This window comes from Deltaproteobacteria bacterium, from assembly GCA_019308905.1.
Classification (GTDB): Bacteria; Desulfobacterota; BSN033; order WVXP01; family WVXP01; genus JAFDHF01.
Map to the genome: position 1 here is coordinate 1 of JAFDHF010000011.1, position 110,890 is coordinate 110,890.

General features: G+C 58.3%; 93 protein-coding genes and 2 tRNA genes. 24 read left to right on the forward strand and 71 right to left on the reverse strand.

Annotation, left to right across the window (positions count from 1 at the left end):
• The coding region (locus JRJ26_05770) for a hypothetical protein (protein MBW2056988.1) at positions 1-396 on the forward strand (396 nt) is incomplete at its 5' end.
• Positions 397-437: 41 nt separating this feature from the next.
• On the opposite strand, the gene JRJ26_05775 is transcribed toward JRJ26_05770, so the two are convergent.
• The 18 genes from JRJ26_05775 to JRJ26_05860 form a co-directional block, all read right to left on the reverse strand.
• Positions 438-1,826, reverse strand: coding sequence for a hypothetical protein (locus JRJ26_05775; GenBank protein ID MBW2056989.1), 1,389 nt, complete (start codon positions 1,824-1,826; stop codon positions 438-440).
• 16 nt (positions 1,827-1,842) lie between these two features.
• Positions 1,843-2,928: an alcohol dehydrogenase catalytic domain-containing protein gene (locus JRJ26_05780; GenBank protein MBW2056990.1), complete on the reverse strand. Its 1,086-nt coding sequence runs from the start codon at positions 2,926-2,928 to the stop codon at positions 1,843-1,845.
• A gap of 84 nt (positions 2,929-3,012) precedes the next feature.
• Positions 3,013-3,336, reverse strand: a complete 324-nt coding sequence (locus tag JRJ26_05785) for a Dabb family protein (GenBank protein MBW2056991.1) — start codon at positions 3,334-3,336, stop codon at positions 3,013-3,015.
• Entirely contained in the window at positions 3,336-4,622 is a 1,287-nt protein-coding gene (locus JRJ26_05790; protein MBW2056992.1) for an iron-containing alcohol dehydrogenase, read from the reverse strand. Before JRJ26_05790 ends, JRJ26_05785 begins: the two co-directional genes overlap by 1 nt.
• A gap of 250 nt (positions 4,623-4,872) precedes the next feature.
• Positions 4,873-5,325: a MaoC family dehydratase N-terminal domain-containing protein gene (locus JRJ26_05795; GenBank protein ID MBW2056993.1), complete on the reverse strand. Its 453-nt coding sequence runs from the start codon at positions 5,323-5,325 to the stop codon at positions 4,873-4,875.
• A gap of 189 nt (positions 5,326-5,514) precedes the next feature.
• A complete protein-coding gene (locus JRJ26_05800) occupies positions 5,515-6,591 on the reverse strand; it encodes a dipeptidase (GenBank protein ID MBW2056994.1) in 1,077 nt (358 codons plus the stop codon).
• Positions 6,592-6,734: 143 nt separating this feature from the next.
• The gene (locus tag JRJ26_05805; protein MBW2056995.1) at positions 6,735-8,843 is read right to left on the reverse strand and encodes an adenosylcobalamin-dependent ribonucleoside-diphosphate reductase; all 2,109 of its coding nucleotides are present in this window, start codon (positions 8,841-8,843) and stop codon (positions 6,735-6,737) included.
• 264 nt (positions 8,844-9,107) lie between these two features.
• On the reverse strand, positions 9,108-10,046 hold the full coding sequence (locus JRJ26_05810) for a glycyl-radical enzyme activating protein (GenBank protein ID MBW2056996.1): 939 nt from the start codon (positions 10,044-10,046) through the stop codon (positions 9,108-9,110).
• A gap of 66 nt (positions 10,047-10,112) precedes the next feature.
• Positions 10,113-12,374, reverse strand: coding sequence for a hypothetical protein (locus JRJ26_05815; protein ID MBW2056997.1), 2,262 nt, complete (start codon positions 12,372-12,374; stop codon positions 10,113-10,115).
• Positions 12,375-12,411: 37 nt separating this feature from the next.
• Positions 12,412-13,179: an SDR family oxidoreductase gene (locus JRJ26_05820; protein MBW2056998.1), complete on the reverse strand. Its 768-nt coding sequence runs from the start codon at positions 13,177-13,179 to the stop codon at positions 12,412-12,414.
• Positions 13,180-13,269: 90 nt separating this feature from the next.
• A complete protein-coding gene (locus JRJ26_05825) occupies positions 13,270-14,988 on the reverse strand; it encodes an aldehyde ferredoxin oxidoreductase (GenBank protein ID MBW2056999.1) in 1,719 nt (572 codons plus the stop codon).
• Positions 14,989-15,049: 61 nt separating this feature from the next.
• Positions 15,050-15,403: a cupin domain-containing protein gene (locus JRJ26_05830; protein MBW2057000.1), complete on the reverse strand. Its 354-nt coding sequence runs from the start codon at positions 15,401-15,403 to the stop codon at positions 15,050-15,052.
• 82 nt (positions 15,404-15,485) lie between these two features.
• Positions 15,486-16,232 carry a cyclase family protein gene (locus JRJ26_05835; protein MBW2057001.1) on the reverse strand — a complete coding sequence of 249 codons (747 nt, stop codon included), beginning with the start codon at positions 16,230-16,232 and terminating at the stop codon, positions 15,486-15,488.
• A gap of 29 nt (positions 16,233-16,261) precedes the next feature.
• Entirely contained in the window at positions 16,262-17,089 is an 828-nt protein-coding gene (locus tag JRJ26_05840; GenBank protein ID MBW2057002.1) for a carbohydrate ABC transporter permease, read from the reverse strand.
• Complete coding sequence (locus JRJ26_05845; GenBank protein MBW2057003.1) at positions 17,079-17,972, reverse strand: sugar ABC transporter permease; 894 nt, start codon at positions 17,970-17,972, stop codon at positions 17,079-17,081. The genes JRJ26_05840 and JRJ26_05845 overlap by 11 nt, the downstream gene beginning before the upstream one ends.
• Before the next feature lie 171 nt (positions 17,973-18,143).
• On the reverse strand, positions 18,144-19,430 hold the full coding sequence (locus JRJ26_05850; GenBank protein ID MBW2057004.1) for a sugar ABC transporter substrate-binding protein: 1,287 nt from the start codon (positions 19,428-19,430) through the stop codon (positions 18,144-18,146).
• 112 nt (positions 19,431-19,542) lie between these two features.
• Complete coding sequence (locus tag JRJ26_05855) at positions 19,543-21,015, reverse strand: UbiD family decarboxylase (GenBank protein MBW2057005.1); 1,473 nt, start codon at positions 21,013-21,015, stop codon at positions 19,543-19,545.
• 48 nt (positions 21,016-21,063) lie between these two features.
• Complete coding sequence (locus JRJ26_05860; protein MBW2057006.1) at positions 21,064-21,822, reverse strand: FadR family transcriptional regulator; 759 nt, start codon at positions 21,820-21,822, stop codon at positions 21,064-21,066.
• A 513-nt stretch (positions 21,823-22,335) separates the two neighbouring features.
• Here JRJ26_05860 and JRJ26_05865 point away from each other — a divergent pair.
• The gene (locus JRJ26_05865; GenBank protein ID MBW2057007.1) at positions 22,336-22,722 is read left to right on the forward strand and encodes a VOC family protein; all 387 of its coding nucleotides are present in this window, start codon (positions 22,336-22,338) and stop codon (positions 22,720-22,722) included.
• Position 22,723: 1 nt separating this feature from the next.
• Entirely contained in the window at positions 22,724-23,542 is an 819-nt protein-coding gene (locus tag JRJ26_05870) for an HAD-IIB family hydrolase (protein ID MBW2057008.1), read from the forward strand.
• Positions 23,543-23,580: 38 nt separating this feature from the next.
• On the opposite strand, the gene JRJ26_05875 is transcribed toward JRJ26_05870, so the two are convergent.
• The 24 genes from JRJ26_05875 to JRJ26_05990 form a co-directional block, all read right to left on the reverse strand.
• The gene (locus tag JRJ26_05875) at positions 23,581-24,411 is read right to left on the reverse strand and encodes an ABC transporter permease subunit (protein MBW2057009.1); all 831 of its coding nucleotides are present in this window, start codon (positions 24,409-24,411) and stop codon (positions 23,581-23,583) included.
• Positions 24,412-24,418: 7 nt separating this feature from the next.
• Positions 24,419-25,297 carry a sugar ABC transporter permease gene (locus JRJ26_05880; protein MBW2057010.1) on the reverse strand — a complete coding sequence of 293 codons (879 nt, stop codon included), beginning with the start codon at positions 25,295-25,297 and terminating at the stop codon, positions 24,419-24,421.
• 61 nt (positions 25,298-25,358) lie between these two features.
• Positions 25,359-26,675: an ABC transporter substrate-binding protein gene (locus tag JRJ26_05885; protein ID MBW2057011.1), complete on the reverse strand. Its 1,317-nt coding sequence runs from the start codon at positions 26,673-26,675 to the stop codon at positions 25,359-25,361.
• A gap of 207 nt (positions 26,676-26,882) precedes the next feature.
• Positions 26,883-27,845: an FtsH protease activity modulator HflK gene (hflK, locus tag JRJ26_05890; protein ID MBW2057012.1), complete on the reverse strand. Its 963-nt coding sequence runs from the start codon at positions 27,843-27,845 to the stop codon at positions 26,883-26,885.
• Positions 27,826-28,734 (reverse strand): protease modulator HflC, encoded by a 909-nt coding sequence (hflC, locus tag JRJ26_05895; protein ID MBW2057013.1) that lies wholly within the window; start codon positions 28,732-28,734, stop codon positions 27,826-27,828. Before hflC ends, hflK (JRJ26_05890) begins: the two co-directional genes overlap by 20 nt.
• Entirely contained in the window at positions 28,731-30,416 is a 1,686-nt protein-coding gene (hflK, locus tag JRJ26_05900) for an FtsH protease activity modulator HflK (protein MBW2057014.1), read from the reverse strand. Before hflK (JRJ26_05900) ends, hflC begins: the two co-directional genes overlap by 4 nt.
• A 231-nt stretch (positions 30,417-30,647) precedes the next feature.
• Positions 30,648-31,688 carry a metallophosphoesterase gene (locus JRJ26_05905; protein ID MBW2057015.1) on the reverse strand — a complete coding sequence of 347 codons (1,041 nt, stop codon included), beginning with the start codon at positions 31,686-31,688 and terminating at the stop codon, positions 30,648-30,650.
• Between the two features lie 236 nt (positions 31,689-31,924).
• Positions 31,925-32,761, reverse strand: a complete 837-nt coding sequence (locus JRJ26_05910; GenBank protein ID MBW2057016.1) for an ABC transporter permease — start codon at positions 32,759-32,761, stop codon at positions 31,925-31,927.
• A 38-nt stretch (positions 32,762-32,799) separates the two neighbouring features.
• Positions 32,800-33,705 carry an ABC transporter permease gene (locus JRJ26_05915; GenBank protein ID MBW2057017.1) on the reverse strand — a complete coding sequence of 302 codons (906 nt, stop codon included), beginning with the start codon at positions 33,703-33,705 and terminating at the stop codon, positions 32,800-32,802.
• A 4-nt stretch (positions 33,706-33,709) separates the two neighbouring features.
• On the reverse strand, positions 33,710-34,840 hold the full coding sequence (locus JRJ26_05920; protein ID MBW2057018.1) for an ABC transporter ATP-binding protein: 1,131 nt from the start codon (positions 34,838-34,840) through the stop codon (positions 33,710-33,712).
• A gap of 100 nt (positions 34,841-34,940) precedes the next feature.
• Positions 34,941-36,029 (reverse strand): extracellular solute-binding protein, encoded by a 1,089-nt coding sequence (locus tag JRJ26_05925; GenBank protein MBW2057019.1) that lies wholly within the window; start codon positions 36,027-36,029, stop codon positions 34,941-34,943.
• 465 nt (positions 36,030-36,494) lie between these two features.
• A tRNA-Arg gene (locus JRJ26_05930) sits at positions 36,495-36,568 on the reverse strand.
• The gene (locus JRJ26_05935) at positions 36,559-37,332 is read right to left on the reverse strand and encodes an FHA domain-containing protein (GenBank protein MBW2057020.1); all 774 of its coding nucleotides are present in this window, start codon (positions 37,330-37,332) and stop codon (positions 36,559-36,561) included. The genes JRJ26_05930 and JRJ26_05935 overlap by 10 nt, the downstream gene beginning before the upstream one ends.
• A 336-nt stretch (positions 37,333-37,668) precedes the next feature.
• A complete protein-coding gene (locus tag JRJ26_05940) occupies positions 37,669-37,944 on the reverse strand; it encodes a hypothetical protein (protein MBW2057021.1) in 276 nt (91 codons plus the stop codon).
• A gap of 592 nt (positions 37,945-38,536) precedes the next feature.
• The gene (locus tag JRJ26_05945; protein MBW2057022.1) at positions 38,537-39,982 is read right to left on the reverse strand and encodes a PilZ domain-containing protein; all 1,446 of its coding nucleotides are present in this window, start codon (positions 39,980-39,982) and stop codon (positions 38,537-38,539) included.
• A gap of 132 nt (positions 39,983-40,114) precedes the next feature.
• Entirely contained in the window at positions 40,115-40,303 is a 189-nt protein-coding gene (locus JRJ26_05950; GenBank protein MBW2057023.1) for a Trm112 family protein, read from the reverse strand.
• 54 nt (positions 40,304-40,357) lie between these two features.
• Positions 40,358-40,837 carry a ribonuclease HI family protein gene (locus JRJ26_05955; GenBank protein MBW2057024.1) on the reverse strand — a complete coding sequence of 160 codons (480 nt, stop codon included), beginning with the start codon at positions 40,835-40,837 and terminating at the stop codon, positions 40,358-40,360.
• Complete coding sequence (locus tag JRJ26_05960; GenBank protein MBW2057025.1) at positions 40,834-41,541, reverse strand: hypothetical protein; 708 nt, start codon at positions 41,539-41,541, stop codon at positions 40,834-40,836. Before JRJ26_05960 ends, JRJ26_05955 begins: the two co-directional genes overlap by 4 nt.
• 108 nt (positions 41,542-41,649) lie before the next feature.
• Positions 41,650-41,722 (reverse strand) — tRNA-Ile (locus tag JRJ26_05965).
• Between the two features lie 364 nt (positions 41,723-42,086).
• Positions 42,087-43,811, reverse strand: coding sequence for an RNA polymerase sigma factor RpoD (rpoD, locus tag JRJ26_05970; protein MBW2057026.1), 1,725 nt, complete (start codon positions 43,809-43,811; stop codon positions 42,087-42,089).
• Positions 43,812-43,828: 17 nt separating this feature from the next.
• Positions 43,829-45,610, reverse strand: coding sequence for a DNA primase (locus JRJ26_05975; GenBank protein ID MBW2057027.1), 1,782 nt, complete (start codon positions 45,608-45,610; stop codon positions 43,829-43,831).
• Positions 45,611-45,768: 158 nt separating this feature from the next.
• Positions 45,769-48,195, reverse strand: a complete 2,427-nt coding sequence (locus tag JRJ26_05980; protein MBW2057028.1) for an endonuclease MutS2 — start codon at positions 48,193-48,195, stop codon at positions 45,769-45,771.
• A gap of 13 nt (positions 48,196-48,208) precedes the next feature.
• Positions 48,209-48,658, reverse strand: coding sequence for a GatB/YqeY domain-containing protein (locus JRJ26_05985; GenBank protein MBW2057029.1), 450 nt, complete (start codon positions 48,656-48,658; stop codon positions 48,209-48,211).
• A gap of 4 nt (positions 48,659-48,662) precedes the next feature.
• The gene (locus JRJ26_05990; protein ID MBW2057030.1) at positions 48,663-48,866 is read right to left on the reverse strand and encodes a 30S ribosomal protein S21; all 204 of its coding nucleotides are present in this window, start codon (positions 48,864-48,866) and stop codon (positions 48,663-48,665) included.
• A gap of 531 nt (positions 48,867-49,397) precedes the next feature.
• Between JRJ26_05990 and JRJ26_05995 the strand changes: the two genes are divergently transcribed.
• The 5 genes from JRJ26_05995 to JRJ26_06015 all read left to right on the forward strand — a co-directional run bounded on the left by JRJ26_05995 (position 49,398) and on the right by JRJ26_06015 (position 55,018).
• Complete coding sequence (locus JRJ26_05995; protein ID MBW2057031.1) at positions 49,398-50,555, forward strand: acyl-CoA dehydrogenase family protein; 1,158 nt, start codon at positions 49,398-49,400, stop codon at positions 50,553-50,555.
• A gap of 32 nt (positions 50,556-50,587) precedes the next feature.
• A complete protein-coding gene (locus tag JRJ26_06000; GenBank protein MBW2057032.1) occupies positions 50,588-53,071 on the forward strand; it encodes a DNA internalization-related competence protein ComEC/Rec2 in 2,484 nt (827 codons plus the stop codon).
• 47 nt (positions 53,072-53,118) lie between these two features.
• A complete protein-coding gene (locus tag JRJ26_06005; GenBank protein ID MBW2057033.1) occupies positions 53,119-53,703 on the forward strand; it encodes a Slp family lipoprotein in 585 nt (194 codons plus the stop codon).
• A gap of 33 nt (positions 53,704-53,736) precedes the next feature.
• Complete coding sequence (locus tag JRJ26_06010) at positions 53,737-54,375, forward strand: MBL fold metallo-hydrolase (GenBank protein MBW2057034.1); 639 nt, start codon at positions 53,737-53,739, stop codon at positions 54,373-54,375.
• 160 nt (positions 54,376-54,535) lie between these two features.
• The gene (locus tag JRJ26_06015) at positions 54,536-55,018 is read left to right on the forward strand and encodes an adenosine-specific kinase (protein ID MBW2057035.1); all 483 of its coding nucleotides are present in this window, start codon (positions 54,536-54,538) and stop codon (positions 55,016-55,018) included.
• Positions 55,019-55,217: 199 nt separating this feature from the next.
• Here the strand turns inward: JRJ26_06015 and map are convergent, their stop codons facing one another.
• Complete coding sequence (gene map, locus JRJ26_06020; GenBank protein ID MBW2057036.1) at positions 55,218-55,964, reverse strand: type I methionyl aminopeptidase; 747 nt, start codon at positions 55,962-55,964, stop codon at positions 55,218-55,220.
• 470 nt (positions 55,965-56,434) lie between these two features.
• Between map and JRJ26_06025 the strand changes: the two genes are divergently transcribed.
• The 4 genes from JRJ26_06025 (at position 56,435) to JRJ26_06040 (ending at position 60,648) form a co-directional block, all read left to right on the forward strand.
• Complete coding sequence (locus tag JRJ26_06025) at positions 56,435-57,733, forward strand: adenylosuccinate lyase (GenBank protein MBW2057037.1); 1,299 nt, start codon at positions 56,435-56,437, stop codon at positions 57,731-57,733.
• Between the two features lie 317 nt (positions 57,734-58,050).
• Positions 58,051-58,392 (forward strand): hypothetical protein, encoded by a 342-nt coding sequence (locus JRJ26_06030; protein ID MBW2057038.1) that lies wholly within the window; start codon positions 58,051-58,053, stop codon positions 58,390-58,392.
• A 138-nt stretch (positions 58,393-58,530) separates the two neighbouring features.
• On the forward strand, positions 58,531-58,962 hold the full coding sequence (locus tag JRJ26_06035) for a LapA family protein (protein MBW2057039.1): 432 nt from the start codon (positions 58,531-58,533) through the stop codon (positions 58,960-58,962).
• Positions 58,963-59,109: 147 nt separating this feature from the next.
• Positions 59,110-60,648: a leucyl aminopeptidase gene (locus JRJ26_06040; protein ID MBW2057040.1), complete on the forward strand. Its 1,539-nt coding sequence runs from the start codon at positions 59,110-59,112 to the stop codon at positions 60,646-60,648.
• Between the two features lie 225 nt (positions 60,649-60,873).
• Here JRJ26_06040 and JRJ26_06045 read toward each other — a convergent pair whose 3' ends face one another.
• Positions 60,874-61,305: a DUF1844 domain-containing protein gene (locus JRJ26_06045; protein MBW2057041.1), complete on the reverse strand. Its 432-nt coding sequence runs from the start codon at positions 61,303-61,305 to the stop codon at positions 60,874-60,876.
• 28 nt (positions 61,306-61,333) lie between these two features.
• Positions 61,334-62,767 (reverse strand): trypsin-like peptidase domain-containing protein, encoded by a 1,434-nt coding sequence (locus tag JRJ26_06050; protein MBW2057042.1) that lies wholly within the window; start codon positions 62,765-62,767, stop codon positions 61,334-61,336.
• A gap of 361 nt (positions 62,768-63,128) precedes the next feature.
• Here JRJ26_06050 and JRJ26_06055 point away from each other — a divergent pair, with 361 nt between their 5' ends.
• The 5 genes from JRJ26_06055 to JRJ26_06075 all read left to right on the forward strand — a co-directional run bounded on the left by JRJ26_06055 (position 63,129) and on the right by JRJ26_06075 (position 70,589).
• Positions 63,129-64,520, forward strand: a complete 1,392-nt coding sequence (locus JRJ26_06055) for an aminotransferase class III-fold pyridoxal phosphate-dependent enzyme (protein ID MBW2057043.1) — start codon at positions 63,129-63,131, stop codon at positions 64,518-64,520.
• Between the two features lie 233 nt (positions 64,521-64,753).
• Positions 64,754-66,118, forward strand: a complete 1,365-nt coding sequence (locus JRJ26_06060; protein MBW2057044.1) for an NAD(P)-dependent oxidoreductase — start codon at positions 64,754-64,756, stop codon at positions 66,116-66,118.
• Between the two features lie 128 nt (positions 66,119-66,246).
• Positions 66,247-67,476, forward strand: coding sequence for an NAD-dependent dihydropyrimidine dehydrogenase subunit PreA (gene preA / locus JRJ26_06065; GenBank protein MBW2057045.1), 1,230 nt, complete (start codon positions 66,247-66,249; stop codon positions 67,474-67,476).
• A gap of 164 nt (positions 67,477-67,640) precedes the next feature.
• Entirely contained in the window at positions 67,641-69,023 is a 1,383-nt protein-coding gene (gene hydA / locus JRJ26_06070) for a dihydropyrimidinase (GenBank protein ID MBW2057046.1), read from the forward strand.
• 141 nt (positions 69,024-69,164) lie between these two features.
• Positions 69,165-70,589, forward strand: coding sequence for a purine/pyrimidine permease (locus tag JRJ26_06075; GenBank protein ID MBW2057047.1), 1,425 nt, complete (start codon positions 69,165-69,167; stop codon positions 70,587-70,589).
• A gap of 176 nt (positions 70,590-70,765) precedes the next feature.
• Here JRJ26_06075 and JRJ26_06080 read toward each other — a convergent pair whose 3' ends face one another.
• Both JRJ26_06080 and JRJ26_06085 read right to left on the reverse strand, forming a co-directional pair.
• Positions 70,766-71,269 (reverse strand): hypothetical protein, encoded by a 504-nt coding sequence (locus JRJ26_06080; protein MBW2057048.1) that lies wholly within the window; start codon positions 71,267-71,269, stop codon positions 70,766-70,768.
• A gap of 136 nt (positions 71,270-71,405) precedes the next feature.
• Positions 71,406-71,558 carry a hypothetical protein gene (locus tag JRJ26_06085; GenBank protein MBW2057049.1) on the reverse strand — a complete coding sequence of 51 codons (153 nt, stop codon included), beginning with the start codon at positions 71,556-71,558 and terminating at the stop codon, positions 71,406-71,408.
• A gap of 686 nt (positions 71,559-72,244) precedes the next feature.
• Between JRJ26_06085 and JRJ26_06090 the strand changes: the two genes are divergently transcribed.
• Positions 72,245-73,432, forward strand: a complete 1,188-nt coding sequence (locus tag JRJ26_06090; protein MBW2057050.1) for a CoA transferase — start codon at positions 72,245-72,247, stop codon at positions 73,430-73,432.
• 71 nt (positions 73,433-73,503) lie between these two features.
• Here the strand turns inward: JRJ26_06090 and JRJ26_06095 are convergent, their stop codons facing one another.
• The 17 genes from JRJ26_06095 to JRJ26_06175 all read right to left on the reverse strand — a co-directional run bounded on the left by JRJ26_06095 (position 73,504) and on the right by JRJ26_06175 (position 92,574).
• On the reverse strand, positions 73,504-74,937 hold the full coding sequence (locus JRJ26_06095) for a 4-hydroxybutyryl-CoA dehydratase (protein MBW2057051.1): 1,434 nt from the start codon (positions 74,935-74,937) through the stop codon (positions 73,504-73,506).
• The gene (locus JRJ26_06100) at positions 74,928-75,479 is read right to left on the reverse strand and encodes a 2-oxoacid:acceptor oxidoreductase family protein (GenBank protein MBW2057052.1); all 552 of its coding nucleotides are present in this window, start codon (positions 75,477-75,479) and stop codon (positions 74,928-74,930) included. Before JRJ26_06100 ends, JRJ26_06095 begins: the two co-directional genes overlap by 10 nt.
• Positions 75,476-76,312, reverse strand: a complete 837-nt coding sequence (locus JRJ26_06105) for a 2-oxoglutarate synthase (protein ID MBW2057053.1) — start codon at positions 76,310-76,312, stop codon at positions 75,476-75,478. Before JRJ26_06105 ends, JRJ26_06100 begins: the two co-directional genes overlap by 4 nt.
• A complete protein-coding gene (locus tag JRJ26_06110) occupies positions 76,309-77,463 on the reverse strand; it encodes a 2-oxoacid:acceptor oxidoreductase subunit alpha (GenBank protein MBW2057054.1) in 1,155 nt (384 codons plus the stop codon). Before JRJ26_06110 ends, JRJ26_06105 begins: the two co-directional genes overlap by 4 nt.
• Before the next feature lie 36 nt (positions 77,464-77,499).
• On the reverse strand, positions 77,500-77,748 hold the full coding sequence (locus tag JRJ26_06115; GenBank protein ID MBW2057055.1) for a ferredoxin family protein: 249 nt from the start codon (positions 77,746-77,748) through the stop codon (positions 77,500-77,502).
• Between the two features lie 105 nt (positions 77,749-77,853).
• Entirely contained in the window at positions 77,854-78,600 is a 747-nt protein-coding gene (locus JRJ26_06120) for a 3-oxoacyl-ACP reductase FabG (GenBank protein MBW2057056.1), read from the reverse strand.
• Positions 78,601-78,743: 143 nt separating this feature from the next.
• Positions 78,744-79,481: a FadR family transcriptional regulator gene (locus JRJ26_06125; protein ID MBW2057057.1), complete on the reverse strand. Its 738-nt coding sequence runs from the start codon at positions 79,479-79,481 to the stop codon at positions 78,744-78,746.
• A 36-nt stretch (positions 79,482-79,517) separates the two neighbouring features.
• Complete coding sequence (locus JRJ26_06130) at positions 79,518-80,357, reverse strand: carbohydrate ABC transporter permease (protein MBW2057058.1); 840 nt, start codon at positions 80,355-80,357, stop codon at positions 79,518-79,520.
• Positions 80,357-81,232: a sugar ABC transporter permease gene (locus JRJ26_06135; GenBank protein ID MBW2057059.1), complete on the reverse strand. Its 876-nt coding sequence runs from the start codon at positions 81,230-81,232 to the stop codon at positions 80,357-80,359. The genes JRJ26_06130 and JRJ26_06135 overlap by 1 nt, the downstream gene beginning before the upstream one ends.
• 84 nt (positions 81,233-81,316) lie before the next feature.
• Positions 81,317-82,144 (reverse strand): extracellular solute-binding protein, encoded by an 828-nt coding sequence (locus JRJ26_06140; protein MBW2057060.1) that lies wholly within the window; start codon positions 82,142-82,144, stop codon positions 81,317-81,319.
• A 39-nt stretch (positions 82,145-82,183) separates the two neighbouring features.
• Positions 82,184-82,672: an extracellular solute-binding protein gene (locus JRJ26_06145; GenBank protein ID MBW2057061.1), complete on the reverse strand. Its 489-nt coding sequence runs from the start codon at positions 82,670-82,672 to the stop codon at positions 82,184-82,186.
• A gap of 190 nt (positions 82,673-82,862) precedes the next feature.
• Positions 82,863-84,782 (reverse strand): FAD-dependent oxidoreductase, encoded by a 1,920-nt coding sequence (locus tag JRJ26_06150; protein MBW2057062.1) that lies wholly within the window; start codon positions 84,780-84,782, stop codon positions 82,863-82,865.
• A gap of 408 nt (positions 84,783-85,190) precedes the next feature.
• A complete protein-coding gene (locus tag JRJ26_06155; GenBank protein MBW2057063.1) occupies positions 85,191-86,597 on the reverse strand; it encodes a trimethylamine methyltransferase family protein in 1,407 nt (468 codons plus the stop codon).
• 25 nt (positions 86,598-86,622) lie between these two features.
• Positions 86,623-87,369, reverse strand: a complete 747-nt coding sequence (locus JRJ26_06160) for an aspartate/glutamate racemase family protein (GenBank protein ID MBW2057064.1) — start codon at positions 87,367-87,369, stop codon at positions 86,623-86,625.
• A gap of 221 nt (positions 87,370-87,590) precedes the next feature.
• Positions 87,591-89,024: a DUF4340 domain-containing protein gene (locus JRJ26_06165; GenBank protein MBW2057065.1), complete on the reverse strand. Its 1,434-nt coding sequence runs from the start codon at positions 89,022-89,024 to the stop codon at positions 87,591-87,593.
• Between the two features lie 74 nt (positions 89,025-89,098).
• A complete protein-coding gene (locus JRJ26_06170) occupies positions 89,099-91,618 on the reverse strand; it encodes a Gldg family protein (protein MBW2057066.1) in 2,520 nt (839 codons plus the stop codon).
• On the reverse strand, positions 91,615-92,574 hold the full coding sequence (locus JRJ26_06175) for an ATP-binding cassette domain-containing protein (GenBank protein ID MBW2057067.1): 960 nt from the start codon (positions 92,572-92,574) through the stop codon (positions 91,615-91,617). The genes JRJ26_06170 and JRJ26_06175 overlap by 4 nt, the downstream gene beginning before the upstream one ends.
• 288 nt (positions 92,575-92,862) lie before the next feature.
• On the opposite strand from JRJ26_06175, the gene JRJ26_06180 reads away from it, so the two are divergent.
• The 6 genes from JRJ26_06180 (at position 92,863) to JRJ26_06205 (ending at position 101,912) form a co-directional block, all read left to right on the forward strand.
• The gene (locus tag JRJ26_06180; GenBank protein ID MBW2057068.1) at positions 92,863-94,152 is read left to right on the forward strand and encodes an efflux RND transporter periplasmic adaptor subunit; all 1,290 of its coding nucleotides are present in this window, start codon (positions 92,863-92,865) and stop codon (positions 94,150-94,152) included.
• A gap of 12 nt (positions 94,153-94,164) precedes the next feature.
• Positions 94,165-97,293 (forward strand): efflux RND transporter permease subunit, encoded by a 3,129-nt coding sequence (locus JRJ26_06185; GenBank protein ID MBW2057069.1) that lies wholly within the window; start codon positions 94,165-94,167, stop codon positions 97,291-97,293.
• Between the two features lie 114 nt (positions 97,294-97,407).
• Positions 97,408-98,685, forward strand: a complete 1,278-nt coding sequence (locus JRJ26_06190; protein ID MBW2057070.1) for a hypothetical protein — start codon at positions 97,408-97,410, stop codon at positions 98,683-98,685.
• 186 nt (positions 98,686-98,871) lie between these two features.
• Positions 98,872-99,621 (forward strand): tRNA1(Val) (adenine(37)-N6)-methyltransferase, encoded by a 750-nt coding sequence (locus tag JRJ26_06195; protein ID MBW2057071.1) that lies wholly within the window; start codon positions 98,872-98,874, stop codon positions 99,619-99,621.
• A 436-nt stretch (positions 99,622-100,057) separates the two neighbouring features.
• On the forward strand, positions 100,058-101,029 hold the full coding sequence (locus tag JRJ26_06200) for a polyprenyl synthetase family protein (protein MBW2057072.1): 972 nt from the start codon (positions 100,058-100,060) through the stop codon (positions 101,027-101,029).
• Positions 101,030-101,294: 265 nt separating this feature from the next.
• Complete coding sequence (locus JRJ26_06205) at positions 101,295-101,912, forward strand: protein-L-isoaspartate(D-aspartate) O-methyltransferase (GenBank protein ID MBW2057073.1); 618 nt, start codon at positions 101,295-101,297, stop codon at positions 101,910-101,912.
• Here the strand turns inward: JRJ26_06205 and JRJ26_06210 are convergent.
• From JRJ26_06210 to JRJ26_06240, 7 genes are all read right to left on the reverse strand, one after another.
• On the reverse strand, positions 101,844-104,318 hold the full coding sequence (locus JRJ26_06210; GenBank protein MBW2057074.1) for a hypothetical protein: 2,475 nt from the start codon (positions 104,316-104,318) through the stop codon (positions 101,844-101,846). The two genes, JRJ26_06205 and JRJ26_06210, sit on opposite strands and share 69 nt — an antisense overlap.
• Positions 104,319-104,440: 122 nt before the next feature.
• The gene (locus tag JRJ26_06215) at positions 104,441-104,593 is read right to left on the reverse strand and encodes a hypothetical protein (GenBank protein ID MBW2057075.1); all 153 of its coding nucleotides are present in this window, start codon (positions 104,591-104,593) and stop codon (positions 104,441-104,443) included.
• A 50-nt stretch (positions 104,594-104,643) separates the two neighbouring features.
• Entirely contained in the window at positions 104,644-105,303 is a 660-nt protein-coding gene (locus JRJ26_06220) for a helix-turn-helix domain-containing protein (protein MBW2057076.1), read from the reverse strand.
• A 5-nt stretch (positions 105,304-105,308) separates the two neighbouring features.
• Entirely contained in the window at positions 105,309-106,259 is a 951-nt protein-coding gene (locus JRJ26_06225; GenBank protein ID MBW2057077.1) for a P-loop NTPase, read from the reverse strand.
• A gap of 78 nt (positions 106,260-106,337) precedes the next feature.
• A complete protein-coding gene (locus tag JRJ26_06230) occupies positions 106,338-107,135 on the reverse strand; it encodes a methyltetrahydrofolate cobalamin methyltransferase (protein ID MBW2057078.1) in 798 nt (265 codons plus the stop codon).
• Between the two features lie 114 nt (positions 107,136-107,249).
• On the reverse strand, positions 107,250-109,265 hold the full coding sequence (locus JRJ26_06235) for a hydantoinase/oxoprolinase family protein (GenBank protein ID MBW2057079.1): 2,016 nt from the start codon (positions 109,263-109,265) through the stop codon (positions 107,250-107,252).
• 202 nt (positions 109,266-109,467) lie between these two features.
• On the reverse strand, positions 109,468-110,877 hold the full coding sequence (locus JRJ26_06240; protein ID MBW2057080.1) for a trimethylamine methyltransferase family protein: 1,410 nt from the start codon (positions 110,875-110,877) through the stop codon (positions 109,468-109,470).
• Between the last annotated feature and the right edge of the window lie 13 nt (positions 110,878-110,890).

The window sequence follows — 110,890 nt, forward strand, 5'->3', positions numbered from 1 at the left end:
GCCACGGGGATCGGCCTGGCCGACCTGACCACGCGGAGGCTGGTGGACAAGATCGACCTCCAGGCGACCTACATGAACTGCATCACGGGGATCAGCCCGGAAAAGGCCGCCGTCCCCATGCACTTCGAAACGGACAGAGAGGCGATAGAAGTGGCGCTCGGGTCAGTAGGCCTCACTCCACCGGAGCAGAGCAGGATCATACGGATAAGAAACACCCTGGAACTCGACGAGGTGGAGGTCTCCGAGGCATACGGGGAGGAGCTTTCACGGCGATCAGACCTGGAGATACTCCGAGGCCCGACCCCGATGGAATTCGACCCGGAGGGGAATCTCCTGCCCATGGAGATTCATGATCCGGCAAAGAGCGACCCCGCCGCTGGAACCGTCCCGCCTTGAACCGGTCCCTCCCGGGCAGCAGTACGGTCCTTCAGACCCGCTCAGCATCGAAGGGGGAAGGCATTCAGCCGTACTCTCCAGTCTGGTAGAAACGGCCCAGCATGGCAGCCCCCAGAAGCGAGGATTGATCCTGAAGCAGGTACTCGAAGTCTCCGGTCCACCTCTTCTTGGCTTCCACAAGGCCCTTGATCCTCGCCGCACCTCCGGTCGTCACCACCTCCCTGCCGAGTTTCACCAGGCGGGCCACCTCTTTCAGGTGATCGCCGTGGTAGAGGGCATTCCCCCTGATCAGGGAAAGCAGCATCCTCTCCCGGGTCGTCTCGAGGGTGAGACCCGAAAAGCCCGCGGTGAGCCGTTCCACGCTGTAGCGGGACCCCTGCAGGAAGGGCACGTACTCCGGCAGTTCGGCCTCCAGGCGATCCAGGTCCGGGCTGCCGAAAAAACCTGCCAGGACAGAGGGCACATAGTCCTCGAAGAACCGGTCCCGGCTCATGTCGCGGCAGAAGACCGAATGGAACCACTCCAGGGCCTTGCCTCCCGTGTTTAGTACGAAGAAGGTGACCCACCGGTTGGGAATCACGTGGCAGCGGACATTGAAATTCCTCGACCTGACCGGCCTGTCTATGCAAACACTGGTTATCTCGCAGGTCCCGCAGATGTTGTTGATCTCTCCGGGTTCCGTCATCCCCCCCCGAGAGGGCTCCGAGGGCCGCGTCGTTGCCCCCGCAAAGGACGTCGCAGGACTCGGGCAGGCCGAGCTCCCGGGCCACATCGGGCAATATCCCTCCTGCACGGCCGTAGGACTGCATCAGGGGAGGAAGCTTTTCCTCGGGTATCCCTGAAAGGTCAAGCACGTCCCTGTTCCAGGTCAGGTCATGGCGGGCGGTGTTGTAGAGCCCCGTGATCGAGGTGGTGGACGGATCTATGGCCCATTGGCCCGTGAAGCGCTTGACCATGTAAGTATTGCAATGGCCGAACATGGCCGTATCCCGCCATACGCGGGGCTGGTTGTCCCGGATCCAGAGGATCGAGCAAAGGGAAGATCCGCCGGACACGGGGAGGTTGCAGGTCTCCTCGAGAAACTTCTCCTCCCCCACCATTTGCCGGATCTCCCGGGCCTGCCTGTGGGAACGGCCGTCGAAAAAGAGGATGGCGGGGCCGAGAGCCTTCCCGTCCTCGGCCATGGGTACGAGCCCAGGTGTCGTCACGGAGAGCGAGACCACGCCGACAGAGGAGAGAGCACTCCCGAGTTCCCTGCAACATTCCTGAAGGGCGCGCCACCACTTCTCCGGCTCGATGTCCGCCTTGCCCTGGTTGTAGAGATTCACCTCGTAGAGCCGCGAGGTCTCGCATTTCTTGTCCAGATCCGGCCCGAAAACGCCCAGCTTGAAGGCCGTGGTCCCCACGTCGATGGCGAGTATGTCCCTCATCAGGGAGAACTCCTATTCACGGTTTTATGGCCACCCTCAGACATTCATGGCTAGTGGCGGCAAGACCGAAGGCCTCCTCCCAGTCGTCCAGGGAATAGAAGTGGGTCACAAGGGGTTTCAGTTGAATCCGCCCGGTCTCAACCAGATAGATGGCGGTGTCCCAGTCATAGGGGATCTGCGAGATCTCCCCCTTGATATCGATCTCCTTTACGATCACCTTGTAGGTGTCCACAGGGGCCACGACGCCCCCGCGGATTCCCGCACCGGCCCAGAGCACTCTCCCGCCCTTTCTCACGATCTCGAGAGACTGGTCTATGGGCTCCACGGAGCCCGAATTCTCCAGTACCACGTCCACGCCGATACCACCGGTTAGCCGGGCGACCGAGCCCGCAAGGTCCTCCCTTTCGACGTTGATCGTGTAATCGGCCCCGAGTTTCTTGGCCATGGCCAGCCGGAAGGGCGCATCCCTCTCGATTCCCGTCACGATCACAGGACCGGCCCCCACCGCCCGGCAGACCTGCATGAGGAGTATCCCCCGCGCTCCCGGGCCGAGGACGGCCACGGACTCACCCGCTTTGACGCCCATGCGGGTCACCACACTGTGGACCGACCCGGCCGTCGGCTCCATGAGCACCGCCTCCTCGTCCGAGACGCTGTCGGGCAGCCTGTGGAGCTGCCTTTCCGGCCAGACCGTATACCGGGCAAACCCTCCGCCGGTCACGAAGTGCGCCCTCCCCTCCATGGGAGGGATCCGGTTGCATATGTTGTACCTCCCCTCCATGCAGGCGGGGCAGCGGCCGCAGAAAAAGGTCACGATCTCGCAGACAACGCGGTCCCCGGGCCTGAAGTCCCTGACCTCCTTGCCGGTCTCCACGACGACCCCCACGATCTCGTGGCCTGCCACGACCTTTCTCGGGGGCATCTTGACCCCTGTCTTGTCGGCCTTCCAGCGGTGGACGTCGCTCCCACAGATGCCGCAGTAGCGGACCTCGACCAGGACGTCATGGGGTGCATAGAGGTTCTCGCCGATCCCCGGCACTGGAACCTCTTCCAGGCTCATCTCGCCCGTGGGCAAGGAGACCAGGCCTTTCATCGTCTCCACAAGGGATCCTCTCCGGGTACGGTCCGCCGCCGGGACGGGGGCGGGCGTCTCCTCGGGTCCGCCGTCCCCTCTCAGGCGGGCCCGTCAACCCCTCGTCCAGTAGTCGAGCACGAGGGCCTTTTCGATGTGTGGGGCCATGATGGAGCGAAACTCCTCATGGGCCGGGTGGGGTAGATAGGCATCCCTGTCCGCCTCGCTCTTGAAGGTCACCACAAAACAGTGGGTGAACCCCCGGGCCTTGCCCTCGACGCTCACGTCCGTGCCCCACTCGAAATCATGGATCGCGTCTATCTTCCCGGGCAGCGCGCAGAAGGCGTTCTCGACGGCCCTGAGCTCCTCCTCCGTCGTCCCGGCTTTGAATTTGAAAAGCACCACGTGCCTCAGCAGCCGAGTCGAAAGGCGGTCCATCACCCTTTTTTCTCCACGTTCTTTACCTTCTGGAGGTCTCCGTCCCTGGCCGCCTCGAGAACCGATCCCATGTATTCGTCCACCATGTCCGCGGTCAAGGGCACCGGCATGTTTTCGAGCTTCATCCTCAACTGGGGATCCTTGGCGGCCGTCAATGCCCGCTCGATGTGAGCCTGGGTGAACCCCTCCACCTCGCTGAGGCGGATCGGAAAACCGATGCGCCTGGCCAGCTCGAACATCGCCTCGGCGACCGCTATGCCCAGCTCCCGGCCGCTGAGGTGCTCTATGTCGGCCGAGGTCATCCCTGCCCTCTTGTATATCTTCCCTACAAGCCGGAGTGGTTCCTCTATGGCAGGAGCGAAGAATACCGTGTAGTAAGGGTTCATGATGGCGCAGGCCCTCCCGTGGCTGAGTATGTCGACCAGGGAAAAACTCGTCAGGTGCCCCCCGCTCGTCCCTCCCAGCATGATCGCATATCCACCGAGATCCGTGGCCAGGCACAGGGCCTGGCGTGCCTCGGTGTCCCCGGGGTTCTCGATCACCCGGGGCAGATTCTCCACCACCAGCCCGATACAGGCCTCGGCCACCTCCTCCATCTTCTTGTAGTACGGCTTGCCCACGGCCCCGTAGAGGACCTCAGTGGCATGGGCTATCCCGTCCAGTGCCCCGTCGGAGGTCAGGCTGATCGGCGCTCCGTAGGTCACCTCGTAGTCGAATACGGGATAGGCGGGCACAATGGCCTCATCGACTATCAACTTCTTCTGGCCGGTCGATACATCCGTGATGTTCGAGTACTTCGTCAGATGCGCCCCGCTGCTCGCCGCGGTCTGGATCGCCACGTGGGGCCTCAACGTCTTGCCCGTCTCCGAGAGCGCCTTGGTGACCTGGCCCGTACCGAAATAGCCGTCTATCCCTCCCCCGAGGGTTCGCAGCACTTCGGCGGCCTTTGTCGCGTCGATGGTGCTTCCACCGCCGAAGCTCATAGCCACCTCGGGGTCGTGGCGCTTCAGATCCTCTGTTATGCGGAAAACGTCCTCCCTGGGAGCGTTCGGGCCTGCCCCGGCCACCTCTGCCGCAAGTTCCACACCGGCTTGCGACAGGGATTCCCGGATCGTTTTGATGAAACGCTCGCTCCCCGGAAAAGGGTCGTTCACCAGGACGGCCCGCTTGCCGGCCTTTGAAACCACCCGCCCCACATCAGACAGCACACCCGGCCCGAAAAGGTACCGGTCACCCTTGAACTCCCGAAGCAAAGCCTTCGCCTTCTCGACTTCCGCCTTTCCCATAGCTGTCTCCTTTCGTCTCTCGCTTCCTACTTACATATTACCACGCAGCGGAAGGGCCCGGCCATAACCGCGGCCCCAGCCGGCTTTTCTCGCAGCAGCCCTCTCCGAGCCCACCCGCAATCGCCTCGACACCCGGACCGTGTTCTCTCAATCAGGTCGCCGCACGGCCCTGTTTCCGCACCGGCCGGATCCGTGGGCCCGGAACAGACCGATCATCCTCTCCACGGGCAGAGTACCTCCAGGCCCATCGTCACGAGGGACGGCGCCTCATCATGAGCGTCTTGAACCCGGACTGGACCACGGTCCCCTCCTGGTTTATCACCTCCAGGTAGAGCTTCACGATCCCCCTGTCCGGCTTGCTCCGGCTCGCCCTCTTTTCGGCCACCTTGATCTTCACCCGTATGGTGTCTCCGAAAAAGATGGGGGCCTGAAATCTCCACGATTCGATCTCCAGGAAAGCTATGGACGTCCCCTCCAGGAGTCCTGTCCGAAACAACAGGCCGTGGGAGACGGCCAGACCCAGAAGCCCGTGGACGAGCCGCCTGCCGAACTGGGTATTTTTCATGTACTCCTCGCTGGTGTGGAGCTCGTTGTAATCTCCGCTCATGGCTGCGAACATGACCACGTCCGTCTCGGTCATGGTCCGGCTCGGCGTCAGATACTCGGCTCCCTCGTCCCAATCCTCAAAGAACTTGCCTCCCATCTCCGCAACACCTCGCAAGGAGAGCCCCGGACCACCCGCCGCTCCTCAAGCCTCCATCCCCGGGCTCGGTTCCGCCCGGCAGGCGGCGAGATCGATCACATCCGCCCCCCTTCTGTTCTTCCCGACGCCGGGAAGGTCGTCGAACGAATCTAATATTGCCCGATCGATCCCCGCGTGTCAAACACCGGCCTAACCCCCCCAGGTCAGGCGGAGCACCCGTACCCAGTTCTCATGGGCCAGCCTGCGAAGGGCCTCGCCGTCGTACCCCCAGCTGCGCAGCACGCCGATGAGCCTCGGCATTCCCGAGACGTCGCCGAGCTCGTCGGGGACGACCGCCCCGTCGAAATCAGAGCCCAGGGCCACGTGGTCGATCCCGATCCGCCGGGCCACATAGTCGATGTGCCGGGCGATTTCGGCAAGGGGCGTTTTCGGATCGAGCCGTCCGTCAGGGCGCAAGAAAGCCACATGGAAATTGATGCCCACCACCCCGCCCGATTCTCCAATGGCATCGAGTTGCTTGTCCGTCAGGTTGCGGGTCGAAGGGCAGAGGGCATGGGCGGCGGTGTGGGTCACCACGAGGGGCGCACTGGAGAGCCTCTCCACGTCCCAGAAGCCCCTCTCATTGAGATGGGCGAGGTCGACCACGATTCCGAGCCTGTTGCACGCCCTGACCAGCTCTCTTCCCGCGTCGGTCAGGCCCGGTCCGGTGTCAGGAGAATGGGGGAACCTGAAGGGGACCCCTTCTCCGAAGTCGTTGGCGCGGCTCCACGTGATGCCGAGAGAGCGCAGGCCGGCCTGGTAGAAGACATGGAGCGCATCGAGCCCGGGGTCGATCGCCTCCGCCCCTTCGAGATGCAGCAGGGCCGCGATAACCCTGTCCCTCATGGAAGCAACCAGTTCTCCGGCCGTGCGCACGACCCTGAGTCGGCCCCTGGAGCGTTCCTCGAGGCGGAAGAGACAGGCCATCCCCTTTATGGCCAAATCCCGGGCATAAACAGGGTCGACCCGTGAGGCCATGGGCACCTGGTAGGCGGTTTCGGTCGCGTCCGGATCCGCCCCGGGGAACTTCCCCTTGGAGGACGGCGAGGGGACAAAGACGGAGAAAAAGCCTCCCCCGAATCCCCCTTCCTCCATGCGGGGCAGATCCATGTGCCCCCTGGTGCTTCGCTCGAAGTAAGACCGTCTTTCCCCCTCTTCCGGCAGATAGAGGTCCTGGATGGAATCGTTGTGGCCGTCAAAGACGAGCAGTTCCTCGCTGGAATCCATTGTCATTCCCTCGAATTTCCCGACTCAGGGGAACACCCTCTCCCCTCGGCCCCCTGAGTTGTCGCGGCGGCTACACCGGTATTTGCGCGCGGGGATTTCTGGACCTTGACCGCTCCAGAGGCCGGGCTTTGCCTTCCGTCCGCCTAGAAGGGGCAGGCCGCGGCCGCGCAACCTCCGGCATATTCGGACTCGACCGTCACGTAGGGCGCAGGTTCGACCTCCCGGCCGGGCTCCCGGCCGGCCAGGGTCAGGACCTGCTGCTTCTTGCTCCCGTAACGGTACGCGGTGATCCCCTTGCACTTGAGTTCATAGGCAAGGTTGTAGACCCTCCGGATATCCTCGGGGGTGGCTTGGGCGGGCAGGTTGACCGTCTTGGAGACCGAATTGTCGGTGTATTTCTGGAATACCGCCTGCATCCTCACATGCCACTCGGGCGCTATGTCCCAGTCCGTCACGAAGACACGGCGGACATCCTCCGGGATTTCACCGATCCCCTGAAGGGTTCCTCGCTGTGCCACCCGCTCCATCAGGTCGGCCGAGAAAAAACCACGCCTCCGGGCCACCTCCTCGAATACCGGGTTTATCTCCAGAAGCCTGGTCCCCTCCATGACGTTACGGACAAAGGCCAGGGCAAAGAGCGGTTCGATGCCGCTCGAACAGCCGGCGATGATGCTGATCGTGCCGGTGGGGGCGATGGAAAGAACCGTGGCGTTGCGCATCCTGGGTGCCCCGGGACGGTCGTAGATGCTCCCCGGGAAGTTGGGGAAGACACCCCGCCTGGCCGCGAGCTCCACCGAGGCGGCACGGGCCTTGTCGGAGATGAACCGGATCATCTCCCCCGCTCTTTCCAAACCCTCTTCCGAGTCGTAGGGAACCCACATCTTGAGAAGGGCATCGGCAAACCCCATCACCCCGAGCCCTATCTTCCGATTCCCCTGCCTTGTCGCCTCCTCCACCGCAGGCAGGGGAAAGACGTTGGCCTCGATTACGTTGTCGAGAAAATGCACTGCCAGGGCCACCACCCGTCCCAGTTTCTCCCAGTCGATCCGCCCGCCCGAAACCATCTGGGCAAGGTTGATGGACCCGAGGTTGCAGCTCTCATATGGGAGCAGCGGCAGTTCCCCGCACGGGTTTGTGGCCTCCAGTCGTCCCAGGTGCGGCGTGGGGTTGTGGCGGTTGATCTCGTCCAGGAAGATGAGGCCGGGGTCGCCCGTCCGCCAGGCACTGTCGACGATAAGGTCGAAGAGTTCCCGTGCCTTCACCGAGCCGGATTCCTTCCCTGTTCTGGGATTGATGAGCGGCCACCTCCGGCCACGGGCGGCGGCCCTCATGAACTCATCGGTCACCCCAACCGAGATGTTGAAATTCGAGAGGGTCACCCCGTCGCCCTTGGCCAGGACGAACTCCATGATGTCCGGGTGATCCGCATTGAGGATGCCCATGTTGGCGCCCCGCCGCTTGCCTCCCTGTTTCATGACACCGGTTGCCGCGTCAAAGATCTTCATGAAGGATACCGGCCCGGAGGCGACACCCTTGGTTGAACGAACGATGTCCCCCGCGGGTCTGAGGCGGGTAAAGGAAAAGCCCGTGCCGCCCCCGGATTGGTGGATTATTGCCATGTTCTTCAGGGTCTCGAAGATATCGACGACCGAGTCCTCCACCGGCAGGACAAAGCACGCGGAGAGCTGGCCCAGGGGGGCGCCCGCGTTCATGAGGGTGGGGGTGTTGGGCATGAATTCGAGGTTGCACATGAGGGAAAAGAAGGCCTCTTCGAGTTCCTCCGTATCGGCACCGGGGTCGAACCTGGTTTCAGCCGCGGCGATGGTGCGGGCCACACGGCGGAAAAGCCCGGTGGGCGTCTCGATCACTCGACCCTCCTCGTCTTTCAGGAGGTAGCGGCGTTCCAGCACCTTTACGGCATTGACCGTGAGCTTCAGATCGTCCTTGACGCCCATGGCCTTCTTGAGGCGCCGCACCTGGGCCCGCTCCTGGCGATAGAGCACGTAGGCTTTGGCCACACTCGAGTATCCCTGGGTCATCAGTACCTCTTCGACCGTGTCCTGGACGTCTTCCACGCCCGGGATCGACCCCGCAAACCTCTGCTCCACCATCTCGACGACCCTTCCGGCCAGGCGGGCGGCAAGCCCTCCGTCTTCGGCTCCGGTCGCGGCCAGGGCCTTGCGGATGGCCTGCTCTATCTTGCCGGGCGTGAATTCCACCACAGAACCATCTCGTTTCCTGATTTGGGAGATCTTCACGGTCCTTTCCTTTCTCGTGCCGGTGCTGTCATATTTTATCACTAAAGGGGATCCTTAGGGTATCGGCTCTGTGTACGCCGGTTGATACGTGAGGGACAACCGTCTTCTCCCTTTCTCGGCCCTTGTTCAAAGACGAAGGCCGAATCCGCGGTTTGTGGAATGACAATCCTTGATCGGTTGGCTCCTCGGAATGGCAAAATGTCGTCGTAGGGTTGTCCATGAGAGAGGGGCTGCTGGATATCCGGCCAAAGGCCGTACTCAGCCGGCAATCTCCACCTCCAGGCCCAAGGAGAGGACAAGGGACTTGAGCTCTTCCATCCTGGAAGGCGACTGCCGCTTGAGCGAAGAGAAGGGATACTCCCTTCCCAGCCAGCGGTATTTGGCCGAAGCCGATTCATTGTATGGGAGCAGTGCCAGGCGGCGGATGTCGAGCCTGCGGGCAAAGACGGCCGTGGCCCGGATGTTCTCGTCCGTGTCGCTGATCCCCGGGATGCAGGGGACCCTTACCTGGATGTCCTTTCCCGGAAGCGACTCCCTCAGCTTCTCCAGGTTTTCGAGGATCAGTCGATTGTCCGCGCCGATGTACTTCCGATGTATATCCGGGTCCATCACCTTGAGATCGTAGAGGATCAGGTCTGCCGGCTCGGCGAGACGGAAAAGCCTGCCCCAGGAGGAAAAGCCCGAGGTCTCGACAGCCGTATGGAGGCCGTGTTTCCCGGCGGCCTTTAGAAAACCGGCGGCGAATTCCGCCTGCATGGCGGCCTCGCCCCCTGTCACGGTGATCCCTCCGCCTGAAGCATCGTAGAAGATCCTGTCTCTCAGGGCGATCCGAAGCAACTCGCCCACGGTCACCCGTCTGCCCACCAGCCTCAGTGCACCCGGGTAACACTCCTCTGCGCAGCGCCCGCAACCAGTACAGAGCTCCCTTGCGATCCTGATGCTCCCTGAAGGGCCGTGGCTGCTTATAGCCCCTTCAGGACAGGCCCCCAGGCAGGTCAGGCAATGGATGCACCTGTCCTGATGATAGGCAAGCTCGGGCTCCCGGCTTTGAGACTCGGGGCTGTGGCACCACGGACAGCGGAGGGGACACCCCTTCAGATAGACGGCCATCCGGATTCCCGGCCCGTCGTGAATGGTGAATCGGTCGATATCGAAGACCAATCCCCCGGCTTCATAACCAGAATCGATGCTTTCCACGTCTCAACCGGGCGCCCCCTGAGAGCCTCCCGCCGCCTGAGTGCCGGTTCTGCGGTCTCTGATCTGCTAGCGGCTGTACCTGGCGATCTGGTGATCCTGATTCTCCTTGTCCAGAAGAACAAAATAGGCCGACCAGCCGCCCATACGGACCCGCAGGCCCCTGTACTCGTCCGGATGGAGTTGGGCCCTCTTCAGGGTCTCCACGTCGTTCAGTGCGATGTTCAGGATCGTTCCCCTGGTCCTGAGGAAGGCCCTGACAAAATCCATGAGAAGCTTCAGACCCTCTTCTCCCCTGAAGTCCTTTGCGTCCATGCTCAAGTCCAGCTCGGATCCGGCGACCAGGGAGAGGTGGTCGAACTTCTCATACGAATGGATGAGGGCCGTGGGTCCGGCCACGTCCATTCCGGGAACAGGACTCGCGTTGGGAGCCAGGCCAGTCCCGGCCTTCCGCCCGTCAGGGGTCGCCCCCACCATCCTCCCGAACAGGTCGTAGTCCTCGAACGTCCCTATCCCCGGTACGAACATGATCGGGAGAAACCTGTCGGCATCGGACACGACTCGATCCACCAGATGCCCGGCGATCTCCACGGCGATCCGGTCCACCTCGTCGAGATCGTTCCCGTATTTGGGGCTCCTGTTGATCAGGAGCTGCCTCAGCCTCTCATGTCCCTCGAAGTTGCAGGCCAGGGCGTCCAGGAGCTCGGCCAGGCCGACCCTCCCCTGTTCGAATACCAGGGTCTTCACTGCCGCCAGGGAATCCGCGGTGTTGGGCAGGCCTGTGAGCATGATCGCGTTGATGTAGTATCGCGCGCCCCCTTCGGTTATGTCCCGGGCGCTCTCCAGGCATCCCTCGATGAGACAGGAAAGCAAGGGAACCGGGGCCACCTGGTAGTGTTTCCCGAAGAGAGACCTCGTCTGATTCCGGTAGGCATCGATCTGATGGTCCATCTGCCGCACAAAGGCCTGCCACACGTCTTCGTAGGTCCCGAACTCCCCGGGGTCTCCGGTCGCTATGCCCCGCACAGGGACATGGAGTGTGGGCTTATCGGTTTCCGTGAAGACGCGGCTCTTCCCGTTGTTGAGCGCGAACTCGAGACACTGGAGAGCATGGACGGGCCCCCAGCGGAACTCGGTCTCACCCGGGATCAGTGTTTCCCAGCACCCGTCGTTGCTGTATCCGAGCGCCTTCTCCCTGGGAAACCCGTACTTCTCAAAACCCTTGACAAGGACGGTGTCGTTGTAGATGGAAGGCATGCCGGAACCGGTCTGAATGACCCGGCACGCGAGTTCCAGCAACCTCTCAGGCGTTCTCGGATGGAACCGCACCGATATGACCGGCTGGGTCAGGTCGAATTTCCTGCTCGCCTCCAGACACATGTAGGAGAGGGGATTGGTCGAATCGTTGCCCTCGGCGTCCTGGCCCCCCACGATCACGTTTTGCAGCCAGTAGTTGTAGAGAGCCGTGTACGGTTTCATCAGCGATGACTGCTTGACCATTATGAACCTGCCGGGATCGACTTCAGGTTCGCGGAACATGCTCCGTTCATTGAACTTCAGCCACAGGCAGTCAACCAGTTCCTGCGCCTCGTCAAGGGTGATCCTTCCCTTTTCCAGGTCAGACCTGAGAAAGGGCCAGAGGAAATAGTCGAGGCGGCCCACCGGGACGTTGTTCATCGTGGAGTGGAGGGCCACAAAGGTCAGCCAGAAGCTCTGTACCGCCTCCCAGAACCCCTCTGCGGGTTCTTCGGGGACCCGTGACAGAATCCGGGCGATCTCCTTCAACTCCTCTTTTCTCCGGACATCTTCCTCGCGGTCTGCCAGAGACTCGGCCAGGTCTCTGTAGCGCCCGGCGAGCTTTTGGACGGCCCCGGTCGCGACCAGCACCGCCTCGAGAAAATCCCGCTTCCTTTCGTTGGCCGGGGAGTCATCGAGGGATTCCAGCTTGTCGGCCGCGGTCCTTCGGATGCCCTTCAAGCCCCGGTAGAGCACCCTGGCATAGTCCGGCACATAATGCCCCCACACCGAACGCACCCCGATGCCGTATCTCTCGGCCTCCCTTATCTCCTCCCCGGTGGCATAGGTCGGGAAAGTGGTCCCGTACCAGAGATTCCCGAGGGGAATTCTTCCCACGACGAGTTCTCCTCCCGAGATCTCCACCGGCATATGGGAGAGCTGCAACTCTATGGCCTTTGCACGGCGGACGATGAGGGGTTTCTCCCTCCACCCCTCCTCGGCGAACACGGAGAGATGACCGGCCGACCACATCTCTCTCTTGTTGGAGATTCTCCTCTCCAGGTCGCTGTACAGCATATCGACACGCTTTTCCATCTGTCCAAGACCCCCGGCTGAGGCATGGGGAATGAGGCTAATCGATCATCCGGCCACCCTCGACGTAGATCGTCTGCCCGGTGATATAGTTCGATGCGTCGGATGCGAGAAAGATGACGGTTCCGACGAGATCCTCGGGCTCGCCGAGCCGCCCCATGGGCACCTTGCCCACCAACTCGTCGTAGAGCTCTCTGTCTGCAAAGACCCGAGCGGTCAACGCGGTTCTGGTAACCCCGGGACCTATGCAATTCACGTTGACACCGTGCTCGGCCCACTCGACGGCCATGACCTTGCTCATGCCGATCACTCCGTGCTTTGCCGCCGCATAGGCGATATTGCCCGGATGGCCGAGTTTCCCCGAGACCGACGCGGTGTTTATGATCTTTCCTCCCCCCTGTCTGATCATAACCCTTCCCACGGCCTGGGCGCAAACAAACATCCCTGTCAGATTGACCGCGATGACCCGATTCCAGTCCTCCAGGGAAAACGCCTCTGCAGGCCCCCGGATGGCGATTCCGGCATTGTTGAAGAGTATGTCGATCCGGCCATAGGATCCGATCACCCGGTCGACCATGTTCTGAACCTCTTGCGGGCTCGTGACGTCCACCTCGATTGCGGTGGCCGGGTGCCCTTCTGCTTCGATCTCCCGAGCCACCCGGTCGGCCGCCCGCCCGTCGACGTCTCCGATCACGACGCTCGCCCCATAATCGGCCATGGCGATGGCGACTCTCCTGCCGATCCCGCTCCCCCCGCCTGTCACGATGGCGGTCTTGCGGGCGAGCTGGAAGAGTTCCGTGTCTTTCATGGTCTCGCTCCTCCGGTCTGCATCCCCTCGACCCTGCTCCCCCGGCAGAGTCGAATGCCCCGCGGGGTTGGATGATCCCTCCCCTTCACATCACGTCTCGCCGCATCCCATGAGCCCCTCTTTCGCCCTGTCGATCTCCTCATAGGAGACGTCGTAGACCCGGCCGTAAGGGGGGAGTTTCTCTGTCAGAAAGAACCCGGGAAGCCTGTCGTGAGCCGAGGTGAACCCGGCTGCCCGATTGAAGGCATGCTCCATCCGCAGGATCGACCTCCCCCAGTCCATGACCGCCTCCCCTGTCCACTCCTCATCGGTAAAACCGCCGATCAGCCCGGCGAGATACCCGTCTATCGAGGGATCGGATCCGACCATGATGCAGAGGCCGAGGGTATCCAGGGCCGCGACGATGGTCTGAACGGCCACCGACAGGCCGACCTGGCCTTCGGGCCTGGTGCAGTCCAGCCCCCCTCTTCCCGGCAGGCAGTTGCCCGCCGTGTGATCGGCCCCCATGGGACTCATCGCGTAGGTGGTCCCGGTCCCCTTCAACCCCCGGGGGTCGTAGGCCGGCATGGCCTGTCCCTTGACGGCCGGAACCCTCGTGACGCCCAGGACCCTTCCGGCAGTGGCCGCCCCGTTTCCCAAGACCCTGCCCAGGATGGATCCTTTCCCGATCTCCTCGATCATTCTTCTGGCACCCCGGGCGTCCCCGAAGGGAATCAGACCGGCCTCCATGGCAAGGCCCAGGGTCACCCCTGTCTCGATCGTGTCGATACCGTAGTCGTTGCACAGGAGGTTCATTCCGGCGATATCGTCGAGCGAGGCGATCTCGAGGTTCGCTCCGAGCAGGGCGATCGTCTCGTATTCCAGGCTCGAGACGATTCTTTTTCCGCTCCTGTCCGGGAAGACATTCGAGCAGGCGACCACGCACCCCGGGCAGCAGACGTGGGCAATCTTCCCCTCTCCTCCCCTCTCCAGGATCACATCGTGGAGCTTCTCTCCACAGATCTCTGCGGCCTTTTCGAACCGGCCTCTCGAGAAGTTGCGGGTAGGAAGTCCCCCGACCCCGCAGACGGGGTTCACCACAACCGCGGTTCCATGGGTCCTCAGCATCTGCTTGGTCTCGATCAGGTACTTGGCAAAAGCCCTGCACGCCTCCCTGAAGACCCCTGGATTCAGGGGCTGTACCACTCTGGTCCGGGAGTCGTCGATGACGATGGCCTTCACGCCCTTGGAGGCCAGCAGGGCGCCCAGTCCTCCCCGGGCCGCCTGGCGGGTGGGAAGTCCGTCCATGTCGCTGACGGCGATCGTGGAATTGAGAAATCCCCTCTCCCCTGCCGGGCCCACGGTTATGGTAGCACATCCCTTGCCGAACCTCTCCCTCAGCCTCCTCGCACACTCGTAGTTAGGGAGTCCATGAAGCCCCTCTCCGGACAGGATCTCGACACCCTCTCCATCGATCCTGATCACCGCACGGTTCGGGTTCGGCTGTCCCTCGAAGACCAGCGCCTTGACTCCCAGCCTGGCCAGTTTTTGGGCCCCGAGACCGCCGGCGTTCGATTCCTTGATGGTTCCCGTGAGCGGGCTCTTCGCGCCAAAGGAGAGTCTGCCGGAGCACGGGGCGGCGCTCCCACCCAAAAGTCCCGGCGCGACGACGAGCTTGTTCCCGGCAGAAAGGGGCTCGGCCTTTGGATCGACCTCATCGCGCAGAATCGCGGCCGAAAGCCCCCTGCCGCCGAGATGCCTGTATGCGCGGGGCGGATCCAGGGCCTCGAACGTGTTGCGACCGATATCGATGCGGTAGATTTTCCCCATCTGTCGCCTCCTCAACCATCCCTCCTCAACGGGCTTCCCGGTCATCCGTGGGGTGACGGGGCTACTTCGGGGAGGCGAACCGAATCCCAGGGGAAAACGAACAGTAGAGGCGCATCTCCTCGTCACCCTTGTTCTCGATACAGTGCTTCTTGCCCATGGGCATGTACAGAGCCATACCCGGAAATATCCTGACGGGCTCGTCCAGGGACTCGTGCGACGCCAGGCCCTCCCCGCTCATCACATAGATCACCTCATCGGACGATTCGTGCACATGCCAGGGCAGCATTCCCCCTGGAGGGACCTTTGAGATTGCCGTCGTCAGGTGGTCGCTTCCGTCCTCGGGTGAGATCAAGACCGTCAGGGTTCTTCCGGGAAATTCCAGTGGAGCGATGTCGTTTTCGTTCACATACTTCATGGTCAACCTCCGGATCGTATTCGGTTAACTGGAACCGGCAGAGCAGAGAGAGCATCGAAGACCGGGGCCGCCTCCCGCCCCTTCAGTCCAGGTGCTCCACAGCCACAACCCTCACCGGCATGGAATCGGCCATCTTGACGGCCAGGGGGAAGGCAAAGACCTCGGTACGTCCCTTCCCCACTCGATCGAGATGGGCCAGGTTTTCGATCAGGGGAATGTCGTTTTCCAGAAGCAAGAGGTGGTTTTCATGGAAGGGGTTCTTCGGCCTCTCGATCATGCCCGCATCAACGCCGAACAGCTTTATGCCCTGATCGACAAGCCATCTCGTGGCATCGGCGCTGGGATAGGGATGGGTCATGTACCTCTCGATGGGTCCGAAGAAATAGACGTCGAACCCGAAATCGCAGAACACGACGTCGTCCTTCCGAATGCCACCCGCCCCTTCGGCGGCTTTTTCCATCTCCTCCAGGGTGATCTCGTGAGAGGGCGGCAGGTCCCTCAAACGGAGCACCACAAGGGGTCCAAAGAATCGGTCCAGTGGGAATTCCGTAAAATCCTGCCTGTGTTTCAGGCAGTGATAGGGTATTTCGATATGGGTCCCTGCATGGCTGTTCATCTCGATCTCCGACATGAGAAAATACTCACCATCGGGAATGGGAACCGTGTCTCTTTGATCCGCCGGGTGTTCAAAGATCTCTATCTTCCTGTCCCCGGGATCGGGCAGGGAAAGGGGTCTCGTGTCACCAACCAGGAGTCTCTTTACTTCGAGCTTCCGATTCATCCGGTTAGGGATCATGGGATGGGAGAGATCGATGACTCTTCTTTTCAATTTCCTAGCCTCCAATCCTGAGCACACCCTCACCCCTTGACAGCGCCGCCCATTACGCCGCTGACGATGAACCGCCGCAAGAGCATGAACATGGCCATTACGGGAATCGTCACAATCACGGAAGCCGCCATCAGAGACCCCCACTGGGTGCCGTATTGACCGATGAAGGAAGTAAGGGCGACCGGCAGGGTGTATTTGTCCCCGGTATTGATGAAGGTGAGGGCCATGATATATTCCTGCCAGGAATAGATGAAGATGAACGCCGCAGCGGTGACCAACCCCGGGCCCGACACGGGGAGCACGATCCTGATCAACACCTGGATCCTCGAGCAGCCGTCGATGAGAGCCGCATCCTCGATATCCACGGGTACGCTCAAAAAGAAGCTCCTCAACAACCAGACGGCAAAGGGGACGCAAAAGGCCAGGTTTCCGAGGATGAGGGCGTAGTAGGTATCCAGGATGTGGAGAACCCTGAACACCTCGTAGAGAGGAACCAAGAGGACCGCTATCGGAACCAGTTGGCTCACCAGGATGATTCTCAGTATGGTGAATTTTCTCCTGATCCTGAACCGGGCGAGAGCATAGGCGGAACTGATTGAAATCATGAGGGCGACAAGGGTCGTCGATACCGTGACGATCAGGCTGTTCAGGAACTTCCGCTGGAAATTCTCCGGGCCGAACAAAACCTCGACGTAGTTGTCCAAGACCGGTCTTCTTGGAATCAGCTCCAAGGGCAATCGAAAGATATCCTCATGGCTCTTGAACGACGTGGTCAGGACCCAGAAGTAGGGAATGACCACTAGGACCACGAAGAAGGAAGCCAAAAGATAGACGATGATCCTCTTTCTAGTCCCCATCTCCCCTCACCCGTGCGACCTTCAGGTAGGCAAACATGAAAACGACCAGGAACAGGCAGGTGAAAACCGCATAGACCGACGCCTTGCCGAACAGGAAATACTGGAAAGCCACCTTGTAGACCTTGACCGGAAGCGTGGTGGTGCTGTCTATGGGCCCTCCCTCGGTCATGATCCATATCATCTGGATGACATTGAAATTCCACATGGTCTCCAGCAGATTCACCACGATCAGGGTGGGCATGATGCCCGGCAGGGTGACATGGATGAACTTGTGGACCGGCCCGGCACCGTCCACATCGGCCGCCTCGTAGAGTTCCTTCGGCACCCCCTTCAGGGCGGCCAGATAGATGAACGCTTCAAAGGTATAGTCCCTCCAGATCATCGGAGCCATCACCGAATAAAGGGCGATCTCGGGATCCCCCAGCCAGAGGCGGTGCAGGGAATCCAGAGAGAAGACCCGGAGCAGATAGTCGAGGATCCCGAATGTGCTCGCGTACATCCACTTCCAGGCGAGGGCGATCACGACTCTCGGAGTGGCCCAGGGGATCAAGAGAAGAAGGACCACGAGGGTCTTCCCCTTGAACTCCTCGTTGAGGAGAAGGGCCATGGCCAGGCCGAAGACCAGACTGATCAGGACAACCCCCAGGGTCCAGACGGATGAATTCCAGACGATCTCACGGAACCCGGGGTCCACGAGCACCTTGATATATCCCTGGAGCCCTATGAAGGGGTGCTCCATCTCCCCCAGGTCCCAGTCGTAGAGGCTCAATTGAACGGACCGAAACACAGGATAGGCGATGAGGCCGACGATGCAGACCAGCACGGGCGATACCCAGAGATAGGCGGAGATCGCCCTTCTGATCTCACCGATCCTCTCTGCCATGCTCTGAGGTCCGCTGCCTGTCGAATCGGTATGCCGGGTTTCTCTTCCCATGAGTGACCCAAGCCGCAAAAGGCCGATCTCTGCACGGCTCTCAGCCGTGCCCTGGCGCAAACCTTAGGAAAAGGAGAACCGGGGCGAGGGCAACACGAGCCCCCTCACCCCGATTCGTACCTAAGGTCTCTTCCAAGTCTCCAGGCTCCAGCCCAGGTCCTTCATCTTGAATCCCTTGGCCTGTTTCTCCTTGAGGATCGCGTTGATCTCGCCGGCCGCCTTGTCGAGGGCCTGTTTCGGGGTCAATTTCTTCAACAGGGCCAACTGGACACAATCCTGGTAGATGGTCGGAAACTTGGCGAATCCCGGGGGCGTCGGGTCTGTTCTCCCGAAGAACAGAGAAGCCCTCAGGACCTCCGGGAGTTCCTTGGCCGCGCTCTTCCTGGTAGGCAAATAGCCCTTCAGCTTCTTTTGAAACTCGGAATTCGTCAGCGCCTGGACGAGTTCAAAGGCTTCGTCAGGGTGTTTGGTGTTCTTCGAGATACAGAAGTTCCAGTCAGGGGAGAAGGCGAATGTCCTTCGATACGTGGGCATGACCGCCACGCCGTAGTTGAGATCGGGGTTCATCTGATCCAGGGCGGGATACATGTTGTAGAAGGCGTGAAGCATGGCGATCTTTCCCGCGGCAAACATGCCGAGGAGTCCGTGAAAGTCGAGATCAGGCGTCTCGGGGGGCAGAACCCTGTACCTGTGCAGCAGGTCGACCCAGAATGTGAGTGCCTCGACCCCCTCAGGGCTGTTGACGACGCATTCCGTCCAGTCTTCGTTCAGGAAACTCCCGCCTGCCTGGTGGACAAAAGAGTAAAGCAGGCCCGTGATCATGATTCCCTTTCCATCTATTCCCGCCCCATATACCCCCCTGGCGGGGTCTGTAAGCTTCTCGGCGAACTCTCTGAATTCGATCCAAGTCCTGGGAGGGACGAGAAGCCCCTTCTCGTCGAACATGTCCTTGTTGTAAAAGAGGACCCGCGTGGCGTAGTCGATGGGGACACCGTAGATGTGTCCGTTCCGCGTGTCAAAGTCCCTGAGCTGGGGCAGAAAATCCATCCAGTCTTCCACGTCCCGGGCGATATACTTGTCCAAGGGCAGCAGATATCCACCCCTGGCGAGATCGGAGAACTCGTTCGGTATCGTCATCACATCGGCCGCCTGTCCTGCACGGAGGCTGACGATGCATTTCCGTACGAGGTCCATGAAGGGCATCGGGGTATGTTTCACTTTCACGTTGGGATGGGCCTTCTCAAACTGCTGGATACCCCACACCCTGAGATCCGTCAGGTACTTGCTCGTCTGCTTCCTCGTCCATAGGGTGAGCGTTATCTTCTCCGCCGAAAACCCCAGCCCTTCCATCACAAGCACCGAAACCAGGGCCAAAACAAGAATCAAGGTCGCTCTTTTCAGATTCATTTCGATCCCTCCTTGGTCAGAGTTTTCCAAAAACAGAGTCTATCTCGTTGGATTCCCATCTCCTCGCCCCTTTCCCGTGCCTCACCTCCTTCCCCTCCAGATACATACCACTTCAGTCTTCCTCATTCTCGGCGGCATACCCGTATGCCGACCAATTCTCCAAGACCCGCTGCTGGATCTCCTCGGGCCAGACCTGGTCGAACGACGCCTTTACGGGGACGGCTTGCTCGGGCCAATCCTTGGGCCACGTGCAATCGAACAGGACCTGGGAACCCATGTAATGGGTCTTTTCGTATTCGGACAGAAAGGGCAGAAGCGGTATTCCCCATGAAGACCCGGTGGAGAAGATCCCCCTTTGAGGGTGGCAGCGGGTGGTCAGGGCCCAGGTCACTTCCCCCATATCCGTCGGGTCGATATCTTCATCCACCACAACGAGGTACCAGATCGTCCTGCCCGAGGTCGAGCCCCACACGGAGAATGCCAGGTGCTTGGCGAAGTTTGCAAAGGGGACTCTCGTGGAGATCACCGCCAGGTGGCCCACCGCTTCGGGGGGAAGGTAGACCATCCTCACGGGGAAGCCCTTTTCCCGCAGATCGTCCAGAATGTCGGCAGCCCGCATCACCGTGGTGACCACGTCAGAATCATCCACAGGAACACCCATGCAGGAGTGGACCTGAATTGGATCCCTGCGATGAGTCAAGGCGGTCACCCTGAAGACCGGTTTGGGTGAGGACTCATGGGCCAGATAGCCCGTGTATTCGCCGAAGGGTCCTTCCTCCTCCCTTTCATGGGGAGGCACCACCCCCTCGATGACGATCTCCGCGGTGGCCGGTACGCAGAGGTCTACGGTCTCACACTCCACCAGTTCCACCGGCTCTCCCCTGATCCCTCCTGCCACGTCCGCCTCTTCGACTCCGGGGGGGACCCTCATGGCACCGACCAGGGAACTCACGGGTTCGGTTCCGATCGCCACGGCAAACTCCATCGGCCTGCCCCGTGCCTCACACTTCTGGTAGTAGTGGAGTCCGATATGCTGGTCCGGACGCAAGAGGCACCCCATGGTGCGCTCGTCGATAACCATGAGCCTGTACATTCCCCAGTTGACCCATTGGGTATCGGGATCCTTGGTCACGACGATGTGCCAGGTTCCTAGATAGCGTCCTCCGTCGCCTTTATGGAAAAAAGGAACCGGGAGGTCGAGCAGGTTCACCCGGTCTCCCAGGTGGACTTCTTCCTTGCAGGGCCCTCCATCCCTTACAACCGGTTTGATCCTCTCCTTTCTCCTCCCGGCACACCACTCCACGATCTCGCTGAACGTGGAGTTCGGAGGAAGGCCTAAAGCCGTGGCCAACCTGGCCAAGGCCCGGCGCGGCCGCCGGCTCAAACCGATGGGGGCCCCAAGTATGCGATACCCCTTCGGGTAGTCCTTGACGTTTTCAAAGAGAGGCGCCGGAGCCCTCAGGTCATACGAGCGCCGGATCACGGCGCCCAGCTCCAGATTCCAGTCGACCTCTCTCTTGATTCGGACGAGTTCTCCTTCCCTTTCGAGGGCTTCGATGTACTCTCTCAAATCCGAAAAAGGCATGGCCCGTTCCCCCATCCCTTGGAGAAAGCCGCAGACGCCCCGACCGACTCAACGCCGGAATTCGGCGATCTTCTTCATGGCCTCCTCGAATCTCACCCCTTTCAGGGGCATCAGCTTCTTGAACTCCTTGGAAAAATACAGTATGTGTTCATCGAGCTTCTCCTTGGCCGCAGCGGCGTTCCCCCTCTTGATCTCTTCGAGAATATCCCTGTGGCTTTCCAAGATGCTCCGGGAGTGTGCCAGGGGGGGGTTCAGCATCTCAACGAAAACGGCGATAATCGGCACGATGGCATTGACGATCATGACGAAGATGGGATTTCGAGAGAGCTCGGCAAGGACGATGTGGAACTGGAAGTTCTCCTTTCGGATTTTTTCCCCCCTTTGGAGCTTCGCAAACCCTGTGGTGATGATTTGATCGAGAGGTTCGAAATCCCGCTGTTCGGCTTTTCTCGTGACAAGGTCTATTACGTCCTTTTCGATCAGCAGCCTGGCCTCGGTGAGTTCCTCGATGTCGATATGCCCGAGGCGAAGGAGGTCGGAAAAGGACCTCGTGAAGTTAGTGCCATCCGGCTCTTTGACGAATATGCCCCCATCCACACCCTGTTTTACGTGAACGAGTCCCGAGAGTTCGAGGGTCCTGATCGCCTCTCTTATGACGGATCGACCCACCCTCATCTGCCTGGAGAGTTCCCTTTCCGAGGGCAACCGATCGCCCGGTTTCAACGAGCCGAAGAAAATGGCCTCCCGGATCTCGTCGGTGACCAATTCGAATATCCTCTTGTTCTCGACCGGCTTGAAGGTGATCATGGCTGTCCGGAAAAAGGTATGACCTTTCTATAACCTGACCGTCCGGCTCTGTCAAGGAAAAAACAGGTGGAGTTTCCTGACTTTTGGAGGACACCCTTGCCTCCGAGCGACATTGCGGAAGCGGTGGGGCACCCATCAAGGGTGAGCGGGAAGGGGAAAGCCCCGCCTTTAGAGCGGGGAAGGGGCAGGAATTCCCCACCCGCGAACCTTGATAGGGTAACCGCGTGAGCCCAGGAGCGAGGGGACAAGGGTGTTCTCCTGCCAAGACAGAAAAAGATCGTGAAGTCATATACTTGCAAGAATCCTGGGCCGAAAACTCAGGAAACTCCACAAAAACAGCCTCGGGTCTCCCACCCTTGGGGCGGGATAGCCCGGGACAACCGGGTGAGGTTGCAAAAAAAGAGGGCCGAGTTCTCCTCTCCTTGACGGGAGACCGTCTTTCCTCTAATATTTTTCCCTGGGCCATGATCTGATCCAATGAAGCCGGGACACCGCAACGGGGGAGACGGATGTATGCAGACCTTCCGAGTCGATCACATTCACCTGATCGCCCCTGAGATCGAGACCACCAAACAGTGGTACTGCGACATGCTCGGGGCGAGGGTGACCTTTGAAAGCGAGTACAAGGGAAAAAAGATATACTACATAGACCTGAACGGTTTCAAGCTCATCCTCATCGAGGGGCTTCCCCACGAAACCCCGCTCCCGCCGACCATCCAGAGCCGCGTGGGCCTGGATCACTTCGGGGTAGAGGTGGAGAACATGGACGCCGCCGTTTCAGAGCTCAAGGCAAAGGGTGTCAAGTTCCTGCTGGAACCCATGCAGTTTCGCCCTGGTCTCCGCATAGCATACGTGGAGGCTCCGGACAAGGTCCGCCTCGAGCTCAGCGAGCGGAGGTAGGATGGGGCTTCGCGGCACGATACCATCGATCGATCTGATTCCACCTGAGGTTGCAAGGAATCTGATAGGTGTCTTCTTCGACATCGACGATACCTTCACGACCAGGGGCAAGATACCAAGCAAGGCCTACCAGGCCCTGTGGAGGCTCAGGGCCTCTCGGCTCAGGGCCGTTCCGATCACGGGAAGACCTGCCGGCTGGTGCGACCATATCGCCCGGATGTGGCCCGTCGACGGGGTGGTGGGAGAGAACGGGGCCTTCTACTTCTGGTTCGACGAAAAAGAGCGAAGGCTGAAGAAGCGGTTTCTCGATCCGGAGGAGGTCCGGGCCGAGAAGCGGAGACGCCTGATGGATTTGGGACGAGAGATCCTCGCCTCTGTTCCGGGCTCCGCTCTTTCGAGCGACCAGCTCTACCGCGAGACCGACCTGGCCATCGACTACTGCGAGGACGTAGAACCCCTCGGCCGGGACGCGGTGGACAGGATATGCGGGATCTTCAGACAGAACGGGGCGGTCTGCAAGGTCTCCTCCATCCACGTGAACGGGTGGTTCGGCAGTTACGATAAACTCGGGATGACCGCCACCCTGGTGAGGGAGCAGTGGGGACTCGACCTGGAGCGGACCAGGGACCGGTTTCTCTTTTGCGGTGACTCGCCGAACGACGAGCCCATGTTCCGCTTCTTCCCATACACCGCCGGGGTCGAGAACGTCCTCCGCTTTGCAGACCGGATGGAGAACCTGCCCGCGTTTGTGGCCGGCCAGGAGGGAGGCGAGGGATTCGCCGAGATCGTCGAGGTGATAATCCGTCACAGGGAGGGTTGATCAGCGCTCTGTTCCCGGTTTCTTTGCAGAAGCGATCCCTACTTCTCCTCCTGCATGCTGAAACCCTTGACCAGGCTGCTCTGCATGACAAACAGGATAATCAGGGGGGGGAGCATGGCGAGAATCGTACCCGCCATGATGATGTTCCAGTCCGCCGCCTGTGCCTGCCCGGCCAGAAGCATCTTGATGCCGATCTGAACCACCCGCATCTCGTCCCGGTTCGTGATCACCAGAGGCCAGAGGTACTGATTCCACATGTAGAGAAACTCGATAAGGAAGAGGGCGGAAATATTGGTCTTTGAAAGGGGCACGAGAATCCGCATCAGGAAACCCATGGGCGTAATCCCATCGACCCTGGCAGCGTCGCAGAGCGAACCGGGGACGGTGAGAAAGAGCTGCCGGAACAGGAGCACCCCCGTTGCACTGGCAAAGAAGGGGATGGTGAGGGCATAGTAAGTATCCACCCAATGGAAGTTTCTCATCAACTCGAAGGTGGGAACGATACGGATCGGCAGGGGGAGCATGTGGGTGATCAGGATTATCACGAAGAAAAGCCCCTTTCCCCGGAAATCGCCGAAGTAGGTGAAGGCAAAGGCGGCCATAAGGGAGAGGGCGATCTTGCCCACGGCCACGGCCACGGAGATGAACGCGCTGTTGAACAGGAGGCGGCCCATCTTCACGGTCTTCCAGGCGGCCACGTAGTTCTGGATCGTGTCCGTGCCCGGCGTAAACTTGGGAGGATAGACAAAGACGTCCTGGAAGGACTGGGTGCTCACGATAAAGGCATAAAAGACCGGAAAGGCGATGATCACAATAGAGGTGATCAAAACCAGATGAACCAGAAAGTGGAAAAAACGGTTCCTATTCATCTCCATCCTATTGGTAGAAGACCCACCGCTTGGCAAACCTGAACTGGAGCAGAGTCAGCCCGGCCACAAAGACAAAGAGCACGATCGACTGGGCCGAGGCGTAACCGGTCTTCAAACTGATGAACCCGTCATAGTAGAGCTTGTAGACCAGGACCTCCGTGGCCCGTGCAGGACCACCCTCGGTCATGACATCTATCAGGCCGAAGACCTGGAAGAAGCCGTAGAGAGTGTTCATGATCAAGAGGAAGAGGGTCATCGGCGATAGGAGGGGGAAGGTAATCTTCAGGAAACGGGTCAGAGCCCCGGCCCCGTCGATTTCGGAAGCCTCGATAAGCTCCCGGGGGATGGTTTGAAGACCGGCCAGGAAAAAGATCACGTTGTAGCCCACCATCTTCCACATGGCAGCCAGCGTAATCACCACAACCGCAAAGGTGCCGTTGGTCCGCCAGTTTGGCATCGTCCCGGAGACAAGGGAGATGAAGTAGGAGAAGGCTCCTGTGGAAGGATCAAAGACCAGGGCCCAGATGGTCCCGGCCACCGCGGGCGACAAGGCATACGGCCAGATCAGGGCCGTTCTGTAAAGTCCTATACCGGCCACCTTCTGATTCGCCACCAGAGCCAGGGCCAGGCAGACGGCAAGGCCGATCACAACGATGGCACCCGTAAAAACCAGCGTGACGATGAAGCTGTTGAGATAATCGGGATTGAGCAGCTTGATGAAATTGTCGAATGCAACGTAGACGAGCCGGTCACCGAAGGGTGAGACCCTGAAGAAACTGTAGTAGAGGGACTGGATAGAGGGGATAATCAGAAACACGATCACGATGACGACAGACGGGGAGAGAAGGAGGTAGGGGAGCAATCGACCGGGGAATCTACTTTGCATGGCTTACCAGAGAGAATCGGGGGCACATGGTAAGCCTCGTGCCCCCTTCCAAGCCTCGCGGTTATTGATAGAGCTCGTTGTACTCCTTCAGAAGCCTGTTAGCCTCGGCCGCATACTCGTCCATCGCCTCCTGGGGCGACAGCTTGCCTTCGACCGACTTCTCCAGGGCCGTCCTGAAGGCCTGCCGAATGGCAACAAAGGGGCCGAGACGAACGCCCTGAGACGCAGGGACCTTGACGCCCGTGAGGATCTCGAGAAATGCCGTGAGGTGATTCGGGTGTTCCGAAAACCATCCCTGGTCCATAAGGAGTTTGACCGCGCTGTTGGTGCTCGGGAAATAGCCCGTATCCTTGTGCCACTGGGCCGAGACTTCGGGGCGAACCAGGTACTTGTAGAACTCCCAGACCGCATCGTATTCCTTCTGAGAATGGCCTTTCATGGTCCACAGGGTGGCTCCCCCTATAACCGTATTCCCCCTTGGATATCCCTGGAGCCTCGGGAGAAAACTCGTCCCGACCTCGAATTTGGCTGCCTTGGTGATGGAGCCGACCGAGGAGGTCGACTGGTAGAGCATGGCGATCTTCTGAGCCAGAAAAGCCTTGTTGGCGGAGTATTCAGGACCTCCATACAGGAAAACCCCCTTCTTGGCCCACTTGGTCCATTCGCTCACGACCCTCACGCCGAACTCGCGGTTGCCGAAGACCTTCGTGGCCCTTCCTGCTCTACCGTTCTGGTGGTCCGCATAGAACTGCTGGTGGAGGGTGTGCATCTGCTCGAACTGCCAGTCCGGCCACCCGAATGAGACGGCGTTGGGGGCCACACCGCTCTTCACTATCTTCTCGCCGATCTTCTCCATCTCCGCAAAAGTGGTCGGCGGTTTGGTGGGATCCAGTCCGGCCTTTCTGAACAGGTCCTTGTTATAGTAGAGAATCGACGTGGAGGAATTGAAGGGCATGGAATAGAGTTTCCCATCCACCGCATAGTAGTCTTTGATCGGGACGATGATATCGCCCCAGTCGATCTCTCCCGGTTTGGCGATCTTGAATATGGGAACGATCGCCCCGCTGTCCAGCATGGTCTGAGTACCCACTTCGTAGACCTGGACGATGTGCGGAGGGCTCCCTCCCCTGGCAGCGGCTATGGCCTTTGCCAGAACCTCCTTGTACTTGCCGCTGAACTGGGGCTCCACCTTGATGTCCGGGTGGGTGGCATTGAACCCCTCCACGATACGGTTGACAGCAGGCATCCGCTTGGCACTCATGGCGTGCCAGAAGGTGATCTTCGTCACCGCCTGGGCCGCCGTGGAAGTGATTCCCACGGCAAAAGCGGCGACCAGCAATCCGGCGAGAATGAGGACAAAATACCTATTTTCTTTCATGGCTCTTCCCTCCTCAATGGTTTGGTTTAGATACCTGTTTCACCTCCTTTCCTTCCTGCATAAACTCGCCAACCTGCGTGAATCTCCCTCCTTCCTGTGACTTTGAGTTGGGAAACATAACCGCAAAAAACCAACAGCAAAATAATGGAAAACGCTACATTTGTCAACATGCCGGCCGGCCTTCGCCAGCCGGTTCGGGACAGGGGCCTATTCTCCGATCCCGTAGATCTTCATCAATCTCTCGTTCAGCCGGGGAGATATGATCCATTTTCTTATTCTGGGTCCGATTCTCTCCATCGTCTCCAGATACAACCGGTCTCTGCTCACCTCGGGCGCCTTTTGATACGCTTCGAGAACCTTCAAAAACCTGCTCGACTCCCCCAGGGACCGATTTATCTTTTCCTCTCTGTAAGCCTCAGCCGACTTTATCAGCGCCTCGGCTTCCCCGCGGGCCTTGGGGAGGATCAGGTTCTCGAAGGCATGGGCTTCGCTTATGAACTTGTCCCTGTCTGCCTGGGCGTTGATGACGTCCTTAAAGGCCTTTATCACGTCCTTGGGTGGATGGATCTCCTGGAGGTTTGTCGTCAATATAAGAATTCCGCATCCATAGTTGTCCAGAAATTCCTGGACGATTCTCTGGGTCTGATTCTGAATCTCTATTTTTCCGATGGTTAGAACCTCATCCACGGGCATGCCGCCCAGTATCTGGGTTATGGCCGCCTCTGCAGCGACTTTGACCAAATAATCCGGGTTTTCTGTCCCGAACAGGTAATCCGAAGCATCCTTTATCGAGTATTGCAACATGATCCGCAGGTCGATAATATTGATGTCACCGGTCAGTCTCTGTACGATGGCTGCCCCGGCCTTTTCCCCTTCTCCTCCACCCTCTCTCACATAGCCTATGCTTGCCCTTCTTATCTTCCTTACCTTCGGCCTGTCCACCTTCTCGATCGGCCATGGCAAGTGGTAGTGCATGCCTGGAGAAACCACTCCCCTCACCATCCTGCCAAACCGCCTTACCACACCCTGTTCATCGGATTGCACAACATAGAAACCGGAGAGTACCCAGATCAGGGCAGCGCCTATCAAGCCAAGCCTGGACAGGGCCCTCAGGTGTTTGAAACTCGCCTTCAAATCATCCAGTACCGGGTTAGTCTTTTTCTGCCCCATGGGAAGTCACTGTTCCTGTTTTTTCCAATAGTTCCAGGAGATCCGTATCTCCTGGAAGCAAGATTGTCGTCTTTTCGTCGAGGAACTTCTCATAGCACTGCAATGTCCTTAGAAACTTGTAGAACCCGGGGTCCTTGCCAAATGCCTCGGCATATATCCGCATGGCCCCTGCGTCTCCCTCCCCCTTGATCTTCTCGGCCTCCTTGTAAGCTTCTGAGAGGATTATCTCCTTCTGCTTCTTGGCTTCCGCCTTGATCTTGGCCGCGACCTCCTGCCCCTCAGACCTGTACTTCTTCGCTATTCTCTCCCTCTCCGCCCACATGCGGGCAAAGACACTGGGTTTGTTCTCATCCGGAAAATTCAGCCGCTTCATTTTGACATCAACGACCTCAATCCCGAACTGGTGCCGGGCCCTCTGGTCGCACTTCTGGGATATGAGATCCATGATCCGCTGGAGTCGCATCTCTGCCGGATTATCCGAAACAAAGGCAGTCAGTGGATAGTTGCCGAAGACGGCACCCGCCTCAGCCCGAACAATGTCCTCCAGCCTCAACTCCGCGCTCTTTCGGTCTCTTACCGCCTGCAGAAACTTCAGCGGTTCGATTATCTTCCAACACAGGTACATATCGACCACAATATTCTGCTTGTCACCCGTCAGGAACTCCGAAGCCGTAGGATCGTAAACCAGAACCCTCTTGTCGAAGACGGTCTTTGTCTGGATGGGATCGGGCAGTTTCCAGTGCAAACCGGCTTCGCGGAGAACCTCCACAGGTCTCCCAAACTGGAGGACCACCCCGATCTCTGTCTCATCCAGGGAGAAGAGCGCGGTATTTACCATGTAGGTCAAGACTATGACCGCCAGAATGAGCGGCAACAGCTTTCTCTTCATTCTTTTCTCCCCCCGATCAAGCCCCCAACAGATCCGCGTCTCCCCGCATAGGGCCTGAGATCCAAGACATCTGTGGATCCACCTGGGATGAGAATGAATTTGTTTGTCCCGGGCAAGACTTTTTCCATGGTCTCGAGGTAGATCCGGGTCGTGCTTATGTCCCTGGCAGCACGATATTGGCCTAACTGCTCCAGAAACCGCATGGCTTCACCTTCGGCCCTGTTGACCTTTGCAATCTCATAAGCCTTCGCCTCTTCGAGAGTCCTGGCCGCATCTGCTCTTGCCCGTGGAACAATGCGATTGAAATAGGACTCAGCTTCCCTGATATACCTCTCCTTGTCTTCGCTGGCACTGGCAACCGACCTGAAGGCCGGCACCACCTCAATCGGCGGGTGGATGGCCGGAACAGCGACGTTGATGATCTCTACCCCAACCCCATATCTGTCCAGGAACCCCTGAAGCGTTCTTTCTATCTCCTGTTCGATCCAATGCCTCCTGCTGGTCAAGAGCATGTCGATGTCCTGCCTGGCTACCAGGTATCTGACCGCCGCCTCACAGGCCCCCTTTATCAGGGTCTCGGGTGCATCAACCCTGAACAGATAATCAACCATGTTCCTAATCCGGTATTGAACAACCATCCATACATCCACGATGTTCTGGTCTCCTGTCAACATCAAGGCCTCGTCGTAATGTTTCTCGTACTTCCCCTTCACGTGGCGGGTCTCCCACAGATAGGCCTCGGGTTCTTCCTCAAAGGTCTTTCGGGTTCGAAAGCCTATCTCCACCCTGTTTATTCGTCCGGTCCCCAGTCTTATTACCTTTTCAAACGGGAAAGGGAATCGATAGTGAATCCCGGGCATGACGCCTGGCTTGATAATCCTCCCGAACCTCAGCACTATCGCCTCCTCACCCGGTCTCACAGTGTAGAGGCCTGTGAGCAGATAGGAGACGACAAGACAGATAGTCGCAACCCATATGATCATCCTCCTGTAAGGCACTATCTTGCGGTAGTACCCTACAAGTCCGGTTCTTCTGAGAAAGGGAATGATTCTGAGTCGCAAGGCGATGAATTGGAGCGACGTCTTGGTCAATAGCGCCCTTGCTCCACTTTGGAATATCTCGAAACCGACCACGGTGATAAGAAAACCCACGACTATCGCGGCGACAGGATCCAGCCTGAACCCCATCATGTACCCTATCAACCCGATCAGAACCGCTATTGACGAGTACATGTCGGTTCTGGAGTGCTCGCCGTCTGCGATCAAACTCGGCGAATTCGTACTACGGCCGACATGTATCTTATAGCGGGAAAGGAAATAAGAAACCATGATCGATATCGCCGTGCCCGCCAGCGCAACGGGCAACATCCTGATCTCTGTTGTTCCTTGTCCCAACGCCCTTCTAAACACCACATAGGCTGAATACCAGATGACGACGGAGATCGTGATGGCAATCGAGTTCTCGATTCTTGATCTCAGGAGGGAGGGTATCGCCCTCTTCTGAGAGACCCGGATTCCCAAGAAGACCAGGACAGATACGAGGATATCCGACCCCGAATGAAGCGCGTCCGCCAGCAGGGCCAAACTACCAGAGAGGATTGCCAGCAGGAGTTTCAACAGGACCAAGAGAACATTGACCCCTATGGATATGAATGCAGCCGACGATTTCCTATCCAATCCCATAAGACCTGTTCCCCGAAACATCCGCGACAGTTGCAAACAAATGATCAGCCGTCAAAGGAAAGGGGCAGCCCTCGAAAAACCGTTCAAAGGCCGCCCCCTTTCACACCTCCATTTCGATCCGAGGCTGGATCTCATCTCACTCTGCCGGGTTTGAGACTCAAATCGGGACCAAATCTTGAATCAAATCTTGAATCACCCTGGCCAGACCTCTTAATCCCGGCCGGATAGGATTCAGAGTTTCCCCTGAGCCACGGGCTTGAGCCCGATTTCCCCCTTCTTCAGTACATCGCCGGGTCCCTCGAAAAATGCCAACATCTCCTCGTCGCTCGCTCCCGTCGGTCTCCACCATTCAGCCTTCAACAGGTTTGCCTTGGCTTCCTCGATTATTCCCCATTCAACAGGAACCCATTTCGTCTCATAGCTGACCTTGTGGGGAGTCAGTGTATAGAGGGTGTATTGGTTTGGATAGGAGACAGCCGCGGGGTTCACAATATAGTTTACGCCGTTTACCGTCTTGTATCGCAGACCGATATGGCGATGACCGCTCAGCACCAGTTGTACAGCGGGCACGTACTTCTCAAAGATCTTTCTGACCTCAGGTGCATTATCCACCTGGAACTTGTCGAATTTCCCCCCGAACTCGTCGTCCTTGCACCAGGCCACAAAATTGTGGTGGCAGAAAACCACGTTGACCTTGTCCCGATTAGCATAAAGTTCCTCGTCCAAGAACTTCATCTCGGACAGCGGTATATGGCCGCCCCAATGAATCGGCACATTGGAATCGAGACCGATGAGATGGAGGCCGGGCATCGGATCGGCACCCCACCAAGCGTCGGCCCCTCTGTAACCATGGCCCTGAAATGTCCAGATCACGGCCGCCTTGTTCACACCCACATATGGGGCTTTCCCGGCCTTTGCCTGTGATGCCGGGGCGTAATCGTGGTTTCCGCATACCACATAATAGGGAACCCTCAGATCATCGAGGTAGACCTTCATTAGATCGAGGTTCCAGGGTTCGCCATCCAGGAGCAAATCCCCTGTAACCACAACAAAATCGAGGTCCTCCACCTTGTTCAGCTCTCTGACGGTCTTCTCGACGATCTCTGTACTCGCAGCCCCCATCTTCATCCCGTTCACCCCGTAAAGAGCCATGTGGGTGTCGGTGACAACGGCAAATTTCGCCTTTTCAAAGGCGAAGGTTGCTGTGAAGAAAAACAGAACCAGCGATAGGGCAAGCCCTACTACAAGAAGTTTACGGTATTTTGTCGGCATCTTGACATACCTCCTTCCCTCCCGTTACTTGGTGGGGGAAATTTCTTGCTCCCAATTCGAGTCTCATTACAAGAAAATTCTTCTACTACCCCAAGAAAAATTTGTCAACCGTAGCAAGAATCCGAAATCAACCATCCAGAGTCGAGGGGCGGGAAACAACCCTGCGTCCACTCAGTCAGCCTGTAAAGTTTGACAGCGAGCCTATCCCGAGTTCCCTCTGGACAAGCAACTCCTCGTTACCCGACTTCCTTGCCGCTCCTCATAGTCATGCCGATCAAGCCCAGCAGAGCGGTCCCACCCATGAGAATCACGCTGATGGCATTTATCTCAGGTGTGATGAAAAACCGGAGCTTGGAGTAAAGAAAGATCGGCAGGGTGGGTTTTGCACCGATGAGGAAAAGGGTGGTAGAGAAGTTCTCAAAGGAGAGGAGGAAGGCGAGGATGCCCGCGCTGAAAAGGGCGGGCAAAAGATAGGGCAAGGTCACACTGAATATGGCGCCCCAGCGGCTCGAGCCGAGGTCCATGGCCGCCTCCTCCAGCTCGATGGGAAACTTGCGAAGCCTGGCACTGATCACCAGGGTTGCGATGGTACCGATGAAACTGAACTGGCCAAGCACAACCAGGAGAAACCCGGGTCTGAGAGACCTCACGATGGGCCTGGCCAGATGAGGCCCAAAGAAAGCTTTGAGAACACCGATGATACCGTGAAAGAAAACCAGGATGGAGATACCCAGGATGATGCCCGGTATGACGAGAGGCGCAATGATGGCTAAGTAGAGCACCTGTTTTCCCCGGAAGTTCTCCCGGATGAAGAGAAAGGAGCTCGTCGTGCCCGCCACCAGGCTGAAGGCCGTCACGAGAAGCGCCACCCTCATGCTCATCCCGATGGCTCGGATCATCCTGGGATCGTTGAAGACCCCCACATGATCCTTGTTCGTGCTGTAGAACCAGTCCAGCGTAGCTCCCCGCCACGGAAAAGAGGGGACCTCGTCGTTGTTGAAGGCGATGATCCCGTTGATGATCAGGGGGACGAAGAGGAAAAGAAGAAAAGCGATGATGTAGACCACGTAGATCGTATTGAGAGTCGGGGAGCTGCCGGGCCTTCTCGCGCTCACCTCACCACCTCCGTGAGTTTCTGGCGGGTAATCTTCAGGCCGAGCCACACAAAAAGCCCGCTCAGAAAGAGCAGCAGAAACCCGAACGCCGCCCCCTGGTTCCAATTCCAGGATATGATGAACTGGTTGTAAATCGTCTCGGTGAAATAGAGGCTGTTCTTCCCCCCCATGAGAGTGGGGGTGAGGTAGTTGCCGAGGGCGAGCATGAAGACGATGATGCACCCGGAAGTCACGCCGGGCACGCTGTGAGGCCAGATCACTTCCCAGAGGATGGTCCACCTCTTCGCCCCCAGGTCCTGGGCGGCTTCGATCAGAGAGTCATCGAGGCCTTCGAGAACCCCGTATATGGGGAGCAACATGAAAAGCATCGAAGCATAGACGAGCCCCACGAAGATGGCATAATCGTTGTACAGCATCTCCACCGGCTGGGAGAGTATCCCGAGTTTGACCAGTATCCAGTTTATCACCCCGGTCTCCCTCAGCATGATCATCCAGCTGTACGTCCTGACGAGCTCGCTTATCCAGAAGGGAAGGATCACGACGAGGATCAAACCGAGTTGCCACCGGCCCTTGGCCACCTTGGCCAGGAAAAATGCCGTGGGGTAGCAGATGGCCAGGGTAAAAAGGGTCGTGACGATGGCGTACATGGCGGTCCGCAGGAATATCCGCCAATAGAGGGGTTCAGAAAAAAACCTGACGTAGTTTCCCAGGTAGAACCCCTCCTCAGGATGCCGGTTATTTATGAAAGAGATGACGAAGAGCTGTATGTGGGGGAAAACGAGGAGGCCGAAAACCCAGAGCAGAAGGGGAATGAGACAGACGAGCCTGAACCAGGGGAAAGGCCTCTCCCTCGAATTGCCGGATCCACCGGTATAGAGCGTACCTCTCTTGATCTCCTCCATACCTTCACTCGCGCCCGACACTCATGTCAATGTCCGCCAGAGCCTCCGTGGAGAAGCAGAGGGTGTCCTCAGGAGACCAGGCGACCTGGATCCGCTCCCGTGCAGAGAAGGCCTTGACATGGGATGCCTGGGGGACAACCACCTTCATCTGGTACCCCTCGGAAAGCTCGACGAGGTACTGGGTGATGGCCCCCTCGAAAATCACCTCCACGACCACGGCGGGGAAAGCCTGATAGCCTTCGGGAACCGAATCGCCCCGCGATGTGATCAGAACGTTTTGAGGTCGCACAAAGATGAGGCTCTCCTGCTTGCCCTGAAGCCCGGGCTGCGCCACTCCTTCCAATTCGAGCGGTCCCACACCCACCTTCACCCTCCCGTCGTTCCAGGAGAGAACACGGCCCTGGAGGCGGTTCGAATCCCCCACAAAGGCCGCCACGAACGAGGTCCTCGGCGAGTTGTAGAGTTCTTTGGGGGCCCCGAGCTGCTCGATCCGACCCCGCAGCATGACCGCCACTTGGTCGCTCATGGTCATGGCTTCACCCTGGTCGTGGGTGATGTATATGAAGGTCGTCCCCACCCGGGACTGGAGCTTCTTCAGTTCGAGCTTCATGTGTTCCCGGAGCTTCAGATCAAGGGCCCCCAGAGGCTCGTCAAGGAGCAGGACCGTTGGCTCGAGAACCAGACACCGGGCGATCGCCACGCGCTGTTTCTGTCCCCCGGAAAGCTGGTGGATCGCCTTGGCCTCAAACCCGGGAAGCCCGACCCTCTCGAGCATCTCCGATACGCGCCGCCGGATCTCTCCCCCGGGAACCTTGCGCCGTCTCAGTCCGAAGGCCACGTTGTCGTAAACAGACTTGAGAGGAAAGAGGGCCAGGTTCTGAAAGACCAGGTTGGTTCTTCTCCGGTTGGGAGGGACATCGTTGACAAGTTCGCCCCCGATGTAGACCTCGCCCCGGGTGGGCGCCTCAAATCCGGAGATCATCCTCAGGATCGTGGTCTTCCCGCAGCCGCTGGGCCCCAACAGGGAGAAAAAAGAACCCCGCGTCACCGAGAACGAGACACCGTCGACTGCCGTAAAATCACCGAATTTCTTTGTCAGGCCTACGACCTGAACATCGATGTCCTTGTCAGCCATGATCGAGCATCCCCGCCGGATGCCGAATCCTGTCCCGTGGATCCGGCCCGACGGAGAGGGCATACTATTCCCTCTCCGGCCGGATCCGTGACAGGGCGGCCTACCTTGCCGCCTTCAGCTTCTCCTCGGCTTGGGCCCTTAGTTCATTGACATAGCTGGGAATGGTCGGATACCAGTTGATGTTTGCGATGGCCGCAGGCGGAAAGCTCTCCCTGATGAGCCTTTTCTGCTCTGGAGCCAGGTAGTCGGTCGCCCCCTTCACGGCCGAGAGAAAACCGCCTTTCTCGATGAGCTCGCCCGCCTTTTCGGGGGTCATCACAAAGTTGATCCACTTGTACGCCCCTTCGATGTTCTCAGCCCCGGCGGAGATACAGAACGTATCGATCCAGCCCAGGGCCCCTTCTTCAGGGGCAAAAAACTTGATATAAGGGTATTTCTTGCTGAGAAGCCAGCCCGTGCCGTCCCATCCCTGGGAGATCCAGCACTCTCCGCTCGCCATGAGGTCGATGTTCTGCTGGCGGGTCGTCCAGTAGGTCCTTATGCACTTCTTCCTGGAGATCAGGAAATCCGTAATGTTCTCGATCATGTTCTTGAAGAGAAATTCGCTCTTGAAATTCCGAAAGACGTTCCAACCCAGACCATACCCCGCCCCCGCAAAGGTCGGCCAGCGGAATCGGGTCGTGACCCGGCCGCACCATTTCGGATCGTACAGGTCCATGTAGGAGTAGGACTTCTTCCTGATCTTCTCGGTGTTGACGATGATTCCCGAGGTTCCCCATGTATAGGGAATGGAGTACACCTTTCCGTCGATTGTGGACATCCTCGTCACGGCCTTTGCCAGTGAAGGAATGATATTGTCCATGATCTTGATCTTGGAAAAATCGAGGGGCTGGTATATTCCGAAGTTTCTCTGCGCCTCAGGGGTGTTGTCGATCGAGGGTTGGGCCAGGTCGTATCCCTCGCCGCCTGTGGCCCGCATCTTGCTGATCAGCTCGTCATTGTTGGCAATGTAGGTCACCTCCACGGTGATCCCCGTCTGCTCCTTGAAATCCGCGATCATCTTGTCGGTGACATAGCCCTCCCAGGTTATAAGGGAGAGGGTCTTGGAGCCGGCAAGGGTGGGCATGGCACTCCCGAGAAGGAGTGCCGCCGCGACAAAAACAAACAAACCTTGCAGAATCTTCTTCATGATGTTTCCTCCTTTGCTCCGTTAGAACAACTCGCCGAAAAAAACCGAATCCGAGCCTCTTCACCTCCTTCCCCAGAGTCTCCTGACCAGACCAAACAGAATCTCCGGCCGCCCCCCTCCTTCGTCACCTCCTGACCGCTGTTTCTCCAAGCGACCTCACAGGCGGATCGAATGTGTCCTCTACAAAGGATTCTAGAAAAGCCGCCGACCAGTTGTCAAGGGGAAAACCCGGGTGGAGTTCCCCCATTTTCTGGAAACCTCTTGTTCCTTCGCTCCTGAGCTCACGCGGTGACCCACTGGAGTTTGGCGGGTGGAGAATTCCTGCGCCTTCCCCACGAACACGAATCACGAACACGACATCTCCCCTTCCCGCTCAATCTCGATGGGTGCCCATCCGTGCAACCTATATGCACCAAGCCAAAAAAAAGGACCCGGCCGAATCGGCTAAGTCCTTGAAATCTTTGATGGGCGATGCGGGATTCGAACCCACGGCCTTTGGTTCCGGAGACCAACGCTCTATCCAACTGAGCTAATCGCCCGCGACTCTTGGAGATCGGGACCTCCTTCTCTTGATCAGAAAGGTGAAGGCGGGTTGGCCGATCTCGATCATGTCACCGTCCTTGATCCTTTTGCGATATGTTTTGATACCGTTTACCCGTGTCCCGTTTGTCGAAGCAAAGTCATAGATGAAATAGCTGCCTTCTTCAAACCTGATCTTCGCGTGATGGGCTGAGACCGAGGGGTCGGCCAGCACGATATCATTGTCTTCATGCCGCCCGATAGAGGTCACCTCGTGGTTGATTTCGTAGATCTTCTTTTCGGACCCATCATCCCCTTTCATGATAAGCAGGGCCGAGACACGGGAATCGGGAAGAATCACCTCGGTCGCGTCGGCCGATCCTTTCCCCTCTCCGGCAACCCCCTGCAACCGGTCCGGTCCGGCTTCCTCCGAGCCGAGGGACCTGAGCCCCTCGAGGTACCTGGTAAGGTTCCTCATGTCGTTGGGAGAGACCCTGATAAATGAGAAACCCGAGACATAGCCAGAACCCATCTTTAGTGAATATACGACCCTCCCTTCGGCTTCGATGGGCGAGGAACCCGCGATAAAGCCGATCCGGATCTCCTGGTTCGTCGGCAGGGGTCCGTCGGTCCGAACCATGAGCCCACCGAGACTCACGTTACCGGTCCTCACCCTCTTCTCCCCGCGGCCTGTGAGGAGGATCAACCCGGGAAGATCCGCTTCTGAACGAGCCGTTCTGCGCCGCTCGCGCCGGGGTCTCTCGTCGGGCCTGCCGACATCCATACCCGCTCCTGTCGATTTCTCCGTGCCCACCGTGTCAAAGACGATATCATCCTATTAGCACAGACCCACAAAAAGGTCAACCTGGTTTGCATCTCGTAGAGTCTCCTGGGTTTTGGGCCGAGGATTCTTGCAAGTATATGACTTCACGATTTTTTCTGTTTTGGCAGGAGAACACCCTTGTCCCCTCCCTCCTGAGCTCACGGGAGGCGCCTTGGGCCGTGAGAAGGGATTATCTCTCTCTCCGGCCCTGCCCGGAATTTCGGGCTTGATCTCCCGGTCTTTTCCACTAAAATAGATTCTGTTCCTTCACGCGTTGCAGGGGGAAGAGATGGATGTTCATACCCTTAGGCTGGTCTCCGGGGCGGCCGCGTGCGATGCCTTCTGCCCGCACTGCACGTACCGCGGAGCGATGGAAGAGAGTGGCGGGGATTCCTTCGACTTCCAGTCCTTCAAGAGGGCCCTCCGGTTCGCCATCCAGAGCGGAGCCGTGGCCCTGGAACTCTCTGCAAGAGGAGACCCCCTTGCAGGGGAGTGGACCATGCTGTACCAGATCATCTCAGAGGCGAGCGATCTGTTCGGCCAGGTGGGTTTGACCACCCCGGGAAACCGCATCCTCCAGGAGAAGGATTCCTTCGTCAACCTGGTGGGGTGGCATCTCACCAATCTCGCCCTCGTGATTCCCCATCACCGTCCCAAAGAACGGAAGGCCCTGCTCGGCCTCGACATCGACTACGGGTCTTTGGTCCCATACCTGAGGCAGGATTGCCAGGTGGTGGTAAGGGCTTTGTGTTTCCTGTCCAAAAAGGGGGTTTCCTCTCCCCAAGAGGCCCTCGATTACATCCACTGGTGCCGCCAGGTCGGGATCGAGCAGGTAGTCTTCAGGGAGATCGGCACGGACCAAGAGAGGGCGAATCGCAAGACGGCCCGGTGGTGCCTCGACAATGCGGTAGAACTGGACGCGGATGAGGACTGGAATTTCGAAGAAGGGGCCCAGACACTCTTCTACGTCAACAGTCTGATCGCGCAGAACCAGGCACGGCCGATCTTTGTTTTGCCCTGGGGAGAAACGGTCTATGGGAAAGTCGGTACTACGGGAAATTCATCAAGTCCCTTGTCTTTTCCAGCGGCCACCTCTATGCGGGATGGGAATCGCGGGGCAATATTCTGTTCTGATCGCTATCCAGTCTGCCTGATTTCGAGGCTTTCATCGGATCCGGTATCCAGCCCGGCCCCGGTTGAATCCCGAGATGGCCCGGTGGAAAATCCTCGAAACAAGGGAGCGGCCGGGGGGGATCCGTGGATCCCTCTCGTGCTTGGGCTGCAACAAGGATCGGGCTATGTGAGCCATCGACCTCGAGGCCGGCAAGTGGGGTCTTCCGACGGCAAGCGGCACTCCACCCCTCTGCAGCCTCCGGATACTCCTCTCATCCGCAGGGATCCCTCCGAGGTAGTGGAGCCGGATATCGAGACCCGGTTCCTTCATATCGAGTGCAAGGTGAACCCTCCTGCTCAGCCTTTCAAATGTCCTGAATCCCTCTTGGGGATGGTACGAACCGGCACAGATCAACGAGAACTCCAGGACCCGCCTCCGGCCCCTGATTCCCATGGAGGTTCCCTCCCAATCCCTCCGCGCCTTCACGAACCTGTCAAAGACAGCCTCGATGTATGAACATCCCCTCTGCCAATCCGCAGGAGAGAAGATCAACAGAGCCTCGTCGGCCTCGATCGCCGGATCCGGCCAGGTGGAAGGAGCACGGCCGGGAAGGGTCAGAATCAACCACTCCCCTTCTCTCCCAAGACCTCCCGGTATATCACGGGGGGGAAAAGGCGCGCCTCCGGCAAATTCTGCAAGGACCACGTGCCTCTCCCTGCGGTTCAAAAGGGCGGCCAGATTGGCGCCAAGGCATTCCCCGCTGAGAGCCGCCGTGCTGGAGGCCAGGGTGAGGATTCGACGTTTTCGCCCTTGGCGGGACATCCCCGAAGAGGGAACCACGGCACCTTTTCTCTCCGGGGCGACGTAGGCTGGTCCCCAGCACTGGTTCAGGGTGTCCCGGATGGCCCGTGGGGTCGCCACAACAGGAACGATCCTGCACTCCGAGAAGAGCTCGAGCCTCTTCAGTACACCCTCGTCTTCGGGCTCGGCCATGGCAACCATCAGCCTGTCGCCTCTCAGTTTCATCGGAATGCAGTTGAGGGAGAAGGCGAGATCCCTCTTGATATAGCCGAGAATCCCCCTTTCCACCATGGAGGGGTCGAGATCCACAAAGGGCAGCCCGAGAACCTCTGCCCGGTTCCTGGCACGGAGAGATTCTTCGAATCGGCTGAGTCTTCGAAAGGCACCGCCCTGGCCTTCAAGAAAGCCCAAGCCACAGAGAGTGTGCCGGCCGGAGGCCGGCATGGTCCAGACCGTCCTGGCCATGAGTACAATCCTCTCCGACCGAAACTCTTCCCGCCCCGCTGCCTTCAGTCTGACGAAGGCGCCCGGCCGGAGGGCAACCTCCGTTTGCACCATGCCCCCTCCTCGCCCGATATTGACAAGGCTCGCCCCCGAGAAGGTCCGATCATATTCTTTCAACTCCACGGGGATAGCGCAGGGACGGCGGCGAAACCGCCTTCTCTCCCTCAGGATGGGACGCCCGGAAAGAACCATGGCATATCCCTCAGGGCCTCTTGTTCCGGCAGCCCCTGGGAACCGATCCGCCTCCTACCCGACGAAAAGGTAACCTCGGAGCCGGAAAGACCGATGGCTCCCGGCAGGCCTTCCTCTCTCGGTTCGACCGCCTCAGGCTTTCTCTTCCTGCCCGTCATAGGGAAGGGCCTCATCGATGAGCATGACAGGGATGTCGTCCCTGATGGGATATACAAGCCTGCAGGCTTTGCAGATCAGCCCGTCTCCAGCCTCGTTCAGGATGATATCCCCCTTGCACTTCGGACAGGCGAGGATATCCAGGAGCTCCTTGCTCACAGCCATTCGGTCCACCTCCTTACCGCTCGCGTCAGGACGGACTCCACTCTTGCCTCTCCCCTATCTCCGCGGGGAGACACCGTGATTCCGGCTCCCTGTTCCCGACTCCTCTTTCTTGCCTGCCGCCCTGCTGGCGAGACGGTCTGCTTCGGCGTTTTTCGCCCTTGGAATGCGCTCGATTCGATAAGACCGGAAGGATTTCAGCAGCTCGCAAACCCGACGATGATACCGCCTCAGAGTCTCGTCCCTGACCCTGTACTCCCCCCTGATCTGCCTCTCCATGAGCTCCGAATCGGTGAATACCACCACGTCTTTCCCCCCCGCGGCCAGCGTCTGTTCCAGTCCCAGGATCAGCCCCCTGTACTCGGCCTGGTTGTTGGTCGCCCTTCCGATATACCGGCTCATCCTGAACACGGCCTTCCCCTCTTCATCCAGGAGAACCGCACCGATCCCGGCCTCACCCGGGTTGCCTTTGGCGGCGCCGTCGACGTAGAGATGGAAAAGCCTGTTTCCTGCCGCGGTCCGCTCTCGAGGGCTCAATTCGTGTTCTCCCAATAGAGGAAACGGTTACAGTTGGGACACCGGATCAACCGGTCGTTGCGCTGGACCTCGTTGGACATCTGTGGGGGGATGTTGACATAGCATCCCTGGCATGCTCCTCTCCTGACCGCCGCCAGAGCCGTGCCACGGCGGGCCTTGAGAGTCTCGTAGGCCGCCAGGAGATCCCCGTCGAGACTCTTTATGATATCCTCCCGCCGCTTCTCCATGGCGGTGATCTCTTCGACAAGACGGGCGAGCTTCTCTCTGGTCTCCGAGATCTCGGCACGCACCTCCTTTTCGACGGCCACCAGTGACCCCTCTCTCTTGGAAACGGTCTTCCTCAACTCGTCCGTCTCCTCCAGAATCGCCAGGATCTCGTCCTCCTTACGGTCCGAGGAGCTCTCCATCAACTCGATCTCGTGGAGGAGAGCCTGGTATTCCTTGTTGGTCTTGACATCAAAGAGTCTTCCCTTGGTCTTCTTTATCTTCTCTCCCTCCTCGTTGAGCTCCCCCTCTTTCCGGCGCCTCTCTTTTTCCAGGAGCCGGAGCCTCTCCTTCTCCTGCAGGATAGTCTCCTTTTCGGATTTCAGCCTCTCGTCCAGCTCCTTGATCTTGAGGGGGTAACGTTCCTGGTCTCCCCTCAGCCCCTCGATCCTCAACTCAGTCTCTTGTAACTCCCTTAGTAGTAGAATCGGTTTTTCCAAAAGCCGCCTCCAAAGACACGAAATAAAAAAGGCGCCCCAAAACGGCGCACCTTTCATCCACAACAAACCTCGAATCCGTTTCTCGGCATGGTTTCATTTCACACCAAGTGGGCCCACCTGGGTTCGAACCAGGGACCTACCGGTTATGAGCCGGTGGCTCTTCCAACTGAGCTATGGGCCCCCTTCCCGCACAAATTATATTCCATTTGGTTTCCCTGTCAACCTGAACGCCAGAACTCGTGTTCGTGATTCGTGTTCGTGGGGAAGGGACAGGAATTCCCTACCCGCGAAGCTCGAGAGGGTCACCGCGTGAGCTCAGGAGCGAAGGGACAAGAGGTTTCCCCTTGAGAATCAAAAAACATCCTTAGAAATCAAGATACCTTCGGACGTGCGCTCCGAAAAGTGGGGGAAGTCCTCGAACGCCACTCGAGTCCCCTACTTTCGGACAACACCCCTTTCCCCAACCGATCACTGCGGAAAGAGAAGCAGCCGATTGCAACCGCTCGAATCTCGGCAAAAACCGGTGACCGAATGATTCGAGCCTCCTACTTCTCGACGAATCCCTTCAACTTCCTGCTTCGACTCGGGTGGCGGAGTTTGTTCAGCGCCTTGGCCTCGATCTGCCGAATTCGCTCCCGGGTGACCGCAAACCCCCGTCCGACCTCCTCAAGGGTGTGATCGTATTTCTCCCCTATCCCGAAACGCAGCTTGAGTATCTTCTCCTCCCTCGGCGTCAGGGTCGCCAGTATCTTCCTGGCCTGGTCCGACAGGTTCCGGTTGAAGACGGCCTCGCAGGGAGAGACGGCCTTCTTGTCTTCGAGAAAATCCCTGAGGTGGAAGCTCTCTCCCTCCCCGATGGGTGTCTCCAGAGAGATGGGTTCCCTGGTTATCCTGAGCACCCGCCTCACCTTCTCAACGGAGATCTCGAGCCTTCGAGCTATCTCCTCGGGCGTGGGCTCCCTCCCCTCTTCCTGGACGAACCGGCGCGAGGCACGAACGAGCCTGTTCATCGTCTCTATCATGTGGACGGGAATCCTGATGATTCTCGACTGGTCGGCAATAGCCCTGGTTATGGCCTGCCGTATCCACCAGGTGGCATAGGTGCAGAACTTGTAGCCCCGCCTGTACTCGAAGCGGTCCACCGCCTTCATGAGACCGATGTTTCCCTCCTGGATAAGGTCGAGCAGATGAAGGCCCCGGTTTGTATATCTCTTGGCTATGTTCACCACGAGTCTCAGGTTCGCCTTCACGAGATCGGCCTTGGCCCGTTTCACCCTCATCTCGGCCTTTTCGATTGCTTTGCAGGATTCCAGGAGCTCATCGCCGGGCACACCCGCTTCGAGCTCGATCTTGCGGATCCTCTCCTCTGCCTGGCGCACCGCCTTCTCCAGGATCCTCCGGTTCACACCCGGAGGAAAGGGAGAGCCTCCATGCGAACCCTTTTCCCCCCCGGAGAGGGCCTGCTTGATCTCCTCCAGGGGCATCCCCGCCCACTTCTCCACCCTGGCGAGTTCCTTCCTGGCCTGCTCGATTCGCCCCTGGTAACCTCTCACCTTCTTGGCGATTCGGCTCACGTGCACGTCCCTGAGCCGCATCCTTTGGACCAACAGGAGAATCCTCGCCCGGCTCTTCCTGATCCCATCCATGAGAGCCTCTCGATCAGCCTCTGATGTATCGAGACGCTCCCGGTTTTCCCTGATGATCCGGTCAGCCGTCCTTATTCCCTCGACAATCCGCAGGATCGCCGAAAGATTCCGAGTTCCTCCCCCGCTCAATTCGTCTCCGGTCTCGTCCGTATCTGAGGTCACATCCGACAGGGAAATCTCTCCCCTGCGCAATCTCTCTCCGATTCTCAGGATCTCTCCGACCGCCTCCGGGCAGGTTATCAGGGCCCTGAGCACATCGCGCTTCCCCTGCTCGATCCTCCTGGCGATTCTCACCTCCTCTTCGCGCGTCAAGAGGGAGACCGAGCCCATCTCCCGGAGGTAGATCCGCATGGGGTCGGCGATATCCTGTATCCTTTCGGAAAGGAGACGATCCTCCTCTCCAACCGGCTCAAGCTCCCCCGTCTCACCGAAGAACTCGACGTCTTCCTTCAGGGGGAGGTCAGCCTCGTCGAACGTCGCCAGGACATCGTCGATTCCCTCGGGCAGGACCGTATCCTCGCCAAAGGCCCTACCCGCCTTGTCGTCCCGAGTCACAGAGCCCTTCTCCCTGCTTGCATCGGACTTTGGATCGCCATCGGCTCTTGTTCCGCCCCTCGTAGTCATACAGGCCTTCCCGTGCTCTAGGTGGCTTGGCTTCTTCGCAGACTCCGCTCTTCATCACTGAGACGCTGTTTCTCCCGAAGAAGTTGGTTCAGTCGATCAGTCTGGTCGGTCTTCTCCACATCCTTGATCTTCCGGGTGAGAACATCCTGCGTACGCTTCAGGCGCCTTATCTTGACCTCTCTGATGCAGTCTGCCGCCGCCCGCTCAGCCTTCTGTTCCTCGAATCTCTCCGAAAGAGCCCACAAGGAGATCCTGCTTCTCAGCCTCTCCTCTGAGACATCGCCCAAAACATCCCCCACAGAGAAGTCGTCCCTTGTTTCGAAAAGCCTCTTTACGATCCCCGCGATCCTGCGGAGGTCGTCGCTCTCGAAGTCGTCGATAACCCCCGATTCGAAGACAGCCGGTATGAGGCCGTGATGGTTGAGCATGAGTTCCACAAGATCCTCTTCGGAGGCAGGGAATGGAGGCTGCGAGCCGGCCCTTGCCTCCGGTGTGCCCGCCCTTCGCGTCTCGGCGCTCCTCCGCCCCCAAGACGAGACCAGGTCCCCCTCGGTCACACCGAGACGTTCGGACAGGGATCTCACATAGAGCCTCCTCTCAAGGGGGTCACGGAGTTTCTTGAGCACCGGCATCACGGCCCGGCCGATCTCGACCTTTCCGGCAACACTCCCGAGATCTCCTCTCTTCACGGTATAATCTATAAAGGCATCCACGAGCGGAACAGCCCTTTCCAGCGCTTTTGCCAGAGCTTCCGGCCCGGCTTCCCTGACAAAGCTGTCCGGATCGTATCCACGGGGGAGGCTGACCGTCCTGGGATGTATCTCCTCCTCCATAAAGGGATCCAGAGAGCGAAAGGTGGCCCTGATCCCAGCCTCATCCGAATCGAAGAGGACTATGAAATTCCGGCTGTATCGCTTCATGATTCTGACCTGATCCCGGGTGAGAGCGGTCCCCAAAGGGGCGACGGCATTCCTGAAGCCGCTCTGGTGGAGGGTCAGAAGGTCGAAGTACCCCTCCACGAGGAGTACCGAATCACGCTGCCTGATCTCTCTGCCTGCTGTCTGGATTCCGTATATGGACTGACTCTTCTTGTAGACCGCCGATTCGGCGGAATTCATGTATTTGGGCATCGTCTCGTCAATGGCCCCACCTCCGAAACCGACGGTGCGGCCACTGGTATTCATTATCGGAAAGATAATCCGATTCCTAAACTGGTCGTACCACCCCTGGCGCTTCCTCGGAATAATCAGACCCAGTGTCTGGGCCAGGGCCGGATCGACTGATTTCCTTCGGAAGTGGCTTACAAGATTGGTCCAGCCGGGCGGGGCATAGCCGAGACGATACTCCTCGATCGTCTCCTGACGGATACCCCTTCTCGCCAGGTACTCTCTGGCAGGGCTTCCCACTTTCTTGCTCACCAGATTGGCATGGAAGTAGTCGGCTGCCGTCTCGTTTATCTGGAAGAGGAGTTCCCTCTTCTGATCCTCGCCCCGGCTGCCGCCTCCCTTCGGGATGGAAACCCCGGCACTACGGGCGAGTTCGATCAGCGCGTCGTAGAAGCTGAGGTTTTCGTAACGCATGAGGAAGGTGAAGACATCTCCGCCGGCTCCACAACCGAAACAGTGAAAGATCTGTTTCTCCTCGTTCACCATGAAGGAAGGGGTCTTTTCGTGATGGAACGGGCAGAGGGCACGATAGTTCTTCCCGGCCTTCTTCAAGGCTATGCGCTGAGAGATGACGTCGACGATGTTGACCCTGTCGCGAACGGCAGCGATCGCTTCAGAGAAATCTCCGGACAAGTCGAGTCCCCCCGGAAAACTCAAGCCTCATGGGATGAAAACTCCTGCCTCCGGCCTTGCGGGAAGAGGCTTCCCTCGCCCAACCGCAGCCAGAAACAAACCCCGCCGCCCGACCCGGGGATCGGTACCGCTCCCCCGGGTCTCGGTCGGTGGAGTGACTACACATAGGGAGGAGGGTCTTCGATCTCTTCTTCACCCGCGGCCGTGCTCTCCCATCCCAGTTGGACCACGGTGATACCGGATCCTCCCCTCGAAGGGTCTCCATCTGCAAATCCCCTGACCGCCTTGTGCTGTCTCAGGTACTGCCGAATAGCCTCTCTCAAACGACCGGACCCGCTGCCATGGACGATCGTCACGGAACCGAGATCCTGCAAGAGGGCCCTATCGATAAACCTGTCCACAACAGGCAGAGCCTCGTCGACCCTCAAACCGATGACATTGATCTCTGTCCGGACTTCATCCGATGTCGACACCATGGACACGGGCGGGGAAGGAACTTCCGGACTCTTTCCCCGGTCCGGCACCCTCTCCAGATTGTAAAGGGAGGTCTTGATCTTGAACTGTCCAACCATCACCTCGGCAATGTCGACTCCCTCATGGACACGGCTTACCGTCCCTTCCTTGTTGAGATCGAGGATCCGCACGCTTTCGCCGGGTCTCAGGTCCTCAGGCTTCGAGCGTCTCCTCTTGGCGGGTTTGACCTGGAATCGGAGTCGCAACCGGTTCTCGATCTCCCGCAGCTCCGTCTGGGGCTTTCTCTTTCCCGGTTCCACGGGTGCCCCCCTCCGGGACAACTCCTGGAGCTCCCTCTCGGTCTTCTTCAACATTGCCATGCCGCGCTGCTCGATTCGGAGCAGAATCCGGTCCCGCCTCTGCCGGATCCGCCTAATCAATCCATCCAGCCGATCCCGCCTTTCTGCTGTATCCCTTTGAAGCCTCTGGAGTTGCTCTCTTTCCCGGACCGCCTCGAGGTAGAGGTGCTCGAGCTTCTGCATAAGGGCGGCCCGGGGCCCTTCGCCTTTCCGCTGATGGCTTCTGGCCCTGTCCAGCACCTCCCGAGAAACGCCCATCTTCTCCGCCACGAGAAAAGCACGGCTGGGAGCGGACGTGCCGTAAGAGAGTCGATACCGCGGCTCGAGAGTGTCCGGGTCGAATTCCACTCCCACGTTGGTCACCCCAGGAGCGACGTATCCATAGGCCTTCAGAGGTTCGAGGTGAGTCGTCACCACCACGGCCGCACCTTTCTCCTTCAGGCAGTCGAGCGCCCCCATGGCCAGGGCCGCTCCCTCTGTCACGTTCGTCCCTGCGCCGATCTCATCCACGAGGACCAGGGACCGGGAATCGGCCTCCCGGACGATCTCATCGAGGTGAGCCAGATGGGCGGAGAATGTGCTCAGGTCGTCTCCGATGCTCTGCTCGTCTCCCACTTCGGCAAAGACCTTCTGATAGACAGAGACCCGGCTCCCCTCCGCCACGGGAATCTCCATACCCGACTGGAACATGAGAACCAGGAGACCCAGCGTCTTGAGGGCCACAGTCTTGCCTCCGGCGTTGGCCCCGCTTATGATCAGCACAGAGCTTTCCCGGGGGAGGAGGATGTCTATGGGCACCGTCTCGTCCCTCTTCCTGAGGAAAAGGAGTGGATGGCGGGCCTGCAAGAGGCACGTACCTCCAATCTCGCCTATCTCGGGCTGTATCGCCTGGAGGGTGCGGCCGAGTCTCATCTTGGCGACTATCAAATCGAGTTCACCCAGGAGTTCCAGATCCCGCTGCAGGTCTTCGGTTCTCTCCCTGACTCTTCCGGTCAACCCCTCGAGAATGCGAAATTCCTCTTCCCTCTCCTTGTCGAGAAGAAGATTCAAATCATTGTTCATTTCAACCACGGAAATGGGTTCCACAAACAGGCTCATCCGGCTGTGGGAGTAGTCGTGCACCACCGCCTTGATACGCCCTCTGAACTCGGGCTTTACCAGAAGGACCGCCCTTCCGTTCCGCTGTGTGACGATGCGATCTCTGAGCACCGGCTGGAGATCCTCCTGATTGAGTATCCGTTCCATCTCTTTCTGGATCCTGGTCCTGACTTCCCGCAGGCTCGCTCTTATCTGCCGCAGGCGGGGGCTTGCCTCGTCACGGACCGTTCCGTCAGGATCGAGACAGCGGCGGATCTCCGTGCCGATCTCCTTGCAGACGGTGAGACCATCGATTAGAGCCTTCAGGCAGGGAAAAGGGACGTGGATACCCGTGAAGAATTTCTTGATTTTCTGGCAGGTTTCTATGTTGGCGGCAATATCGAGCAGGGCCTGGGGTTCCAGGACGGCGCCGGCCACACGGGCCTCCCCCAGGACGCTGCGCACCTCCCTGAGCTCGACCGGGGGGAGAGACTCCCCCTCGTCTTCGATTCTCTTGAGTTCATCGATCCGGCTGAGCGATCTCTTGATGGCTTCAACGTCCGCCTGGGGTCTCAATCGGCGGCAAAATTCCCTGCCTGTGGGGGAGGAGGTATACTTTTGGAGGAGATCTATGACCTGATAGTATTCCAGAGCTTCCAGTGATTTTTCATCGATTCTGAAGTCGGTTCTTGGCAAACCTCTCTTCACCTTAGCCCGAGAGCCTCTCTCTCACCATTTGGTTGACGGTCTTCCCATCGGCCCTTCCAGACACCTTGGGCATCAGTATCTTCATAACCTTGCCGAGGTCTCTCATATCGACCGCCTCGGCCTCTTGAACGGCCTCGCTGATCAGGGATTCGATCTCTTCCCTCGAGAGCTGACGAGGCAAAAAGCCCTTGAGAATTTCCAGTTGTCGGCTTTCCTCCTCCACCAGGTCCTGCCTGCCCCCTTTCTTGAACTGCTCCAGGGCTTCTTCGCCTTTCCGGACCATGGCGCCGATGACTCTGACGACACCGTCGTCGTCCAGGGCCTTTCTTCCCTGATCGATCTCCTTCTTCTCGATCGCATCCCGTACCAGACGAATGGTAGAGAGCCTGGCCTTGTCCCGCTGCTTGAGCGCCTTCTTCATCTCCTCGTTCAGCATCTCTTTGAGCGACATCCATTCAACCCCGTTGCATCATCTTTCTGAACCTCTTCATGGCCCTCTTTCTCGCGGCCAGGGCCTTCCTCTTTCTCTTCACGCTCGGCTTCTCGTAGTGCTCTCTCCTCCGGACCTCGGAAAGGATCCCAGCCTTTTCACACTGCTTCTTGAAACGCCTCAGGGCATTTTCAAAAGACTCGTTTTCGCGAATTCTAACATCAGCCATCTAGCCATATCCCTCCCTCCACCATCTGGATTGTCTTGTTGCGAGAATCGTGTGACAAACCCCTAACTCTCCAACAACCGTCGCTCCCCTTCCAGGTCTCGCTCCTGAGAACCTGAAAGCCCCTCCAGACTCTCCGGCGGGGACCAACCCCACCCCAAAACCGACCGAGCCGTTACCCGCCCTCGGTCGCCCCTTGCATCCATGGGAGAGGAGAGACCTATCGACCCGGGCTGACGATTTCCTGGCTCAACCTGTGAAGGAATGCGAAAATCTAAGTATACCAGACACCGGGCCGTTGTCAACCCCTCGAATCCCGGGCTTTCCGCACATCTGTAGATCGTCGTCACCGGTGATCGGGATCGAGACACCGATGGAAGGGGCGCGGCGGTCCTTCCGGTGCCCCGGAAGGCTCGAACGCCTCGAAGGGTTCGAAGACTCTGAGAATCCCTCTTGACAAACGGCTGTTTTTAACATATTAGACAGAGTCTATTGTGGAACCCGAGTAGAACGACGCTTACCGAGGAGAGTCTCATGAGCAAAGAATTGGAAAGGGAGATGCTCAGGGCCACGGCGAAGAAGGTCGCCGGAAAGGTGCTCGCCTCCCGTGCGGAAGAGATCGACGCCAGCGGTGAATTCCCTTGGGACATCGTGGAGGTTCTCGGAAAACAGGGTTTCCTCTCTATCCTGCTTCCCGAGGAATACGGCGGAATGGACGGAGATATCACTTCCTTCTGTCTCGTCATCGAAGAGACGGCTAAGGTCTGCGGAGCATCCTCCCTCTTGATACTCGTTCAAGGGGTCGGAACCATGCCCATCATGATCGCGGGGAACGATGAGCAGAAGAAGAAATACTTCCACCGCATCGCCTCGGAGAACAACCTGGTGGCTTTTACCCTCACGGAGCCTGAATCGGGTTCTGATGCGGCCTCTTTGAAGACGAGGGCCATGAACCACGGTGATCATTACACCCTGAACGGCCGAAAGTGCTTCATAACCAACGGGGGTGTGGCAAACCTCTATTCCACCTTCGCCCTCACAGATCCCGAAAAGGGAAGCGATGGGATCTCGGCTATTCTCGTGGAGAGAGGAACCCCCGGCCTCTCCTCGGGCAAGGCGGAAAACAAGATGGGAATGCGCGGCTCCAACACCACCGACGTGATCTTCGAAGACTGCGTCGTCCCGAAGGAGAACCTCCTCGGAGAAGAGGGACAGGGATGGGAGATCGCCATGAAGACCCTCAACATGTCCCGTCCAGCGGTTGGAGCCCAGGCCGTGGGAATAGCCGAGGGAGCGCTCGATATCGCGATAAACTACAGCAGCGAACGCCATCAGTTCGGAAGGCCTATCGCCAAGTTCCAGGGCATCCGCTTCATGGTTGCAGACATGGCCACACAGATCGAGGCTGCCCGGGCCCTGGTCTACAAGACCGCAGCGGCCATCGATTCGAAGGAGGGAGACAGCCAGATGCTCTCGGCCATGGCCAAGTATTTCGCCTCGGATGTGGCCATGCGGGTCACCACCGATGCGGTCCAGATCCTGGGCGGCTACGGGTACATGAAAGACTACAAAGTGGAACGGATGATGCGGGATGCCAAGCTGACCCAGATCTACGAGGGAAGCAACCAGGTTCAAAGAATGGTGGTAGCCCATCACCTTTTTGCAAGAAAGGGAGACCAACAAGCAGGCTGAACTCCCTGCCAGGCAACGGACATCGGTGCCCCATGAGATCCCATGGGCCTCCACCCGGGTCTCGATCTCTTCTTTACTGGATCCTCCTTGCATATCTCCTCGGTGCGGTCGCGGCGGCGCACCTGAGTCTTTCCCGACCGGTCTTGGTGCTCCTCCCCGCGGCTCTGGTCGCCTCCGGTCTCTTCGCGATCATCCAATCGAAAAGGGGGTCTTCCATTGTCTTCTGGATCGTCTGTTTCTTCTGGCTCGGCATCCTCGCCTTCCGAATCCGGATCGATCCGCCGCTGCCTGGAAACCATGTCAGCAACTTTGCAGACGGAAACAGGGCCATCGTTGAAGGCATGCTTTCACGGCCTCCAGACAAATCAATCAGGAGAACAAGGCTCAGGGTAAGGGTCGAAACCCTGGTGAGAGGGGGCAGGGCTATCCCCTGTACAGGTACGATCCTGGTCTCCCTGCCTCCGGTGGAAGACGACTTCCTCCGGTATGGAGACCGGGTCCGCTTTTCGGCGAACCTCCGCCACCCAGCCAACTTCAACAACCCTGGCGGGTTCGACTACGAGCGCTATCTCGCCGCAAGGGGGATCTGGACAACGGCCTTCGTCGACAAACCCGAAAGGATCATCCGCGTTGCCGCCGGCGTGGGCAACCCCTTTTGGATGTGGCTGGAAGGTGTGAGAACCCGGTTCAGGCTCTTTCTCGGCCGTCATTCCACCCCCTCGGCCTCTCCCATCCTCAAGGCCCTTGTTCTGGGGGAGAGAGGTACCATACCGGAGAGGGTGAAGGAGGACTTTGCGGCGTCAGGTGCGGCCCACATCATGGCCATCTCCGGTCTCCATCTCGGAATCATCGCTTTCTTCCTCTTCCAGGGCATCTTGTGGATTCTGAGGCGGAGTGAGACGCTGACACTCAGGACCAACATCTTCAAACTCTCCGCCCTGCTGACCATTCCACCCGTCGCCTTCTACACCTTGGTGGCGGGAGGCAGAATCTCGACGGTGAGGGCCTTTGTGATGATCACCGCCTATTTTGTCTCCCTCATCATCGACCGGCCGAGGGATCTCTACCATACCCTTGCCCTGGCCGCGCTGGTGATCACCCTCGCCGACCCGGCGGCTCTCACGGAGGCCTCCTTTCAGCTTTCATTCATGGCGGTCCTGGCCATCCTCTTCCTCTATCCCAGGCTCAACCGTCTCTTCCAAAGAGAAGAGATCCTCCCTCACAAGGGCAGAGGCCTGATCCGGCGCTTCACATCGTGGGGCCGGAGCCTGTTTCTCGTTTCTCTGGCTGCCATGATCGGCACGGGGCCTCTCATCGCATACCACTTCAACAGGTTCTCCCCTCTCGGGTTGATCAGCAATTTTCTGGTCATTCCCCTCCTCGGCTTTCTCGTTGTCCCCACCTTGCTCCTGGCCATGGTCCTCTCCCTCTGTTCTTGCCCCCTCGCCGCCCCCCTGGTGGGAGGGGCAGGTTGGATCGTAGATCTCACCGCCACCGCGATCCACGAACTCGCCTCGCTGCCCTGGACCTCTTTCCGGGTGGCCACACCGACGGTCCTGGAGATTGTCCTGGTGTATGGGCTCTTCGCTGCCGTGGCCCACGCCCGCCGCTCCCCCCTTTATGGGGCCGCCATCGCCGTGATTCTCTCAGCAGGAGCCGTCGACGCCGGCTATTGGATCGCCAGGACTCGTTTCAACCAGAACCTCAGGATCACCTGCCTCGATGTCGGCCAGGGCGACTGCGCGCTGGTCGAATTCCCCAAGGGTAGGCGAGCCCTCATAGACGGCGGCGGTTTCTACGATGATGCCTTCGACATAGGCAGAAACGTGGTGGCACCCTTTCTCTGGAAAAAGAAGATCCGGAGAATCGATTTCCTGGTCTTGACCCATCCGGATCCTGACCACCTGAACGGATTGAAGTTCATTGCACGGACCTTTCCGGTGGGGGAGCTCTGGGATTCCGGGCAGCAGAGCGGCTCTGTCTCCTTTAGAGAATTCATGACCATCGTGAGGCGGAAGGGCATCCCCCGGGTCTCCCTGTTCCGAGGGGACGAACCGCGAATCATCAACGGTGTGTCCGTCTTCCCTTTGAACCCTGCAGAAGGATCGTCCGAAGCCCCGGGGGGGCGCCGGAGATCGAGAACCAACAACCTCTCACTCGTCCTTAGGCTGGTCTTCGGCAACCAGGCCTTCCTCTTCACCGGGGACATCGAGAAGGAGACGGAGGAAGAGCTTGCCGCCTCGGGGCTCGACCTCAGGAGCCGGGTGATCAAGGTTCCACACCATGGGAGCCGCACTTCCAGTACGGGGGTCTTTCTTGCAGCCGTGGAACCCGACATCGCGGTGATCAGTACAAGGCCGAGAGGCGACCTCCGTCTTCCAAACCCTGCGGTTCTTGAGCGCTACCAAGCCCTCGGCTGCAGAATCTTCAGAACCGACCGGGACGGGGCGGTCACGATGGAGACCGACGGCCGGCGATTGAGGGTCAAGACCTTCCAGGGAGGACAAGAACGCTGAATTATGGTATGAATAGGGCATGAGAAACCCGCGCAAGAGGTGCCGCGATGGGCAGGACAGCCAGGCAAAGAACCAGGAGCCGCTCTCGAGTCTTGCTCGCGACCGGAATGAATTCCCTTCTTTTCTTTTTCTTCCTCCTTTTTTCGAGCTGTACTACGGTGGAGAAGAGGCCGGACGCGAAGGCCGCCTATGAGAAGATCCCCTTTTCAGAGATCTTTGCCTCTCCGCAGAGATACAGAGGGCGCACGGTGAGGCTGGGGGGTGTGATCATAGAGACGACGAACACCGAAGAGGAGACCACAATCGAGATCCTCCAGAAACCGCTCAACCGGCGCGGCAGGCCCAAGGCAGTCGACGAGACGGGTGGGCGGTTCATAGTGGTTTTCCGGAGGTTCCTCGACAAGGCCGTCTACCGGCCCGATCGGCCCGTGACAGTCGTCGGGGAGATCATCGGAAGCAGAACAGGCCTGATAGGAGAGACCACCTATCACTATCCCCTGCTCCTTGGAAAGGAGATCCATCCCTGGAAAGGGACCGGCTATTCGGCCTGGCCTTTTATGCACATCGGCATCGGTATCGGCACCGGGGGCGGAGGGACCAGTGGTGCAATCGGAATAGGGACCTCCTTCTAGCCCGGTCCGAAAGAGAGGGGAAGGGGGGAGATCATGAGGGGTGTCAACATCGGGAAGGCCGTTCTCCGGGGGATTACGGTGGGGGCTTTCGAGAACAACGTCTATTTCCTGATCGACCCTCTGGCAGGCGAGAGTGTCATCATCGACGCGGCCGCCGAAGCAGAGAGAATCCTAGAGGCAGTGAGAGGAACCCGGGTCAAGTTTATCCTCCAGACCCACTGCCACATGGACCACGTTCTCGCCCTCAAGGAGACCAGGTCGAGGACCGGGGCTCCCGTGGGGGTTCATCCTGCCGACCAACAAGCATTCGGTGTGAGCGCGGATATCCATCTCAAAGACGGACAGACCCTCGACCTGGGCCAAGAGACGATTAGAGTCCTGCACACCCCGGGCCATACCCCGGGGGGGCTCTGCTTTCTCATCGGAGGCCATCTCATCTCAGGAGACACCCTCTTCAAGGGGGGACCCGGCAAGACCGCGGGTCCCGAGCAGTTCAGGCAGATCCTGGAGAGCATCACCAAGAAGATCTACTGTCTTCCCGATGAGACCGTCTGCCTTCCCGGACACGGTCCGGAGACGACCGTGGGTGAGTCAAAGAGGGAATACGAGGTCTTCGCAAGAAGGAAGAGAACCGAGCCTGTTTACGGCGACGTCGTGTGGCTAGCGTCCTGACCATGCCCGGCAGAGCCCGCAGGGGAGGAGGGAAGACCGCCCTCGGGCCCACGGGCCGAAGCCTGGATCTAGGCTAGCCCCGCAACGGCCCGGAAAGTCCGTTCCGAGAGCGGACCGGCTGCTTCCCGACGGCGAATCGATACCAACGAAAGGAGGAGCCATGGAACTGAAAGTAGAGCGGCTCGAATTTCCCGAGGGGTGCAACATTATCTTGGGGCAGAGTCATTTCATCAAGACGGTGGAAGATCTCTACGAGATCATGGTCGGGTCCGTGCCGACCGTCAAGTTCGGCCTCGCTTTCTGTGAATCCTCCGGGGATCGCCTCCTCAGGATCGAAGGCAACGACGCCGAGCTCAAGGAGGTGGCGGAGAAGAACGGCCTCAGGATCTCTGCGGGCCATACCTTCTTTCTGGTCATGAGAGAGGCCTTTCCCATCAATGTGCTCAATGCCGTGAAGATGTGCCAGGAGGTGTGTCGCATCTTCTGCGCCACGGCAAACCCTGTCGAGGTGATCGTCGCCGAAACAGAACAGGGCAGGGGGGTTCTCGGAGTGATAGACGGTCTGTCCCTCAAGGGCGTCGAAAAAGAGGGAGACGTGGCCTGGAGAAAGAACCTGTTGAGGGAGTTCAAATATAAGCTGTAGTCACGCTGGAATCGTTTGACCCTTCAAGGGGCTGGAGTCTGGAATCCTCGAATCGTTCAAGACTCTCGAATTGTTTGCGACATTAGACCGAAATTCAAACTCCGTTGAACGAAGAGCCGGCTGAGTTCTTGAGTCTCCTGGTATTGTGCGTTTCAAAGGAATGCCGGTGATCGAACGATTCAAATGCCTGAGCGAACTCTCAGGGGAGGCTGAGTATCTCTGGTTCTCCATCGGTGATGGCGATTGAGTGTTCGAAATGGGCCGACCGTTTTCCGTCGGCGGTAACCACGGTCCACCCGTTGTCGAGGACCCTGACACGCCAGTCTCCGGCATTCACCATCGGCTCCAGGGCCAGCACCATGCCGGCCCTGAGGCGATCACCGGTTCCAGCCCTCCCGAAGTTCGGAATCTGAGGATCTTCGTGCATCTGCCTTCCGATCCCGTGACCGGTGAAATCCCTGACCACGGAAAAACCATTGGCCTCCACATGGGACTGAATGGCATGGGAGATATCAAAGAGGCGATTCCCCTCTCTGGCCTGCTCGATCCCCTTCATAAGGGCAGTCTCTGTAACCTCCAGCAGCCGATTCGATTCCGGGTCAACCGTACCCACCGGGAAGGTGATGGCCGCATCCCCCACATACCCCCTGTAAATCACCCCGAGATCGAGACTCACAATATCCCCCTCTTCAAAGACGCGCGAATCGGGGATTCCGTGTACCACCTGCTCATTGACAGAGACACAGATGTTTGCGGGATATCCCCGATAGCCCTTGAATGCAGGGACCCCTCCCATCCCGTGGATCATCCTCTCGGCTATGCGGTCCAGATCGGTTCCCGTCCTGCCCGGGCTTGTGATCTCTTTGAGATGCCGGAGAACCCGTGCGACGATCCGGTTGCTCTTCCGGAGAATCGCAATCTCATCCCTCGATTTGATCTGTATCATGAGAAACCGTCCTTGAATCTTTGAGAAAACCATCCAAAAAATATCCTTTCGCCCGCTCCTTTTCAAGAGGAGGCCAAGCACGAATGGGCACGACGGAGTCCCCAACCCCCTTCGGGGCGGGGGAACGCTTTTCGACGGCGGCTTCTCTCCGGCTGGAAAACACCTCATCCCTTAGCTCTCGAGCTGACCCCTTCGGATTTCTCGGTCGGGGAATCCTTGCCCCTTCCCCACGCACACGAATCACGAACACGACCTCTCCCCTTGCCGCTCGATCTCGATGGGTGCCCCACCGCTTCCGCAATGCTCGTCGGGGCCAAGGCTATTCCCCAAAAGACACGGAACTCGTCGTTTCTTTCCCATTGACTTTCAGCAGGGGACCGATACAATACCTGTGCCGCTTCCGGCCAACGTTTGTTCCCACCAGGGAGGGAACGTCTCCGGGCAAATCCAGAAACACAGGGGAAGGGACAATGATTTCAAGGTATACTCGAGACAGGATGGGCCGGATCTGGACCGACCAGAACCGCCTGGACAAGTGGCTCCAGATAGAGGTCCTGGCCTGCGAGGCTCTGGCGGAAACAGGCGAGATTCCCCGGCAGGCAGCCCAACAGATAAGAGAAAAGGCCGGCTTTGATGTCGGCCGGGTTCAAGAGATCGAAAAGACCACAAAACACGATGTGGTCGCCTTTGTGACCTGTGTGGGAGAATCTCTGGGAAAGCTTTCCCGCTATCTCCACCTCGGCCTCACCTCCTCGGATGTGCTCGACACCTCGATGGCCCTGCTGCTGAGGGACTCGGCCTCCATCATCATCGAGGATATCGATCAACTGCTCGCCGTCATCCGAAGGAGGGCCTTTGAACACAAGGAGACGGCCATGATAGGCAGGTCCCATGGAATCCATGCGGAACCAATCACCTTTGGTCTCAAAATGGCTCTCTGGCACGAGGAGATGAAAAGGAACCTGGACCGAATCAAGAGGGCCAGGGACGTCATCAGTGTGGGAAAACTTTCGGGCGCAGTCGGAACCTATGCAAATCTCTCTCCCTTTGTGGAACAGTACGTCTGCCGGAAACTAGGCCTCGAGCCGGCTCCCATCTCGACCCAGGTGATTCAGAGAGACCGCTATGCGGAGTACTTTACGACCCTGGCCATCATCGCCGCCTCTATCGAGAAGTTCGCCGTAGAGATACGGCACCTCCAGCGCACCGAGGTGCTCGAGGTCGAAGAGTTCTTCTCCAAAGGCCAGAAGGGCTCATCGGCGATGCCCCATAAGAGAAACCCCGTTCTGTCGGAAAACCTCACCGGCCTGGCAAGACTCGTCCGGGCCAATGCCGTTGCAGCCATGGAGAACGTGGCCTTGTGGCACGAGCGTGATATCAGCCATTCTTCAGTGGAAAGGGTCATCGCCCCTGATTCGAACATCCTTGTCGATTTCATGCTCGGCCGCCTGACGAGTGTAATCGAGAACCTCGTCATCTACCCTGAAAACATGGCCGCCAACCTCGGAAAAACCAGAGGGCTGATCTTTTCTGAAAGAATCATGCTGGAACTGATGCGCCACGGCCTGAGCCGGGATCGGGCCTATGGTTTGGTTCAGAGGAATGCCATGCGTGTCTGGGAAGAGGGCGGGGATTTCAAGGAAAAAATCCTGAAAGATCCTGAAATTCGAGAGGTTCTCACCCCCGAGATTATCGATACCGCCTTTGATCTGAAACACCACCTCCGTCATCTGGACACTATTTTCAGGCGGGTCTTCGGAAAAGACTAGAATCGTCCGAGGTGCTCGATCGCTACGCTCCTTCGATCACCGGCTTTCCTTCGGGGTCCCGGAGAGCGTGGTGCGGGGACACTCCCCCATGGGGGAGCTCCCTCATGGTTTAACGATTCCAACGATTCGAAGGGCTCGAACATTTCGAACGTTTTACCCCAGAGGCGGGTGGTCTTGATTCTGGGCTTCTTCTAGGATAGAGTTTCGCTATAGGGTATCGCCTTGCGGTCCCGTAGGGCAGGCATCCGGACCCGGTGGATCGTCGATTCACCGGGGCGCCCGAGCGACAAAACGTCTGATCAAGGAGGAAGAACACTATGGTATATCTCAGTCTGGTCCTGGCGGTGATTGCACTTGCAATTGCCATTCTTGCCTACCAGAAGGCGGGCGGCATGGTCGACCTGAAGAAACAGATCGAACAGATCGCCTCATCAACCGAGCTCAAGAAGTCGGTTGAATCTCTCACGTCGGCAACCGATACCCTGAGGGAAAAGACAGCCGAGGCGATCGAAAAACTCGAGACGGCGATCAGGGGGGCTGCAGGGAGCAAGCCGGAGGAGAAAAAGCCGCCGAAAAGGGCCACACCGAGAAGACGGGCTCCGAGGGCAAAGCCCAAGACCGAGGCAGAGGCGACAGAGAAGACAGGAGAGCCGTCCTAAGCAAGCACCCAACTCTCAAACCGGGGCCGGAAGGTTCGAAGCTTTCCCCAGGCGGCCGCCTTTACAGCGGGAATTCCTCCCGCGAGTCACACCAGCGGCTAGGAGGTACGCTCAAGAGCCCACGGAGGTGATGCGGCAATGATTTATGTAAAGGCCTTGCTCCTTATCGCGCTTTTGTTTCTCGCCATTACATTCGGTATTCAAAACTCCGAAGCGGTGGTCCTCCGCTACTATTTCGGCCTTGCATCGGTCCCCGTCCCACTCTACCTGGTCATCTATGTTGCGATCATCCTGGGAATTCTCGGGGGACTCGCGATCGATCTTTACTCTCGCATCACACTCAGGTCGAGGCTCAAGAAGCTGGAAAAGGCGAACGCGTCCCTCCGGCAAGACCTCGAAAAACTGGAATCCGAGGCGGCAGGCGGGGCGGGCAGCGAGCTGCAGCCCAGGCCCGCCGAAGTCGAGACCGGCCCCGTCGAGGCCCTGCCGTCCAGTACCGAGTCGCAACCGGAGAACCAGCCAGAATCCTCCAAGGATTCAAAGGCCCTGGAATCCGGCAAGGACCGGTAGAGGAGCAGATTCCCGCCAACCGGCGGGAGGAGTCTCCAAGATCAAGAAACCAACTGTTGGAGTTTCTTCGGCTTTCAATCGAGGATTCTTCCATGGGGCCGACTTGACGGTTCGTTGTCTCTTTGACATGAGAGGATCTGTGGAAAGATGAAAATCGAGGTTCGAGATTCAAAGGTGGAAGAGTTCAAGACCGAGGCACTCCTCCTCTACCACTTCAAAGGAGAAAAAACCCTCGTCGATAAGACAGAGAGGATGGATCTGGCCAGCCGAGGATTGATCAGAGAGGTCCTCAGGAGCGGCGATTTCAGGGCGGAACTGTACCAGTCCTCCCTCATATACACCCACGGGAGCGGCCCGGCCAAGCGGATTCTCCTTGTGGGGCTCGGGAGAAAGAGGGAGTTCACCATCGACCGCTGGCGCGGGGCCGCCGCGAAGGGGGCTCAGATCGTCAGGGATCTCGGTGTGAAGGAGTTCGCCACGCCTCTGGTCGAGGGGGCTCTGGAGAGGGTGCCCCTCGATATGCTGGCCCAGGCCCTTGTCGAGGGGGTGGGGCTCGGCCTTTACGATTTCAGTGAGCTGAAGACGGAGAAGCGCAAGAAACCCCATAGAGTCGAGAAGATGAGTATCCTCGAGCCGGACACGGCCCGGGCAGCGGCTGTGCACCAGGGAACCCGAATCGGCGATCTGGTGGTTCAGGGCGTTACCCTCGCCCGCGACCTGGTCTCCCGTCCGGGTAACCTGCAAACGCCTTCGATGATGGCGGGGATTGCCGAGACCATCGCACATGAGTCCGGTTTGGCCTACCGCGTTCTCGATGAGGATGATGCCAAAAGGGAGGGGATGGGGGCCTTTCTCGCCGTGGCCGGCGGGAGTGATGAACCGGCCAAATTCATAGTTCTCGATCATAGGGGGAGCGACAACCCCCCTGTGACGATCGCCCTGGTGGGTAAAGGAGTCACCTTCGACAGCGGTGGAATCTCCATCAAACCCTCTGACAAGATGGAGAGGATGAAGAACGACATGGGAGGAGGCGCCACCGTGCTCGCCGCCATGCAGGTGGTTGGAAAACTCGGACTCCCTCTCAGGGTGGTGGGAATCGTCCCCTGCACGGAGAATCTCCCGAGCGGCAAGGCCTACAAACCTGGAGACGTAGTCACCACCCTCTCGGGCCAGACCATCGAGGTCATCAGTACCGATGCAGAAGGAAGGCTCATCCTAGCCGACGGGCTGACCTATGCCCTCCGCTACAAACCCGATGCCATTATCGATCTGGCCACCCTCACCGGAGCATGCGTAATAGCCCTAGGGGACCGCGTTGCGGGTATGATCGGAAACAACGACAGGCTCAAGGCGAGGATCAAGAGATCGGCCGAGATCACCGGGGAAAAGGTCTGGGAGCTCCCCCTCTGGGAAGAATACCAGGAACAGATCAAGAGCGACTGCGCGGACATGAGAAACGTGGGAGGCCGTGCCGGAGGCACCATTACCGGAGCAGCCCTCCTCAGCCGCTTCGTCCGTAAGACCCCCTGGGTCCACCTGGATATCGCCGGACCCGTATGGACAGAAAAGAACCTCCCTTATACGCCTAAAGGGGCAACAGGGGTGGGGGTCCGCCTGCTCGTCCAGCTTCTCCGTGACTGGACCCACCGGAGCTCGGCCGCCCCTCACCGCTCAAGAAAATCATAGGTTCCCAGCCAAGGGGAGTCTGCTCCGAGGTGAAACCCACCTCCACTGCGGAGCGAAGGATCCGGATCCTGTTCTCTCGCGATGAAGGCGGACTCCCCGAGGCCGGCCGCAACTGCTTGGAGAAACACCCCCTGCGAGTCCCGAAAGTCTCATTCCAAGAATCGAGACACGATAACGAATCAAGAGACCGTGAGGCATGCCCTTCGAAAGGCATAGGATCATTCCTTACTGCTTGGCTTTGACAAAACGCATCCTCAAGTCGTAGAGGATATTTCGGATCAAGGTCTCCTCGTCGGAGGTGAGATTCCCCTTTGTCTTCTCCTGGAGAATCCCCAAGATATCGATGGTCTGCTTGGCCATGGGGAGATTCTTGTTGGGCTTGCTGGTAACCGGATCGGGGATCTCTCCCAGGTGGATCAGGGCCGAAGTGCTCAGGGAGAAAATGAAATTCGAGAAGTTGATCTCCGGAAGAGGAGCTTCCTCCCTACCCTTTGCCTCAGTTCTCTGATCTTCCCCCGGCTTTTCGGCCTCCGCCGCTGCTCCGGGCTCCCCGCCCTTCCCTTCGGCCTTCTCTTCTTTCCGTTCCTCGGTTTTTCCCGCGGCGAAATGCCGCTTGTCCCTTACGGCAAATCCTCTGTCTTTCTCCTCATCCGCCATGTTTTCCTCCATACGACCAGATTCACGGCTATCCTCCCCAGATATCCACGGTGACGTAGCTGGCCCAACGTCCCCTCTGGATCTGGAAAAGGACGCTCCTGCTCATCTCGATAACGCTCATCGCCCTCTTGAACTGGTCGAGATCATCGATCCTTTGATCGGCCACCTGGCGGATCACGTCGCCAGGCTGGACACCTATCCTCCCAAGGATCCTGCTCCGGTCGACTGATGTCACAACCACACCGGAGCGCACGTAGAGATCGTACCTGCGGATCATTTTATCATCGATACCGGCGACTTCAATACCCAGAACAGAACGGGCCAGTCGGAGCCCGTACGCCGCCGGAAAATCCACCCCCAAAAGGGTGATGCGTATCCTCTGTCCACCCCGGAAGACCTGAAAATCGATCTCATCACCCGAGGTGAACTGCCTGACGGCGTGGTAGTAGTCCTCCATGCAAGAAACCTCGATTCCACCCACCCGCTCTATGATGTCTCCCCTCCGGAGCCCTCCCTTCCGGCCGGGACCGCCGGAGACCACCCGGGTCACCACTACTCCCCCCTTCCCCTTGTAATGGAAATGCTCGACCAGGGACGGATCGAGCTCCTGGATCTGAATCCCGATCCAAGCCGGATGAACCTCTCCATAGGCGATCAGGTCGTCGACGATTCTTTTCACCCGGTCGACAGGTATGGCAAATCCGATACCCTGAGCTCCACGGTATATGGCCGTATTGATCCCGATCAGCTCCCCCATGATGTTGAGAAGGGGGCCGCCGCTGTTGCCGGGATTTATGGACGCATCGGTCTGTATGAAGTCGCGGTAGACCCTGTCTCCTGACCTGAAAGAGCGGTGGAGGGAACTGACCACCCCGGCAGTAACGGTGTGGCTGAGGCCGAAGGGGTTCCCGATGGCGATGACCGTCTCGCCGATCATGAGATCCCTCGACGTGCCCATCGCAATGGTCGGAAACGGTCCCCTTCCGGCAATCCTGATCACGGCCAGGTCGGATTCGGGGTCAGAACCGACCAGCCTTCCCTCGAACTCCCTCCCATCGAGGAGTGTGACCTTTATCCTCTCGGCCCTCAGGATCACGTGTTCATTTGTCAGGATCGTTCCATCGGGCCGGATGATTACGCCGGAACCCAGACTCGAGTAGGATCTCGAAGGAGACTCGAAAAAATCCCGGAAAAACTCGTCAAAGAGGGTACCGCCACCGAACTCGTAGAAGGGATTCGTCCCTCCCCCTGAAACCACTCGGGTGCTTATATTGACAACGGCCGGGCCGGCAGCCTCGGCAACACGGACCACGACGTTCCGCCTCGAGATTCCCTCCACCCCGCCCTCTGCCGTCTCCGTCCACGGCGGAACGAAAGGAACCAGGAAAAGAAAGACCAGCAACCACCCGAAACAAGGGTATGCACGGCTGATCGCTCTGCCACCCCGAAGAATCCGGCTCATGACTTCACCCCTCCTCACAGGGGACGAAAAGGGAAACCCGCGAAAAATAATACCATCTATCTCCCCGGCCAGGCAACGTCCCCTGAACCGAGCAGGGACTCGATCCTCCTGCTCGCGGCTTGCAGGAACGTTTGACCCGCAGATGCCGAGACCCGAGGACAAAAATTATTGACAAAGATTCAAAAGAAGGAATAGACTGTGTTTTGTAATTCCCCGGACAGACCGACTTCCCCGGTGTCAGGAGGGGGAGGTTCGGATGATTTGCTAGAAAGGCCCCGCCGAGGAGCCGGAGGCCGGAGCGGGGCGCGACTCGTCGTGGGCCGATAGGTTTCGTGGATAGGACAACCAAGGAGGAAGGGAGATGGCAAGTGCGGAAGAGAAGTTGCTCGACCTGGCGAAACACACCTACGGAACATGGAGGCGCCAGGACCTCTGGAAGAGGCCTTTGGAGATCGTCGATGCCGAAGGCGTGTACATGTTCGACAGGAGCGGCAAGAGGTATCTCGATTTTTCGTCCCAATTGATGTGCTCGAATCTCGGTCACAAGAACAAGGCGATCATCGAGGCGATCGTCAAACAGGCGGAGAAACTGCCCTATGTGGCTCCGGGTTTTGCCACCGAAGCAGGAGAGAGAGCCGTGGAGGCTCTCTTGTCGGTGATGCCTGAGAATCTGGTGAAGTTCTTCTTTTCCACCAGCGGCACGGAGGCCAACGAGGCCGCCCTCAAGATGCTCAGGATGTACAAGGCACCGGACTACAAGGTGATTTCCAGATACCATTCATACCACGGGGCAACCGTTGCAAGCATCACTTTCACCGGTGATCCGAGAAGATGGAGTGCGGAACGGGCCCGCTGTACGGTCGAAGGCGTGAGGTTCGCCCCTGATGCTTACTGCTATCGATGCCCCTTTGGACTCGAGTACGGGGACTGCAATATTCAATGTGCACGCTACCTCGACTACATGATCCAGGAAGAGGGCAATGTGGCCGCCATCATCGCCGAACCCGTGGTAGGGACAAACGGCAGAATCGTCCCGCCGCCCGAGTATTTCCCAATCGTGAGGGAGATATGCGATCGAACCGGGGTTCTTCTGATCTCCGACGAGGTCATGTCGGGCTGGTACAGGACCGGAAAGCTCTTTGCCATACAGAACTGGGACGTTCTTCCGGACATACTCACCACGGCAAAGGGTTGTACCGCCGCATACACGCCCGTGGGGGTTACGGCCACATCGAAGCCGATGGCGGATTTCTTCGAGAATCAGATCATGTCCCACGGCCACACCTATGCGTTCCATCCATTGGCTCTTTCGGCTATTCCGGCAGCCATCGCCGAGTACAAGAAATTGACCGCCACGGATACCCTCCACAGGGGAGCCGAACACCTAAAGAAGAGACTCTACGAATTGGCGGACCGACACGAGTGCATCGGAGATGTGAGGGGAATGGGCCATTTCTGGGCTCTCGAGCTCGTCAAGAATAGGAAGACCAAGGAACTGTTCAATACGAAAATGGATAAGTTCACCGGTGAGAGCCTCATGCCGGAGAAGGTGAGCAAGGATGCCCTGCAGAACGGACTCTTTGTGAACTCGTGGTATGATACCATGGTAATCTCCCCGCCCCTCATCATAACAGAGGACCAGATAGACGAGGGGATTGACGTCCTCGACAAATCCCTGGAGATAGCAGACAGGGAGGTCGTCAGCACCGGTGTCGCCGCCTCGCGAAGCAGCGAGTTCGGGGGGAGAAAATAGGTGGGACCCGCTGGGAAATGGCACTGAACGAAGATTCCACGATTTCCAAGGCCGTCGATGACGCGAGGGAGGGTGCCCCCGAGAAGGGGTGATCTCCTGTTGCCTCAGGCCGCCGGGCCTGGTTTTCGAGATCGATTGGAGCCGGCGTTGAAAGGGCGGGAGCCTCGCCCGCAAATCCCACGGGCGTCCCAGGTGTCGACCAGGTACAAGGGTGGAGAAGGCGGGCCGGGTAGATGCCTATGGCTCATGACGACTCACCCAGACCGGACAGGATATTCGAGGAGATAGAAAGGCCCTACACGGCTCAGGAAGCCGTTGCCGAGGCCAACCGGTGCATCAAGTGCCAGGATGCGCCATGCAACAGGGGATGCCCTGCAGGCATCGATGTCGCCAGGTTCATCCGGCAGATTGCAAACAGGAATTTCGGTGGAGCTATCCGGGTCATTCGAGAGGACAACGTCCTGCCGGGTAGCTGTGCCCGTATCTGCCCCCAGGAGATCCTTTGCGAGGGTAAGTGCAGCAGCACGGAACTCGCAGAGGCTATTCACATCGGAAAACTCCAGAGGTTTGCCGCCGACTACGAGAGAGAAAAGGGGGCAAAGCTCCCGGCAAAAAGGGAACCGACGGGGGTCTCGGTGGCCGTCGTCGGGGCCGGACCTGCAGGTCTTTCGGCGGCAGCAACCCTCGCCAGACTCGGCTATGATGTGGATCTCTTCGAAGGGCGTCCCCTTGCGGGCGGTCTTCTCACCTATGCCATCCCTCCGTTTCGCCTCCCCTATGAGATCGTAAGAGACGAGATCGAGTACATCGAGGCTCTCGGTGTAAAGATCTACAACAATTCCCTGATCGAAGATCTGCCCCCCCTTCTGGAGAGATACGGAGCGGTTTTCCTCGGTCTGGGTTCGGCAGAGTCCAAGAGCCTCGCCGTCGAGGGTGAAGATCTCCATGGAGTTTTCCAGGGGCTTGATCTCTTACGGGAGATCAAGCTTGCACAGATCGAAAACCGGGCGGTCCGTTTTCGGCTCGGCCCGAGGGTCGAGGTGATCGGAGGAGGAGACACGGCTGTCGACGCGGCTGCCAGTGCCAGGCTGCTCGGCGTACCTCATGTGACCCTTCGATATCGAAGAACCGCGATGGAAATGCCTGCCAGGCCCGGAGAGGTGGAGCGGGCTCAGAGGCAAGGGGTGAAGTTGGAGCTGCTCTGTGCTCCGGTTCGCTTTATCGGGCAAGAGGGAACGCTCCGGGCGGTGGAGTACGTGCGACTCAAACTCGGAGAGGAAGATCGTTCGGGCAGACCCCGACCCGTACCGATCGAGGGCTCCAATTTCGTGGTGGAAACCGATACGGCCATCATCGCCGTGGGCCAGACTCCCCGTCAGGGAGGCCTCCAGGGCTTGGAGAGGGACCGCCGGGGCCGCATACGAGTGGATGAGGATACGATGGCCACATCCATCGAAGGGGTCTATTCGGGGGGGGATGCGGTCAACGGTGGTGATACTGCCGTGAGAGCCGTGGGAGACGGAAAAAGGGCTGCCTTTGCCATGGATGAGTATGTCAGGGCAGGGAAGCGAACAATGGGAAACCAAAAGCCCGGATAAGACGAGAAAACCTCTTGGGCCGCTTCGGACAGGGAAAGCCGTGAGGGAGAGGCAGAGATGGGGAGCGGGGACGAGAGGGATCACCCGGCCTTGGCCCCCATATCCAGGGAAAGAAGAGGAGGACCGCCATGAAGATTGTCAAGGAAGCCGATCTAAGCGTGGATTTTTGCGGACTGAAATTTCAGAATCCCTTCGTCCTGTCTTCGGCCCCGCCGGCCACGACAGGTGAGATGATCAAGCGGGCCTTCGACGCTGGATGGGCCGGAGCGGTGACCAAGACCCTGGTGAGAGAGGAGATTGTAAACGTCAAACCCCGCCTCGCCTCTCTTGCCTATCCAGGTTCTCCGGAAGAACCCAAGAAGATCTATGCCCTGGAAAACATCGAATTGGTGTCTGACAGGCCCCTCGATGTCTGGCTCAAGGAGATCGAGGAGATTCGAAAATCCCACCCTGACCACGTGATCATCGCCAGCCTTATGGACGACGCCTCACATCCGGAGGGATGGAAGGAGATGGCCAGGAGAGTAGAGGACGCCGGGGCCGGCATGATCGAGCTGAACATGTCCTGTCCCCATGGAATGCCGGAGAAAGGCATGGGCTCTGCCATCGGCCAGGACGCCGAGCTTGCGGGCCGGGTCACCCGCTGGGTCACCGAGGCCGTCAAGATCCCTGTCATGGCCAAGATGACCCCCAACGTGACCGACATTTCACTCCCCGCAAGAGCCTGCATGGAGAACGGAGCATCGGCGATTTCGGCCATCAACACGGTGGGAGCCATCATAGGAGTCGACCTGGAGACATTTGTACCCAAACCCGCTGTCGCCGGTTTCTCTTCCCACGGCGGTCTCTCCGGAAGGGCCATCAAACCCATCGCTCTGAAGGCCGTCGCCACCATCAGGGAGGCCGTCGATCTGCCCATCTCGGGTATCGGCGGGATAGCCACCTGGGAGGACGCGGCTGAGTTTCTACTCATGGGTGCCTCTACTCTGCAGCTCTGTACCGAGGTCATGGTGAGGGGTTACGGAATCATCGATGACTTGAAGGACGGCCTGAGCAACTACATGGAAGACCACGGTTTTGCTTCCATAGGAGGGATGGTGGGGTTGGCTCTGAAGAAGGTGAGGGCCCTGTCGGATCTGAGCACCGAATACAAGGTGGTCTCCAGCGTGGACGAGGGCAAGTGTGTCAAGTGCGATATCTGTTACGTCTCGTGCAGGGACGCGGGATACCAGGCCATCAGCCTGAGGGAGGATCGAATCCCCGTCGTAGACGAGGAGAAGTGTACGGGCTGTTCTCTCTGTTACCAGGTCTGCCCGGTCTGGGACTGTGTCACCATGAAAGAGGTCACGGCAGGGTGACCGGGGCCTTTCGATGGAACTGCATCGTCCGGGACATGACTGTCGGGAATCGACTGGGAGAAGAAATCGGAGGGAAAAAGGCGAAGCAGGATCTCCGATAAGAAACGGGCAGATCCAAGGGGTTTGCACAGGGCGATCAGCCCTTGATCGGGAGGGAGAGGAAGATGGACATCAAGATCACAAATGGGACAATCATCACGGCTACCGACACCTACCGGGCCGACATAGGAATCGCCAAGGGCAAGATCGTCCAGATCGCAGAGACGATCACGGATGAGGCCGGGGAAGTGATCGACGCAACCGGTGCCTATGTCTTCCCCGGTGCCATCGACATGCATACCCACCTCGACATGCCCTTCATGGGGACTTCCACTTCCGACGATTTCGAGACAGGAACCATCGCGGCCGCTTACGGAGGGACTACCTGTATCGTCGATTTTGCCATCCAGGCAAGGGGACAGTCCCTGAAGCAGACCCTGAGCACATGGAAAGCCAAGGCCAGGGGGAAAGCGGTCTTTGACTACGCCTTCCACGTGGCTATCTCCGATCTTACCGATAGGATTCTCGACGAGATTCCCGGGGCCGTGGCCGAAGGAGTCACCAGTTTCAAAACGTTTCTCGCCTATAAGGACTCGCTCATGATCGACGACGGCGCCCTCTTCGAGATCCTGCGAAGGTGCAGGGAGGCTCGGGCCCTGGTCATGGTCCACGCAGAAAACGGCCACATCATAGATCGCCTGGTCAAAGAGCTTCTGGCGCAGAGAAAGACCGCCCCGAAGTACCATGCCGCCAGCCGCCCCCCCACGGCAGAGGCAGAGGCCACGGGCCGTGCAATCGCCATCGCCGAAATGGCGGGGGCTCCCCTCTACATCGTCCATCTGTCGTGCAGCCAGGCCCTGGAAAAGGTCAGAGAGGCACGGGACAGGGGCCTACCCGTCCTTGCAGAGACATGCCCGCAGTATCTCGTCCTCTCCGAGAAGAACTACGAGGAACCCGGGTTCAACGGGGCCAAGTACGTCATGTCTCCACCCCTCAGGGACAGGTCCAACCACGGCCCTCTCTGGAGAGCCCTGGCCTCCGGCGATCTCCAGGTCATCTCCACGGATCACTGCCCCTTCAACCTGAAAGGACAGAAGGATCTGGGGAAGAAGGATTTCTCCCTCATCCCCAATGGAGCGCCGGGGATCGAGAACCGCCTCTGCCTCATCTTCAACGAAGGAGTGAACAAGAAGAAGATCGGCATCAACCGCTTCGTCGAACTGGTTTCCACCGCCCCGGCCAGGCTCTTCGGCCTCTACCCCGCCAAGGGGACCGTGGCCGTGGGAAGCGACGCCGACCTCGTGGTCTTCGATCCGAGAGAGAGATTCACCATCACAGCAAAGACCAATCACCAGAATGTGGACTATACCCCTTACGAGGGTTACAGGGGCAGGGGCGTGCCCCGTGTGGTACTCTCCCGGGGTGCTGTCCTGGTAAAAGAGGGGAGGTTTCTGGGCCGACCAGGCCGGGGCAGGTACGTCAAGCGGAAACCCTTCAGCCTGATGTGAGAGCAAGGACTCCAAAGGCATTGTCCGGCCCAGGCAACATCGAGGCTACCCGGAAAGGAGGTGAATTCGGCTCTATCTTCCGTCGAGTAAAGAGGGCAGGAGTCTAGGGATCATTATTCCAAGATACAAGGAGGGGCAAACATGGCTCAAGAACGGAAATGGATCATCTACACCATCGAAGACAAGCCGCCTACCGGAGAAAGCATCTTCCTGGGAATCCAGCACTACCTCACCATGTTTGGCGCCACGGTCTTGATTCCTCTCATCCTGGCAGGACAGATGAAGATGTCAGCCGGCGACACGGCTCTTCTCATCTCGACGATCTTTCTCAACTCGGGAATCACAACCTGGCTCCAATCTACCATAGGCAACAGGCTTCCCGTGGTTCAGGGTGGGTCCTTCTCCTTTCTCCCCCCGGCTTTCGTCATCATCGGGGCAACGGTGGGCAAGGGCATGGGTTTCGAAATCGCCGTCCAGCAGATCACCGGGGCCATTATCCTCGCGTCGGCCTTTGAAATCGTCCTGGGATGGACCGGTGTCATGGGAAAGGTCAAGAAATACGTAGGACCTGTAACCATCGGGCCCACCATCGCCTTGATCGGGTTGGCCCTGTACAAGATCGGGGCTCCCGTGGCCTTCTCAGGGGGGAAGGGAAGCAGCTGGCTAGTCGCCGGGCTTACGATCATCGCCCTGATCGTCTACTCCCAGTTCCTGGGCAAGAAGTCGAGGCTCTTTCTCCTCTTCCCCGTTCTGCTCGCTATCGTAACCGGATGGGTCATTGCCATCATCGTGTCGGCAATCGGCCTCGTCGGGCCCGGGGATCCAGCCTACGTGGACTGGTCGAAAGTCGCCGCCGCCCCGTGGCTCAGCTACAAGCCGATCGTTCCTTTCAAGTGGGGATTCCCCCAGTTCAACATAGCCTTCGCCCTTGCCATGGTGGCCGCCTACCTGGCCTCAATGATCGAATCGATAGGGGACTACTATGCGTGTGCGAGGATCAGCGAGGCTCCTGTTCCCACGGCGGATATGATCAGCAGGGGCCTGGGCACCGAAGGGATCGGATGTCTCATCGCGGGATTCCTCCAGACCTGTAACGGTTCGACCACATATTCGGAGAACATAGGGGCCATCGGTCTGACCCGAGTGGCGAGCCGCCACGTGGTGAGATGGGGGGCGACGGTGATGATCGTTCTCGCCTTTGTCACTAAGTTCGGGGCCATCTTCACCACCATGCCGGGTCCTGTGGTGGGTGCCATGTACTGCGGACTTTTCGGAATGATCGCCGCCGTGGGGCTCTCCAACCTCGTACTCTGCGACATGAATTCCGCACGGAATCTGTTCATAATCGGCTTTGCCTTCTTCATGGGGCTGAGTGTGCCAGAGTATTTCGACAAGTTTCCCATGGGTGCAGACTGGCCTCTCAGCGTAAAGTGGATCGGCGACATCATCACCACCGTGGGAAAGACGGGCATGGCCGTAGGCGGCCTCATCGGCCTCGTCCTGGACAACATCGTGCCCGGAACGGAGGAAGAGAGAGGGCTCAAGGCATGGGCGGAGGCTGGATGATCATGGAAACAGGCTCGTAGTAGATAGAGGAGAGGAAAGGCCAGAGGCCAACCGGAAGGGGGCGGAAAGGTATTCCAGGCAGGTATTCAATGCTGCTGCCCTCTTCCAGGCCTCACGACCGAGGAATCCCGCGTAGTGCTTGCCGCTCCGGCCACCCGAGGCGGCGATCCTGCAGATCAACCGGAGCCCCGCGGAGAAGTCTCAACGAGTCTTTGTATCCTTTTGCAGAGCAGAGACAGCGCCTCCCTTTCGGGTACATCCCGTATGAGCCGGAGGATCTGCCCGGAGGAGAGGACGACCTCGAGCCTATGGAGAAAGACCCCCTTCCTGAAGGGGTACCGGTTCACCTGGAAGCTCTTGATCGCGTCGAAAGGAACTTCCCGGCTCCGCCACACCCCCCGCAGGGAGAGGACCCTCCTCTCCCCGTCGAAAAGAATCGTCCCCCAGTACCGGGATTCCCGGATCAGGACCGTGAAAACCACGGGAAGGACGAGAAGCAAGGCCAGGGCGATGAAATACGGGAGAATCTCCCTGCCCGGCTGAGAGAAGAAGAGAACCAGAACGGCAAAGACCCCCCAAATCAAAAGAAGAACGATCCCCGCCTCCTCGATCACTTTCAGAGCCGGGAACCCCTGGCCGGAATGAATCGAGATCGTCTTCCCCTTCTCCAAGACTTCCATCCGATTCTCTCCTATGGTCGATCAGGATTGCGGGCCCCTGTCTCCTCTGCCGCCTCTTCGAGACGATAATCGGCCTCACGGCGGCACCCTTCGAGACGGGTCTCGACAGCCGCGGGATTCCCCGATTGCCCAGCCTCTACCTCCGCTTCCAAAAAGAGTAGAGGAACAAAACCACCACCCCCGCAAAGATGATCGCCCCGGGCACCGTTCCCCTCCCCTGGCAGACCTGAATCCCTATGGCAAAGGCGAGGACGAGACCCACAACAACCCATTTCAGGTACTTTTTCACACCACGTGCCCCCCTCGTCAGGAACCCCGGAACCCCCCGACGCCGCCTCTTGACGATCCCCGTCGCGTCTATTCTATATTCGAAACCCCTCCACGATGCAAGCGCCTTTTCTGGATGTCTTCATGGGGCGGCTCATTCCCGGCAATCTAGAGTATCCTGACTTTTGGAGAACACCCTTGCCTCCGGGCGACATTGCGGAAGCGGTGGGATACCCGTCAAGCGCGAGCGGGGAGGGGGAAGGGCGTGTTCGTGGTTCGTGTTCGTGAGTCGTGATTCGTGTTCGTGGTTCGTGTTCGTGATTCGTGGTTCGTGTTCGTGATTCGTGGTTCGTGTTCGTGATTCGTGGTTCGTGTTCGTGATTCGTGAGTCGTGTTCGTGATTCGTGAGTCGTGTTCGTGGGTCGTGAGTCGTGTTCCCGGGGAAGGGGCAGGAAATGCCCGCCCGCGAACCTTGATAGGGTCACCCCGTGAGCTCAGGAGCGAGGGGACAAGGATGTTCTCCTGCCAAAACAGAAAAAGATCGTGACATCATATACTTCTAAGAATCCTCGGCCGAAGACTCAGGAAACTCCACCCGGTTATCCGTTGACAAAGGACGGGCGATATGTGAGAAAGACTGGTATCCTTTACGATTCTCCCTGCTCTTACAGGGCCCCACAAAACGATTTGCCAGAGGAGGAACAGGAAATGACTCAACCCCTGGAGGGAATCACCGTCGTCGATCTCACAGCGGCCATGGCAGGCCCTTACTGCACCCAACTCCTGGCAGATTTCGGCGCCCGGGTCTTGAAGATCGAACCGCCGGGAAGAGGAGACATGCTCAGGGATTTCGGCCCCCCCTACCTGAAAGGCGAGAGTCCCTACTATCTCCTCAACAACAGGAACAAGAGGAGCATGACCCTCGACATCAGGACCGACGAGGGGCTGGGAATACTGAGGAAACTCGTCACCCAGGCAGACATCCTGGTGGAGAACTACCGGCCTCCCGTAAAGAAAAAACTCAAGATCGACTACGAGACCCTGAAAGAGATCAATCCCCGGTTGATCTACTGCAGCATCTCCGGGTTCGGCCAGACAGGGCCCTATGCCAACCGGGCCGGGTTCGACCCCATCGCGCAGGGCATGTCCGGTCTGTCGAGCGTGACAGGATGGAAACACACGGGCCCGGTCCGGGTGGGTGTTGCCATCGGGGACTCTCTGGGCGGAATCTTTGGGATGTACGGCATCCTTCTGGCCCTCATCGAGAGGGAGAAATCCGGAATGGGGCAGAAGGTGGAAACCTCGATCCTGGAGGGGCTCATCGCGGTCCTGGGATTCCAGGCCGCCAAGTACTTTGCCACAGGAGAGAGGCCGGAACCCCAGGGGAATGACCATGCCATGATGTCCCCCTACGGTACTTTCCGGACCAAGGACGGATTCATAAACATAGCCGCAGGCAACCAGGCCATGTGGGAGCGTCTGGCCAGGGCTCTTGGACTCGAACATCTCATAGAGGACGAGAGGTTTCTCACCGTGGCGGACAGGGTGAGGAATCGTCCTGAACTGACTCCCCTGCTCGAGGAAAAGCTCGTCGAGAAGACCACCGGACAGTGGGAAGAGATCCTCAACGAGGCAGGCGTGGCCAACGGTCCCATCCTTTACATAGATCAGGTCTTCCAGGATCCGCAGGTCCTGCATCAGCAGATGCTGCTGGAACAGGATCACCCGACCATCGGAAAGATCAAGACCATCGGATTCCCGACAAAGCTGAGCCGCACGCCGGCCTCCCTCCGGCTGCCCCCTCCCCTCATGGGTGAACACACCGAAGAGGTGTTGAAGGAACTCGGCTATTCAGAAGCAGAGATAGGCCGTCTGAGGGAGGAGAAAATCGTCTGAGGGCTCCCGGAAAATCTCCGGTAGATCGGGACCTCCCCCCCGGCCCCTTCCGCCGAGGGGGACCTCCCCTTTTACTCGATACCCGCCAGCCTCCGGGCGCACCTCTTCTTGTATTCCATGTCGGACTCTCTGTAGATCGTGAGTCTGTGGGCCGCAGCAGATCCCCCGCCATGGATGTCGGAGACCGTGTCGGCGCTCTCCGTGACCATCTTCTCCACCAGGCGGAAGAGCCTGATCCGGTTCATGGCGGGAACATGGGCCACCCCTTTGAGATATTTCTCGAGGAGGGGACCCACCTCCGGATTCCTCAGGTCTCTCTCAGATGGAAGATCGGCCACGAACCCGCCTGCCACGTCGACGAGCAGTCTCCCGACTTCCGCCATCTCCTTGCCCTCGTGGATCTTTGATGCATTGGCAAGGACAGGATCGATGAAGTATGTTCCCGAGGGTTCCTTCTTCCCCTCGTAGGATGCGGCGAGACTGCACCCGTAGAGGGTCTCTGCCCGGTGAATCATGTCAATGATCTTTTCCTTGATGTGGCTGACCCTGCCGGTTCCGTTGTAGTCGGCCATTAGCGCGGCTGCACCTATCATGGCATCGATCTTTCCGGCCTTGCACCCCCCATGGGACTGGCGGTGATAGGCGGAGAAGCGCCCCACGATCTCACCGGCAAACTCCACCTCGCCGCACATGAATACCCTCTCCCACGGCACAAAGACGTCGTCGAAGATGAGTGTGGGACAGTACTTGCTGTACCGGATGTTGCCGCAGTCCACACCCTCCAGCTCGCGGGTATCCAGAGACGTTCTGCCCACCACGTGGATCAGACCTCTGGTATCTGCAGGAACCGCAAAGGCCACCGCGTAGTCTTCGTCTCCCTTTCGGAGGGCCCGCGTGGGCAGTACGATGATCTCATGGGAGCTCAGCGATCCTGTCTGGTGCGCCTTGGCCCCCCGAACGGTAATGCCCGCCTGGTTCCTGTCGACCACCCTCAGATAGAGATCCCTGTCCTCCTGTTCGTGAGGGCTCAGGCTCCTGTCGCCCTTCACATCCGTGACGCCGGCATTTCCCGTGAGATCGTTTCTCTGCATGTACTTCAAGAAATCCATGAACCGACCGTAATAGGCGGTCCCGTACTTCTGGTCGATGTTATAGGTCACAATCGACAGCGCCCCGAGGCAGTCGAGGCCCGTACACCTCTGGAAGCAGGTCCCCACGTACCCCCCGAGAATTCGGTTGACTTTTACCCTCATGACCAGATCCTCGATGGACCGGGCGGGCAGGGTGAATCGGTTCACCACTTCTCCGGTCAGGGGCGATACCGTGGTGATCAGGTCTCTATAGTCCCCGGTCTCGGCCAGTTCATAGGTGGCCGCTGTCGCGTTGATTCCGGCGAATATCCGTGGATTGTCCACCGGATTCTCGATTCTTTCACCGAACATGTACACCGTGGGTTTGAGCCTTCTAAGACTATCGATATACTGTTCTCTTGTCTTCAGTGCCATTGTTCCCCCTGTGCTGAGCCCACCTCGAGGCCTCTCCGAAAGGCCTTGATGTTCATGTCTATCTTGGTCTTGGACACGGAGAAACGGATCGCTTCCTCCACAGCCGCCGGGGAGACGACCGGATCCGTGGCGATGAGAGCACCCAGGACCACCAGGTTGGCCACGATGCTGTTGTCGATCTCCCTGCCGGCAATGGTCGTGGCAGGAACCTTCACGATGCTGCACCCTTTGCAGGGAGAGTCATGAACCATGTCGGAATCGATGATCAGGGTGCCCCCCTGCTTCAACTGGTGGAGATAGCGCTGGACGGCCTGAGGGGCCTGGGCGATCAAGATGTCTGGGTGGACCACACGGGGATAGAGGATCGCCTCGTCGGAAATACTGACCCAGGTGACCGCGGCCCCGCCCCGCAACTCGGAGCTGTAAGACTGTGTCTGCAAGGCCTTCTTCTTGTCAAAGACAACCGCGGCGGTCCCCAGCAGGGTACCTGCCATGATGCTTCCCTGGCCTCCCACCCCTGCAATGATCAGGTCCGTCCTCATGGGCCCCTCCCCGCTCCTCTCTTTAGTCTCAGGATCTCCTCACAGAGCTCGGGCCTGTCCCGGTCTGCGAACTCTCCGACCACGATCCTGTCCCCCAGTTCCTCCGGCTTCATCGCCGAGGCCTTCTCGACCGAGATGGACTTCTCTTTGAACATCTCGAACATCTCCACGGCGCTTCCCGCACCCGTCTTTGCCCCGAATTGAACCGGGCACTGGGAGACAGCCTCGACAAAAGCAAATCCCTTCTTTCCGATAGCCCGTTTTATGCTCCGCGTCAGCCGCCTCGGATGGAATGTCGTCCACCGGGCCACATAGGAGGCCCCGGCAGCACGAACCATGGGAGCGATATCAAAGGCGTTCTCCAGGTTTCCGAGAGGCGTGGTAATGGTCCGGGCTCCCCTTGGGGTGGTGGGAGCAACCTGGCCTCCTGTCATCCCATAGATCCCGTTGTTGACACAGACCACCACCATCTCTATGTTCCGCCGGGCCGCGTGAATAAGGTGATTCCCCCCGATCGCCGTCAGATCTCCGTCGCCGCTGATAACCATTACTTTCTTTTCCGGAAGATTGAGCTTGATACCTGTGGCAAAGGCGATGGGCCGGCCATGGGTGGTGTGAAGAACATCGCCGTTGAAGTAAGGGCTGATAATCCAAGCCGCACAACCGATTCCGGAGACAAAGACAAAGTCATCCATCTCCATCTTGAGTTCGTCGATCGCCCTCAGGATGCACTGGAGAACCGTGCCGTCCCCGCAACCGGGACAGAATCCTGTCCCCTTCACAGAGGGACGGAGGTACTTTCTCAGCGGGTGCTCGGGGACCCTGTCGTTCATTTGAGTATCTCCTCGATCCTTCCCACCACATAGTCGAGTCCGTGTACCTGTCCCAAGACCTCCGGGCCCAGAAACTCGACCTCGGCCAGTCCCGCGGCCTCGGCCCTTACGTAGGGGAAATACTGTCCCGAGTTGTTCTCCAAGACGAGGATCCTCTTCACCCTCCCGGCAAGATCCCGGATCTCTCTTTCCGGGAAAGGCCAGGCCGTGATCACCCTCAGGTACCCGACATCGAAGCCCCTGGATCTGGCCGCCCGGACAGCCTCCTTTGCACAGCGGGCCACTGCCCCGTAGGAGACCAGGGCCAGATCGGCCTTGTCCGAGTCGACCTCCACCTGGACGATCTCTTCCCTGTGTTTGAGGATCTTCTGTCTCAACCTCCGGATGAATTTGTCGAGGGCGGTCGGATCGATGAGATTCCTGTTTCCGTGCTCATCATGACAGGAGCTGGTCACATGACTCTTGAACCCCCTGCCGAAGACCGGCATGGGGGCCACATCTTCGTCGAGAAAGACCCGTATCCGGCCGAGATCGGTTCCCGTCTCCGGTATCTTTCGGCGTACGAGCTCGATCTGATCCGGCTCTGGAATGACGACCTCCTCCCGCATGTGGCCGACAAAGGCGTCGGACATCACAAAGACAGGAACCCTGAACTTCTCTGCCAGATTGAAGGCCCGGACCGTTAGGTCGAACATCTCCTGGGGACTCCAGGGACAGAGGGCGATTATCTCGTAATCCCCATGAGAGCCCCGGCGCGGCTGGACCATGTCTCCCTGGAGGCCCATGGTGGGCGCACCTGTCGTAGGCCCTCCCCGCTGAACGTTGACCAGCACGCAGGGTGTCTCTACCCCCACGGCGAATCCGATATTCTCGAGCATCAGGCTGATCCCGGGGCCGGACGTGGGCACGATGACTTTGCTCCCGGTCCACGAAGCCCCGATAGCCGCGCATATGGCGCCGATCTCGTCCTCGGTCTGGAGGAAATACCCTCCCACCTCGGGCAGCCGCGCCGCAAGGGCATGAGCTATCTCGGATGCGGGGGTTATGGGATAGCCCGCGGCAAACCTGCAGCCCGCGGCAATGGCGCCTTCGGCGCAGGCCAAGTTTCCCATCATGAAGTGTCTTCCCGATCGAACTCCGCTCTCTTCCATCCGGCCTCGGCCCCCTGGTGGGGAGACCTCTCCCCCTCAGTCCTTCTCCACGATGATGGCCATGTCAGGGCAGTAGATCATGCAGTTTTCGCAACCCGTGCAGGCCTCCTCTGCGGCCACCAGGGGCGGGAAAAAGCCCTTTTCGTTGAGGGTGTCAGAGACCCCGAACACGTCCCTTGGACACACGAACCTGCAGATACCACAGTCTCGAACCCCTTTGCACGCATCGGTAAGGACATAGACCCTGGCCAATTCGCCTTCTCCCCCTGTGTAGCTACCTCTCATTCCATATATACCAGAGTGCCCCGCTCCGTTACAAGGTTCGGCCCGCACAGCGAAGCGGTGAGATAGGCTCTATCCTACGCCCTTCCCATCCTCCGGCCTTAGGGCTCACTTCAAGCTGAATCCTCCATCCACCAGGAGGACCTGGCCGGTGATGAAGTCGGCGTCGCCGGAGGCAAGAAACAGAATCGCCTTTGCGATGTCTTCCGGCTCTGCCAATCGCTTGAGATACGACCCCTCGATCATGTTTTGCCTGACTTCTCGTGGGAGAGACTTGGTCATCTCGGTGTTGGTGTGTCCGGGCGCCACCGTGTTGACGTTGATGTGAGGAGCAAGCTCCTTGGCCATGGTCTTTGTCAGACTGATCACCCCTGCCTTGGAGGCACTGTAGTCCATGATCCCCTCCCGGCCGCAGTGGTCGATGCCCCGGATCGAAGAGATGTTGATGATCTTGCCGGATTTCTGCTTCAGCATGTATCTCGCCGCAGCTTGTGAACATAGAAACGTCCCTATGAGATTGACCTCCAGGGTCTTCATCCAGTCCTCCACACCTTTTTCCATAAAAGGCCTGGAAATGGCGATCCCAGCGTTGTTCACCAGGACATCGATCCTTCCGAACTCATGGACGAACTCCTCTCTCACTCTCTCCACCTGGTCCTTCTCCGTCACGTCGCCGAGAAACGTCTTGACCTCCAACCCCCTCCGGCTCCCCTGGCCGGCAACCTCCTCGAGTCCTTCCTCCCGCATGTCAACGACGCCGACCTTCGCCCCTTCACGGGCAAAAAGAAAGGCCGTCGTCGCACCGATTCCTCGGCCTCCCCCGGTTATGAGGGCCGCCTTGTCCTTCAGTCTCATAGTCCACACCTCCCAGGCAAATGAATCCGCGCCTGCAGGACGCGGCCTCCAGGACGGACCAAGCCCGCCGGGGTCCCCCCTGAAACGCCTCGATTCTCAACCCGGTCGGGAGCGAAACCCGGGGGCGGCATCCATCCCCGCTCTCACCTCTCCATCTTCTCTATGTCTTCCCTGATCTTCCTCTCAATGTACTCCAGATGGTCCACGATCTTCTGCCTGGCCAGCGAGGCCTCTCCACGGCTGATAGCTTCGTAGACCTGGCTGTGGTGACGCCAGATGATGTCTTTCTTCTCGGGTTTCGTGACGATCTTTCGAAATCTGAAGAAGTGGTCGAAACTCTCCTTGAGGGCCTCCATGATCCTCATGGCGACGAGATTGTGCGTGGCCGCCGCAATGGAGAGGTGAAAGCTCATGTCCACCTCTTCCCATGTTCTCTGCTTTGGAACGTTCCGCTCCATCTCTTCAAGCATCTCCCCCATCTTTGCCAGATCCTCGGCGGTCGCCTCGGTCGACGCCTTCTCGGCACACCATCCCTCGATCACCTTCCGAATCTCCAAGAATTCAAATATCCTCTCTGCCTGTTCCTCCAGCAGCACCCTCAGCGGAAGCTCCAGAGACCTGCCCACCGATGAGAGAACGAAACTCCCTTCCCCCTGGCGGACCTCGATCAACCCCATGATCTCCGCCCGGTAGAGGGCTTCCCGGAGTGACTGCCTGCTGATCCCGATCTCAGACGCCATCTCCCTCTCGGACGGGAGCTTCTCTCCCGGTCTAAGCCTGCCGCTCCGTATCATGGAAACCAGCTGCTTGTAAACCTCGTCGGATACTTTACTGGTCCTCACAGGCGAAAAAAGGCCGCCTCTGGTCTCATCCTTTTTCAAGGTCACCTCCTTCTCCGCAGCTCAACGTTTCACCCCTCATCCCTTCATCGCCCCTGCTCCCCAGCCGGCGATCAGGTACCTCTGGACAAAGATGAAGAAGACCACCACCGGCACGGTGATCAGCATTCCCCCGGACATGATCATCCCCCAGTCGATCACCGTGGCATTGTATAGATCCGCGATCCCCACGGACAGGGTCTTGAGTTCATCCGAGGTTATGAGAATTCTGACGAAGATGTAGTCGTTCCATGCGAGTATGAAAGTGAAAACACTCGTCGCAATGATACCCGGCAAGGCGAGCGGAAGAATCACGTAGATCAAGGCACGGATTCTCCCCGCACCGTCGGTCAAGGCTGCCTCTTCGAGTACCATGGGTATACTCTGGAAGAAGGCCCTGAGCAACCAGAGGCTGAAGGGAAGGCAAAAGGCCGTGTAGGCCATAATCAGGGCGAGATGGGTGTTTGCGATCCCTATCTTCCTGATCAACACATAGAAGGGAATGACGATCATGATCGGGGCGAACATGTACGTAAAGAGTATGAGGCTCGCGATCTTCTCCCGGCCGTAGAATTTGAACCGTGTCAGGCTGTAGGCGCCGGCCGTTGCGATCACCATGGTGAGGAGAACGGCCGAGGTCGAGACGAAGATGCTGTTTCTGAAATAGGTGAGAAAACGAGTCTGCCCGAAGAGCCTCTCGAAATTGGCCAGGGTGAAGCGCGTGGGAAGAAAATGGGGGGGGAAGACGAATATCTCTCTCAAAGGCTTGAAAGAGGTCGAAATCATCCAAAAAAAGGGGAATGCCGTGGCAAGCAGCAGAAGAGCGGCACACCAGTAGACGACCTGTCCCCGCAAGGAGAAGAAACCGCTCTTCCCCATCAAATCCCCTCCTCTCTCCTAAACATTCTGAAGTAGACGGCCGTGGCAATGACCAGGATCGCAAACATAACCACCGCAATGGCCGACCCCAGCCCTGCCTGGTAGTACATGAAGGTCCTCATGTATGCATACACCGGCAATGTCCTTATGTATTTCTCGGCCCCCCCGCCCTGGGCCATGAGCCAGACCGTGTCGAACTTGGTAAACATCCAGATGCTCCTCAGAAGGATGACGACGAAAAGAACACTCCTCAACTGGGGCAGTGTGACGTGTATGAAACGGCCCCAGGCGCTGGCCCCATCCACCTTGGCCGCTTCATAGAGAACCGGCGGAATGGTCTGCAGCCGGGCGAGAACGCTCAAAACCACAAAAGGAAAAAACTCCCACACACTGATAAGGATCAGGGAGGTCATGATGTGGTCCTTGCCCATCCAGCTGATGGGTGCATCGATTATGCCGAGGAGGAGAAGAAGGTAGTTGACCAGACCGAACTGACTGTTGAGAAGCCACTTCCAGAGAATGATGGCGACCACGGTGGGGATCATATACGGGAAGAGTACCACTCCGCGGACGAAGTTCCGCCCCCGGAAAGCCTCGTTGAGAACGAGCGCTGCAGCGATTCCCACCAGGATCTGGAGGACAATGGTGCTCACCGAATAGACGGTGCCGTACCAGATGCTCGTCCAGAATTCCGGATCGGTCAGGAGATAGATATAGTTGCCCAGGCCCACGAATCTCTGTTCCGGGAAAAAAGAGTGTTTCTTGAAGAAACTGAGCCAGATTCCGTAGATCACCGGATAGACGAGCAGGGAACCTATCACCATAAGGGAAGGGCTTATAAGCGCGATCCCCGCCTTTTGAGGACTCAACCGCATCCTTGATTCGTCCTGTCCTCTGGTTATCCAAAGGGAGGTGTTGAGAGGAAACCCCACCCTCCCAACACCGGTTCCAAGGTCATTCTACCATCTGGCGTAACCCTTGTCCCGGATGAGTTCCTCTGCCCTTTTCTGAGCCTTTGCGGCGGCTTTCTCCGGGGCAACGTCTTCCTTGGTGACCTCCATGACCATATCTCTCAGTATCCCAGAGCCCAGAATGTCCATCAGATACGGTTTATCCGAAAGATCGCTCCAGTTTATCACGAGCGTCGGCTTGGCCAGGTCATTGGCCAGATAGTACTCCTGCACGTCGAGCCACCCCTTCCACTTCTTGATCATGGGGGTTTCCAGGTATGCCTGGCTTCTTCTCAGGGATTTGGTGATGGGGAAGAAATGGATCGGCACCGACTGAATGTACTCGAGGTAGTTGTCGTCCTGGTAGAAGAACTTCAGGAACTCGATGGCCTCCTCGGGATGTTTGGAACCCTTGAACAGCATCCATGACTCCTCATCCACCTGGGCAGCCGGTTTCGTACCGCTGGGGCCGTGTGGTTTCACCCACACGTCGAAGTAGTCCGTATTGGCCATATCCTTAGGAGCATACTGCTCGATCAGAGAGGCTCCCCTGCCGTAGCCCTGATACATCATAGCCGCTTTTTGGCCGTACATATTGGCAAAGGTCTCCCTGTATCCGTCCCCTTCCCAGCCGGGCGGCATATATCGAGTGAGCTTCTTCAGGAATTTGAGCACTTCGATCATCGTCTTGTCTGTGAAATGGGGCCGGTTCCTGTCGTCGAAAAGGATTCCCCCGTTTGCCTTGGTCAGCTCCCCGATCAGGATATTGATGAAAAGATTGTCCCCGGGGATGGTCAGACCGTAGATATCGATCTTTCCGTCCCCATCGGTGTCCATGGTGAGTTCCTTGGCGACATGGAGCAGGTCATCCCAGGTCTAGGGACCCTCCAGCCCCTTTTTTCGAGCAAGGTCCTTTCTGTAGATCAAGAGGGAAGTGCCTGCGGCGTGGACAAGCCCGTAGTAATGGTCCCCGTATTTGCCCACTCTCTTTATCTGCTCCCAGATGTTGTCCTCACCGATAGACTCGACCACTTCATCGAGGGGCAAGAGCAATCCCTTGGACTGGAGCGCCGCACAGGTGATCGGCTGGCCGTGGGAAAGCTCGGGCGGCGAGCCGGCTGCCAGAGCTGCCATTATCTTTCCCTCCAGATCCCCCCATGCAAGTGCCTCTGCCTCCACTTTTACATCCGGGTGTGACCCCTCAAACCTGGCCACGATGTTGGCGATCGCCTTCCTGGTGAGAGGGTTGGTTTCGGTATGCCATACATGGATCACCTTTTTCCCTGCAAAAGCCGTCCCTGCAAGAATCACCAGGGAAAGGCACATGGAAACGACAATTCCCGTGGATATCTTCTTACGATTCATCTCCTTAACCCCCTTTCTGAAGTTCTCCTTGCCAGGCGACAAGCCGCTGTCACACGGTGCCCGCCTCGATTGCCACCTGGGAAGCCGATCCTGGCAGGATCAAAAGATCGCTCTTCCCCATCACCTCCCTATCCTATTTCTCTCTTTCACCTCCTCTCAGACTGAAATCTCCGGCGCCTCCAGAGGCGGCCTATATCTGCATGCCGATCTCCTCTCCCTCGTACAAGGCTTCCAGAGCCTCCCTCGGTTCCAAGGCGTCCCCGATCACGTGGAGTTCCGGAACCATCGTTTCGAGGCTCTTGGCAAGGCGGTCGTCCGGGCTCGAGCCAACAGCCAGAACGATACTGTCGAATCCACCGATCCTTCGAGCCCCGCGGCAGTCTTCAACCACGGCATAGCCTCTTCCCAGTTCCGTCACCTTGGTCGAAGTCAGGATGATCACCCCCTTTCTGGTAAGCCTTTCCGAGAGGTAGTGCTTGAGATGTGTTACCAGGTCAGATGCGATCTCATCGAGCATCTCGACCAGAGTCACCTCCCTACCTGTCTCGGATAGAAAATCCGCAGTCTCTGCACCTACGCCCCCACCTCCCACGACCAAGACCCTCCCTCCCGTCTCCGCCTCTCCCCCGAGGACGGCTTCTACAGAGAGGGCCCCGCTCTCCTCGATCCCTTTCCAGTTTGGAAAGCGCGGCACTGCTCCTGTGGCAACGATTACCACGTCCGGTCCGGCAGGAGTCAGGCGGTCCTCGGTAAACTCCCTTCCCAGCTCCAGGGCTACCCCCAGCCTCTTGACCCGGCCCTCGAGGAAATCGAGGAAATCGTTCAGGATCGACTTTTTCGGCGGCACGGCAGCGGTCCTCATCCTTCCGCCCAGGGTATGATTCCTCTCAAAAAGGGTTACCCGATGCCCCCTCGAGGCGGCTGCCTCGGCCGCCTTGAGACCTCCCGGCCCCCCGCCGACAACCCAGACGGTTTTGGGCCGGGCCGTCTTCGAGAGGCGGAATCTCTCTTCATTGCCTGTCTCCGGGTTTACGGTACACCTGACCTCCCCTTTTCTCAGGGTCTGGATACAGCGATTGCAGGAGATGCAGGGAATTATCTCCTCGAACCGGCCCTGTTGCGCCTTCTCCGGCATGTGGGGATCTGCAATCAGGGCTCTCCCCATGGAGACCAGATCCGCCTTCTCCTCCCGGACGATCCTGTCGGCCATGACGGGGTTTCTGATTCTCCCTGCCGTAATAACCGGAATCTTGACCTCCGACTTTACGGCCTGAGCCAGGTGAACGAAGACCCCCTCTTCCACATAGTAAGGTGGATGATTCAAGTAGCCCGAGGCAGCGTTACAGGCCGACACATGGAGAAGATCGGCCCCCTCCCTTTCCAGCATCCCGGCAATCTGTCTGGTATCCCGGAGTGTCAAGCCGCCATCCACGTACTCATCGCCGCTCAACCTGCAACTGATGGAAAATTCCGGACCCACCCGGCTCCGAACCGACCTGAGAACCTCCAGTGCGAACCTCGCCCGGCCGTCTATATCACCTCCGTACTCGTCCTCTCTCCGATTGGAAAAAGGTGAGAGAAAAGAACAGATCAGATACCCGTGGGCCATATGGAGCTCCACCCCGTCGGCGCCTGCCATCTTGACCCTCTCCGCAGCCGCCGAGAAGGCCTCTACGATTTCTTCGATTTCGGCACGGGAAAGCTCCCTGGGTACCTCCTTCCTTGTGGGGCACGGGACCGGAGAAGGTCCAACGATGGGGCGTCCCGTAACGGCCGACGACGTCTGTCTCCCCGCATGATTGATCTGAACGAGAATCCTGCCCCCGGCCTGGTGAACGGCTTCAACAAGCCTCTGGATCCTGGAAGCATGTTCATCGGTGCTGATGAGCAGCATGTTGGGGCTTGCCTTGCCCTGCTGGAGGATACCGGTGTGCTCGACGGTGAGGTATCCCACACCTCCCCTTGCCCGCTCCACATAATAGGCGATCTGCCGGTCCGTGGGAAAACCCTCCGGGCTGGCATAGTTGGTCGCCATGGGCGGCATGACAATCCTGTTTGGCACTTGCAATTCCCCGATCGAAAGGGGGCTAAAGAGTCTGTCCAGATCCATATCGCCTTTCTCCCCGGATTATGTGGGTCCTTCGTGCCGCCGGCTCCATCGGATCGCCGAGCGGATGGTCTGGTGGTTCGTCCACACCCTATCACCCCTCCCTTTTGCTGTCAACCCTCCGAATCGAATCACGTAAAATCTAACTTAAGGGGTAAGGTCTTGTCATTTAAGAATCTAACCGAGGGGGAGTGGACAGGGGGTAGAGATGGAGGTATAAGCTGACCTTCTCGAGAGGGGGGGTTAGGAAAAAGAAGGGGACGTAGGTTCTCAGGCAACTTCTTGATACCCCTGAGCCGACTTCCCCGAGATGCCCGAGGTCCCTGCAAGGCCTTGCCCTCACCATGGCAAGCCCCGCAACGGGTCAGAAAGGCTGTTTAGAGCGCGAGGAGCAGGGTTTTTCGGTCGCTGCTAGCCAGGAACGAGCCGCTCCAGACCTTGAGCCACGTCCCTTGGCAGCGGTTCCGCTTCGTGGTGCCTCAGGATTTCTCTCAGCTTCTCCTTGACCTTTTCTCTCAGATCCGGTGTTTCACCTTCCATCGATCGATCCAAGAGTCCCGGATACCAGAAGGATCTGAAATGCCGGTACGTATGATCTTCCTGGATGAAGTTTCGAGTTCCCGGCCCTACCTTTCTGATGACATCGATGGCCAGCGTTTCCTCATCCACTGGGATGCCCTGAACCAACGGCTGAATCATGTCGATGATCTCATTGGTGAGCACGATCAGTTCCGGCGAAACGATATTGCTGTGGTCGAGAAGCCCCACATCGTGGGCCAGATCAGGCCTGCTGAAGCCTGTCATCAAACATGACATGGTCGCTTCCATCACACCTTGATAGTCGAGATGCTTCGAGTCGCTAACACCTGCAGTCCCAAAAAAAGGGAGGCCATAGTACCTTGCGATCTCACAGGATGCGGCGATCGCCAGGTGAAGTTCGGGGGCGCCGTAGAGGCCCGTGGTTGTCCGCATGTCCATGGGCGCGGGCATGGCTCCATACACGAAGGGGGCCCCTGGGTTGCGGAGCTGTTGGATGACCAGCCCGCTCAAGACCTCCGCATTGCATTGGACCAAGGATCCCGCGATCGTCACCGGAGAGGTTCCTCCCATCAGACAATAAGGATAGTACACGAGAGGGATGTCGTAGTCCGCACAGGTCAGGATGCCTTCCACTCCCTCCTGCGAGTGGCGGAGCGGCGAGATCGGCTCGATTGCCCTGAAGATGAAAGGCTTGGATTGAAAAGCGCTCCGGCCACCGGAAACCCTGAGACAAAAGTTGATAATGTCGGTGCAGGTGTTTCGATCGCCGTGAAAGCTGAAAGGCTTCTTCGTGTTCTTGAAGCACTCCTTGAAAGTAAGGCGGGGGGCCATTCCGGGCTCCTCCCGGGGAAGGATCCCGGGACATGTCATGAAACGGATGTTGGGCATGGCGTCAATGACCTTGACCACGGTTCGAATATCGCGCAGGAGAAACGGACGAGCCCTTCCCAGTTCGTGGTCGAGAATAAGAAAACTGTCTGAGAAAGAACCGTAATAGGTCCGAGTGCCGTCCAAGATCATCCGACTATTTCCTTCTCTATCGAAGATCTCACACGTTCTTGGGGACGTCTTCAAGGCGCGCTCTACCATCTGGTGGGGAATGCGAACGGTCGAATCCTCCTGGAGCTTGCCCCCCGCGCCTTTCAGCATATCCAGGGCCTCCTCATGGAGTACCTGAACCCCGATCTCCTCCAATACGATGAGGGTCTTCTCATGAATCCGGGTGATCTGATTCCCACTCAGGATTCTAAACGCCGGTGTGTGGGAGTCTCCTTTCATTCGTCTTGCCCCGCTGTTTGTGACCTCACAAGATTCCCACATAGGGCTTTTGAACCACCGCTCGCTGGATCGCATTGATGAAGCCGATGAAATCAAATACAGGTAACCCCACCGCCTTTTGAATGTCCGCGGCAAAGGGAGGGAGATCGCTGCACTCCAAGAGGATAACGCCAACGTCGGGATGGCCTCGCGCCAGGTCCTTGGCCACGGCCACAACGTCCTTTCTCAACGCCTCCGGATCCAGGATGTCCCGTCTGCCCTGCATCAGGACTTCGTTGAATTCATCTGAATCATCCAGTCCTGCGATCACGAGAGGCATTGATTCATCCACTCCCACAGGCTCCAAATACGCCCGAGTGAGCCTCTTGGCAGAAGCCGTTATGACGCCGATTTTCTTTTCCGGGTGAATCATCCGGCAAATCACCGGGATCAGCATCAGAGGAGAGGTGAAGACAGGAACGTTTACCTCCTCGACCGCCACCTTTTGTAGAAGGGCAAAGAAGCCACATGACCCAACAATGGCCCGTACCCCTTCATGTTCCAGTTCTTTGACGGCTCTGACGAATCGCTTCACATCGGGCGTGTAATCGCCCTTTTCATCGTATATCGGCGGAGAGGGCGCATGATGCAAGCCTTTGATGACCTTGATTCGTACCGGGAAATCGTAGGTGCTCGCATTGCCCACATTCCCCGGTATCAGAGGATACTTGAGATCGAGTATCGCAATGCCAATCGCCGCACCGTATATCCGCCGTCCGCCCTCCACTTGCATACGAGGCCTCCTTAAGCCTTTCCCGGTACCACACTGGATTTGTTCTTGAAAACGAACGGTACAGAAGAAGACTCCTTCTGTCAATGCGAGTGGTCTTTCATGTTCGGAGAAATGAAGGGCCTTTTTTCAGTATCAAATAGTCGGCCACACCCCGGAAGCTCCAGTATCTCCAACGGCCTCTGCCTCGTGCACGAGACCCGGGACCCAGATTCCGCGCCTTTCTATGGAAAGAGCCTGTCCAGGTCGGCCTTGCCGATGACGAATATGGTAGGGTTGTCGTCGATTTTCATGTACCGGCCAGGCAGGCCGAGGGCCCTTTTGCCGAAACTGAGAACATGGCGCTTCCCGCCTTTCATCGATACCGTCACCTGGTACGGCGGCGCCTCAAGCCCCCTGTCGGCCTCGGGCAGGGCCTCCACAAAATCCGCAGGAGACAGCCCGTCGAGGGTCTCCCAGATCACCTCCCCCCTCTTGTTCAGGTCCTGCCCGCCCTCGACGCTTCCCCTTAGTACCCGGAACTCCCCTCCCCCGGTTTTCTCCAGAACGAGGGTCTCTTCAGGAGAGCTGAGGGAGACCGTCCGGATCGATTCCCCGTCGATGGAGAAAGACGGGATCTCGAACAGGTCGGCCCCTTTCCTGAAAACCCGATCAAAGGTGTACCGGGAGACCCGGTAGACCGTTCCGTCTCCTCCCTCTATCACCATGTAGCCGTCCTGAAGGGGATCGGGATGGGAGGCGACGAGGGTCTTGGTGCCTCCCCCGGCAAAGGCTATCGTACACCTGAAAGGAGGGGCATCCAGGCCCTTTTCCTCTTTCTCCTTCGGGTCCACGATATCGACGGCCCTGAGCCGTGACAGGGCCGCGAGAATCTCTCCCACCACTTTCTCCTTGAGAGGGAATGGACCGGGACGACCTGCCACGACCCATTCAAACCCTTCACGGGCTCCAGCCCCCTCTTGAGGCCCGCCTCCTCCCTCTGCCCCTCCTGGGGAGGGACCTCCCTTTTTACGCCTCTCGAAAATACACTTCCGGTCCGGCCACTCCATGGAGAGCCGGTGGACTTCCTCCTCTTTGAATTCCAGTATGGTCTTGTCGACCCACCGGGTCTGTTCCACCCCCCTGCGGGCATCTTCCCCGAAAAACCCCAGGTCTCTCCGCAGGTTCCGATCGATGAGATATACCGGATCTTCGCCCTGCTGCCTGACAAACTCTCCATTCGGCAGGCTCTTGCCCAGGAGAAGGTGCCACCAGGGCTTCCCACTTCCCTGCCGGTAGAGGACGAGGTGGACCGCCTTGTCCTCGGTCAGATCGAAATCCCCCAACACCGAAGGATCGGAGACGCGAAACTCCCCTTCAAGGGTCCCGAGTTCTTTCAGAAGGAGAGAAACCCTCTCCCCGTCCCCGGGGCCGTTGAAATAACTCTTCACCCGCCATCCTGAAGCCTCCTTCTCGATGAGTACCCCCTTCTCCTTCCGGCCTCCCCGATACACCTCCAGTCGCCCCACCTGGCCGGCCACAAAACCCGGGGGCGCAAGGGGCACGAAACCGGCCTCCTGGCCGAGTTCCTTCTTTGGTTCCCTCCGGCCGAATACAAAGGCGAGAATCACCAGAATTCCGAGCAGAAAAACCAGGGGTACGAGTTTTCTTGGATTCATGTATAACCTCCGAACCGTAGAGCCCTCATCCACAGCGAGTCACCGGTGTCTCCTCGCCGTCCCATTGGCCTCGATCAGGGCGGAGATACATGGCTGTACTGAACCGTATACGCCTCCCGTCTCTTCTTGCGAATCCACCCTCCCCCTACCCCGATAACGGCAATCAACAGGTTGACCAGTCCCATGTTCACGAATTTCCAGAAGTTCCTCACAGCCGGCGAAGGCCTGTCAATAGCCCGGTCGACGGGTTTCTTGGCCCGTATGTATATCAGGTCCTCTCCCAGGGCGAGGGCGTCGACGGCGTTCAGAAATAGATCAAGGCTTCCCTGGGACAGGAAACCGCGCCTGAACATCTGAGACCCACCCACGAGGATCAATCTGCCCGGCTTAGGAACCGCCGGTTCCTCCTCCCTGTCCTGGGGGTTCTCGGCTCCCCCCTTCCTTTCCGCCGGGGACTCTCTGTCTTTGGGCCAATCCGGCCTGACCCTGCCCCGAAATGCATCGGCGAACTGTCCTTCCACGTAAACCATCACAGGGTACTGGCTGAACCCTCCACCAGGCGGCCCTTCAAAGTCAGCCTCTGTAAGCTTCTTCTCAGCGGGCACTTTCCAGGCTCGACGGCTCGTCATCATGAGAGGGGTCACCTTGAGCTTGTGCTCGGCTATTTTCTCTTCGTCAAGAGATATCGCAGATCCCCAGAGGAAGAAGACCTGACCCAGCCTTGAGGTTACAGAGAAATTCCGGTTCATGGAAGCGGGATTGATCACTATATGAGTCGGCAGATTGAGGGAGACACCGCCGAAAAAGGCCTGGAAGGGGTTGGAGGAATCGGAGATGGTCACCGCCTCGTGGTTCTGATCCATGAGGATCGAGTCATCCACAGAGAGGCCCGAGGCTTGCAGAACCTCGTTGATACCTGGGCTTTCGTCGATCCTTTCCAGATTGACCCTGCCCTTGGCCATCTTGTAATCCCAGCGGTGGTTCTGAACCGCCATGAAAACAGGAGTCCCAGCGACCAGGGCCCTGTTGATCTCCCATCTCTGGCGGTCGTTGAGACGCCTCGGGTTGACGAGAACCAGTGCATCGTACCTGTCGGGCAGGGGATCATCTCGGGTCATGCCGACCCTCCGGACGTCGTACTTCTCATAGGCGAGGAGGTTCTCAAGGGTTCTGTAAGGATCTTCACCGCGGGGAAGGGGACGTCCCATCTTCTTGTAAAGGGCGATTATCTGGGGAGAAAGATTGAGATCGGTTTTTGGAGCCACCATTGCAACGACTGGTCTTTTCTCTCTGGCCAACTTGTACGTCCTGTTGACCACGCGGTATTCGAGGTCATACAGATCCATCGGCAGGATCCTCGGAATGATCTCCTCAGGTTTGTCCTTGTAAGCAATGCCGATAGAGGAGTAGATGAGCTGTGTTGTGGACTGATCCTGCCGCAGGGCCCGCACGGAAAAGGGTTTGATCCCCTTGTCCAACAGCCGTTTCTCCAAGGCTTCTCCCTTGGACTCTCCCTTTCCTTTTGCCCCTTTGTTTTCCGCCGCAAGCACATTGGCCGCCTCCATATGGATGACCCGGTACACGAGTTTTGATCGAGAGGCGACCCGCATCTCCTCGAGCTTGTCGAGGATGTCCTGTTCGAGGGATTTCAGTTCCGTCGGCATCTTGTCTCTGGGAGTGATGTAGAGCTTCACCTGGACAGGGACCTTGAGGCCTGACAGGATCTTTTTCGATGCCTCCGAAAGAGTATAGATCCTGCCTTCCGTGAGGTCGAAACGACCCAGCGAACGGGTTGCGCTCAGATAGTTGAAAACAAGCCCGATAGCCAAGCACAAAACCAGAGCAGAGGAAAAGATTATCCTGTGATGGGGCCGATTCCTACCATCGAGATAGAAGCCGTTGAGAAAGAGAAACAGGGCCGTCCAGATCAGAAAGTAGAGCAAATCTCCCACCTCTACAACCCCTCGGGCAAAGGTGTCATAGTGGCCGGTGACACCCACCACATCGTTGAGGAGTGATCCCAGCCCCGGCAGGAAGCTGTCGAGATAGGTGGCAATGAAATTCGTTCCCAGCAGATAGACCCCAAAGCATGCCAGAAGGGAGAGGATGAAGGCAACGATCTGATCCTTGCAAAGGCCGGAGAAGAATATCCCCATACTCAGAAAGAAGGAACCCAACAACAGGGACCCCACGTATGCGGAGGTGATGGCACCCATGTCCGGATTGCCCAGAACCGAAAGCATGAGGGGAATGGTCAAGGTGCTCGCCAGGGTGACCACATAGAAGATACAGCCGGCAAGGTACTTGCCGAGAACGAGCTCGAGGGATGTCATGGGAAACGTCAGGAGGAGTTCGTGGGTGTTCTCTTTCCGCTCCTCGGCCCAGGAACGCATGGTCACCGCGGGGATGAAGACACAGAGAATCAGGGGGAGACTCATGAAAAATCCCCGCATGTCCGCCCGGGGGAAGGTGAAGAACGGGGTGATGTAGAGGCCCACTGAAACCAGCAGGAATACGATCATATAGACATAGCCGATAGTCGACTTGTAGTAGGCGGCCAATTCACGCCGCGTTATGATCCATATGTTTCTCATGCCCCACCTCCTGTCGGTCTCCCCGCACTTTCCGGCTCGGCCAGAGCGAGAAAGATCTCCTCAAGGCTGAACGGCTGAGAAGCCAGACAGCGAAGCTCCCAGTGTTTCGTCACCGCGAGATTTCCGATCCGACCCACGAGATCAGAACCAACAGGGGCCTCAACCGTCAGGGTGCTGATTCCCCGGGAGTCGTCCGCCAGCCGAGCTCCGCCCACACCGACCTCAGCCAGCGCCTGAAGGACTTCTCCGGGGGGAGAGAGGACACAGAGGCGCACCCTTTCCCTGCCGATCGCCTCCTTTCGCAGCTCCTCCAATGTGCCGTTGCCGACAATACGGCCCCGGCTGATAATGAGAAGCCTATCGGAGAGAGCCTCTGCTTCTTGGAGAATGTGGGTGGATAGGATAACGGTCCGCTCTCTGCCCAGTTCACGGACCAGTTCCCTGATTTCCAGGATCTGGTGCGGGTCGAGACCCGACGTGGGTTCGTCCAGAATGATAACTTCAGGATCGTGTATCAACGCCTGAGCAAGGGCCGCACGTTGGCGAAAGCCCTTGCTCAATTCCCTGATGATCTTGCGATACATGGGTCCTAGACCGCACTTTTCAACGACCCATCTCATTCTCCGGGCAAGACGCTCACCCCTCAGCCCTCTGGCCCTCCCGACAAAGGCGAGATAGTCCCGGGTCTCCATGTCCATATAGAGGGGAAGGATTTCCGGCAGATACCCGATCTTCTTGCGGACCTCGAGGGGTTCGGTCAGAATACTGTGGCCCGAGACCGTGGCAGCCCCGCCGCTCGGGTAGAGGTAGGTGGTGAGTATCTTCATGGCCGTGGATTTGCCCGCTCCGTTGGGCCCGAGAAGACCCACAACCTCTCCGGGCCGAACCTCAAAGGTCGCCCTATCCAATGCCAGGACCGGGCCGAAGCGCATGGTCAATTCCTGAGCGGAAATCATAGGCCTCTCCCTCCAACATGCAGTCAGATTTATCTTCTGGGGTCGGGTTCCTAAGATAGAAATCGTGAATCATGGTGACACGAGCGGCAGGTGCTCCGTAACCTGCGGGAGTAGTTCACCGGATAATCTTATATCGCTTTCCCGGTTTTGTCACTCCCCTTCGGATCGAATCATGCGGCCTGATCGACAAGTTGTTTCAGAACCTACGTCCCCCTCTCTTGGTTTGACTCGTCTATTTGAGTAACTGTATATTGAACACTGGGGTGGTTGTCTGGTGCAGGGGGTAGGATGCAAAAAAGAGTCTGGATTTCCGGAGGCCTCTTATCCCTCATCCTGGTTCTCACGACGGCAGGAATTCTCTTCCTCGTCGAGACCGATGAGGAGAGCAAAGCTCGCCTCCAGGAGCCGATTCGCCGCGTCTCCGTGGAGGCGCGCGAAGCCGTCCCCCGCGCCTACACGCGGTGGGTGGAAGCCTATTCAACGGTCAGACCCTTTCGCAAGGGGACCGTCAGCGCCCAGGTAGCCGGGCCCATTGTCAGGCTTGCTCCAGGCACCGAGCCGGGAATCCCCGTTGAAAAAGGCGAGGAGCTCGTGAAAATCGAGGATATACGGTACCGTTTCACCCTTCAAAAGGCCAGGGCTGCCTTCAGAAAACTTCAGGCCCTCATGGAGATCGAGCGAAATGAGAACAAAAGACGGGCCATCATGTATCGAATCGCAAAACAGAGACTGGTGTTGGCCCAATCCGACTACAAGCGTAATCAGAAGCTCTTCGAGAAGGAACTCATCTCCAAGAAGGTACTCGAACTCGCCGAGAGCCAGATGGAGGTCCGTCGATCAGAGTATGAAAACGCTCGCAGCGAGCTACAGAGCCGGCAGGCCCGAATCCAATCCATACAGGCAGACCTGAGCGCTGCCAGCGCCGAGATCGACCGGTCTCAAGAGGATTTGGAAGATACGGTCGTTCGCGCTCCTTTCGACGGGGTTATCGGCAACCGCTATGTGGAAATAGGAGACCAGGTGGCTCCGGGCCAGAAGCTCTTCACGGTCCTTGATATCTCCTCGGTCAAAGTCGTGGCCCGAATTCCATCCCAGTTCATCGGTCGCGTCCAGTCCGGGATCCGTGTGGAGGTGGCCACAAGGGCGTATCCTGAGACCGTCTTCAACGGCGCGGTGATCCACGTATACCCGGAAGCAGATCCAAAGAACCGGACCTTCGCCGTTGAGGTCAAAGTGGTCAACGGAAAGAAGCCTATGATTCTGCCCGGTATGTTTGCCCGGGTCCGCTTTCCCGTCCTATCCCTGGATCAGGCCCTGCTCGTCCCTCGGGATGCACTCATGGAAGACGGCCAGGGCACTTATGTCTATGTGGTGGATCACTCGACCCGGACAGCCCAGAGAAGGGACCTCGTCCTCGGGGACCTTGGTTCGGAAGAGGCCCTGGTGGTCGAAGGTCTCAGTCCGGGTGAGTCCGTGATCATACGGGGCCAAGAGATGCTTCATAACGGAACACCAGTCCAATGGACCGCGTCCTCGCCAGGCTCCACCCTCAAGAACCCACAAGGCCCAGCGGAATAGGCAACCGATTCCATGATCCGCTACTTCGTGCGCAATTCGGTCTTTGTCAACCTTCTCATGATGGTGATCCTGGTGGCAGGAGTCCTGACCTACCTTTCGATCACCCGGGAGATGTTCCCGGAGTTCTCCCTAGATTCCATTGCCATCAGGACAGAGTACCCAGGGGCCTCCCCGCAGGAGGTGGAGAAGCTCATCACCATCAAGATCGAGGACGAGATTGCGGACATCGACGGGGTGGACAATATCTACTCGGAATCACAGGAAGGCTTTTCTCTTATTACGGTTGAAGTCTCCGATTATGCGGATCTGAACAGGGTTCTCAACGATATTTCTTCGGCCATCGACAGTATCGAGGACCTGCCGGATGATGCGGAAGATCCGGTGGTCAGTGAAATAAAGAACGCCTTCCCGATCATCACGGTCTCCGTGTTTGGTGATCTGCCTGAATTGACCATGAAGGAGATCGCCGAGGATGTGCAGGACGATCTCCGCGAGATTCCTGGTGTGGGCTCGGTCTATCTCTCCGGTGCAAGGGACCGTGAGATCTGGGTCGAGGTGAACCCCAGGCGCTTGGAACAATACCAACTGAGTCTCGAGGACATCGGGAAAGCCCTGGAGGCCCGGAATCTCAACCTTCCGGGCGGAACCATCAAAACTGACCGGGGGGAGTTCCTGGTTCGGACAGTCGGGGAAATCCTAGAGGCGCGAGGTCTTGAAGGGGTCATTCTCCGGTCGGATCCTCAAGGGAACGTCCTCACTCTATCTCAGGTGGCCCGGGTGCGAGACCACTTCGAAGAACCCGTGACCTTTGGCCGCTTCAACGGCCAGCCCGCCATGAACCTGGCCGTAGGCAAGGAAAAACGAGGCGATGCCATTGCCATTTCCAGGGCCGTCCGGGAGCTCGTCGCCCAATATGAAAAACGTCTCCCCCCCGGTGTTCACCTCGACGTCTTCAACGACTTTTCCGTCTATATCAAGAATCGGCTGAACACACTGAAGCGAAACGGCCTGGCCGGCTTTGGCTTGGTTCTCGCCATCCTCTGCATATTCTTCAACTTCCGGGTGGCTGGGATGACCGCGCTGGGGATCCCGGTCTCTTTCGCGGGTGCCTTACTCTTGATGCAGGCCTTTGGTATCTCTCTGAATATGATCTCCATGTTCAGCCTGATCCTGGTGCTGGGGATCATCGTGGATGATGCCATCGTGGTCTCGGAAAACACGTATCGTTATCTGGAACAAGGGCTTCCGCCTCAGGAGGCGGCGGTTCTGGGCACACAACAGGTGCTGGGACCGGTGGTGGCCACGGTGGTCACGACGATCGCGGCTTTCCTTCCCATGCTCCTGGTGACCGGGACCACGGGCAAGTTCATGTCTGTCATCCCCAAGGTGGTCACCTTCGCCTTGATAGCCTCCCTCATGGAGGCCCTGGTGATTCTTCCCTCCCACCTGGCGGAGTGGTCCCCCAAGAAGCATCGAGCAGGGCTATCACTTCGATCGGAACAATGGCTCGATGCGGTTCGAAAGCGCTATGTCCGCTTCCTTGCACTCTGCCTCCGGTGGAAGCACGTGAGTCTGGCTGCCAGCCTCGGGATCACGGCCCTCATGGTGACCTTCGCTCTGACCCGAATCCCGTTCACCCTCTTCCATGAGTTCGAATCGACGCAGTTTTTCATCAACGTTGAAACCCCTGTCACCTCGAAGATCGAGGATACAAGAGACGTAATCGCCCGGATCGAAAAAATCCTTATGGAAACCCTCCCACCCACGGAACTGAAATCCGTGGCGTCCAACGTGGGACTCATCTTCTTGGATGTGAATCGGGTTGTCCGGGGATCCAATGGAGGCCAGATCATCGTGGAGTTGACAGAGGCCCACAAACGGGATCGCTCCAGCCAGGAAATCATCAATGAGCTACGCGCGCGAACCGAGGGGATGCCGGGGGCGACCAAGATTCAGTATTTCAAACCCCAGGCCGGGCCAGGCGGTGCTGCCATCGAGATACGCGTGGTAGGGGATGAGTTCCCGATCCTCCAGGAGATCGCCGGGAAACTGAAAGGATTCCTGGCGACCTTTCCCGGCACCAAAGATATCCGCGACGACTTTCTGCCTGGGAAGAGGGAACTGCGCATCGTGGTCCGCCCGGAGGCAAGAGGCCTGGGGTTGGACGTGGCCTCCATTGCCAGGCAGGTTCGGAGCAGTCTCCATGGGGCCGAGTTTTCCAAGATCCTGAGAGCCGGCGAAGACATCCCTATCATCGTGAAGTACCCCGAGGGGTTCCGAGATCGCCCATCCCGGGTGGAAGATCTCGTACTCACCACTCCCACCGGCGAGAAGGTCTATTTCACTGAAGTGGCCGGACTGATGCACGCGCCGGGCAGTGCCAAGATTATCCGGGCCGACCAGAAAAGATCTATCACGGTTCTGGCAGACGTGGATGAAAAGGAGGGGAATACTCTGGAGATCACCGGCGAGGTGCGAGAGAACTTTGCGGACCTCCAGACTCAATATCCGGGATACAAACTGGAGTTCAAGGGCAAACGTAGGGAGATGGAACAGTCCATGCAGGATCTGATGAAGAGCTTTCTGGTCGCAGTGCTTCTCATCTACCTCATTCTGGGGGCTCTGTTCAAGTCTTACATTCAACCCCTGGTGGTCATGCTGGCCATTCCTTTTGCGGCCAACGGAGTCATTTTGGGTCACGCCCTCATGGGACTCTCCTTCGGGATCCTCTCCATGATGGGCATGGTGGCCTTGGCCGGAGTGGTGGTAAACGACTCGCTCATTCTCGTCAGCTTTGTCAATGAACTCAGACGTGAGGGCACACCATTGCTCCAGGCTCTCTTGAGTGCCGGCCAGCTCCGCCTGCGTCCAATCATTCTGACCACCATAACCACGGCGGCAGGCCTTGCACCCCTGGGTTTTTTCGCTTCCGGTCAGGCCAAGTTCCTCTCCCCCATGGCCATCTCCATCATCTTCGGACTGACGATCTCCACGGTCCTAACCCTCATCATTATCCCCTGCTCATATGCCATTGTGGAAGACCTGCGGCAGACGCTCCGGAGTTCCGTGGGCCTCAGAAGGGATGTCTTTCTTGAGCAGAACCGCGAGTCGAACCAAGGGCCGCCCCCTTCTTCCCCTTAGGCCTGCCAGATCACGTGAGGCTCGTCGTGGAGATGTGTCGTCCCCTGGAGGTCAAAGACAAAAGACCGTTCAGGTGTTATTGCCTCCTGCGGTGTGGGCCTCTTCAGGAAGGAGTTGACCTATGACGGAGAGGAGAAGAAAAGGGGATTGCTTGCCCTGGATAATCGAAGGGGGATCGAAGAAGGTATTTCTCCGAGAGGTGCCGGTATGAAGGCCGCCTTGGATCACTCTCTCCAGGAACTAGAGGGTGGCGAATCGATTCAAATCGAGTCGGGAGAGACCATATTCAGACTGAGTTCCTATGGAGACAATCCCATTCTAAAACCCCAAGACTTGCGGCTCACCTGGTATGACAGGGGAGAGCGGAAGATAGGAGCCGTCTTCAACGGTGGGGCTGAGATCTTTCAGGACAAGGTCATCCTAATGCCGAGATGCCACCGGGGGTATCGAAAGGGCACGTTTTTCGACGAAACACTCGGCACCGAACGCCCCTGCATGGAAGACTATGTCTCCGAGGTTTGGCCTCTGGTGAGCGAAGACGGCATCCATTTTGTCAGACTCCACAACACGGTAATTCGGGGCGACGGCACCGATCATCACGACTTCACCCACGGTATAGAGGACATCAGGATCGTCAAGTATGGCCGGAGGTCTGTGCTCGTCGGCTGTGGTAAGGTCAAGCCTCCGTTCAAGGGCGGCAATGCGGACCGTATCGCCGTGTACGCGACCAGGGATTTCGTAGACATAACCTATCAAGGCATGGTGGAATCTTTTGATTCCCGCAACGCCGTCCCCTTCTCTGAGCCCGTGAACGGCCTCCACTACGTGCTGCTGCGCTTCCATCCCAGCATTCACCTGGATTGTCTTGAAGCCGGCAGGGATCAGTTGCTCCATCCTTCCAGGCACGTCAGACTCTGGGAGAGAATCTATGAGAGAAGGAGCCGGAATCTGATCCTGGAAGCCGGGCGCTACCCTCACGAAAATGAGAAAATCGGCCCAGGGCCGCAGGTGATCAAGACCGACAGGGGTTGGCTGGTAATCTATCATGCTGTTGGAGAGATAGAGGACAATATCTGTGAAGCATACGGGCTGGGTGAAAAGATCGAGAGAGGGTATTCCATATGCGCGGCTCTCTTGAACCTTGACGATCCGAGAGAGGTACTCTGCCGAACCAGAAAACCGATCTATATCCCATCAGCCCCTTATGAACTGCACGGTGATGATCGGTATCCGGTGGACGTGCCTAACGTCGTTTTTCCGGTAGGTGCTTTTGTCCGAAAAAACAGACTGGTCATCTATGCCGGAGCCGGAGACAAGTACGTCATCCTCTTGAGCTGCAGCCTGACCAACCTGGTCGCCTATCTGTGGGAGCACTGCAAGGCCGGTGCATAGGAAGATCAAGATACAGTCCACTCTCTCCTGTAGCCATCGATTCCGCTTGTTCCTGTTTCGATTGATATGATATGTCGGAAGTCCGGCATTCATGGCTCGAGGAGTTCCCCTCATGGCTTGTATTGACAGTCCGCCTGGGGATGTGATACTTAAGATGGCCCGCCTGTGGGAAGAGGAGAGAGAAGGTTGGAAGTACCTGTCCACGAAGACGAAACCATCGAGTTCCTGCCGGGCAGGGGTTTGAGGTTTATCCAGAAGAAGAGGGGTTACCGCTACTGCCTCGATGCGATACTGCTTGCCTCTTTCTGCCGCCTGAATGAAGGTCATCGCGTGGTCGATCTGGGCACTGGGAACGCCGTGATCCCGATCCTTCTGGCTGCAAGGGGAATACGGATCAGTATCGTAGGTGTCGAGGTGCAGGGTGAACTCCTTGATCTGGCCCGGCGCAACGTGCTGATCAACGGCCTGGAGGGGACCGTCACCCTCGTCCACCGGGACGTACGGGACCTTGGCGGGAGCCTGGGCAGCAGCTCCTTTGATGTTGCGATCAGCAACCCCCCCTACCGCCGGCTCAAAACGGGCCGGATCAACCCCGACCCCCAAAAGGCCCTTGCAAGACACGAGATTCTAGGATCCCTCGAGGATATGGCGCGAGCCGCCTCTTCCCTCCTGCGTACCAGGGCACGCTTCTACGTGGTCTATCCGGCGTCGCGCCTGGCAGACATGCTTTCGATAATGAGGCGGTCAGACCTCGAACCCAAACGTATCCGGCTCGTTCATCCCAGTGCCTCTGAAGAGGCCAAACTCGTCCTGGCCGAGGCGGTCAAGGGTGGCCGGGGGGAGCTGAGAGTCCTGGCGCCCCTGATTGTTCACGATCTGGAGGGGAGCTCCACCAGCCAGATCGATGAGATTTACAAGACGCTTCAAGAATCATGAGAGAGATCAGGGAAAAGCCCGGAGGCCGGCGGGGAAACCTTCCCGGGGGATTGCCCGTTCGCCCCAGGCTCCCGGCTTTTCGGGCAGGGAGAATTGCGGAGTTCCTGAGTTTTGGGCCGAGGATTCTTGCAAGAGTTTATGACTTCACGATTTTTTTCTGTTTTGGCAGGAGAACACCCTCGTCCCCTCGCTCCTGAGCTCACGCGGTGACCCTATCAAGGTTCGCGGGTGGGCAGTTCCTGCCCCTTCCCCGCTCTAAAGGCGGGGCTTTCCCCTCCCCGCTCACCCTTGATGGGTACCCCACCGCTTCCGCAATGTCGCTCGGAGGCAAGGGTGTTCTCCAAAAGTCAACGGGGAGAATTGTTTTGACAATTCCTGGAGAATCCGATATTCTTGATTGAATATTGCAGTAAATTCAAGGAACTATCCAAATCCGATGAATCCTGTTATCCACGATCTTGTCAAAGACGACCTGCTACGTGTCGAGGCGGAGTTCAAGAGGAATCTCGATTCCGATGTGAAGCTCATATCAAAGATCGGCGAATACCTTCTCGGCAGCGGCGGCAAACGGTTCCGTCCCATGCTCCTGATCCTCGCCACAAAGCTGTGCGGTTACCAGGGAGACCGGCATATCCCCCTGGCGAGCATCATCGAGTTCATCCACACCGCTTCCCTCCTCCACGACGATGTAGTAGACGATGCGGCCCTCAGGCGGGGCAGCGCTTCGGCCAACTCCGTATGGGGAAGCGAGGCGAGCGTTCTCGTCGGGGATTTCCTCTTTTCCAAGTCTTTCTCCCTCATGGTGAGAGACGGGGATATCCGTATCCTGCAGGTCCTCTCTGATGCGAGTACCAAGCTCGCCGAAGGTGAAATCCAGGAACTGATCAAGACGAGCGACCTCTCCCTGGCAGAGGAGGGGTACATCACCATCGTAAACCGGAAAACAGCCGCTCTCATCTCGGCAGCCTGCCGGATCGGTGCGATCCTCGGCGGCGTGGGCCCGGACAAGGAGGCTGCCATGAGCGATTTCGGCCTCAATCTGGGTATTGCATTTCAACTGGTGGACGACACCCTCGACTACATCTCAGACGAGAAGGAATTCGGCAAGACCATAGGGATCGACCTCAAGGAAGGGAAGGTCACCCTCCCCCTGATCCATACACTCCGAAAGTGTACGGCCGAGGAGAGAAACAGATTGGAAGAGGCCTTTTTCTCGGATCCCATCACCCAAGAGGATTTCATGTTGGTGGCAGAAATGATCGACAGGCACGGGGGGACGGATTACACGGTTGAGAGGGCAAAGTCCTTTGTGGCACGGGCCAAGCAATGCCTTGCCGGCTTCGATCCCTCACCCGCCAAGACGGCGATCCTGGCCTTGGCGGATTACGTGGTCGAGCGAAAGAACTGACCCGGGTGGGAGACCACCGGTCTCTCACACGGCCCTGTCGATCCAGACGGCCGCACCGTTTCGCCGGCGCACACGAGTGACAAGCCCGACGGGGGCTGCGGGCTCCGAGATCACCGGAGAAAAAAACCGGCTCCCTGAAAGATCAATGATCCAGCCAAAAAGAAACAGAGCAAGAAGACGACTCTCTCTTATCGGCTTGGTCCTTCTCCTCATTCCATTCCTCGCCAGAGCCGAGGACCCCTCCCTGGCCCGGGCCAGGCATCTCATGGTGGAAAGGGATCTGAAGGGCAGGGACATCACAGATCCCCGAGTCCTGGCCGCTATGGAGAAGGTCCCGCGCCACCGCTTCGTTTCCAAGAAGCTGTGGCCAGCGGCCTACAGGGACCACCCCCTGCCAATTGCCGAAGGCCAGACCATTTCCCAGCCCTATGTCGTTGCCCTCATGACCCAATCGGTCAGGGTGAAACCCGGAGATCGTGTCCTGGAAATAGGAACCGGCTCCGGGTATCAGGCCGCCGTCCTGGCCGAACTGACCCCGGAGGTCTACTCCATCGAGATCCGCAAGGGGTTGGCCGAGAAGGCAAAGGCCGTGCTGGAGGAGTTGGGTTACGTGAATGTAAAGGTCAAACACGGTGACGGGTACTTTGGGTGGAAGCGCTACGCCCCCTTTGACGCCATTTTGGTCACCTGTGCGGCCAACCACATCCCGCCCCCCCTCATAGAGCAACTGCGAGTGGGAGGCCGGCTGATCATCCCGGTGGGAAGCACCACTTACTGGCAGACCCTCACCCTGGTGGAGAAGAAACCCGATGGCCTAGCCGTCCGACACCTGGGGAGTGTCAGCTTCGTCCCCATGATAGGTGAGGCCCGGAAAGGAAAATGAGACGACCCCTCCTACAAGATAGACCGTTCCCGCCGCCGTGAAGACCCCTGAAAAGCCTACCACCAGTGCCAAGGCAGCGGAAAGGACGGCACCGATTACGGAAAAGCAGCCATTGGCACACCAGGCCCAGGCAATAACGGGCGGGTCGGTCCTTTTCAAAAGCCTGACACCCAGGGGGAAGGGCATCCCCATAACCAGACCAAGAGGCGTGACCAGCAAGAGGGCAATGGCCACACGAATCCCGATTCCGAACCCGAGGAAGCGGTCCACCGCCGGGGGGAGGATCAAGAGATACCCCCAGATCAGAAGACCTACAACGAAACAGATTGCCGACAGGAAAGCTCTCAACCTACGATCCGCCACCCTTTGGGATAGGAGGCTCCCGATGCCGGATGATACCAACAGTCCGGAAGTGACCGTGGCCATTGCATAGACAGGATGGTCGAGAAAGAGAATCAATTTCTGAATCAGGACGATCTCCGCCAGCATGTAACCCAACCCCAGAGAGGCGAAGTAGGCAAGGACCGAGGCCCGGCCACTGCGTCTTCCTTTTGAATTGCTTCGCTTTCTCAGGAGGAGCGGCAATAGAATGAGGAGGGCAGAGGCGGCAATCGACTCCACCAGAACAACCGGGACCAGGTACCCCCCCTCCAGAAAGGGCTGCCATTTCTCGTGGATCGCCCTGTAAAGGGGAACCATCTTCTGCCATCTGAAGAAGTTGAAAAAAAAGGGGTCGTCGTCTGTAACAGGCCTCAAGTCAAAGAGATACTCCCGGAAAAGACGCTTCCTGGTTTCCTCGGAAAGGAGACTCCGAACCATTTCGAAGTAGATGGGGCGGGAGAATCGATTGAACCTGTTGGCATCAACCTCCTCTATGCCGGGGAAGTAGACCGTGTCGAACCTCTCCCTTTCACAAAAATCCTTCACCCTCTGGATGTCCCTCCGGGAGAAAGGGGTCCTTTTCAATAGGAGGGTAAAAGTACCCCAGCTCCGGATTGCGGTCAGGTGGAGTTCCGGCCCGGGAACCCCGATCCTGGCAAGGGCCGCCAAGACGAGTTGAACCAGCCTTATCTCCTGCCTGGGAGGGGGCAGCAGATACTGGGTAACCGAGAAAATCCCCTCCGGTTTCAAGTGGTTGAAGGCGTCTATTACGGCCTCCACCGTGAACATGTAGCTCTCCCGAATCCCCCCTATTCCAGTCGACGACGCTCCGAGGCTGCTGAGGGGTGAGTACTGGATCAGGTCATAGGAGAGCCCGGTCTGCCTGAGAAAACTCCGGCCGCTCTTCACGGAAGCAACCACCCTGGGATCCCTGAATAGATGGCCACCGAAGGCCCCATAATCTTCGGAGACCATCTCAAGCACAAGGGGATTGTCGAAGACCGCGTCGATTCTCTTGGCTCCCATGACCAAGCCCATCAGTACATCGAGCCCACCTCCGGGGTCAATCACCAGAACCCGGTCCCTCTCTCCTATCCAGTAGGCAAGGGACCCGGGCAGATGAGAGACAAAAGCCACAGGAGCCTTTCGGCCGTCGTAGCGGGTGATGGCCGTCATGTTGTCCCCGTCGACGGCCACCCCGAGCTGTGGGGGGAGAGGTTTCTGAAAACCGAGGCTCAGTCCTGGAGCGAATCGAACTGCAGGACTCTCGACCACATCGACCCGCGAGAAGGCGTTCCATCTGGTCTCGAGGATCCTGGCCGCGGGGTGCCAGAGGGCCACCTTGAGACTCTTGTAAGGCGAGATCCTCGTCTCGAGCACGCCCGGTTTCATCCACAGCAACAGGGCCATGGACGCCAGCACCACTGAAGAAACAATCGTGGTCCACCGGCGGGAGAGACTCCTCAACCCGAAGATCAACCCTCCCAGTCCAGCTATCATGGCAGGGACGACAACCGCCCCCTGCCCGCCAAACCGGTCGAAGAGAACGAGAATCAAGAGAGCCCCGCCCCCTGCTCCGGCAAGATCGAAGAAGTAAATCGTCCCCGCTTCCTCGGCGAGATAGACGAGGGCAGCCGAGACGCAGAGGCCGGAAAAGAAAAAGGGGAGGCTCAACAAGAGGTAGTCAGCGAGCAGGTATAGAAGCTGAAAACGATCCCAGGACATACGGAAGGGGTCAAAGGGGATGTTGTTCGCCCCCGCATATGCCCCCACACAGGTTATGGAAAAAAGCATGGCCGAGAAGGCCAACAATCGGGCCGGTCCTTTGCGGAGAAGAGACGGAAAGACAGTCAGAAAAGAGCCGCTCGCCCCGTATCCGAGCAGGGCCAGGCTTACCACCATGAAGGCGAAATGGTGGGAGAGGGCTACCGAGAAGAGCCGGCTCAAGACGAGTTCAAAGGAGAGAGCCGCAAGAGAAACCAGGAAAACGCCCGCACACATGGAGAGGCGTGTTCCTTCCTTCATGACGAGATCCCCAGGGGACTTCCGGATTCAAGACCCTGTCACCAGAGAAAAACAGATTGCGAGAGACTCGGGGATTTCAGACAAAGCCCTGCCAGCAAGGCACCCGCGGTGATGCCCGGCAGTCACCCTCCCTGGTCCTTTTTGTCCGGCTTCTCTTCCTTCTCTTTGTAAAGGGCCACGACACTCACCACCTCGATTCCCGCCCCCTTGAGGGCTTTCCGAACCTCGCCCTCCGTCGTGTCTCTCACCTTCACAATCAGATTCAGCTTTCCCATGGTGCTGCTTCTCCACTCCCCGGGCCCGGCTCGCTTCTGCTTTCGCGCTTCTAGCCGGAACCCGGATTCATGTCCCTGTCTTCCCGCTCCCGTTCATAATACCGCTTCACATAATCCTCGACGACCCGGAGGGCATCCAGGCCGAGGTACCGGGCATATTCCCTGATAAAGCCCTTCAGATAGACCAGGGCCGGAAGGCGACCGTAGTTCTCCTCCTCGATCAGGCGGAGGTTTGTACCGCTTATCTTGGTCCGCCTCGAGATCTCATTGAGATCGATTCCGAGGGTTTCCCGGATTCTTCTAAGAGCCGGCCCGCTGTACTCGAACCCTTCCTCGGAAATTATCCCTTCGATCTTCTCCCGCTCGTCTTGCCCCGGACGCTCCTGGCCGCCCGGGTTGACATGATTCGCCGAACGCAGCAGATCGCCGTCAATGAGGGACCCTCCCCCTGCCCTCCCCTCTCCCTCGACACGGCCGATGAGCTTGTCGTACTCCCGCCGGGTCCTGTCGTTGCCGATCGTTTCATATGCCTTGTCGATGAGCCTGGACACCTCCCGAATCTCGTCCTCCTCCAGGAGCGAATAGACGGCAATCGAGTCACGGCTGTAGGTCTTCTTTGCCCGCTCATAGGCCTCTCGGATCTCACTCTGACTCGCCCGAGGATCGACTTCGAGGATTTCGTAATAGTTCAGGTTTTCGAGACGCTTCACGGCTGCTACCCAGAGGCGGCTTGCTCTTGCCTTATGAGCCTGTTTGTGATCTCAGCGATGCACCTCGACGCCCTCGCATAGGGCCGTTCCAGTACGATGGGCTTTCTCCGTTGCACCGACTCCCATACCTCGTTGTCGTAGGCGACGTAGCCGAAATAGTCGAGATGGATCCCGAAGAAACGGAGGCAGGAACTCCTCATGGAAAATCCGACCTCCATATCCCCTTTGGTTCTCACCTGGTTGAGGATAAGCTTCGGCCTGAACCTCTCCATCTCGCCTTTGAGCCTCCGGCCCATCTCCTCATCGATCCCCTCGACCGCTTCGACCAGATCGAGAGGTGTCCTGATCTTCCTCTCGCTTCTCTGATCCATGGCAGTTTCGAGGATTCGGCGGGCGTCCTGGTGGCGGGTGAGCCTTCTCACCTTCCGGTAGAAAGCGCTCTTGATGAACCGGTAGGCGTTCTCCACCGAGGTGGGCTCAGGGGTGATCACCAGCATGCCTCCATCGGAGATGAGAAAGAAGTCGAGAACATTGAAGGAGTTTCCCGCCCCGAGATCGACTATGACATAGTCGGCCTTGAGGTTCTGAATGTGCCGGATGATCTTGAGCTTCTGATGGACCTTTGCGTTTGCGGCGTTCAGAACGTCCCGTGCCCCGATAACCAACCCCAGATTGGGCACCTCGGTCCTTACGATCACTTCCTCGATACTATTGATCCGCCCGTTGATGAAATCGTCCAGGGTAGCCACGGGGAGGGACAACCCCAGAAGGGTATGCAGATTGGCTCCTCCCAGGTCCGTATCCACCATGATAACCGCCCGGCCTCGCCTCGAAAGGCTTACACCGAGATTGGCCGCCACGAAACTCTTACCGCTCCCTCCCTTGCCTCCTCCCACGGCAAGAATCTCGGTCCTCCTCGAGACCCCGGTGGAATGACTCGTCACTTCATTGGGCAACCGCGACTCTCCTCTTCAAGAAAGTGAGCCTTCTGCCTCTCCCCGGGAGCAATGAATGGGGTTTCCCCTCGGCCCTGACTAGGCCTCGAGCCGTCCCTCCCTGTAGGCCTTCAGATAGCCTGCACAGTAGGCGTCAACCCCAAGCAGCGTCTCCGCAGTCAGGATGTCGGCCATCATTTTCCGGTCCAGAGGATCGATGATCAGCGAGTCGAGTCCCATGGCCATGGCCATAACGGCAAAAATCTGGTTGAGCTGCTTCCTCAGGGGAAGCCCATAGGAGATATTGCTCAAACCACATATGGTGTGAACCCCCTCGTGGCCCTCCATGATCCGCCTCACAGCCCGGAGAAACTCGATGCCGAAGCTCGAATCTGTGCTCACCGCCATGACAAGGGGATCGACATAGATGTCGTCCAAAGGGATGCCTGCCTGAGTCAGTTTCTCTATCAGTTGCGTAGCCACATCGAACCGCTCACCGGCCGTCTTCGGCATACCCTTGTCGGTCATGCACAGGGCCACGACTTTTGCCTTGTACTTCCCCACCAGAGGCAAAATCTCCTCGAACCGTTTCTGCTCCAAAGAGATCGAATTGATCATGGGCTGCCCCTTGTGAACTGCAAGAGCCGCTTCAATGGCCTTTGGATCCGGGCTGTCCAGACAGAGGGGGACATCGATCCTCGCCTGTATGGTCTCCACGAGCCAGGGGAGATACTCGACCTCCTTGTTCACGAAGACCCCTGCATTCACGTCCACCAGATGGGCTCCTGCCTTGACCTGATCCTCGGCCTCCTTGACTATGAAATCCGCATCTCTGTTCTCGATGGCCGGTTTGATCGCCTTTCGACTCGCATTGATACGTTCACCTACGATAAGCATGAGCAACTCCTTCCCATAGATTTGATTCGAGAGTCCCCCCGGTCCGTTCGGCCGATGGATCAGAGGGGACAGCCCCGTCGCGCCATCCGCTGAGACACGACTTCTCGGGCCATATTACCATGACAACCTGGGGTTTCCAAGGGCCTTGGCCGTGACCCTGGAGAACGCCCCTTCCCTGGAGACTTCGACAAAGACCCGAGGGTCCACGGCCCCCGCCTCGACGGCGGCCCCGAGCGCGGCCTCTGAGGCGACTTCCCGGGCGTGAAGCAGGGCCTCCTCCACCTCGCTATACCTGGCTCTCTCCCCCTCCGCCTGGACGTAGAAACACTGGATGTTCTCGTCTCCGTAAGGGTAGACGAGAGCCTCCCTCACGACCATCACCGACCCGGCCACGGCGCCCACCGCGTTGGCAACATGGGCAAAAGGGGGAAGAAAGAGAGGCGCCTTCAGATACTCGGCCACCCTCTTCAAGAACACACCGGCCGGTGCTCCTATCCCGATGATGGGGAATCTGCTCGATACGGCCACCTCGATGTAGGGGTTCCCGCCCGACACCCCCCGCTCGAGAAACCACTTCCCCCATGGGTCCCTGATTCTCTCCGGGAGGTCGGGGGCCTTTCTCCGGCCCAGAAAGACCAGCACCTCCTCCACAATCGAGACGGCCATATGATGGAAAACCTCCCGGCAAAGGGCCTCCTGTTCCCTTTCAAAAAGAGTACACGCGACGCCCACCGCCGCCCGGGCCGCTTCGGTGCTCCATGCCCTAAACTCACCCGTTACATGGAGTAGATCCGTGGGAGTGAGGGTAGACTGCCCTATCAGCCCCTGGCGGACGAGTTGGTCCGCATTCAGCTGTAATCGATGGTAGAGGCCGAGCCTCTCCAGAACCGACGTGAGAGAACAGGGGGCTCCGCCAAGGATCCTCACCAGTTCTCGCTGTCTTTCGTTTCTCAGGACGGTCGAGTCCGCTGCAAGGGGTTTCGGCAAGAACCAGTATTCCAGGTCCGTCGGTCTCCAGTCGAGGACAGGCCGGTTCCTGAGTCCGAGAAGCTCTTTCTCTACCGCCGGAAACTGTGCGGCAAGGTAGCACAGGGGAACCACCCTGGCAGGGCCGACCCTAAGGGTGCCGTTGAGATGGAAAGAGATCCTGCTGTCTCCACCAAGACCTATGGTGCGGATGTGAGCGGCCCTGACGGCCGTCTCCATCTCTCCCACGCGCGCCCCTTCCTCGCTGACCGCAATCTGGGAATCCTCTATCAAGGCGATATCCGTCGTGGTGCCGCCGACATCGATAACCACGGCGTCCCGATAGGCCGATAGGAATCTCCCCCCGATGGCGCTCGCCGCCGGCCCGGAGAGGATCGTTTCAACGGGCTTTTGAACCGCATCCCTGTCCGGCATGAGAGACCCGTCGCCCTTGACAATCATCAGGGGAGCCTCGATGTGATGGGCCTTGAGGGACTCCCTCACCGCCTCGATAAACTCCTGCATGACGGCCACCAGAGAGGCGTTGAGGCATGCCGTCGTGGCCCGTTTGATGGAATCGAGCCTCGTTGACAACTGGTGGCCGAGCACAACCGGGAGAGAGGACACCTGCCGGACAGCCTCAAAAGCCCGCTCTTCGTGGTCGGTGTTCACGGGGCTGAAGTAGCTGGAAATCGCGAGAGCATCCAGCTCGCCCTCTTTTTCTCTGATCCAGGCTACGATCCCCTCCTGGTCGAGGGGCTCCTTTTCGACCCCTTCCACCGTGTGCCCGCCCCGGAAGTACTCAAAACAGGGCGTGGGAAACCTCTTTTCCAGGTCATACCGCAGGATCAGCTCCCGGTCGTAGCCGATCAGCACAAGCCCCACCCTCCGTCCCTTACCCTCTGCGATCGAATTGGTGGCAAGGGTGCTCGAAATGCAGACGAGTTTCACCGACGACGGATCCTCCAGGGCGAGGCCGTCCAGGGCCGCGGTGATCCCCCTGGTCAGATCTTCCCGAGTCGTCAGCGTCTTGCTCGATGTGACGACCCTCCGGGTCACATAGTCGAGAAGAACCCCGTCCGTATAGGTTCCACCGGTATCGATTCCTATGATGTAATCGGGCTTAGAACGAGAGGGGTTTCTCCCTTTCTGTTTCGATCCCATATCAACCGCCCCTATGATCCAGAGATCTCCAACATGCTAATCCCGTGCCAGCACCGGGGGACCGGGTTCTCTCAACCCGGTCCCCCGTAACAGGCGATACGACTATCACGAGATGACAGGGTCGTGCAAGATCCCCCGTCAAAAAAGCGGGGCCCCCGGCAAAGCCCCGCCTCCGACTTCTTTCGGCCCTTCGACATCCGGGTCAAGAAGCCTTCTTGTCCGCCTTTTCGGCGATCTTTTTCATCTCCTCCATCAGCTTCTCGTCCATGGGCTCGGGCTGATGGGTCTCCAGGATCTGATCCATCTTCTCCTTCACCCTGGACCGATCCAAAAGCCGGGGAAACCAAAAATCCCTCCGATAGTGCTCCAACGTATGATCATCACTCAAATACTGCCCCCCAGGCCCTACCCGGTCTATCACATCCAATGCCAAATGCTCCTCGTCCACCCTCACACCCCTGCCTATGTGCTTCACCATCTCTATTATCTCATCACACAGTACCAACATCTCCAACGACCCGTTCAAACCACTCTCCAAATAACCCACATCGTGAATCAATGTCGCCCCTGATAACATCGCCGTATACAACGATACCGTCGCCTCTATGGCCGCCTGCTCATCCAATACCTTCGAATCACTACACCCCCCAGTCGAAAACATCGGAAGCCCCAACCACTTCGATATGTCCGTGCTCGCCGCAGACGCCAAAGCCAACTCAGGCGCCCCATAACTGAACGTCGAGGTCTTCATGTCCATGATCGTCTGCACACCACCCATCACCAACGGCATCCCAGGCCTCCTCAAATGAGATAAAACCAAACCCAACAAGGTCTCGGCCAAATCCTGCACCAACAGCCCAGCCACCGTCGCAGGCGCCGTCGCCCCCGAACTCGGACAAGGCGTGTACATCACCGGTATCCCCTTGTCCGAAGCATACAACAGCTTCTCCACCGCCTCCCTGGTATGCGTCAAAGGCGAACTCGGCTCTATATATATTATGAACAACGGGTTGACCCGAAACTCCTCCTCACCTCCACGAATCATACACCCCATCTCATGCAAGTCCCGTAGACCCTCTCCATCCACAGCCGTCAATATCAGAGGCTTGACCGTGTTGCTCACCATGGCCAAGAACTGATGCCTGTCGTATGTCCTCGGATTCGGCACATCAGATACCAATCCGTGAGACATGAAAAAATCAAAACCACCCAAATAATCCACCAACCTCGCCGCATCACTCACATCACTGTACCGATATCGCCTCCGCTCCCCGGTCTCACGATCATAAATAAACGGACAGTCCGACCCGGTCCCGAAATTCACCTCGTTCCTCTCCAAATGTACCGTCCTCCTGCCGTCCCTCCCGGCCAGGCTGATCTTCCGCGGAAAATCCCTCAACGCCCCCTCGACCATGGAAGCAGGAATCCTTACCAGATTCCCATCGGTCACAACCGCTCCACCACCCCGAAACAACTCCAAAGCCCCCTCGTGATATACCCTGCCCCCAGTCCTCTCCAATACCTCCAAGGCCGCCCCGTATATCGCCTCAATCTGCCCCTCGGTCAATACCCCAAACACAGGCCCCCGCTGCTCCACTAGATTCACCCTCATCTCCGTCCTCCTC

What these genes read in the sequence shown, in the direction of transcription:
- JRJ26_05775 (MBW2056989.1), bottom strand. Translation starts at nt 1,826, where the DNA reads ATGAGGGACATACTCGCCATCGACGTGGGGACCACGGCCTTCAAGCTG.
- JRJ26_05785 (MBW2056991.1), bottom strand. Translation starts at nt 3,336, where the DNA reads ATGGACCGCCTTTCGACTCGGCTGCTGAGGCACGTGGTGCTTTTCAAA.
- JRJ26_05790 (MBW2056992.1), bottom strand. Translation starts at nt 4,622, where the DNA reads ATGGGAAAGGCGGAAGTCGAGAAGGCGAAGGCTTTGCTTCGGGAGTTC.
- JRJ26_05795 (MBW2056993.1), bottom strand. Translation starts at nt 5,325, where the DNA reads ATGGGAGGCAAGTTCTTTGAGGATTGGGACGAGGGAGCCGAGTATCTG.
- JRJ26_05800 (MBW2056994.1), bottom strand. Translation starts at nt 6,591, where the DNA reads ATGGATTCCAGCGAGGAACTGCTCGTCTTTGACGGCCACAACGATTCC.
- JRJ26_05815 (MBW2056997.1), bottom strand. Translation starts at nt 12,374, where the DNA reads ATGGAAAAGCGTGTCGATATGCTGTACAGCGACCTGGAGAGGAGAATC.
- JRJ26_05820 (MBW2056998.1), bottom strand. Translation starts at nt 13,179, where the DNA reads ATGAAAGACACGGAACTCTTCCAGCTCGCCCGCAAGACCGCCATCGTG.
- JRJ26_05825 (MBW2056999.1), bottom strand. Translation starts at nt 14,988, where the DNA reads ATGGGGAAAATCTACCGCATCGATATCGGTCGCAACACGTTCGAGGCC.
- JRJ26_05830 (MBW2057000.1), bottom strand. Translation starts at nt 15,403, where the DNA reads ATGAAGTATGTGAACGAAAACGACATCGCTCCACTGGAATTTCCCGGA.
- JRJ26_05840 (MBW2057002.1), bottom strand. Translation starts at nt 17,089, where the DNA reads ATGGGGACTAGAAAGAGGATCATCGTCTATCTTTTGGCTTCCTTCTTC.
- JRJ26_05845 (MBW2057003.1), bottom strand. Translation starts at nt 17,972, where the DNA reads ATGGCAGAGAGGATCGGTGAGATCAGAAGGGCGATCTCCGCCTATCTC.
- JRJ26_05850 (MBW2057004.1), bottom strand. Translation starts at nt 19,430, where the DNA reads ATGAATCTGAAAAGAGCGACCTTGATTCTTGTTTTGGCCCTGGTTTCG.
- JRJ26_05855 (MBW2057005.1), bottom strand. Translation starts at nt 21,015, where the DNA reads ATGCCTTTTTCGGATTTGAGAGAGTACATCGAAGCCCTCGAAAGGGAA.
- JRJ26_05860 (MBW2057006.1), bottom strand. Translation starts at nt 21,822, where the DNA reads ATGATCACCTTCAAGCCGGTCGAGAACAAGAGGATATTCGAATTGGTC.
- JRJ26_05865 (MBW2057007.1), top strand. Translation starts at nt 22,336, where the DNA reads ATGCAGACCTTCCGAGTCGATCACATTCACCTGATCGCCCCTGAGATC.
- JRJ26_05870 (MBW2057008.1), top strand. Translation starts at nt 22,724, where the DNA reads ATGGGGCTTCGCGGCACGATACCATCGATCGATCTGATTCCACCTGAG.
- JRJ26_05875 (MBW2057009.1), bottom strand. Translation starts at nt 24,411, where the DNA reads ATGAATAGGAACCGTTTTTTCCACTTTCTGGTTCATCTGGTTTTGATC.
- JRJ26_05880 (MBW2057010.1), bottom strand. Translation starts at nt 25,297, where the DNA reads ATGCAAAGTAGATTCCCCGGTCGATTGCTCCCCTACCTCCTTCTCTCC.
- JRJ26_05885 (MBW2057011.1), bottom strand. Translation starts at nt 26,675, where the DNA reads ATGAAAGAAAATAGGTATTTTGTCCTCATTCTCGCCGGATTGCTGGTC.
- hflK (MBW2057012.1), bottom strand. Translation starts at nt 27,845, where the DNA reads ATGGGGCAGAAAAAGACTAACCCGGTACTGGATGATTTGAAGGCGAGT.
- hflC (MBW2057013.1), bottom strand. Translation starts at nt 28,734, where the DNA reads ATGAAGAGAAAGCTGTTGCCGCTCATTCTGGCGGTCATAGTCTTGACC.
- hflK (MBW2057014.1), bottom strand. Translation starts at nt 30,416, where the DNA reads ATGGGATTGGATAGGAAATCGTCGGCTGCATTCATATCCATAGGGGTC.
- JRJ26_05905 (MBW2057015.1), bottom strand. Translation starts at nt 31,688, where the DNA reads ATGCCGACAAAATACCGTAAACTTCTTGTAGTAGGGCTTGCCCTATCG.
- JRJ26_05915 (MBW2057017.1), bottom strand. Translation starts at nt 33,705, where the DNA reads ATGGAGGAGATCAAGAGAGGTACGCTCTATACCGGTGGATCCGGCAAT.
- JRJ26_05920 (MBW2057018.1), bottom strand. Translation starts at nt 34,840, where the DNA reads ATGGCTGACAAGGACATCGATGTTCAGGTCGTAGGCCTGACAAAGAAA.
- JRJ26_05925 (MBW2057019.1), bottom strand. Translation starts at nt 36,029, where the DNA reads ATGAAGAAGATTCTGCAAGGTTTGTTTGTTTTTGTCGCGGCGGCACTC.
- JRJ26_05935 (MBW2057020.1), bottom strand. Translation starts at nt 37,332, where the DNA reads ATGGATGTCGGCAGGCCCGACGAGAGACCCCGGCGCGAGCGGCGCAGA.
- JRJ26_05940 (MBW2057021.1), bottom strand. Translation starts at nt 37,944, where the DNA reads ATGCGGTTTCCCGGGGTGGTCAAACCCACCTGGCCGAACAGATCGCTC.
- JRJ26_05945 (MBW2057022.1), bottom strand. Translation starts at nt 39,982, where the DNA reads ATGGTTCTTTCCGGGCGTCCCATCCTGAGGGAGAGAAGGCGGTTTCGC.
- JRJ26_05950 (MBW2057023.1), bottom strand. Translation starts at nt 40,303, where the DNA reads ATGGCTGTGAGCAAGGAGCTCCTGGATATCCTCGCCTGTCCGAAGTGC.
- rpoD (MBW2057026.1), bottom strand. Translation starts at nt 43,811, where the DNA reads ATGACTACGAGGGGCGGAACAAGAGCCGATGGCGATCCAAAGTCCGAT.
- JRJ26_05985 (MBW2057029.1), bottom strand. Translation starts at nt 48,658, where the DNA reads ATGTCGCTCAAAGAGATGCTGAACGAGGAGATGAAGAAGGCGCTCAAG.
- JRJ26_05990 (MBW2057030.1), bottom strand. Translation starts at nt 48,866, where the DNA reads ATGGCTGATGTTAGAATTCGCGAAAACGAGTCTTTTGAAAATGCCCTG.
- JRJ26_05995 (MBW2057031.1), top strand. Translation starts at nt 49,398, where the DNA reads ATGAGCAAAGAATTGGAAAGGGAGATGCTCAGGGCCACGGCGAAGAAG.
- JRJ26_06000 (MBW2057032.1), top strand. Translation starts at nt 50,588, where the DNA reads ATGAGATCCCATGGGCCTCCACCCGGGTCTCGATCTCTTCTTTACTGG.
- JRJ26_06005 (MBW2057033.1), top strand. Translation starts at nt 53,119, where the DNA reads ATGGGCAGGACAGCCAGGCAAAGAACCAGGAGCCGCTCTCGAGTCTTG.
- JRJ26_06010 (MBW2057034.1), top strand. Translation starts at nt 53,737, where the DNA reads ATGAGGGGTGTCAACATCGGGAAGGCCGTTCTCCGGGGGATTACGGTG.
- JRJ26_06015 (MBW2057035.1), top strand. Translation starts at nt 54,536, where the DNA reads ATGGAACTGAAAGTAGAGCGGCTCGAATTTCCCGAGGGGTGCAACATT.
- map (MBW2057036.1), bottom strand. Translation starts at nt 55,964, where the DNA reads ATGATACAGATCAAATCGAGGGATGAGATTGCGATTCTCCGGAAGAGC.
- JRJ26_06025 (MBW2057037.1), top strand. Translation starts at nt 56,435, where the DNA reads ATGATTTCAAGGTATACTCGAGACAGGATGGGCCGGATCTGGACCGAC.
- JRJ26_06030 (MBW2057038.1), top strand. Translation starts at nt 58,051, where the DNA reads ATGGTATATCTCAGTCTGGTCCTGGCGGTGATTGCACTTGCAATTGCC.
- JRJ26_06035 (MBW2057039.1), top strand. Translation starts at nt 58,531, where the DNA reads ATGATTTATGTAAAGGCCTTGCTCCTTATCGCGCTTTTGTTTCTCGCC.
- JRJ26_06040 (MBW2057040.1), top strand. Translation starts at nt 59,110, where the DNA reads ATGAAAATCGAGGTTCGAGATTCAAAGGTGGAAGAGTTCAAGACCGAG.
- JRJ26_06045 (MBW2057041.1), bottom strand. Translation starts at nt 61,305, where the DNA reads ATGGCGGATGAGGAGAAAGACAGAGGATTTGCCGTAAGGGACAAGCGG.
- JRJ26_06050 (MBW2057042.1), bottom strand. Translation starts at nt 62,767, where the DNA reads ATGAGCCGGATTCTTCGGGGTGGCAGAGCGATCAGCCGTGCATACCCT.
- JRJ26_06055 (MBW2057043.1), top strand. Translation starts at nt 63,129, where the DNA reads ATGGCAAGTGCGGAAGAGAAGTTGCTCGACCTGGCGAAACACACCTAC.
- JRJ26_06060 (MBW2057044.1), top strand. Translation starts at nt 64,754, where the DNA reads ATGCCTATGGCTCATGACGACTCACCCAGACCGGACAGGATATTCGAG.
- preA (MBW2057045.1), top strand. Translation starts at nt 66,247, where the DNA reads ATGAAGATTGTCAAGGAAGCCGATCTAAGCGTGGATTTTTGCGGACTG.
- hydA (MBW2057046.1), top strand. Translation starts at nt 67,641, where the DNA reads ATGGACATCAAGATCACAAATGGGACAATCATCACGGCTACCGACACC.
- JRJ26_06075 (MBW2057047.1), top strand. Translation starts at nt 69,165, where the DNA reads ATGGCTCAAGAACGGAAATGGATCATCTACACCATCGAAGACAAGCCG.
- JRJ26_06080 (MBW2057048.1), bottom strand. Translation starts at nt 71,269, where the DNA reads ATGGAAGTCTTGGAGAAGGGGAAGACGATCTCGATTCATTCCGGCCAG.
- JRJ26_06090 (MBW2057050.1), top strand. Translation starts at nt 72,245, where the DNA reads ATGACTCAACCCCTGGAGGGAATCACCGTCGTCGATCTCACAGCGGCC.
- JRJ26_06095 (MBW2057051.1), bottom strand. Translation starts at nt 74,937, where the DNA reads ATGGCACTGAAGACAAGAGAACAGTATATCGATAGTCTTAGAAGGCTC.
- JRJ26_06100 (MBW2057052.1), bottom strand. Translation starts at nt 75,479, where the DNA reads ATGAGGACGGACCTGATCATTGCAGGGGTGGGAGGCCAGGGAAGCATC.
- JRJ26_06105 (MBW2057053.1), bottom strand. Translation starts at nt 76,312, where the DNA reads ATGAACGACAGGGTCCCCGAGCACCCGCTGAGAAAGTACCTCCGTCCC.
- JRJ26_06110 (MBW2057054.1), bottom strand. Translation starts at nt 77,463, where the DNA reads ATGGAAGAGAGCGGAGTTCGATCGGGAAGACACTTCATGATGGGAAAC.
- JRJ26_06115 (MBW2057055.1), bottom strand. Translation starts at nt 77,748, where the DNA reads ATGAGAGGTAGCTACACAGGGGGAGAAGGCGAATTGGCCAGGGTCTAT.
- JRJ26_06120 (MBW2057056.1), bottom strand. Translation starts at nt 78,600, where the DNA reads ATGAGACTGAAGGACAAGGCGGCCCTCATAACCGGGGGAGGCCGAGGA.
- JRJ26_06130 (MBW2057058.1), bottom strand. Translation starts at nt 80,357, where the DNA reads ATGGGGAAGAGCGGTTTCTTCTCCTTGCGGGGACAGGTCGTCTACTGG.
- JRJ26_06135 (MBW2057059.1), bottom strand. Translation starts at nt 81,232, where the DNA reads ATGCGGTTGAGTCCTCAAAAGGCGGGGATCGCGCTTATAAGCCCTTCC.
- JRJ26_06140 (MBW2057060.1), bottom strand. Translation starts at nt 82,144, where the DNA reads ATGGACACCGATGGGGACGGAAAGATCGATATCTACGGTCTGACCATC.
- JRJ26_06145 (MBW2057061.1), bottom strand. Translation starts at nt 82,672, where the DNA reads ATGAATCGTAAGAAGATATCCACGGGAATTGTCGTTTCCATGTGCCTT.
- JRJ26_06150 (MBW2057062.1), bottom strand. Translation starts at nt 84,782, where the DNA reads ATGGATCTGGACAGACTCTTTAGCCCCCTTTCGATCGGGGAATTGCAA.
- JRJ26_06155 (MBW2057063.1), bottom strand. Translation starts at nt 86,597, where the DNA reads ATGAAAGGAGACTCCCACACACCGGCGTTTAGAATCCTGAGTGGGAAT.
- JRJ26_06160 (MBW2057064.1), bottom strand. Translation starts at nt 87,369, where the DNA reads ATGCAAGTGGAGGGCGGACGGCGGATATACGGTGCGGCGATTGGCATT.
- JRJ26_06165 (MBW2057065.1), bottom strand. Translation starts at nt 89,024, where the DNA reads ATGAATCCAAGAAAACTCGTACCCCTGGTTTTTCTGCTCGGAATTCTG.
- JRJ26_06170 (MBW2057066.1), bottom strand. Translation starts at nt 91,618, where the DNA reads ATGAGAAACATATGGATCATAACGCGGCGTGAATTGGCCGCCTACTAC.
- JRJ26_06175 (MBW2057067.1), bottom strand. Translation starts at nt 92,574, where the DNA reads ATGATTTCCGCTCAGGAATTGACCATGCGCTTCGGCCCGGTCCTGGCA.
- JRJ26_06180 (MBW2057068.1), top strand. Translation starts at nt 92,863, where the DNA reads ATGCAAAAAAGAGTCTGGATTTCCGGAGGCCTCTTATCCCTCATCCTG.
- JRJ26_06185 (MBW2057069.1), top strand. Translation starts at nt 94,165, where the DNA reads ATGATCCGCTACTTCGTGCGCAATTCGGTCTTTGTCAACCTTCTCATG.
- JRJ26_06200 (MBW2057072.1), top strand. Translation starts at nt 100,058, where the DNA reads ATGAATCCTGTTATCCACGATCTTGTCAAAGACGACCTGCTACGTGTC.
- JRJ26_06205 (MBW2057073.1), top strand. Translation starts at nt 101,295, where the DNA reads ATGGTGGAAAGGGATCTGAAGGGCAGGGACATCACAGATCCCCGAGTC.
- JRJ26_06210 (MBW2057074.1), bottom strand. Translation starts at nt 104,318, where the DNA reads ATGAAGGAAGGAACACGCCTCTCCATGTGTGCGGGCGTTTTCCTGGTT.
- JRJ26_06215 (MBW2057075.1), bottom strand. Translation starts at nt 104,593, where the DNA reads ATGGGAAAGCTGAATCTGATTGTGAAGGTGAGAGACACGACGGAGGGC.
- JRJ26_06230 (MBW2057078.1), bottom strand. Translation starts at nt 107,135, where the DNA reads ATGCTTATCGTAGGTGAACGTATCAATGCGAGTCGAAAGGCGATCAAA.
- JRJ26_06235 (MBW2057079.1), bottom strand. Translation starts at nt 109,265, where the DNA reads ATGGGATCGAAACAGAAAGGGAGAAACCCCTCTCGTTCTAAGCCCGAT.
- JRJ26_06240 (MBW2057080.1), bottom strand. Translation starts at nt 110,877, where the DNA reads ATGAGGGTGAATCTAGTGGAGCAGCGGGGGCCTGTGTTTGGGGTATTG.